Here is a 114,074-nt window from a genome sequence, read left to right on the forward strand (position 1 = left end):
GTGCGCTCCGCGCTCGTGAGCAGAAAGTGTCGCTATAGCAGCACTTTCTGCTCACGAGCGCGGAGCGCACCTACAGCGGCGGGTCGGCGTCGACTCCACGGTCCCGGAGCGCGGCCTCGACCCGCGCGACGACGGTGCGCACGACGTCGACCCGGGCCCAGCGCTTGTCCTCGGCCGCGACCACGTGCCACGGCGCGACGGGCGACTCGGTCCGGCGCAGCATCTCCTCGATCGCGGCCTCGTAGTCGGCCCGCCGGTCGCGGTTGCGCCAGTCCTCCGCGGTGAGCTTCCAGGCCCGGTACGGATCCTGCGCCCGCGCCTCGAAGCGGCGCAGCTGCTCGTCGGGCGAGAGGTGCAGGAAGAACTTCACGACGATGGTGCCCTCGGCCGCGAGCGTCGTCTCCAGGTCGACGATCTCGGAGTAGGCCCGCTCCCAGGCCGACTCCGCGGCGAACCCCTCGACCCGCTCGACGAGGACACGGCCGTACCAGGTGCGGTCGAGCACGGCCATGCCGCCCCACCCGGGCAGCGTCGGCCAGAACCGCCACAGGAAGTGGTGGCGCTTCTCGTCGTGCGACGGGGCCGCGAACTGGACCACACGCACGTGGCGGGGGTCGAGGGGGCTCACGAGCCGCTTGATCGCGCCGCCCTTGCCGGAGGCGTCCCAGCCCTCGAAGAGCACGAGCAGCGGGGGCCCGATCTCGCCCGGCCCGATCTGTCCGCCGAGCAGCAGCCGCAGGTGCACCAGACGCTCCTGGGCCGCGGCCAACTGCCGGGCGCCCTGCTCCTTGGACAGCCGCACGGACAGGTCCACCTCGTCCAACCGACCCACGCGGGTCACCCTGGCAGGGCGTCTACCCCCACCGCCAGGCCGCGGCGTCCACCACGTCGATCTCCAGCCCCTCGGCCGCTCGCCGGACCGGTTCGCTCGCCGCGACGACGAGCGCCATCCAGATCGGGTAGCGCTCCCGCTGGCGCAGCGCGACCTGCTCCTGGCCGGCGATGAGCAGCCCGGGCTTGGGCGGGCGGCACCAGCAGCGGGCGAGGTCGGGGGTGGGGGCGTCGGGGTCGTGCGGGCAGTGGACGAGGGTGTCGAACGCGTTGCCCGCCCGCTCGTGCAGCGTCCACAGCACCCGGACGGCCGTCTCCTCGGCCAGCTCCCCGCGGGCCACCTCGGGGAGGTGCGCGAAGCCGACGATCCGCCCGCCGGCCTCGCGCCACAGGCGCATCCGCTCGACGGCGTCGAGGTGCACCTCGATGTCCATCGGTCCCCGCAGGGGCCGGCCGAGGTCCGCCGCCGAGCGCCGGACCGCGTCGAGCTCGACGAAGAGCATCGGCACCTGTGGTGGGGTCAGCACACTCACGGGCTCATCGCAGCAGACGTCCCGCTCAGCCGCCTCGGGACCGGAGCTCACCCACGGCGGTGTCGAGGTCGACGACGTCGGCGTACTTGGCGTCGAGGTCGGCGAGGTTCTGGCGGTGCAGCGCCGCGGTGCGGTCGCCGCAGGCCTCGTCGACGACGACGGGGCGGAACCCGGCGGCGAGCGCGTCGGTCGCGGTGGCGCGCACGCAGCCCGACGTCGAGACCCCCGCGACGACGACGGTGTCCACGCCCCGGGAGCGCAGCGTCGCGGCGAGCGAGGTGCCGGCGAAGGACGACGCGTGCTGCTTGACCAGCAGCGCGTCGGCGGCCGCCGGCGCGAGCGACAGCTCGCCCCACCCGCCGTCGGCCCCCTCGGCGAAGCAGGCGAGCGCGGGCACCTTGACGGCGAAGAACCCGGCGTCGGCCAGGTCGGGCGCGTAGCGGACGACGGTCCACACCACGGGGACGTCGATCGACCGGGCGGCCGCGACGACCGCGGCGCACGCGTCGAGCACGCGTCCCGGCGTCGCCGGGTCCTCCCCGCCGAGGAAGAACGGCCCGCCCGGCTCGGTGTAGGCGCGCACCAGGTCCACGACGACGACGGCGGGGCGCGCGCCCCAGCCCAGGCGCCGGGCGAAGCCCGTCCCGTGCGGGTTCGTCACCGGGTCACCACCGCGGCGCGGGCGTTGCCGAGGTGGCTGCGCATCACCGCGGACGCCCAGTCGGCGTCGCCGGCCCGCAGCGCGGCGACCAGCTCGGCGTGGTGGGCGAGGCTGCGGGCGAGCGAGGCCGGGTCGTAGGCGTGGAAGGTGCGCAGCACGACCGGGGCGTGCACGACGTTGGCCAGCGCGGCCGACAGGGCCGGCGCGTCGGCCGCGGCGAGCAGCCGGGCGTGGAAGTCGCGGTTGAGGCCGACGAGGGCGTCGAGGTCCTGGTCGGCGCCCGGCGCGCCGACGGCGAGCATCCGCCGGGCGAGGTCCTCGAGGGCGTCGAGGTCGTCGGCGGTGACCCGCGTGGCCGCCCGTGCCGTGGCCCGGGGCTCGAGGGCGAGGCGGACGTCGAAGAGGCCGTCGAGGTCGTCGGCGGAGAACGACACCACCCGGGCGCCGCGGTGGGCGTGCGCCTCGACGAGCCCCTCCGCCGCGAGCCGGGAGAGGGCCTCGCGGACCGGGGTGCGCGAGACGCCGAGCCGCTCGGCGAGATCGACCTCGCCGAGGTGGGCCCCGGGGGCGAGCTCACCGCGCAGGATCGCGTCGCGCAGGGCCGTCTGGGCGCGCTCGGAGGCGCGACCCGCCGTCGTCGTCGTCACCCCGGACACCTCCCCTCGCCGTTGTGTGCAACGTAGGGTGACGAGCCGTCGTCGACAAGCCCGCACCGGCGCGGCGGCCCCGGGTTGTACACACTGCGAAGGGACTCCCGTGATGGCCGATCTGCTCAGCCACCCCCGCGACCGCCGGGCCCGCCTGCGGGCCCTGCTCGACGGCGACGGACCCGTCGTCGCCCCCGGGGCCTACGACGCGCTCTCGGCGCGGCTCGTCGAGCAGGCCGGGTTCGACGTCGTCTACATGACCGGGTTCGGCACCACCGCCTCCCTGCTCGGCCGCCCGGACGTGGGCCTGCTCGGGCAGGCGGAGATGGTCGACAACGCGCGGCGGATGGTCGGGGTGCTCGACGTCCCGCTGATCGCGGACGCCGACACCGGCTACGGCAACCCGATCAACGTCATCCGCACCATCCGCGAGTACGAGCAGGCCGGCGTCGCGGGACTGCACCTCGAGGACCAGGTGATGCCGAAGAAGTGCGGGCACCTCGCGGGCAAGGAGGTCGTGCCGCTGCCGGAGATGGTCGCGAAGATCCGGGCGGCGGTGGACGCGCGCACCGACCCGGACCTCGTGCTGATCGCGCGCACCGACGTGGCGCAGCAGTACGGCATCGACGCCGCGATCGAGCGGGCGCGGGCCTTCGCGGACGCCGGCGCGGACCTGCTGTTCGTCGAGGCGCCGACGTCGGACGAGGCGCTGGAGCAGGTCGCGACCGCGCTCGAGGGGCACCGGCTCGTGTTCAACGGGGCCGAGGGCGGCCGCACCCCGCTCCCGCCCCTTAAGACGCTGCGCGAGCTCGGGTTCGCGCTGGTGCTCTACCCGGTCTCGACGCTGCTCGCGGCGGCCTCGGGCGTGCGGGCGATGCTCGGGCGGCTGCACGAGGAGGGCTCGCCGACCGCCGCGCTCGGCGACCTCGGCGCCGCACCCGGTGGGATCGGCGGGCTGGACGCGTTCACCCAGGTCGTGGGGATCGAGGAGATCCGCGCGCTGGAGGAGCGGTACCGCATGTGAACGGATGTGGTCGTCCCGGCGACCACATCCGTGCACATGGCGTCAGCCTCGGCGGCCCCGCAGCAGCGCCACGGCGAGCAGCAGCAGCGCGACGACGGCGAGCACCAGGGCGATGATGCCGATCACCAGCGCCGGGGTGGACGACGAGCCGGAGTCGGACGAGGCCGGGGTCGCCCCGGAGTCCGGGCTCGCGGGCCCGATCGTCAGCGTGGGCGACGGGTGCTCCGGCTCCGGGGCACCCGGCGCCGCGGACTGGTTCCAGGCGACGACGGAGCCGTCGCTGTAGGTCTGGTTGGCCGGGAAGGCGAGCGAGGGCACGTTCGGCAGGGGCCCGACGAGCAGCGAGAACTGGTCGAACTGCTGCGGCGCGATCGCGGTCTGCGGGCTCTGCGCGGTGAAGACGACGTCGCTGACGACCTGGCTGACCGGCCCGTCGTCGGTCTGCAGCGGCTGCGGCAGGGTCTTCTGGTGGACCTCGACGGTCCAGCCCGGGTGCGGCTGGACCGACACCGACGCGAGCGGCTGGTCGGCGGGCAGGAAGATCTGCACCGCCGTGGTCGACGCGTTGTCCTTCTCGGTCGGCACCCGGAACGCGAGCTGCGCGTAGGAGCCGGCCGCGGCGCCGCCGTCGGCGGAGACACGGATGTGCGCGGACGCGGGGAGCGCGCCGAGGGCGAGCAGCGTCGCGCCGACGGCGAGCAGGACGCCGAGGCGCGCGGCGCCGCGGCGGCGGGGTCGACGGTCGATGGGGACGAGCTTCACGGGGGGCTCCTCGGTCGGGGACGGCGGACGACGGGTCAGTGGACGGGGACCGTGACCCGGAAGAGGGTGGGCGGGGCGGCGGGGCTCGCGACGGTGACGTCGAGCGCCCACCGCCCCGGCACCGGGAACGAGAGCGGCGCGCTCGCGCCGCCGGGGCCGGGGGTGACCGGCAGCGGCCCGATGCCCTGGTCGGGCAGGGTCAGCGAGGCCTCCACGACGGACACCGCCACCGGGCGGCCCGCGGCGTCGGCGCCGGTCAGGTGCACGGTGGTCGCGCCGGTGTGGGCGGCGTCGACGCGGGCGGTGAGCGCGAGCGCACCGGCGTGCTCGGTGGTGGCGAACGGGGGCGCGTAGGTCTCGACGGCGCGCGGGGACCCGACGAGCACCGCGGTCACGGCGAGCACGACGACGGCGACCGCGGCCTCCGCGAGCAGGCCGCGGCGCAGCGCGGCGCGCGAGGGCACGTCCAGGCCGGGCGGCTCCCCGGCGGGCACGGGCGGGTCCTCCACGGGGCTCTCCGCGACCGCCGTCTCGGAGGTGGCGGGTGCGGCGCCGAGCGAGAGCGCGAAGGTCCGCGGCCGGGAGGGCGTCGGGCGCGGCACCGGCGGGACCACGAGGCGCCGGGCGACGAGCCGGCGGGCCCGGTCACCGAGCACCAGCAGCACGACGACGCCCGCGACCTTGCCCAGCAGCAGCCAGCCGTAGGTGGTCGTGACGAGGGCGCCGGGCTCGCCGACGTCGCGCCAGGTCTGGTAGAGCCCGGTCGCGACGATCACCCCCACCGCGACCTGCGCCCCGCGCGAGAACCCCGGGAGCACCGCCGCGACGGGCGCCGGCGACGCCGGGCGGACCAGGGCGAGCAGCAGCACCACCAGCCCGCCGATCCACAGCGACATCGCCGCCAGGTGCGCGAGGTCGGCGGCCAGGCCGAGCACGACGGGCGCGTCCACCCCCGCGTGCCCCGCGGCCGAGAACGTCGCCGCCGCGGCGAGCGCCGCCACCGCGGTGCCGACGGCCCGGTCCCCCGTCGGCGACGCCGCGTCGACCGGCGCCACGAGACGCCGCCCGAGGAGCCCCACGAGGAGCACGAGCACCACCCGGGCGGCGAGGAGCAGCCCGGCGGGCGAGCCGAGCGTCGTCGCGAGGACCGCGGGGTCGAGCGTCGAGCCCGGCCCGACCCCGGCGGCGTCGGGACCCTGCAGGAGGAACGCGAGCACGCTGCCGACCAGCAGCGCCCACCACCCGGCGGCGACCGCCCGGCGGCCGCGCCGCAGCACCGCCACCTCGGCGCCGGCCCGGCGCAGCGCGACGAGCGCGACGGCGCCGCCCAGCACCGCCAGCCCCGCGTACTCGACGAACCGGGCGACGGCGAGGAGTCCGCCGACGGCCCCGTCGCCGGGGTCGGCCGCCGGCGGCGGCGCCGCGCTGGGACCGGGATGGCCGACCGAGAAGCGGAAGCCGCCCGAGACGGGGTGGGAGTCGGCCGAGACCACCCGCCAGGTGACGGTGTACGTGCCGGGGGCGAGATCGGGGGCGAGGGCCACGCCGGCGGAGGTCGGGTCGCCGGCCGGGTGGGTCGCGGCGCCGCTGTCGACCTCGTGCAGCGCGCCGTCGTAGACCCGCACCGCGCCGGGCACGAGGGTCACGGCCTCGCTGAAGGTGACCGTCACGTCGGTCGGGGCGTGGGCGACGACGCTGTCCGCGCCCGGCGTCGTGCGCTCGAGCACGGCGTGGGCGGACGCCGGCACGGCGGTGCCGAGCGCCAGCAGCGCGCCGAGCAGCGCGACGGCCACCGCCGCCACCCCGCGCCGCGCCACCTCGCCCAGCCCTCGCACGTGTGTCGGGTCGTCGTGAGGCCGTGTCCGGTTCCCGAGGGTTCGCTCGGTCACACCGGGGGCGCGTGGCGTCACCCGCGGGCGAGCAGACCCCGCATCCGGTCGATCTCGGCCTGCTGGGCCACGAGCAGCGTGCGGGAGAACTCCGCGAGCGCCGACGCCGACGCCGCTCCCCCGGTCGCGGCGAGGTGCCGGCGGGCCATCGCGAGCGCGCCCTCGTGGTGGGTGGTCATGGTCTGCAGCCAGAGCCGGTCGAAGGCGGGCCCGAAGAGGGTGCGCAGCCGGTCGAGCGTCGCCGTGGCCGCCATCCCGTCCATCACCGCCATCGCCGGGCCCGGGTCCGCCGGGGCGCCGCGGGCGCGCAGGAACCCCTGCAGCTGCCCGACCTCCTCGACCTGGGCCCGGTCGATGCGGAACGCGAGGTCGGCGACGTCGGGCGACGACGACCGCCCGGGCACCAGCGCCGCCAGCGCGAGCGCCTGCTCGTGGTGGCCGACCATCGTTCGGGCGTAGTCGGTGTCGACGGCGGCGACGTCGGGTGGTGCGGCCGGGGGCGGGGTGTCGGCGCAGCCGCCCAGCACGACGACGAGGACCGCACCGATCACCACCACGGCCCAGTGGATCACCCAGTGCGTCGCCCTCGCCGGGACGCCATGGGCCGTGTGGGCGCCGTTCACCGGAAGATCCTGGTCACGAGCGCGCTGGTGGTGTACTCACCGTGACATGACCTCCTCGATCGTCGACCAGCCGGACATCGCCCGCCGGTGGGGCTGGATCCTCGCCGACGGGATCCTCGCCGTGATCGTCGGCCTCTTCGCCCTCGTCTTCCCCGGGGCCACCGTCATCCTGCTGGCCCTCTTCCTCGGGGTCGGCCTGCTCATCTCGGGCATCATCGAGATCACCGCGGCCCTCCGCGTGCAGCACGGCGCACCGGGTCGCTGGTGGGTGATCATCTTCGGGGTGATCACGGTGCTGGCCGGCATCTTCGTGATCTTCCGGCCGGGGGCGGGTGTCGCGATCCTCGTCGTCGGGCTGCTGCTGTGGTTCCTGTTCGCCGGGATCAACGACCTCTTCGTCGCCGCCCGCTCGACCGAGCACCGGGGCTGGAACATCGCGATGGGGGTGCTGGCGCTGCTCGCGTTCGTCATCCTGCTGTTCAACCTCGCCGCGGCCATCGGCACGATCGCGCTGCTCGCCGGTCTGGGCTTCCTGCTGCGCGGCGCCTCGGAGATCGGGCTCGCGCTGAGCCTCCGTCGCTCGCGGTGATCACTCGTTCGGGCCGGTTCCCGGTACCGCCCCGGACTGCTTACGGTCCTCGCGCCACCCCCACGAGGAGGACGCGATGGACCCCGCCACCGGACTGCAGCACGTCGCCACGTTCTGCGGGCAGTGCAACTGCGGCTGCCCCGAGCTTCACCTGGACCCCGCCGCCCCGGAGGAGCGCCGCGTCGTGATCACCGACGACTTCGGCCAGCGCATCCAGATGAGCCTGGGCCAGCTCGCCGACCTCGTCGCCGACGCCCGCAACGGCGTGCTCGACGAGGTCCTCGCGTCGGCCTCCTGACCGCCGCGTCCCGAGCCGCACGAACGGCCGGTTCGTGACCTTCGAGGGTCACGAACCGGCCGTTCGTGCGTTCCGGGGGTGCGCCGCACGGGGCACTCAGCTCCCCCGCAGCTCCCGGCGCAGCAACTTCCCGGTCACCGTCTTCGGCAGCTCGTCGCGGAGCTCGACCTGCCGCGGGTACTTGTAGGCCGACATCCGCTCCTTGCAGAACGCGATGAGCTCGTCGGGCGTCGCCGAGGACCCCGGCCGCAGCGAGACGAACGCCTTCACCGTCTCGCCGCGGTACTCGTCCGGGATCCCGACGACGGCGGCCTCGCGCACCGCGGAGTGCTCGTAGAGCACGTCCTCGACCTCGCGCGGCCAGACCTTGTAGCCGCCGGCGTTGATCTGGTCCTTCTTGCGGTCGACGACGTAGAACCAGCCCTCGGCGTCCATGTAGCCGACGTCGCCGGTGCGCAGCTCGACGATCCCGCCGGGCCCGCGCAACGCCTTCTCGGTCTCCTCGGGCTTGCCCCAGTAGGCCGGCACCACCTGCGGCCCGCGTGTGGTGATCTCCCCGACCTCGCCGACGTCGGCCTCGGTCCCGTCGTCGCGCACGATCCGCACCACGGTGTCGAACACCGGCACGCCCACCGACAGCGCGCCGGACGCCTCGTCCACCGGGGCCGTCGAGCCCAGCGGCACCCCGTGGGAGGGCGAGTTGGTCTCGGTGAGCCCGTAGAAGTTGTGGATGTAGTGCCCGAACTGGTCCTGGAAGGCCTTCACCGTCGACGGCGGGATCGGGGCGCCCCCCGAGTACACCTTGACCATCGACGACAGCGCGTCCCGGTCGGCGTTCGGCGCGTTCATCATCGCGATGAACACCGTGATCGAGCCGATGGAGAACGTCGGGCGGTGCTCGCGGATCGCGTCGACGACGACACCGGGCTCGAACCGGTAGGCCAGCACCAGTGGGCAGGGCAGCAGCAGCGCGATCGCCATGTGCCCGACGACGCCGGTGATGTGGAACAGCGGTGCGACGCCGAACACCGAGTCGTCGCGCCCGAGCTGGATCCAGTCCCGGTAGGTCTGGGCGTTGAACACGATGTTGCGGTGGGTGTTCATCGCGCCCTTGGGCGGGCCGGTGGTGCCCGAGGTGTAGCCGAGGAACGCGACGTCGTCGCCACCCAGCTCGACCGGGTCCGGACGGCGGCCGCGGGCAGCGTCGAGCACCGTCGTGAGGTCCTCGGCACCGTCGCACGCGCTGCGCTGCATGCTGCCGAACAGGCGCTCGTCGTGGCGCGTCTGGTGCTCGAGCGGCGAGGTCGAGAACGCGATCCGCACGCTCGTGTTCGGGATGACCTCGCTGGCGATCCCCCACAGGTCCTCCTGGGAGACGATCGCCGTCGCCTCGCAGTCGGTGAGGATCGTGGTCAGCTCGCGCTGGCGCGACATCGGGTTGACCGACACGACGATGCCGCCGGCCTTCCAGGTCCCGACGACGACCACGAGGACCTGCGGGATGTTCTGCAGGTAGGTGGCCAGCCGGTCGCCGTGGGCGAACCCGCGGTCGGCGAGCGCGACGGCGATCGCGTCGGAGAGCTCGTCGAGCTCGCGCATCGTCATCGTGCCGTCGAAGTAGCGGACGATCTGGCAGTCCGGGTCGCGCTCCACGGCGGCGCTGAACATCGCCAGCGCGCTCGGGTACTCGACGGTGACCTCGCCGTGGTTGTAGTCGTCGCGGTATCGGGCGAGCCACGGCTTGGACTCGTAGACCGACCGGGTCGTCGTCACCGGATCACCACCTGCGCCGATGGGGCGTCCGCCATCGTGTCCTCCTCGCCGTCGAGAGCGTGACCTGGCTCTCAGCCTCACGGGCGTGGGCGGTGGCAGCAACCCCTGGGGTCAGCGCGAGGCCCCGGCGTCGTCGCGCAGCGCGGCGAGCAGCGGGATCGCCGCGATCTTCGCCTCGGTGAGCTCGTCCCACACGACGCGCGCCGGGTGACGCGGCGCCCGGCTGCAGGTGATCGTCCGCTCGGCGGTGACGATGAGGTCGAGGTGGACGTCGTGGTCCACGGTCGGGATCTCGCCGTCGGCGACCACCTGGTCCTCGTGCACGGTCGTCACCACCGGGGTGTCGGCGGCGACGAGCCCGGCCTGCGCGGCGACGGCGAACTCCAGGTCCGAGAACCCCCCGCCCTTGCCGAGCCGGGAACCGTCGGGACTCACCGCCACGCACCCGGCGACGACGAGGTCGACCGGCTCGAGGTCCGCGACGGCGACGGTGCGCCCGGCCGCCGACGCGCCCTTGATCGAGGAGGCCTGGCGCGGGGTGCGGTCGCCGAGGTCGTCGGGGTCCAGCAGGAAGAAGGGGTCGGGGCCGGCGAGGCGCGGCACCGCCATGTAGACGGTCTTGCCATCCTCGAGCGCCCGCTGGCGCACCGGCCACTGGGCGGCGTCGGGATTGCACTTGAGGGTGCGGGCGCGGCGCCAGACGTCGGTGTCGCGCAGCCGTTCGGCGGCCGCCTCCGCGCCGGTGACGTTCGGGATGCGGTGGCGGGCGCCGGGGAAGCGGGCGTGGCCGCGCTCGGTGAGCGTCGACCAGATCCGTTCGCGCAGCTCCTGCTTGGCGGCCAGGAGCTCCGGGGAGCCGCCGGCGTCGGCGTCGTGACGGGCGATGGTGACCTCCAGGGTGGCCTTCGGCCTCGTGAGCACTTTCTGGTGTCATCGCACCAGAAAGTGCTCACGGGCGCGGAGCGCACCTACCGAGCGGTAACCGGACGTGGTGGAATCGCGGCCATGGCGCCCACCCACGTCGTGACCAACCAGGTGCCCGAGCTCGTCGACCACGACCTCGCCGCCGACCCGCCGCTGCTCGAGGCGCTCGAGCGCGAGGGCGCGGGGTGGGCCCTGGATGAGCTGCACGACACCGGGCGCCGCGCGGGCTCGGCACAGGTCCGCGGCTGGGCCGACGCCGCCCACCGCAACGAACCGCGGCTGCGGGCGTTCGACCGGGTCGGGAACCGGGTCGACGAGGTGGACTACGACCCGGGCTACCACGCGCTGCTCGGGGAGGCGGTCGGCCGCGGCTTCGCCGGCGCCGTGTGGGCCGGCCCCGGCGGGTTCGGCTCCGACCCCCGCCCCGGCCAGCACGTCGCCCGGGCCGCCGGGTTCCTCGTGTGGTCGCAGGCCGAGGCCGGCCACGGCTGCCCGGTCTCGATGAGCCACGCCGTCCTCCCCGCGCTCGCCCACGCCCCCGAGCTGCTCGCCCGCTACGGGCCCGGCCTCGTCTCCACCGCCTACGAGCCCGGCCTCGCCGAGCCGACGACGAAGGCCGGCCTGCTCGCCGGGATGGGCATGACCGAGAAGCAGGGCGGCTCGGACGTGCGCGCCAACTCGACGACCGCGACCCCCAACCGCGACGGCAGCTACACCCTCACCGGCCACAAGTGGTTCACCAGCGCCCCGATGTGCGACCTGTTCCTCGTCCTGGCCCGGACGGCCGTCGGGGCGAGCGGAGCGCCGGGGGGTGGGGACGCCGGGATCACCTGCTTCCTCGTGCCGCGGATCCTTCCCGACGGTGCCCGCAACCCCTTCGCGATCCAGCGGCTCAAGGACAAGCTCGGCAACCGCTCGAACGCCTCGTCGGAGCCGGAGTTCGACGGCACGATCGGGTTCCGGGTCGGCGACGAGGGCCGCGGCGTGCGGACGATCATCGAGATGGTCGCCTGCACCCGGCTGGACAACGCGCTGGGCTCGGCGGCCGGCATGCGCGACGCCGTCCGCCGGGCGGCCTGGCACGCGACGTACCGGCACGCGTTCGGCTCGGCGCTGATCGACAAGCCGCTGATGCGGGCGGTGCTCGCCGACCTCACGGTCGAGTCCGAGGCGGCGGTGACCCTCGCGCTCCGGCTGGCCGGCGCGCAGGACCGGTCGGCGTCGGACGAGCACGAGGCCGCGTTCCGGCGGATCGGCGTCACGCTCGGCAAGTACTGGATCTGCAAGCGGCAGACCGCGGTGGTCGGTGAAGCGCTCGAGTGCCTCGGCGGGAACGGCTTCGTCGAGGAGTCCGGGATGCCGCGCCTGTTCCGCGAGTCGCCGCTGAACTCGATCTGGGAGGGCTCGGGCAACGTCAACGCCCTGGACCTGCTGCGCGTGCTCGGCCGCGAGCCGGCCGCCGTCGAGGCCTACCGGGCCGAGGTGGAGGCCGCGTCGGGCGCCGACCACCGCCTCGACGCCGCGTGGAAGACCATCCTCGACGAGCTCCGCGACCCCACCGAGGAGCGCGCCCGCTGGTTGGCCGAGCGGATGGCCGTGGTGCTGCAGGGCTCGCTGCTGGTGCGGCACGCGCCGGCCGCCGTCGCCGACGCCTTCGTCGGGTCGCGGGTGGCGGGCGATCACGGCCAGGCGCTGGGCACCCTGCCGCGCGGGGTCGACGTCGACGGGATCCTGGAGCGCCTGCCGCTGGGCTGAGGCCCGGGGCGGGGGCGCGACCTGCGCGCCCCCGCACACACTCCCGGCCCGACGACGGGCGGGCTCGCCGGCACCCGCGCGCGGCGCACACACTCCCGGCCCGACGACGGGCGGACTCGCCGGCATCTGGGCGCCCCGCACACACTCGCCGATCGGTTCGTCCCGCACCGGGGGCCGCCGATCGCGGCGACCACGAGCTGCCGTGCATCCGCTGCGTGTGCGCCGCGCGCAGGTCCGCCCGGAACCGATCCGCCCCGCACCGGCAGCGTGTGCGCCGCGCAGGTCGAGAGCACCGTGGGCCATTCCCCGGATCGCGACGTCGCACTAGCGTCCCGCCCACCATGAGCGACCTCCTGCCCGGCGTCGAGGCCGGCACCGTCGACGCGCGCATCCGCCTCCACCACCTCACCTCCGGGCCGCCCGGCGGCGAGCCGGTCGTGCTCGTGCACGGGAACCTGTCCACCGGACGGTTCTTCGAGCACCTCATGAGCCCGGCGAGCGCGCGCTTCCGGTTCCTCGCGCCGGACATGCGCGGGTTCGGCCGCACCGAGACCGCCCCGATCGACGCGACGCGGGGACTGGGCGACTGGGCCGACGACCTCGTCTCCTACCTGCAGGTCCTCGGGATCGAGCGTCCGCACCTCGTCGGGTGGTCGACGGCGGGCGCGGCGATCGCGCTGGTCGCGCGCGCGGTCCCCGTCGCCAGCCTGACCTTCCTCGACCCCGTCTCCCCCTACGGCTACGGCGGCACGTTCCCCGACGGCAAGCCGTGCTCCGACGACCACGCCGGCACCGGGGCGGGCGTGGCGAACCCCCGGTTCGTCGAGCTGCTGCGCGCCGGTGACCGCGGTGCCGACGAGCCGGTCAGCCCGCGCAACGTCATGAACGGCACCTACTGGGCACCGGACTTCCGCCTCCCGCCGGAACGGGAGGACCTCCTGCTCGACGAGATCCTGCTCTCGCGGATCGGCGACGACGGCTACCCGGGCGACGCCACGACCTCCGAGCACTGGCCCGGCTCCGCCCCCGGCACCCGCGGGCTGCTCAACGCGCTCTCCCCGAAGTACTGCTCGTGGGCCTGGCTGCCCGAGCTCGACCCGAAGCCGCCGGTGCTCTGGACCCACGGCGGCAAGGACCTCGTCGTCGCCGACGGCTCGTTCCTCGAGCTGGGCACGCTCGGGCAGGCGGGCATCGTGGCGGGCTGGCCGGGCGCCGAGGTCTTCCCGCCGCAGCAGATGGTGGCCCAGATCCGCGGCGTCCTGCGCCGCTACGAGCAGGCGGGCGGGCAGGTGCGCACCGAGGTCTTCACCGCGTCCGGGCACGGGCCGCACCTCGACGACGCGCACCGGTGGCTGGGCGTGGCCACCGACTTCTGGGAGTCGGCCACGGTGGGCTGACTCAGCCGAGCCGGCGGCCCAGGTAGCCGCCCACCATCGCGGTGAGCTCGTCGAGGATCGCCTCGCGCCCGACGTCGGGCGCCTCGAGCACCCAGGAGATCGTCACGTGCTCGACCGTGCGCACCAGCATCCACGCGACCGCGTCCACCGGGACGTCGCCGGCGTCGGGGTGCTCGGCCAGGAGCGCCCCCGCGACCAGCGCGTCGATACGGCGGGCGAACCCGACACGGCGGCGCCCGACGGTGCGGGGCCGGTCCTGCGAGAGCACCCGCACCAGGTCGGCCTCGTCGGTCAGCGCGTCGAGGAGGGCCTCGAGGTGACCGCGGACGGCGTCGTCACCCGCGCGCAGGCTCGCGAGGAACGCGCGCGTGATGCGAGCTTCCAGGTCGTCCACCGCACGCTCCACGACCCGCTCGAGGATCGCCTCCTTGTCCGGGAAGTACTGGTACAGCGTCCCCGGACCGACCCCGGCCGCCGCGGCGATCCGATTGGTGCTCGCCCCCTCGAAACCGCGGGTGAGCAGCACGGACCGCCCGGCGTCGAGGATCCGCTCGACCGTCGCCCGGGATCGTTCCTGGGTCGGGCGGCGCCGCATCGCGCGGGGCTCGTCGGCGGGCACCGGGCACCTCCTGGCAGCGGACGGGAAACGCGAGTTGAACCCGAGTGATTGCTCGTGTCAGCGTTCTCGTCATGGTGGCAGAGACCGTGACGGCTCCCCAGGTCGAGCTCCCCGAGTTCCCGGCACGCTTCCGCGGCGCGCCGGCCCGCAACGCGGCCATCGCCCGACCGCTGGCGCTCCTGGGCCGGGTCCGCCACCGCGACGAGGCCCTCGTCGACGAGATCGGGCGCCGGATGTTCGCCCGCGACGAGGTCGGCGCCGAGCTCGCGGCCGCGATGAGCCGCGACGCGGTCCCCCGCGTCACCACGACGGCGCTGCACCGCGCGATCGCCGAGGGCGCCCACGACGACGACCCGCCCGCCCTGCGCCGGTTCGTCGCCGCCATCGAGCGCGAGCCCGACTGGCTCGACCGCGACCTGCTCGAGCGGGGCGCCCGCGCCTACCGGCGGCTGGGGCGCAGCCGCGACGACGTCCTGCTGGCCCTCTCGCTGATCGGCGGGTACCGCTACGTCGGCCCGGCCGACCTGCTCGTCGCCACCGGCGGACTCACCGGCACCACCGCGATGCGCCGCCTCGGCGAGACGACCGCCTGGGGCTACGCCGTCTCCCGGCCCGGCGGGATGGCCCGCGACGGCGAGGGCTTCCGGGTCACCGCCCACGTGCGCGCCATGCACGCGCTGGTCGACGACCGCTTCTCCCGGCGCGACGACTGGGACACCGCCGCGCTCGGCCTCCCGGTCAACCGCAGCGACCTCGCCGGCACGCTCGCCCTGTTCAGCGCCACCGCGATGCTCGGGGTGCGCGTCCTGGGGCGCCGGGTCCCGCGGCAGGACGGGCACGCGATCATGCACCTCTGGCGCTACGTCGGGTTCCTCATGGGCGTCGACGAGGACTGGCTCTTCGCCGACGAGCGCGCCCAGCACGCGTTCGACCACCACCTGTTGCACGCCCAGGGCGGCCCGACGCCGGCCGGGGCCGCGCTCACGACGGCGCTGGTCGAGGGCACCCGGCGCAGCCACGACGAGCACGGGCACCGGGGGTGGTGGGCGCGACGGCGGCTGCTCTCCCACCTGCGGCTCTTCCTCGGCGCGCAGGGCTGCCGCGACCTCGGGCAGCCGGTGCTCCCACCGTGGACCGTCCTGCCGGAGGTGGCCCGCAACGTCGTCGAGTCGTGGGTCATCGGCGCCGTGGCGCCGGGCCGGCGCTGGCTCGAGCGCCGCAGCGACGCCGGCGTCGAGGCCGACCTCGAGCGGCTGCTCGGCGAGCGGCCCCGCCGCCCGGCGGATCTCCCCGTGTGACCGCTCCCCCACCCTGCGCGCACGAACGGCCGGTTCGTGACCTTCGATGGTCACGAACCGGCCGTTCGTGCGGTCCGGGGAAGCCTCAGCGACCCGTGAAGCGCGGCTCCCGGCGCTCACCGAACGCGGTGAACGCCTCGGCGAGGTCGGCGCTGGGCAGGAACGCGGCGTTCCAGGCCCCGACGTAGCGCAGGCCGGCCTCGACACGGGGACCCCGCTCGGCGTCGAGCACGTCCTTGATGCCGCGGGTGACCAGCGGCGAGTTCGCCGCCATCCGGCCCGCGAGCTCGAACGCGGCGGCCCGCAGCGCCTCGCCGGACTCGAGCACGCGGTTGACCAGGCCGATCCGCTCGGCGTGGGCGGCGTCGACGTCGGCGCCGGTGAGCGCCAGCTCGCGCAGGTGCCCGTCGCCGATGATCCCGACGAGGCGCTGCAGCGACCCGAGGTCGGCCACCATCGCCATGCGCACCTCGCGCACGGAGAACAGCGCGTCGGCGCCGGCCAGGCGGACGTCGCAGGCGGTGATGAGGTCGACCCCGCCGCCGACGCACCAGCCCTCCACGGCCGCCACCACGGGGGTGCGGCAGGACGCCACCGCGGTGATCGAGGCCTGCAGGTCCCGCAGGTGCCCGAGGAACTGCTCGCGGGCGCCGGCGGTCGGGTCGGTGAGCACGCTGCCCAGCGACTCGGTGGCGGCGCGCAGGTCGAGGCCGTAGGAGAAGCGGCCCTCGGCGCCGGTGACGACGATCGCGCGCACGTCCGGGTCCGCGTCGAGGGCGGCGACGACGGCGGGCAGCTCCGCGAAGAACGCGGGCGACATCGCCCGGGCGGTCATCGACACCTCGGCCACGTGCGCGGCGGGGGTCTCGCGGGAGACGGCGAGGGTCTCGAGGTGCTCGGGCAGGGCGGCGGTGCCGTTCGCGGCCACGGACGTCATGGCCCGACTAGATCACCCGTGCGACCGGGCGTCCAGCTCGCCCGTCGGGCCCGCCTCGCGGAGCACGCGGTCGAGGCCGGTGAGGCGCAGCGCCCGCTGCGGCTGGCCGTGCAGCCCGCGCAGTCCGAAGGTGCCGCCGGCCCCGGTGACGCGCTGCGAGGCGCCGAGCAGGACGCGCATGCCGCACGAGTCGCAGTAGGGCACCGCGGCGAGGTCGACGACGAGCCGCGTCGGCCCGTCCTGCTCCGCCAGGCGGTGCTCGATCGCGGCCTCGAGCTCGCGGAAGTGGGTGTAGTCGATGTCCCCGCTCACCACGACGACGACCGCCCCGTCCGCCGACTCACCGCTGCGGACCGTGAAGTCGAGCGCCTCGTACTGCCCCCCGCTGTCGGGGACCCGGGTGCTCACGCCGATCCCTCCGTCGTCCCCTCCCGGAGCCCGGCGCAGGCCTCGCGCACGGCGTCGGAACGGATCAGGGCGGTGGTCCGCGGCGAGTCCCCGAGGCGGGTCGCCAGCTCGTCGAGCGCACGCCCGACCTCGTCCCCCGTCAGCCCCCCGGGCACGACGACCGACCCGATCCAGCGCACGAACCGGGCGAGCAGCCCGGCGTCGTCGACGTAGACCGCGGCCGCGAGGAAGTCGACCAGGTGCCCGAGGTCGTCGGTGAGCTCCTCGGAGGGCTCGTCGCGCAGGCGGCTCGCGACGCCGGCCACCAGCTCGCCGCGGCGGCCCTGGAGCAGGGCCTGCTCCTCACGGGAGGTGTCATCGACGGTGACCGCGTCCTGGTCGCCCGTGAGCGACGGCGAGTCGAGCAGGGCGACCGCGGCCCGGGCGTCGGGGGCCCAGCCGTCGGCGCCCACGGACCGGGCCCACTCGCCGTCGGGACCGAAGGCGGGGCCGCCCGCGAGGACCGGTGTGCCGGTCGCGCGGCAGGCCTCCACCACGCGGCGCGCCGCCGGCAGGCGGGAGGGCAGCGAGCTGGACACCGCGACGACGTCGGGGCCGGCCGCGTTGAGGTGCATCGCGACCTGGGCGGCCGGGACGCTCGACCCGAGGTAGCTGACCTCCCAGCCGTGGCGGACGAGCACCTCGGCCAGCAGCCGGGCGGGCAGGCCGTGCCACTCGCCGTCCAGGCAGGCGACCGCGATGCGTCCGACGCCCGTCGGCCCGCCGGCCGGGCGGTGCCGGCTCACGGCGGCCACGACACGCTCGGAGATGTGGGTCGCGATGTGCTCCTGCACGACGCTCCACGTCCCGGCGGCCCAGCGCTCCCCCACCTCGCGCTGTGCCTCGGCGATGACGTCGAGCAGGACGTCCTCGGTGTCGTGTCCCGCATCGACCGCGGCGAGCGCGACCGCGACCGCGCCCTGTTCGTCGGAGGCCGCCAGCCGGTCGAGGTAGTCCTCCCGGACGGCGGCCAGATCGGCGGCCCCGGCCAGGGGCGCGGGATCGGCGGGTGCGCTCACGCGCGCGCTCCTTCCTGGGTCCTCGCGGTCACGGGGAAGTCCCCGACCTGCGGTGACCTTCTCACGCGGCCTCCGTGCGGCCGCCACCACCGGCGCTCCCGGCGTCGCGGACCAGGCCCAGCCGGGGAGCGCTCACCTCACCCCCGCGCGCCGGCCCGGCCGGGGCCTGCAGGGCGAGCAGGGCCACGTCGTCGTGGTCCTGGCCGGCGAGCCACTCGGTGAGCAGCTGCAGCACGCGCTCGCAGATCACCGGCGCCGGGGCGCCCGCGCAGCCCGCGAGGGCGCTCTCCAGGCGCTCCTCGCCGAAGAAGTCCCGCCCGCGCGGCCCGCCGCGGGCCTCGGTGACGCCGTCGCTGTAGAGCAGGCACGTGTCGCCGGGCCCGAGGACCACCTCGGTGCCGCCGAAGTCGGCGTCGCGCAGCGCCCCCACGAGGGTGCCGCTCACCGGGACCTCCTCGACGGTGCCGTCGGCGCGCAGCACGTAGGGCGGCGGGTGGCCCCCGGTGGCCAGCCGCAGCCGCACCGAACCGTCGGGGGCCGGCAGCGCGTCGCCGAGCACCATCGTCGCGAACCGCGGGACGGAGGGCGCCCCGGCGGCGTCGAGGTCGGCCGCGTCGAGCAGCGCCTCGTTGAGCAGGGCGAGCAGCACGGCGGGGTCGCGCTCCACCAGCCGCAGCGCGTGCAGCGACTGCCGCACCCGCCCGGACAGCACGGCCGCCTCGATGCCCTTCCCGCAGACGTCGCCGAGCAGGAACGGGGTCTGGCCGGCCGTCGTCACCGGCAGCACCTCGTAGAAGTCGCCCCCGACGCGCAGGCTCTCCCGCGCGGGCCGGTAGGCGCTGCCGAGGACGAGCCCGTCGACGCCCTGCGGCAGCGGCGGCGGCTCCAGGCTGCCCTGGAGCACCTCGCCCAGGTGGGCCTGCTCGCGGTAGAGCGCCGCGGCCGAGAGCGCGGTGCCGACCCGCACGGCGTACTCCTGGGCGAGCGGCCACCGGTCATCGTCGGCACCGTCGGGGGCGTCGGAGGCATCGTCCACGAGGACCAGCACGCCACGCACGATCGTGCCGGGCACCGGGACGACCGTGATCGGTCCGTCCGGGGTCGCGCCGCCCCAGACCGGCAGGTCGGTGAGCTCTAGGGTGACCCACGGATCGACCGGGACGTCGTCGCTCAGCGCCTCGGCCAGGCGGGGGGCCGCCCGGAGCTCGGTGCGCGGGAGCTTGCCGGACACCGCGCGCGTCCCGTCCTGGGCGCGGACCCACCGCACCGTGTCGGAGCCGTCGGAGAGCAGCACCAGGACGGTGGGGGCGAGCACGCCGGCCGCCAGGGTCACGGCGGTGCGGAGCGTGCGGTCGAGGTGCAGGACCCCGTGCAGGGCGCGGCCGGCCTCGGCGAGGAACTGGGCCCGGGCCTGGGCCCGGTGCAGCGACCGCGACCCGAGACGCTCCTCGGTGACGTCGCGCAGGTACCAGCAGGTCAGGACGTCGCCGGTGCGCGGGTCGTCGAGGACCTGCGCCCGGGCGGCGAGGCTGCGGCCGTGGACGACGGCCTCGAACGACGCGGCGCCCCCGACCACCGCGGCGGTGAACTCGTCGTGTCCCGCGTGCTCGACCGGACGGCCGGCGACGAGGCCGGGCAGCAGCCGCTCCCCCGCCGGGTTGACGGCGTGCACGATCTGCCGGGTGCCGCCCGGGCTGGCGGTCCCGGTGACGACGACGGCCTCGCTGAGGCCCTCGAGCACACGGGCCGACAGGCTGCGCATGCCCGACGGAGGTGTCGGCAGGGGCGCGCCTGCCGGCATCGTCGAGTCCATGCGTCCCCCTGTGGGTCGGCGGCGTGGGCCCAGGCTAACGTCTCGAGCTCCCGCGGGACGGACGGGCGAAGACGGTGCGCTCGCCGCGCCCCCGTGGGCCGCCGGTGGTAGGCAGCGCCGCATGAGCGCCCTGACCTACTCCCACGCCAGCACCATCGTCGCCGCCGCCCTCGACCACGGCCGGCAGGCCGGCTACAAGCCACTGACCGTCGCGGTCCTCGACACCGGCGGTCACCTGGTCGCGCTGGGCCGGGCCGACGGGTCGGGGTTCCTGCGCCCGGACGTCGCGATCGCCAAGGCGCACGGGGTGATCGGGCTCATGATGGACAGCCGCGCGATCGCCGCGCGCGCGGCCGACTCGCCGGAGTTCTTCACCTCGGTGGCCGCGCTGGCCGGCGGGAAGGTGTTCTCGGTGCCCGGCGGGGTCTTCGTCTGCAACGCCGAGGGGGAGGTCATCGGCGCGGCCGGGGCCTCCGGGGACGCGTCGACCGCCGACGAGGAGGCGGTCGTGGCGGGGATCGAGGCCGCGGGGCTGGTGGCGCGTACCGGGGCCTGACGGCCGGGGGCCGTCGCCGGGTGGGTGAACGGCGCCGTCCTCGCGCCCGATGCCAGGAATGCGCCATTGGTGCCGTGCGGGGCCGGCCCGGGTCGGTGAGCGAACGGCGCCGTTCTCGCGTCCAGCGCCAGGAATGCGCCATCGGTGCCGTCCGGGGCCGGCCTGCCCGATGGGCGAACGGCGCCGTTCTCGCGCCCAGCGCCAGGAATGCGCCATTGGTGCCGCGCGGAGCGGGGCCCACCAACCCCGCGACCCCACCCTGCTACGCTTGTATCTATGTCCGACACCAGTGGTATCTCGGCTGCGGAGGCCGTCTACCGCCACGTGAAGGACCGCGTGCTCACCGGCGAGCTCGAGGGCGGCCGGATGGTCAGCGAGGGCGAGGTGTCGGGCGCCCTGGGCGTCAGCCGCACCCCCGTCCGCGAGGCGTTCCTGCGCCTCGAGGTCGAGGGGTGGCTGCGCCTGTTCCCGAAGCGCGGCGCCCTGGTCGTGCCGGTCGCCCCGCACGAGATCGACGAGGTGCTCGACGCCCGCGCGCTGCTCGAGGGGCACGCGGCGGCCGACGTCGTCACCCGCCCCGCCGACCTCGCCGCCCTCGTCGACGCCCTCGACGCGGTGATCGGGGCGCAACGGGCGTCACACGACGCGGGCGATCTCCGCGGGTACACCGAGGCCGACGTCGAGTTCCACCGGCTCGTCGCCGACGCCGGGCGCAACTCCCTGCTCGCCGGCTTCCACCGGACGCTGCGCGAGCGCCAGCAGCGCATGACCGCCGAGTCGGTCCGGGGCCGCACCGCCGCGGCCCGGACCGTCCTCGACGAGCACCGCGCGCTGCGCGACCTCCTCGCGGCCGGCGACGCCGCCGGCTTCGGCCGCGCCCTCGTCACGCACCTGGACAACACCCACCGAGGAGGACGGACCCGATGACCGCCACCCTGCACGCGCGTGAAACGCGGGCCACCGGCACGAGGGCATCGGCCTGGCTCCCGGTGGGCCTCGCGCTCTTCACCGTCGCGTGGGGCGGCAACCAGTTCACCCCGCTCATGGTCATGTATCGCGAGCTGGGCGGGTTCTCGACGGCGGTCGTCGACGTCCTGCTCGGCGCGTATGTGCTCGGGATCGTGCCCGGGATGCTCGTCGGGGGGCCGCTCTCCGACCGGCTCGGCCGCAAGCCGCTCATGCTCGCGGCACCGCCGATCGCGATCGTCGGCAGCCTCGTCCTCGCCGTCGGCGGCGACCTGGTGCCGGTGCTCTTCCTCGGCCGGGTCCTGGCCGGGCTCGCGCTGGGGATCGGCATGGCGGTCGGGTCGACCTGGATCAGCGAGCTCTCGGCCCGGCACGGCGACACGGCGGGCGGGGCCTCCCGCGCGGCGATGTCGCTGACCCTGGGCTTCCTGCTCGGCCCGGTGGCCGCCGGGCTGCTCGCCCAGTGGGCGCCGTGGCCGGAGGTGCTCTCCTACGCCGTGCACGTCGTCGTCGGGATCCCGCTCGGCCTGCTCGCGCTGCGGACCGCCGAGACGCTCGACCGGGGCGCGGCGCCCACCCGCCGGCTCCGCGACGACCTGCGCATCCCGCTCGGTGAGCACCGGGAGTTCCGGACGGTCATCGCGCCGGTCGCGCCGTGGGTGTTCACGTGCGCCGGCGTCGCCTACGCCGTGCTCCCCTCGCTCGTGGCGAAGGCCGTGCCCGGTGGGGCGATCGCCTTCGCGGCCGTCATGACCGCGGTGACGCTGGTGGCCGGGTTCGCCGCGCAGACCGCGGCGAAGCGGCTGCGGCTCACCGACGCCCGCGGCGGGATGCTCGGCCAGGCCTTCGCCGCCGCCGGGATGGCGCTCGCGGCGGTGACGGCGGCGTCGCCGGGCGTGGTGCTCGCGCTGGTGTCGGCGACGGTGCTCGGGGTCGGGTACGGCTTCGCGCTGGTCAGCGGGCTGGCCGAGGTCCAGCGGATCGCGCCGCCGCGCCACCTCGCGGGGCTGACCGCCGTGTTCTACGCGCTGGCCTACCTCGGCTTCGTCGTCCCGACGGTGCTGGCGCTGCTCGCGCCCGTCGTCTCCTACACGGTCCTCTTCGCCGCCCTCGGCGTGGTCGCCCTGGCGTGTCTCGCCGTCGTCGCGCGGGCTCGGCGCGGCGGCTGAGACCGGGGTCGGTGCCGAGGGGCACGTGAGGCATCCCGGGACCGCCCCCGACCTGCCCCACGTGCCCCTGGTCACCAGCCGCACGCCGGCTCCGCCGTCAGCCGTACGTCGGGTGGACCACGGCCTTGAGCGCCAGCGGGTCCCGGCGCGCCGCGAGCAGCGCCCCCACGGCGTCCTCGAGCGGGTGGTGCGAGGTGACCATCGCGTCGAGCCGGATGCGTCCGCACGCGGCCAGCCCGATCGCCGCCGGGTAGACGTGGGCGTAGCGGAAGGTCCCCTTGACGACGAGCTCGCGGGCCTGCACGACGTCGAGCGGCAGCGTCACCGACGCGCCCGTCCCGACGAGCACCACCGTCGCCGCGGGCGCCGTCGCCGCGACCGCGAGGTCGACCGCGGGCTGGACCCCGGTGCACTCGAGCACGACGTCGGCCTGGCCCAGCACGTCGCCGACCGCCGTGAGCGCGGTGTCGTGGTCGTTGGCGTCCACGGTCGCGGTCGCGCCGTACTCGGCGGCCACCTCGCGGCGCAGCGCCATGACGTCGGTGACGACCACCGCGGACGCGCCGCGGGCGAGCGCCACCTGCAGGCACAGCAGCCCGACCGGTCCGGCGCCGCTCACCAGCACCCGCGTGCCCGGGCCGATGTCGGCCTTCCCCGCGGCGTGCAGCGCCACGGAGAGCGGTTCGACGAGGGCCGCGGCCTCGTCGGAGAGCGAGTCCGGCACCGGGTGCGCGCGGTGCGCGGGGATGACGACGTACTGGGCGAAGGAGCCGTCGACCGGCGGCGTCGCGAAGAACGCGATGTCCGGGCACAGGTGGTAGCGCCCGCGGCGGCACTGCTCGCAGCGCCCGCACTCGGCCTGCGGCTCGACGGCGACCCGCGTCCCGACGGCCGGTGCCGCCACCCCCGGCCCGACCGCCGACACCACCCCGGAGGTCTCGTGACCGAGCACGAGCGGGCCGTGCATGACGAAGCCCCCGATGCGGCCGTGGTCGTAGTAGTGCACGTCGGACCCGCAGACGCTCACGGCACGCACCGCGACCTGGACCTGGCCGGGACCCGGCTCGGGGACCTCGCGCTCCTCCAGCTCCACGTGGTCGGGCTCGGTCAGGACGGCGACGCGCTGCATGGGGTCGAGTGTGCCCACTCTGGCCCACAATGGATCCCGTGACCGCCACGACCAGCGCCCCCGTCGTCGCGGACCTGCGGGCCGCGCTGCCGGCCGACCGGATCGTCGACGACCCGGACGTCCTGGCCTCCTACGCCCACGACGACGCCGAGTGGGCGCCGTGGGAGCTCCCGGCTGCCGTGGTCCGGCCGCTCGACGCCGAGCAGTGCCGGGCGGTCGTCCTGGCCTGCCTGCGCCACGGCGTGCCCGTCGTCCCCCGCGGTGCGGGCACCGGTCTGTCGGGCGGGGCCAACGCGACCACGGGCAGCGTCGTCGTCTCCCTCGAGCAGATGACGCGCATCCACGAGATCGACCCGGCCGAGCGCCTCGCCGTCGTCGAGCCCGGCGTCGTCAACGACGACCTGCGCGCGGCCTGCGCCGCGCAGGGCCTCTGGTACCCGCCCGACCCGGCGAGCTCGCCGTGGTCGACGATCGGCGGCAACGTCGCCACCAATGCCGGCGGCGTGTGCTGCGTGAAGTACGGCGTCACCCGCGACTACGTGCTCGGCGTGCAGGTGGTCAACGGGCTCGGCGAGCTCGTGCGGCTGGGCCGGCGCACCGCCAAGGGCGTGGCCGGGCTCGACCTGGCCGGGCTGATGGTCGGGTCGGAGGGCACGCTCGGGCTGATCACCGAGGTCACCGTCAAGCTCCGCCCGGCCCGCGCGCCGGAGCACACCGTCGCCGGCTACTTCGCGAGCATCGTCGACGCCGGCCGCGCCGTCGCCGCCATCACCGCCGACGGGCTGACCCCGAGTGCGCTCGAGCTGGTCGACCGCACCTGCCTCGAGGCCGTCGACGCCTGGAAGAACATGGGCCTGTCCGCCGAGGCCGACGTCGTCCTGCTCGGCCGCTCCGACGCCCCCGGCGCGGCCGGCACCGCCGAGGCCGACGCGATGCTCGCCCACTTCGACGCGGCCGGGGCGACGTTCAGCGCGCGGGCCGCGGACGCCGAGGAGGCCGACGCGCTCTTCGCCGCCCGCCGCCTGGCCTACCCCGCCCTCGAGCGGCTCGGCCCGGTGCTCACCGAGGACGTGTGCGTGCCCCGCGCCGCGGTGCCCGAGATGCTCGCCCGGATCCAGGCCACCGGCGAGCGGTACGGGACGACGATCGCCAACATCGCCCACGCCGGCGACGGCAACCTGCACCCGCTGCTGATCACCCCGGTCGGCGACGAGCCCGCCCGCGTGCGCGCCCAGGCCGCGTTCGAGCAGATCCTCACCGACGCGCTCGACCTCGGCGGCACCGTCACCGGCGAGCACGGCGTCGGGCTGCTCAAGCGGCACGGCCTCGAGGCCGAGCAGTCCCCCGAGGTCCTCGCGATGCAGCGCGCCGTCAAGGCGTCCCTCGACCCGCACGGCATCCTCAACCCGGGCAAGATCGTCTGACGTGACCCCGAGACGCGTCCTGCTCGTCCTCGCCGGTGTGCTCGGCGTCGTCCTGCCGGTCGGGGCGCTCCGCACCCGCCGTGCCGTCGCCCGCGTCGCGCCCGAGCTGCGCAGCCCGCGCCTGTTCGTGTCGTTCGGGTGGCTGCCGCTGGGCCTGCTCTCGCTGCTGCGCAGCCGGCTGCGCCAGGACACCCCGATCGGCCCGGGCGTGGCGGTCCGGCGCCGGGCGGTCACCTCGCCGGAGGGCGCGACGGTGGACGTCGTCGTCTACGACGGCGGGTCGCGCCCCACCGCCACCGGGGCGCTGCTGTGGATCCACGGCGGCGGCCACCTCGTCGGCGACCCGGGTGTCGACCACGCGTGGTGCAGCCGCGTCGTCACCGAGGTCGGCGTGCCGGTGGTGAGCGTCGACTACCGCCTCGCGCCCGAGGACCCGTACCCGGCGGACCTCGACGACTGCTGGGCCGCGCTGCGCTGGCTGCAGACCCACACCGACGAGCTCGGGGTCGACCCGGCGCGGATCGCGGTCGGCGGCGGGAGCGCGGGCGGCGGGCTCGCCGCGGCCCTGGTGCAGCGCGCCCACGACGCCGGCCACCCGGTGGCGTTCCAGCTGCTCCAGTACCCGATGCTCGACGACCGGACGGCACTGGCCGACGACCACGCCGGCCGCGGCCGGTTCGTCTGGACCCCGCGCATGAACCGCCGGGCGTGGACGGCCTACCTCGGGCGGCCCGCCGGCGCCGAGGACGTGCTGCCCGGGGCGGCGCCCGCGCGGCGGATCGACCTGGCCGGGCTCCCGCCGGCGTGGATCGGGGTCGGCGACCAGGACCTCTTCCACGACGAGGACCTCGCCTACGCCCGCCGGCTGCGGACCGCGGGCGTGCCGTGCGCGCTGCACGTCGAACCGGCGATGTACCACGGCGCCGACGCGGTCGTCCCGGACGCGCCGTCGATGGTCGCCTTCCGCGGACGCATGGTCACGGCGCTGCGGGCCGCGCTGGGCTGACCGAGCCCCACCGCCGTCAGGCCCGGGCCGGCGACCCCGGTGCCTCGACCCGCGTGGCCATCCACGGCAGCACGTCGGAGAACGCCGTCGACGCGAACTGCCACGAGTGCCGACCCGGCTGCGTCGCCACGGTGCAGGCGATCGACCGCGTCCGGGCCTGCGCGCACAGCGCCTGGGCCTCCGGGAGCTCCTGGCCGGTCGCTCCCCCGCCGCCGCGGCCGCCGATCCCGGCGTTCGCGCCGTTCGGGCCGCCGTTCCCGCCGGGCGGGCGCTGCCCCGGCCCTCGCCCACCCGGGCGCGCCCCCGCAGGACGATGTCCGGCGAACCCCCCGGCCGCGTCGGAGGAGTCGTCGAACCAGCCCGCGGTGTCCGCGTACGGGGCGTGGGTCGAGAGCACCGTCGCCGGGTCGTACCGCGCCCACGCCGCGGCGTTCCCGCCGTAGAGCCGGTCGATCGTCTGCTGCTTGGTCCCGACCTCCGGACCGGCGTCGCCGGCGATGTCGTCGAAGGAGTCGACGAGCTCCGGGTGCATGACGGCGAGGTCGACCGCGCAGGTCCCGCCCATCGACCACCCGACGACGCCCCACGCCCGCGGATCCCGCGACACCCCGTAGGTCTGCTCGACGAACGGGATGACGTCGCGCGTCAGGTGCGACGCCGCGTTGCCCCGGGGCCCGTCGACGCACTCCGTGTCGTTGTTGAAGGTGCCGCCGGCGTCGGCGAAGACCAGCACCGGTGCCGTCCCGCCGTGCGCGGCCGCGTACTGGTCGGCGATCTGGACGGCGTTCCCGATCCGGATCCAGTCGCCCGGGGTGTTGAACTCCCCCGCGATCATCATGATCGCCGGCAGCACCGGGCGCGGACCGGGCGCGAACCACGCCGGCGGCAGCCAGACGTTCTCGGTGCGGTGGGCGAAGCCGCTGGCGGTGTCGGGGATCGAGACGCTCACGACGGCCCCCGTGGCCCGGGGCTTCCCGATCAGCGAGGGCAGCGCGGCGGCGTCGACCTGGTCCGGGAACGCGCCGGCGGTGACCTCGCCCCACCCCTCCTGGACGGTGGTCACGTAGCCCACCCACTGGTTGAGCACCAGCGCGACGCACACCAGGCAGCACGGCACGACGAGGACCGCGAGCACGCGCCGCCACCAGCGCGCCGGGCCGAGCACGACGACGACGGTCACCACCGCCGCGACCGTCAGCCCCACCCACACCCAGAGCAGGACCGGCGCCGGGTCCGAGGCGAGCCCGCTCCCCTGGAACGCCCAGTACGCCGCGAACGCCCCCGCGACCCCGAGCACCACCACCGCGGCGAGCCGCAGCAGCGGGCGCCGCACCGACCGCCGTCGTCGCGACCAGGACGCGGGCCAGGGCACCAGCACGGCGAGCACCACGACCAGCAGCAGCGCGACGAACGCCTGCACCGCCCACGGCAGCCAGCCGTCGAGCAGGGAGAGTCCTCGCTGGTAGCCCATCACCGGACGGCTCCCGCCATGCGTCGCTGCACGACGACGAGCGTGCTCACCCGGCGTGATCGCGCGGTGTGCTGGCGTGCCCGGCGAGCTGTGCGTGTGCTGTGGATGTCGGCCGGGTAGCTCCTCGCGTGCCGCCGACGACCGAGCGTTCCCGGGCCACCGAGGACGTCACCCGGACCCTGTCCCACGGATGGTGGGACATCCTCAGGTCTGCCGTGTCCAAGGGTCTCGACGACGAGGTCGGCCTCATGGCCGGCGGCGTCGCGTTCTTCGCGATCCTGGCCATCGCGCCCGCGCTGATCGCGGCGGTCGCGCTGTTCGGCCTCGTCACCGACCCCTCCCAGATGGCGGCGGTGGCCGGCTGGCTCTCCGACGTCGTTCCGGAGACGGCGCGCCCGCTCGTGCTCCAACAGCTCCAGAGCGTGGCCGGCGGCGGGTCCGGCAGCCTCACGACGGCGTGCGTGGTCGCGGCCGGCACCGCCCTCTGGAGCGGCTCGAGCGCCACCCAGAAGCTGCTGACGTCCATCCAGTCGATCTACGAGCGACCCGAGACCCGGGGGATCACGCGCCTCTACCCCCTCGCCGTCGCGCTCGCGATCGGCGCCGGGGTGTTCGTCGTCGTGGCGGTCGCGCTGCTGGTCGGGATGCCGGCGGTCGCCGGGCACCTCGGGACCGGCGGCCGGCTCCTCGCCGAGGTGGTGCGCTGGGTGGCGCTGCTCGTGCTCGTCGTGGTCGCGCTCGGGATCGTCTACCGGGTGGCCCCCGACCGTCCCGGGCCCCCCGTGCGGTGGATCAGCCTCGGGTCGGTGTCGGCCGCCGTCGTCTGGCTGATCGGCAGCGTGCTCTTCAGCATCTACGTCGACCACTTCTCGAGCTACAACCAGACCTACGGCGCGCTCGCCGGCGTCGTCGTGCTCATGCTCTGGCTCTACCTCACCGCCTACGTGGTGCTCATGGGCGCCGAGGTCAACGTCGAGGCCGAACGGCGCGCCGCGGCGGACTGACGCGTCCGCCCACCATCCCGCCGTGCACACCCTGCTGTCGGTCCTCGCCGCTGCCCTGGGCGGGGCCATCGTCGTCGCGACGGTGCTCTCGGCGGCCCAGACCCTGATCGTGCCCCGCGCGACGCCGGTGTGGATCACGCGCTGGGTGTTCGTGGCGGTCGGGCTCGCGTTCGCCCCGGCCCGCCGGATGCGCGACTACCGTCGCCGCGACCGCGCGCTGGCCCGCTACGCCCCGCTCTCGCTCATGTGCCTGCCCCTGGTGTGGCTCGCGCTGGTGCTGATCGGGTTCGCGCTGGTCTACGTCGCCCTGGGCCAGGGGTGGGAGGACGCGGTCGTCGAGAGCGGCTCGTCGCTGTTCACCCTCGGCGTGCGGGTGCCGCCGGGGACCGGGGCCGCGGTGCTCGTCTTCGTCGAGGCGTCGCTCGGGCTGGGCCTGGTCGCGCTGCTCGTCTCCTACCTGCCGTCGATCTACGGCTCGTACTCCCGGCGGGAGGTGATGGTCACCGCGCTCGAGACCCAGGCCGGGACTCCCCCGAGCGCGGTCGAGCTGCTCGGCCGGCTCGCCGAGATCGAGGGGCTCGACCAGCTCGACGGGTTCTGGGCGGAGTGGACGCGGTGGTTCGCCGACATCGAGGAGACCCACTGCTCGGCGCCCGGCCTCGCGCTGTTCCGCTCGCCGCAGCCCGACCGTTCGTGGGTCACGGCCGCCGGGACCGTGCTCGACGCGGCCGCGCTCGTCTCCTCGGCGCTCGACCTGGGCCCGCGGCCTGCCGCGGAGCTGTGCCTGCGCTCGGGCTACCTGGCGCTGCGGCGCATCGCCGACTCCTACGAGATGCCCTACGACGACGCGCCCCGCCCGGACGACCCGATCGCGGTCCGCCGCGAGGAGTTCGACGAGGCCCGGGCCGCGCTGGCGGGCGCGGGCGCCCCGGTGCGTCCCGACGCCGAGCGGGCCTGGCGGGACTTCGCCGGCTGGCGGGTGACCTACGACGCCGTCCTGCTGCGCTTCGCGGGCCTGACGCACGCGCCGAGCGCCCCGTGGTCGGGCGACCGGCCGCTGCCGTTCCGCCGGCCGGCCCTGCCCCGCCGGCGCGGCCGCTGAGCACGCGACCGGAGGGGCCCTGCGGGGCGGTGGCGGCGGCGCGGGACGATGGCGCCCATGGACGGGGGTCGGGGAATCTTCGCCCGCCTGCTGGCGGTGCTCGTGGTGGCCGCGGGCGCCTCGGGGCTGGCCGGGGCGCTGGTGCTCGACGGGGCGGCGGGCGCGCAGGCACAGACGGCGCTGCTCGCGGCGGTGCGGCCGGCCGCCGCGCCGGCGCCCGCCGTCGCACCAGCGCCCGCCGCACCAGCACCCGCCGCACCAGCGCCCGCCGTCGCACCCGCGCCCGCCGTCGCACCCGCCCCCGCCGCGGCCCCCGCTGTCCCGCCGCGCCTCGCGAGCCTGCCCGCGTCGACCACCCAGGCGATCCTCGTCGACGCGCCCTCCCCCGGCTCGACCACCGCCACCGTCTCGGCGTGGACGCGTTCCCCGGGCGGCTGGACCGCGTTCCTCCCGCCGACGCCGTCGTTCCTCGGCACCGACGGGATCGGGCCCTCGAGCGAGCAGGCGGCCCGTACCCCGGCCGGCACCTTCACGATCACCCAGGCCTTCGGCCGGCTCGCCGACCCCGGCACCGCCCTGCCCTACGCCCACGTCGGCCCCGACGACTGGTGGGTCGGCGACACCGCGAGCCGCGAGTACAACACCCACCAGGTCTGCGCCCCGGGCCGCTGCCCGTTCGACGAGCGCGCCTCGGAGAACCTCGAGGCCGCGGGCCACGCCTACGACCACGCGATCGTCATCGACGCCAACACCGACCCGGTCCGCCCGGGCGCCGGCTCGGCCTACTTCCTGCACATCGGGGACCACCCGACGGCGGGCTGCGTGGCCACCGACGAGGGCACCGTCGTGCGGCTGCTGCGCTGGCTGACGCCGGCCGCGCACCCGATGATCAGCCTGGCGTCCCGCTGACCACGGCCGTCGTCGCGGCCCCCACGCACGGCGGACCCCAGAGCCCCCGGCCGGCCGCGCGCGCCCGGTCGGACGCGGCCCGGACCGCGGGCATGCGCTCGGGCGGCGCGTCCACGGAGTAGCTGCTGACCACGCCGGCCTCGGCCGCGAGCACCGCGTAGTCGTCGCCCTCGGAGACCGTGACCCACGCCAGCGCGCGGGAGAACCGGTCGGAGCGGCCGTCCCCGGCCAGGGTGACCGCCCGCCCGGCGAGGGTCCGGACCGCGAACTGCTCGGCCTGGTCGGCGTAGCAGCGCTCCGGGGGCTGGATGCCCAGGGCCCGCACGCGCAGCACGCGACCGTCCTCCAGGCGCACGTCCATCGTCACCGGGTCGGCGACGGCGAGGACGGTCGCCGGCGTCCCGCCGGCGGGATCGGGGGCGACGACGGGTGCCCCGGTCTGCGCGTCCGGCGACGCCTGGGGCGGGGTGGGCGTGTCGGGGCCGACGCGCACCGCCCCGGTGAGCACCGCGACGGCCGCGATCAGACCGACCAGGCACGCCGCCCCGAGGACGATCCGGGCCGGCGCTCCTGGGTTCACGCACGTCAGTGTGACGCACGGTGAGAAGATCCTTGCAGCAGGTCACCCCTGGTGACGTGGGGTGCCACGCACGGGCAGGTTCCGGACCCCCAGGACCCCCCGGGGGTAGGGCCGGAGGGCGTCCGCGGTGTGCGCGGCGGGGGCGAGCGCGGCGTAGCGGGCGGTCAGCTCCTCCAGCGCGACACGTCCCTCCAGGCGGGCCAGCGGGGCGCCCAGGCAGAAGTGCACCCCGTGACCGAACGCCGTCTGCGCTGCACCCCCGGTGGCAGCTCCGCAGGCTCCGTGCCCAGGCCTCCCGATCCCCCGGTCCAGGACGAACGCCTCGGGGTCGGCGAACGCCCGCTCGTCGTGGTTGGCCGAGAGCAGCGAGGGCAGCACGAACCGGTCGGCGGGGATCGTCACCCCCGCCACCTCGACGGGCCGGGTGGTCACCCGGCCGGTCTGCGTGAACGGGCTGCGCAGCCGCAGCACCTCCTCGAGCGCCGCGGGGATCGTCGTCGGGTCCTCGGCGAGGACCGTCCAGGGGTCGCGCCCGTCGGGGAGCGGGTGGTCGGCGAAGGTCCGCACCGCGTTCCCGAGCAGCACCGTCGTCGTGATGTGGCCCGCGAGCAGCAGGAGGAGCGAGAAGTTGGCCGCCTCCTCGTCGTCGAGCGTGACCGGGGAGCCGTCGGTGACGACCTCGGCGGCGACCAGGGCGGTGATGAGGTCGTCGCCGGCGGTGCCGTCCGCGACGGCGGCCCGCCGCTCCTGGACCGCGGCCACCAGGTAGGCGCGGATGTCGGCCATCGCGGCGTCGACGCGGGGACCGAGCTCGGGGTCGGTCGGGTCGTCGACCTGCATGGAGAACAACCGGTCGGCCCAGCCGCGGAAGGTGGCGTGGTCGGAAGCGGGCAGCCCGAGCATCTCGGCGATCACGGTGACCGGGAGCGGGAACGCGAGCGCGTCGACGAGGTCGAACTCCTCGGCGGCGCCGGCCTCCCGATCCGACGGTCCGGCTCCGCTGCGCCGTGCGGACTCCGCGAGATCGTCGAGCAGGCTGTGGGTGATCGCCCGGATCCGCGGCTCGAGCGCGGCGACCCGCTTCGGGGTGAACGCCGAGGAGACGACGGCCCGCATCCGGCGGTGCTCGGGTGGGTCGAGCTGGGTGAGCATCCCGCGGTTGACCTTCCTCGTCGCCGGCGCGAGCCGGCCGGTGTCCGAGGAGAAGGTCGCCGGGTCGCGCAGCGCGGCGTGCACGTCGGCGTGCCGGAACAGGTGGTACATCCCGAAGCGGTCGCGCCAGACGGGCGACTCGTCGCGCATCCGCGCGAGCCAGGCGAGCAGCGCGGGCTCGTCGGCGGTGTCGGGGGCGGCGTGGTCGGCGGGGGCGAGCTCGGTGGTGGTGTCGCTCATGACCCCTCCTGCGGGGACGACAGATGATCGAGTGGGGGCAGGGACCGGCCCATCTCGGCGAGCAGGCCGGAGTACTCGGCGTCGACCTCCGCGGCCGCGACGGCGAGCGCGTCGCGCGGCGGGAGCTCGGCGGGTTCGAAGGCGCGGCGGACGACGAGGCCGAGGGCGGCGGCCCGCTCGGTCAGGTCCGCGCCGCCGGCGAGGTCGTCGCCGAGGAAGAAGCCCAGGCTGGTGGCGGCCAGCCGGTAGTAGAGCGACGGGTCCTCGGCCGGGTCGTCGGCGAGCAGCCCGTGGCGGTGGAGCAGCTCGAGGTGGCGCGGCTGGTGCGCGGCGGCGCCCACGGCCACCGAGCGGCCGATCTTGGTGTCCGACGCGAGCGCGCCCAGCAGGGACGCGTCGCCGGTGTAGAGCGCCCGCGCGAGGGGCCGGCGCATGATCACCAGGAACATGTCGGCGAGGGTGCGGTGCAGCGCCACGTGCTCCGGGTCGGCGCGCAGGGCGGCGAGGTGCTCCCGCCCGAGGGCGATCCCCTCCCGTACGAGCACCGCCCCGAACAGCTCGAGTTTGCTCGACCAGTGCAGGTAGACGGTGCCCTTCCCGACGCCGGCCCGCTCCGCGACGTCGGCGATCGTCACCCGGCGGTAGCCGTGGGCCACGAGCAGGTCGCCGGCCGCGTCGAGGACCCGGTGGGCGCGCGCGTCGCTCATGCCGGGCCTCCTCGCCCTCGTCGTGACCCGATGTCGAATCGGGTCACGCGGTCACGGTAGACCCGCGGTGCCCCTCCGGGAAGAGGGTGCGGAGCCCGGTGCGCCGGCGGCATGATCACGACCCATGGCGAGGACGGTGCGGTTCTCCGAGCTGGGCGACCCGGACGTGCTGCGGGTCGAGGAGGCGCCCGACCCGGCCCCCGGGCCGGGCGAGCTCGTCGTCGACGTCGCGGCCATCGGGCTCAACCGCGCGGAGTCGATGTTCCGGCGGGGCACCTACATCGAGGCGCCGACGCTCCCGGCCGGGCTGGGCTACGAGTGCAGCGGCACCGTCTCGGCCGTCGGGCCGGAGGTGACCCGCTTCGGGGTCGGGGACCGGGTCAGCGTGGTGCCCGGGTTCTCCATGAACGACTACCCGGTCTACGCCGACCGCGCCCTGGTGCCCGCCCGCGCCGTCGTCCCCCTCCCAGACACGACGAGCTGGGTGGACGGCGCCGCGGTGTGGATGCCGTTCCTCGTCGGCTACGGCGGCCTGGTCGAGACCGGCGGGCTGCGCGCCGGCGACCACGTGGTGATCACCGCGGCGACCTCGAGCGTCGGGCTCGCCGCGATCGCGGTGGCGAACCGCGTCGGGGCGGTCCCGATCGCGACCACGCGGTCGTCGTCGAAGGCGCAGCCCCTGCGCGACGCGGGCGCGGCCCACGTCGTCGCCACCGCCGAGGAGGACCTCGTGGCCCGCGTCCTGGAGATCACCGGCGGCCGCGGCGCCGAGCACGTGTTCGACGCGGTGGCCGGCTCCGGCGTGGCGGACCTGGCCCGGGCGACCGCCCGCGGCGGGGTGATCACCATCCACGGGCTGCTCTCGGGCGAGCCGACGATCTTCCCCACCGAGACGCTCCCGGATCTCTGGATGCGGAGCTATACGCTCTTCGCGATGACGCACGACGAGGAGCGGCTACGGCGGGCAGGGGCGTTCGTGGGCTCGGGACTGCGGTCGGGGGACTTCCGACCCCAGGTCGACCGGGTGTTCGCGGGGCTCGACACGATCGTCGAGGCGCACACGTACCTGGAGTCCAACGCGCAGGTCGGGAAGATCGTGGTGACGCCGTGAGCGCGCCGGGGATCTCGGGCGACTCCGGGGTGCCGGACGCCGCGGTTGCGTGGTTCCGGGCGAACGTCCCGGGTCTGTCCGGCGAGCCGGTCTTCCGCCGGATCACCGGCGGGCGGTCCAACCTGACGTACCAGGTGACCGACGACGCCGGGACCACCTGGGCGCTGCGCCGCCCGCCGCTGGGCGGCGTGCTGGAGACCGCGCACGACATGGGCCGCGAGTGGCGCTTCCTCACCGCGCTCGCGCCGACCGACGTGCCGGTGCCGCAGCCGGTGGCGTTCTGCGACGACCACGACGTGGCCGGCGTCGACTTCTACGTCATGGACTTCGCCCCGGGCCGGGTGCTGAACAGCCCGGAGGACGCGGACTGGGTGACGTCGACCGAGGTGAAGACCCGGATCGGCGAGTCGACGATGGACGTGCTCGCGGCGCTGCACGCCGTCGAGCCCGCCGAGGTCGGTCTCGACGACCTCGCCCGCCCCGGCAACTTCGTCGAGCGCCAGCTCCGGCGCTGGCACCGGCAGGCGCACGCGTCGGCGCTGGAGGACTTCACCGCGATCGACGAGGCCCACGCCGCGCTCTCCGAGCGCATCCCCGAGGCCCCGGCGAACCGGATCGCCCACGGCGACTTCCGCAGCGGCAACATCTCCTACGCCGACGACGGCCGCGCGGTCGCGGTCTTCGACTGGGAGCTCGCCACGATCGGCGACCCGTACTGCGACCTCGGGCACGTGCTCGTGTCCTGGTCGCAGCCCGGGGACACGGTGCCCGCGGCGCTGCCCAACCCGACCGAGGCCGGCGGGTTCCCTACCCGGGAGGACCTGCTCGCCCGCTACGAGAAGGCCTCCGGCGCGAAGCTCCCGGACATCGACTTCTACATCGCGTTCGCCCGGTGGCGGGCGGCGTGCATCCACGCCGGGGTGTGGACCCGCTACCAGGCCGGCGACATGGGCGACGCGGCGGACGCCGACGAGGTCACCGGGCCCGAGGCGATCGAGGCGCAGGCCCGGTCGGCGCTGGACCAGCTACGCATGTGAACGGATGTGGTCGTTCGGGCGACCACGTTCGTTCACGTGGGCCTCGCCCTCCGCGATGCGGTGGGCGATGTAGGTCAGCAGGCCCAGGCTGAGCACCGCGAGGACGACGTAGGCGACCACGCCGCCGAGGCTGTCCCACGCGGTGTGCAGGGCCACCGCGACGATGTACGCGAGCACGAAGCGCCCGACGGCCCGGCCGTGGTGCACCGCGCCCGGGACCGCGTAGAGCGCCGCGGCGGTGATCCCGGTCCAGGCCATGTGGCCGGCCGGGCTCATCAGCCCGCGCAGCATGAGCACGTCGACGGTGCTGACGACGCTGCCGTGGGACTCGAGCAGAGTCACGAAGCCGTAGCCCATGGTCTCCAGCGCGGCGAAGCCCGCGCCGCAGGCGACGCCGAGCAGCAGGCCGTCGGCCGGTCCGAACCGGTGGCGCAGCACCAGCAGCAGCACGAGCGGCACGAGCAGCTTGGCGCCCTCCTCGATGACCGCGACGCCGATCATGGGCAGGGCACCGAGGCGCTGCTCGACGTCGAACTCGAGGGTCCCGGCGACGATCGTGCCGAGCACGCCCCCGAAGAAGGCCGCCGACGCGAGCAGCCCGCCCGACACGGCGTAGGGCAGCCGGCGGCCCTTGATGAACGTGACGAACGTGAAGGGCACGACCGCGGACCCGAGCAGGATCGCCGAGGGCACGAAGTTCGGGTTCCGGGTGGCCACCATGGTGCGCTCGTCGAGCACGAACAGGGCGACGCCGATCACGAGCACGAGCAGCCACGCGTGGCGCAGCAGGCGGCTGGTGGCGGCCACGCGGGTCACTTCCCGTCGTCGGTACGAGCGAGCGCCAGGAGCTCCTTGACCCCGGCGTCGGGCAGGTACGCCCGCCCGATGCCGATCCCGACCCGCGGCAGGTCCCCCTCGTCCCGGTAGACCAGGTACATCGGCTCGTGGCGCGGGCGGAACTTCGCCTTGAACTGGTGCAGCGACCGGAAGCCGTAGTAGGGCTCCAGCAGGGCGCCGAGCTGGTCGAGGACGCGGTCGAGCACCGGCTCGGCGGCCTCCGGATCGCGGTCGGAGCGGGCCAGCGGGGCCCCGGAGAGCGAGACGAAGCGCGCGCCCTCGGCCTGGAACGTCAGGCACGCCGAGGCGATGAGGTACTCGACGACCGCGCGGAACCCGTCCGGGCGGCGCCGCATGACGTCGAGCGTCCAGCCCACGACCTCCCGCTCCGGCCCGTACACCGGCAGCCAGGAGGTGACGCCGTGGACGGTGCCCTCGGCGTCGATCGCGAGCCCGGTGCGGACCTCGGAGTCGAGCGCCTCCTCGACGCCGCCGAGGGTGAAGCCCATCTCGGGCAGCCCCTTGTCCCCGACCCACTCCTCCGAGATGGCCCGGACCTGCGCGACGACGGCCCGGGGCTCCTCGGCGAGGTGCACCATCTCGTGGGTGATGCCGGCCTTGCCGGCCCGGTTGAAGGCGCTGCGCACCGCCTGCCAGGGCTTGCCCTTGAACTCCAGCCCGTCGAGGTCGATCAGCGTGTCCTCGGCGACCTGCAGGGCACGCCAGCCCTGCGCCCGCGCGGCCTCGGCGAGGCCGGCCGTCGCCGAGAACAGGCACGGCACCCAGCCGGAGCGCTCGGCGAGCGTCCGGAAACCGGTGAGGGCCTCGCCGAACCGCTCGGGCTCGACGACCGGGTCGCCGAGCGCGACCGCGACCCCGGCGTGCACCCGGTAGGCGACGATCCCGTCGGCGGTCGCGAGGTAGCGGTTCTCCGGCCAGGTGGTCATCCACGAGATCGTCGAGCCGCCGTGGGTGTGCAGGGCGGTGCGCGCGGCGCGCGGGCCCTCCACCGGTCCGTCGGGGCCGCGGCGGCGCAGCGCGCGGCGCGAGGGCACCGCGAACGCCGAGCGCCCGACGACGAGCCACACCAGCAGCGCCGCCCAGAGCACCGCGTTGGGGACGAAGATCGCGAGGCCGATGAGCTCGAGCTGGTCCACCTGGTGCGTGATGTGCGCGTACACCACGGCGACGACCACGACGAGGCCCAGCAGCGTGTAGAACCCGCCGATGACCAGACCCGCCCACCACGCGGGCCGCCGACCGCGGCGCAGCCCCTCGGCGATCAGCAGGGAGATGACGACCGAGATGGTCACCTCCAGGACGCTGGACTCGTCCTTGGTGTCCCCGAGCGGCCCGATCACGGGCACGACGACGGTGATGACGCGGATGGCCGCGATGACGACGAGCCCGACCGCGGCGACCAGCCGGCGCTCCCGGCGGCCGACCCGCCCCGACGTCGGGGCCGGCGCGGCGGTGGGCCCCGCGAGCCGCCGGGCGAGCGGGAGCGCGAGGGCCAGGGCGATGGCGTGCTCGACGTCGGCGAGCCCGCCGAGGAAGAGCAGCCCGACGACGGCCACGCCCACCAGCACCAGGCGCAGCCGGAACCGCCAGGGGGCGTGGAGGGTCGCCGCGCCCATCGCCAGCGCCGCGAACATCCCCGCGGAGAACCCGGTGTCGAGGTCCCCCGCGAGCCGGGCCGCCCAGGCCCACGGCGTGGCGGCCAGCGCGAGGACGAGCGCCGCGGTGAGCAGCACCGCCGCCAGCTGGAACGCGACGGTGACCAGCGCGGTGCGCCGGGTGCCGCAGCGGATCTCCACCCAGCCGACGGCGACGGCGAACAGCCCGAGGATGAGCACGTAGAGCACGGGGTGCCCGGCGAGCAGGGCCCCGGTGACGAGCGTCCAGACGTGCCCGGCGAGCAGCGCGGGCGGGCCGTAGGCGAGGTCGATCGCGTCCGGCCGGCCGGACAGCGGCGACCAGAACGCGCCGGTGACGAGGCCGCCGACGACCATGAGCACCACGACGGTGGCCGTGAACGGCACCCGGCGCACGAGGCCTGCGAAGGACCGGCCGCGGGCCGCCCACGCCTCCCGCCGTGCGGACCCGGAGGTCTCCTCCGGCGCCGTGGTCACCGACATGTCCGCCCCCTCGGGACTCACCCAGTGCGATCACACTGGTCCGATCGAGGATCAGCGTGAGCCCAGTCTCCGAGATCCCCCGCGGGAAGACAACGCCCGGTGACCAGGCGATGCAGCTCACGCGGTGCGGGCCGTCACGAAGCGGTCGGCGGGAGGCCCGCAGCGGGCAACCATCCGGGTACGACCGGGTCCACCGCCGCGCCCGGGCCGGTCCGCCCCGCTCGCGCCCGCGCGACCCGTCCGCCGGAGGTCACCCGATGTTCGGCAGCTGCTCGTTCTGCTTCGCCCTGCGCCCCGGCCGCCTCGCGCCGGTCGCCCACACCGAGGAGTGCCCCGTCGGCACCCACCCTCCGGCGTTCCTCGACCACGACGAGGGGTTCTTCTTCCGACACCCCGACCTGGTCGAGCTCGACCTCGCGACGGCCGCCTGGTGGCCTTCGGCCTCGTGAGCACTAACTGTCGCTATGACGACACTTTCTGCTCACGAGCCCGAAGGGCACCGGCCGCCAGCTCCCGCACGAGGAACCGCTGGACCTTGCCCGTCGCCGTCCGCGGCACGGCGTCGATCTCCAGGACGTGGCTCGGCTTCTTGAACGACGCGAGCCCCTCCCGGCACCACGCGATGAGCGCCTCCGGGTCCACCACGGCGCCCTCCGCGGGCACGACACACGCGACCGTCCGGTCGAGGCCGTCGTCGTCGGGGACGCCCACGACGACCACCTCCCCCACCGACGGGTGCAGCACGAGCCGCTCCTCGACCTCCATCGGCGTGACCCAGATGCCGCCGACCTTGAGCACGTCGTCGGTCCGGCCCAGGCACTGGTAGGTGCCGTCGGGGTTGCGGACGTAGGTGTCGCCGGTGCGCATCCACTCGCCCTCGAACACCCGGCGGTTGACGTCGGTGCGGCACCAGTAGCCGGTGCACAGCGAGTCGGCCCGCAGGTAGAGCGTGCCCTTCGTGCCGTCCGGGACCACCGACCCGTCGTCGTCGCGGATCTCGACCTCGTAGCCGGGCACCGGCACCCCCGAGGTGCCGGGGACGACCTCGCCGGGCTTGTTCGACAGGTAGATGTGCAGCGCCTCGGTGGAGCCGATGCCGTCGAGCACCTCGACCCCGAACCGGTCGCGCATCCCGACGACCATCCGCGCCGGCAGCGCCTCGCCGGCGCTGACGCCCTGACGGACCCGGGCGAACGTGTCGTCGGGCAGGTCGCTCGCGAGCAGCGGCCCGTAGACGCTCGGGCTGCCGTAGAAGAGGGTCACCGGGTGGGTCGTGACGACCTCGGCGATCGCGGCCGGGGACGGGCGCCCGGGCGCCAGCACCGACGAGGCCCCGGCCGCGAGCGGGAAGAACATCGAGTTCCCGATGCCGTAGGCGAAGAACAGCTTGGCGACCGAGAAGCACACGTCGTCGGCGTGGATCCCGAGGACCTGGGCGCCGTAGGTCTCGCAGACCGTTCGGATGTCGGCGTGGCGGTGCATCGCCGCCTTCGGGGTCCCCGTCGTGCCGCTGGTGTAGAGCCAGAGCGCCGGCGACTCGTCCCAGGTGGGGTACGGCGAGTCGTCCCCGCCCGCGCCGGCCGCGACGAGGTCGGCCCAGCTGCGGGTGCGCACCGGGTAGCCGGCCAGCGGGTCGGGGTCCGTCACGGGCACGGCGGCGGGGGCCACGACGACGTCGAACAGGTCCGGTCGGTCCTCGGTCGCCAGGGCCACGGCGTGGCGGGTGACCTCCCCGAACTCCGGCGAGCAGAGCAGGACCGGCGCGCGGGAGTCGATGACGAGCTTGGCGAGCTCGGTGCCGCGCAGCATGGTCGACACCGGGACCGCGACCGCCCCGATGCGCATCGCGGCGAGGATGGCGGTGAAGAGCTCGACGCCGTCCGAGCAGCACATGAGCACCCGCTGCTCGGGCCGCACCCCGAGCGCGCGCAGCCCGGCGGCGACGCTCGCGACCTCGCCGGCGAGGGTGTCGTAGTCGAGCTCGCGGACGCCGCCCGGGACGATCGCGCGGACCGCCGGGCGGCCGCCGGCGCCGGGGGTGGCCAGGTGCCGGTCGACGAGGTACTGCGACGCGTTGAACTGCTGGTGGTGGGACAGCACATCAACCGCCTTCGCGGACGAGGTGCGCTCCGCGCTCGTGAGCACTAACTGTCGCTATACCGACACTCAGTGCTCACGAGCCGCAGGCACCTAGTGGAAGTGGACGTACTCGTAGTCCACCGGCTTGTCGTTGATACCGGTCGAGGGCGGCGCGATCCAGCCCGCGATCTTCCCGGGCTCGAGCACCGGGTGCATGAGGCTGCGGACGTGGGTCTTGTCGACCTCGGTGGGCAGCCACTGGTCCTTCTGCGCCATCCACTCGGACTCGGGGATCACCCGGCCCTCGGGGGTGATGTGCGCGCCCGCGAAGGCTCCCACCTGGCGGTTGAACCCGACGTGGGGCAGCGTCAGCTCGGCGTCGATCCCGGCCTTGGCCAGGATGCGGTTCCAGCGCTTGAGACCCGTCCTGCAGTCGTTGATGTACTCGTGGCGCAGGTCCTGGTTGAGCGCCAGCAGCGCCGGCACCTCGTTGTGCGTGACCTGCCCGTCCTTGTACGCGTCGACGTGCCCGGCATCGTCGGTGAGCTGGTGGTCGTCCTCGCGCCGCTCCTCCTGCCACCGGCCCTTGAGGCCCGCGGTGAAGTAGTTGGCGGCGTTGGTCGAGGACTCGTTGCCGAACAGATCCAGCGACACCGTGTAGTGGAAGTTGATGTACTTCTGGATCATCGTCAGCGGGATGCCGCCGGCGCCGGCGACCTCCTCGGTGTCGTGGTCGGCCATCAGCTCCGCGGTCCGGCGCACCACGCGGTCGATGCCGGTGGTGCCCACGAACATGTGGTGGGCCTCCTCCTTGAGCATGAACTCGCAGGTGCGGGAGAGCGGGTCGAAGCCCGACTCCTTCAGCGTCCCGAGCTGGTACTTCCCGTCGCGGTCGGTGAAGTAGGTGAACATGAAGAACGACAGCCAGTCCGGGGTCTCCTCGTTGAAGGCCCCGAGGATGCGCGGCGAGTCGTCCGACCCGGAGTTGCGCGCCAGCAGCTGGTCGGCCTCCTCGCGCCCGGCCCGGCCGAAGTAGGCGTGCAGCAGGTAGACCATCGCCCAGAGGTGGCGGCCCTCCTCGACGTTGACCTGGAACAGGTTGCGCATGTCGTACAACGACGGCGCCGTCGCGCCCAGGAAGCGCTGCTGCTCCACCGACGCCGGCTCGGTGTCGCCCTGGATCACGATGAGCCGCTGCAGGTCGGCCCGGTACTCGCCTGGCACCTCCTGCCAGACCGGCTCCCCCTTGTGCTCGCCGAAGGCGATCCGCCGGTCCGGGTCGTGCTCGGAGAGGAAGACCCCCCAGCGGTACTCGTTCATCGGGACGTGGTCGAAGTGGGCCCAGCCGTCGCGGCCGACGTCGACCGCGGTGCGCAGGTAGACGTCCTTGGTGTCGACGGCGGGCCCCATGTCGGCCCACCAGTCGAGGAAGTTGGGCTGCCAGCGCTCGAGGGCCCGCTGGAGCTTGCGGTCGCCGGCGAGGTCGACGTTGTTCGGGATCTTCGCGTCGAAGTCGATCTTCGGGCGTGCGGACGTCATGTGGTGCGAGCCCCCTGTTGCTCTTACACGCGCTTCTGGTCGAAGTCGGCCTTGCGGCCGGTGCCGTACTTGCGCAGCGCGCCCTCGGGGCCGCTGGCGTTGGGTCGGATGAAGATCCAGTTCTGCCACGCGGTGAGCCGCCCGAAGATCCTGGTCTCCATGGTCTCGGGTCCGACGAACCGGTGGTTGGCCTCCATCCCGGTCAGCGCGTCCGGGGACAGCGACGCTCGCTCCTCGAGCAGGATGCGGATCTCGTCGGTCCAGTCGATGTCGTCCGGGGCGTCGGTGACCAGGCCGAGGTCGTCGGCGTCGCCGCCGGTCAGCTCCTCGCCGCGCCGCGCCCGAATCGTCTCGAGCGCTCCGCCTTCGCCGTCGTCGCCGTAGAAGCGGGAGCCGAGCCGGGTCAGGCCGTTGCCCATCGGGAAGGTGCCGAACTGGGCGTCGGTGACGACGACGACCGCCGGCTCCTCCGCCGCGGCGCCGCTGGGCAGCGTGGCGTCCTCGTCCTCCTCGAAGGTGCCCTCGAGCATGTACTGCCGGTCGCAGGCCAGCGCGAGCTCCAGGAACGGCCCGGCGAAGCAGCTGCCGGGCTCGATCAGCGCGATGAGGCTGCGGCTGGTGACGTCGAGGCGCTTGAGGACCCGCCGGAGGTAGCGCGTGGTCTCGGCGACCAGCCAGTCGTCCTGGTGCCCGGCGAGCAGCCGGTCCGCGGCCAGGGCGTGCTCCGTCGAGCCCTCGGTGAGCAGCAGCCAGGTGCCGATCTCGAGCTCGTTGGTGCGCAGCCGCAGGATCGCGTCGTCGAGCTCCCGGACGATCGCCAGCAGCGGATGCGCGGCCCCCTGGTCGTGCAGCGCCGCCGGGTCGTCGGTCATCTCGGGCACGGCGACGACGACGGTGGCCGTGCGCGCCTCGCGGTCGAGGGTCACGCGCACGTGGTCGTAGGTGAGGGCACCGTCAGCCTCGGTGCGCTGCAGCGGCGGCAGGGAGATGCCCTGCGCGTCGGCCGGCCTGGTGGATGCCCCGGCCGCCTCCGCCGCGCGCTCCGCCACGACGCGGTCCCACTCCCGACGCGGCACGGCCTCGTCGACGAGCTTCCACTCGACGGCCTTGCGCCCGCCGAAGCCCTCGGAGCGCGTCGCGAAGACGTCGGCGCGGTCCTTGCGCACCCGGCGCTTGTCGATCACCCGCGTGAGCCCGCCGGTGCCCGGCAGCACACCCAGCAGCGGCACCTCGGGGAGGCTCACCGCGGACGACCGGTCGTCGACGAGCAGGATGCGGTCGCACGCCAGGGCCATCTCGTAGCCGCCGCCGGCCGCGGTGCCGTTGAGCGCGGCGATCCAGGTCTGGCCCGCGTCGGTCATGTCCTCGATGCCGTTGCGGGTCTCGTTGGTGAACTTGCAGAAGTTCACCTTCCACGGGTGGCTCGACCCGGCGAGCATCCGGATGTTCGCGCCCGCGCAGAAGTTCGTGTCCTTGCCGCTGGTCAGCACGACGCTGCGGACCTGCGGGTGCTCGAAGCGCAGCCGCTGGGTGAGGTCGTAGAGCTCGATGTCGACGCCGAGGTCGTACGAGTTCAGCTTCAGCTCGTAGCCGGGGACGATCCCGCCGTCCTCGGCCACGTCGAGGTACACCCACGCCGTCGGGCCGTCGACGGTGAACCGCCAGTGCCGGTAGCGCTCCGGGCCGGTGTCGAAGTCGACGTGCGGCACGGCCTCCGATCGGGCCGACTCCGCGGTGTCGGCCGCGACGTCGTTGACCGGCTCCTCCAGGACCGTCACCGTGAGACCTCCTCTTGTCGTCCGGCCCACATTCTACGAGACTATGACGACGAGGGGAAGAGCAGTAGACATTCGAGGAGGCCGCGCGGTGACCCAGCAGACGGACGACGCACCGGAGCTGACCTGGACCGCGGAGCCCACCCCGACCTGGGACACGGACAAGGCGGCGGCCTTCTCCCCGGCGGGACCGACCGTGCACGGGCTCGGCACGCCGGCCGAGGGCGACGCGCTCGGTGACGCCTGGTGGCGCGCGGAGACCGGCGACGGCGAGGTCGCCGCGTTCGGCCGGCTCGACGACACCTGGGGCGACGCGGAGGTGCTGGTCGCCGTGGTGCCGGCCTTCCGCGGGCGGGGCGTGGGCGCCTGGGCGATGGACCGGCTCGCCGAGGAGGCCGCGGCCCGCTCGCTGAACTACGTCTACAACGTCGTCCCGGTCGGCCACCCCGACCGCGAGGCCGTCGCCGCGTGGCTCGCCGGCCAGGGCTTCGACGCCCGCGACACCGGGGAGCTCCGCCGCCGGGTCACCACCCGCGCGGCGACGACGGCGCCCTCGCAGTAGCGCGGGTCAGCCCATCGTCTTCGCCCCGTCGAGGGCCTCCCGGACGATGTCGGCGTGCCCCGCGTGCTGGGCGGTCTCGGCGATGACGTGCAGCAGCACCCGGCGCACCGACCGCGAGGCGCCCGGCTCGAACCACGGCGCCTCGGGCAGCGGGTGGGAGACGTCGAGGTCGGCCTCGACGACGAACGCGTCGGTCGCGGCCGCCACCTGCGCGTAGTGGGCCAGCACCCCCTCGAGGGTCTCGTCGCCGACGAGGTTGAACTCGTCGTGCCGGATGTCGCCGTCGGCGAGGCGCTGCTGGATCACCGGGTCGTCCCAGTCGATCTCCCAGCCGGCGCCGCCCACCCCGGCGGAGTCGCCCTGCGCGAAGCGCAGCCACCCGGCCTCGGTGTCGGCGACGTGCTTGATCAGCCCCGCGACGTTGAGCACCGACACCGTGGTCCGGCGCGTCGCCTGCTCCTGGTCGAGCCCCTGCACCGTCTGCAGCAGGAACCCCCGGTGGACCCGCAGGGTCTCGACGATGTCCCGGCGCTCGCCGGTGAGCGAGTCGAGGTCGACGGTGGGGGTGTGGGTCGCGTTCACGGTGTCCTCCCTCGGTTCCTGCTGGTGAGGACCACGATAGGGAGGGAGGCGGTCAGCTACCGTCCTCATCGCCCACCGGGTTCCCGCGCGGCCGGCCGAGTGGACCCGTATGGCTCCCGGGGCAGCCATGGGCGCCCACTCGACACCGCGCCGCCCACCCAGTGGACCCACACGGCTCCCGGGGCATCCATGGACGCCCACTCGACGCCCCGGACCGGGCTCAGCCCAACGCCGGCAGCAGCACCGCCGCCACCTGCTCCCCCAGCTCGCGCGGCGAGAGCGGACCCGCCGGGTCGTACCACTTGTAGACCCAGTTGGCCGCGCCCAGGCAGGTGTTGACGAACGCCTTGGGCGCCATCGGCAGCTCGCTCCCGGTCGCGGCGAGGTCCGCCAGGACGGCCTCGAGCACCACCGCCTCGTAGGCCCGGCGACGTTCGAGGATCGGCTCCGCGAGCTCGGGCGGCAGCTCCGACTCCTCCTCGAAGCAGATCTTCAGCAGGTCCTGGTGCTCGCACGTGTACGCGACCCGCTCGACGATCAGCCCGCGCACCGCATCCCGGGGCGACGACGCCGCCGCGACGATCTCCCGCGCGCCCGCCAGGCTCTCGTCCAGCACCTCCTCGTAGACCCGGACGAGCAGGTCCTGCTTGGTGCGCACGTAGTGGTACAGCGCGGGCTTCGAGAGGTCGACCCGGGTGGCGATGTCGTTCATCGAGGCGGCCCGGTAGCCGCGGCGGCTGAAGACCTCGACGGCCGCCGCGAGGATGCGACGACGCTGCTCCTCGGCCCGGCTCCCGGCGGCCGCACCTGCGTCCCGAGCGGCCACCGCAGCACCCCTTCCTCGACGTCGGACCCCGGTGTTGACGCCCGGCTGTGACTCAGCCTACTTTCGTCCGACCGGTCGGTCGAACATCAGGGAACCAGGAGAGCGCATGGCCTTCGAGCTGGACGAGGTGCACGAGGACTTCCGGGCGAGCGTCCGGGCCTTCACCGACCAGCGCGTCCGTCCCGTGGTCGACGAGGCCGAACGGGCCGGGCACCCCCCGGAACGGCTGTGGAAGGAGATGGGCGACGCCGGCCTCCTGGGCCTGCTCACTCCCTCGGACCTCGGCGGCTCGGCCGGCGACGGCGGCGAGGCCACTGCGGTCACGGTGCTCGCGGAGGAGCTCTCCCGCGCCTGCGGCGGGATCGCGGTCAGCGCGCTGGTCAGCGCCTACATGGCCGCGCCGCACCTGGTCCGCAACGGCACCCCCGAGCAGCAGCAGCACTGGGTGCCCGCCCTCGCGGCGGGCACCGCGATCGCCGCCATCGCCGTCACCGAGCCGGGCGCGGGCTCCGACGTCGCGGGCATCACGACGAAGGCCCGCCACACCGACACCGGCTGGGTGATCGACGGCCGCAAGATGTTCATCACCAACGCCGGGCTCGCCGACGTGATCGTCGTCGGCGCCAAGACCTCCCCCGACGCCGGGCACCGCGGGATCACCACGTTCGTCGTCCCCGCCGACACCCCGGGCCTGTCCCTCGGCGCGCCGCTGCAGAAGCTGGGCTGGCACTCCTCGGACACCCGCGAGGTGGTCCTGGACGGCGTCACCGTCGGAGACGACGCCGTGCTCGGCGCCGTCGACCGCGGCTTCTACCAGATCATGGCCGCCTTCCAGCTCGAGCGGGTCGTGCTCGCCGCGATGGGCATCGGCCACGCGGCCGAGGCGATCGCCCAGGTCACCGCGTACGTCCGCGACCGCGAGGTCGCCGGGGCGCCGCTGACCGGCCTCCAGACGATCCGGCACCGGATCGCCGCGATGGAGGTCGAGCTCGACGCGGCCCGGGCGATCACCTACCAGGCCGCCGACCGGCTGGACCGCGACCACCCCGAGGCCGCGCGCTCCGTCGCGGCCGCCAAGTACTTCGCCGCCAAGGCCGCCGCGTGGATCGTCGACGAGGCGCTCCAGCTCTTCGGCGGCGCCGGCTACCTCGAGGAGACGCCGATCGTGCGCCACCAGCGCGACGTCCGGATCCTGCGCATCGGCGGCGGCACGGACGAGATCCAGCTCGAGATCCTCTCGAAGCGGCTGATCCCGTGACGGCGAACGGCACCCGTCCGCCGAGGGAGGTACCGGCGCCCAGCCCCCCTGGGGCGCCGGTGCCTCCCTCGGCGGACGACCTCCTGCGCGCCGCCGACGCGGCCCGGGCCGGGGGCGACACCAGCCGCTACCCGGGGACGCTCACGGCCCGGGAGCGCCTCGCCGTCCTGCTCGACGAGGGCAGCTTCGTCGAGGACGGGCTGCTGGCCGGGTCGCTGCCGGCCGACGGGGTGGTCACCGGGGTCGGCACCGTCGAGGGCCGGCCGGTCGCGGTGATCGCCCACGACTTCGGGGTCAAGGCCGGGTCCTGGGGCGAGCTGACCTGCGAGAAGCAGATCCGGATCCTCGAGCGGGCCGACCGTGACCTGCTGCCGGTCTTCTACCTCGTCGACTCCGCCGGCGGCCGGCTCACCGAGCAGATGGGCTTCTTCCCGGGACGCCGCGGCGCGAGCGCGATCTTCCGGCTCCAGGTCGCGCTGTCCGGCCGCGTCCCCCAGATCTGCTGCCTGCACGGCCCGTCGGCCGCGGGCGGGGCCTACATGCCGGCGTTCACCGACTGGGTCGGGATGGTCGAGGGTCGCGCGTCGATGTTCCTCGCGAGCCCGCGGGTGGCCGAGAAGGTCACCGGCGAGCGCACGACCGAGGAGGAGATGGGCGGCGCGCGCATGCACGCCGAGGTGTCCGGCTGCGGCGACGCCGTGTTCTCCCACGACTGGCAGGCCGTCGCCGCGGCCCGCCTGCTCTTCTCCTACCTGCCCGACGACTGGACCGGGCGGCCCGCGGTCGTCGCACCCGTCGAGCCCGAGGAGACCGACTGGACCGGCGTCATCCCCGACGACCCGGTGACCGGCTACGACGTCGTCGAGGTCATCGACCGGCTCGTCGACGCCGGCACGTTCTTCGAGGTCAAGCCGGACTGGGCGCCGGAGATCGTCGTCGGGCTGGCCCGGCTCGAGGGCCGCGTCGTCGGGATCGTCGCGAACCAGCCCGGCGCGAAGTCCGGCGCGATCCACGTCGACTCCGCCGACAAGGCCGCCCGGTTCGTCTCCTGGTGCGACGCCTTCAACGTCCCGCTGGTGTTCCTGCAGGACGTGCCCGGCTTCATGGTCGGCGTCGCGGTCGAGCGCCAGGGCATCATCCGCCACGGCGCGAAGCTGATCGCCGCGATGGCGTCGGCCGAGGTCCCGAAGTTCTCGGTGATCCTGCGCAAGGCCTACGCCGCCGGCTTCTACGCGATGTGCGCGCCGGGCTTCGAGCCGCGCGCCACCATCGCGCTGCCGAGCGCGTTCATCGGCGCGATGGGCCCGGAGGCGTCGGTCAACGCGGTGTACGCCCGCAAGATCGCCGACATCGCCGACGACGACGAGCGCGCGGCCTTCGTCGCCGCCCGCGTCGAGGAGCACCGCGCCGAGATCAACCTGCTGCGGATGGCCTCCGAGCTCGTCGTCGACACCGTGGTGCCCGGCGAGGAACTGCGCGCCGAGCTCGCCGTCCGCCTGCGCCACGCGGAGCACTGGAGCCGCGGCGCGCCCCGTCGTCACCACCTCGTCAGCCCCGTCTGAGCCAGCCCCGTCCGAGCCAGCCCCGTCCGAGCCAGCCCCGGTCAAAGGAAGTCGATCATGGATGATCGCGACACCCTCGGCGCCCTGATCTCGGCGCCCCTGCTCCCCCTGGACGCCGGGCACCGCTCGGCGCGCTACGCCGACGAGATCGCCGCCGCCCGCGCGCTGCACGACCGCGACCCCGACGACTACTGGGCCTGGGTCGCCGAGCAGCACCGGTGGCTCGCGCCGTACGACACCGTCCGCACCGGCGAGCTCGGCGACTTCCGCTACTTCGACGGCGGGCGCATCAACGTCGCCGACAACTGCGTCGACCGGTGGGCGGAGTCGACCCCGGACCGCCACGCGGTGGTCTGGGAGGGCGAGCCCGGCGACAGCCGCACGCTGACCTACGCCGAGCTCGCCGACGAGGTCTCCCGCCTCGGCGCCGGCCTCACCGCGCTCGGGGTGGAGAAGGGCGACGTCGTCGCGATCTACATGCCCAACCTCGTCGAGGCGTTCACCGCCATCCACGCCTGCAACCGCATCGGCGCGATCTACACCGTGCTCTTCTCCGGGTTCGGCCGCGACGCCGTGGCCTCCCGGTTGGCGGCGGCGCGGGCGAAGGTCGTCGTGGTCGCCGACGCGATCTACCGCCGCGGCAGGCCGGTGACGCTGCTGGAGACCCTCCGGGCCGCCCGCCCGGACACCCCGACGCTGCAGCACACCGTGGTGGTCGACCGCACCGGGGACGGCGTCCCGCTCACCGAGGGCGAGACCTCCTACCGCGAGCTCGTCGACGCCCACCCCGAGGGCAGCGAGGTCGTCGGGCTCGACGCCAACGAGCCGGCGTTCCTCATCTTCACCAGCGGCACCGAGTCGCGGCCGAAGGGCGTGGTGCACTCGGTCGGCGGGTTCCTGCTCGGGACCTGGGCGAACGCCCACTGGCAGGCCGCCCTGACCGACGACGACGTGTACTGGGTGGCTGCCGACGTCGGGTGGCTGACGTTCCCGATCCAGGCCGTCATCGGCGGGCTGGCGAACGGCGCGACGATCGCCTGCTACGAGGGCGCGCTCGACACGCCGGGCCCGTCGCGGTTCTACGACATCTGCGAGAAGCACGGCGTGACGAAGGTGCTGTGCGCCCCCACGGTGCTGCGGATGCTGCGCAAGTTCGGCGACGACCTCGTCCGCGAGCACCCGCTGCCGGACCTCGAGCTGATCACGGTGCAGGGCGAGCCCCTCGACGGCGAGACGTTCACGTGGGCGACGACGACGCTCGGCGTCCCGGTCGTCAACGCCTACGGCCAGACCGAGACCGGCTCCACGTGGACCTACCCCGTCGCCGGGGTGGACGACCTCAAGGCCGGGTCGGCGGGCACGACGCTGCCCGGGCACGCCTGCGAGGTCGTCGACGACGAAGGCCACCCGGTGCCGGCCGGGGTGAAGGGCAACCTCGTCATGACCCGCCCGTTCCCGACGCTGGCGCGCACCGTCTGGGACGACCACGACCGCTACCTGTCGACCTACTTCTCCCGCTTCCCCGGGAAGTACGCCACGAACGACGAGGCCGTGGTCGACCACGACGGGCACCTGTGGGTCCTGGGACGGGCCGACGACGTCATCAACGTCGCCGCGCACCGGCTCTCGACGATGGAGATCGAGGCCGTGGTGGGATCGCACCCGCGGGTGATGGAGGCTGCGGTCGTCGGGGTCCCCGACGAGACGAAGGGGACGGTGCCGGTGGCGTTCGTGACGGTGTCGGCGGGTTCCGCGGACGGCGTGCCCGACGAGGTGAAGAAGCTGGTGGGCGACACCATCGGCGGCATCGCCCGGCCCGACCGCGTCATCGTCACGGCCGCGATGCCCAAGACCCGCACCGGCAAGATCATGCGCCGGCTGATGCGCGAGGTGCTGCTGCACGGCGAGGCCCGCAGCGACACCAGCGCGCTCGAGGACCCGTCGTCGCTGGACGTGGTGGCCGCGGCGGTGCGGACGGCGTGAGCGGACTGTGGTTCGAGGACCTCACCGAGGGCCTCGTCGTCGAGCACGCCACCCGGCGCACGGTCACCGAGACCGACAACGTCCTGTTCACCACGATGACGATGAACCCGGCGCCGCTGCACCTCGACCACGACTACGCGTCGCGCACCGAGTTCGGGCGCCCGCTGGTCAACAGCATGTTCACGCTCGCGCTGGTCGTCGGGCTCAGCGTGCCCGAGCTGACGCTGGGGACCATCGTCGCGCAGCTCGGGCTCACCGACTGCACCTTCCCCGCCCCGGTGTTCCACGGCGACACGATCCGGGTCGAGACCGAGGTGGTCGAGGCGCGGGAGTCGCGGTCGCGCCCGGACGCCGGGATCGTGGTGTTCGCGCACCGCGCGCGCAACCAGCGGAACGACCTGGTCTGCTCCGTCCGGCGGACCGGCCTGATGCACCGGAGGCCCGCCTCGTGACCGTGCCGCGCTCCCTGCTGTTCGTGCCCGGTGGACGCGCGGACATGGTCGCGAAGGCGCCGCGCTCGGCGCCGGACGCGATCGCGGTCGACCTCGAGGACGCGGTGGCGGCCGACGACAAGGACACCGCCCGCCCGACCGCGGTCGGCGCGGTCCGCGACCTCCCCGTCGACGCTGCGCTGGTCCTGGTCCGCGTCAACCCGCCGGGCACGCCCTGGCACGACGACGACGTCGAGGCCGTCAGCGGCACCCGGGCCGGGGTGGTGCTGCCCAAGTACGAGGACCCGGAGCAGCTCCGGGACCTGCGAGCGCGGCTCGGCGACCGGCCCGTCGTCGTCGGGCTCGAGACAGCCCGCGGGGTGGCGCGGGCGCGGGACCTGCTGGCCGGGTCCGACGTCACCGCCGCCTACTTCGGGGCCGAGGACTTCATCGCCTCGGTCGGGGGCCGGCGGACGCCGTCGAGCCGCGAGGTGCTGTACGCGCGTTCGGAGGTGCTGCTCGCGGCGCGGTTGGCCGGCGTCGGGGCGCTCGACCAGACCGTGGTGAACGTCCGCGACGCCGAGCTCTTCCGCGCCGATGCCGCCGAGGGCCGCGACCTCGGCTACGACGGCAAGATCTGCATCCACCCGGCGCAGGTCACGCTCGCCCACGAGGTGTTCACGCCCTCCGACGAGGAGATCGCGCACGCCCGCGACGTCGTCGCGGCCGGGCGGGCCGGGGTGGGCGTGGTGAACGGCGAGATGGTCGACGACGTGCACCTCCGGATGGCGGCCGCCGTCCTCGCCCGGGCGGGAGCGGAGGTGTGAGGGTCGGGCTGATGCTGCCGCCGACGGCGGACCCGGGCGAGATCCCGACGCTGGCCGCGCGGGCCGAGCAGCTCGGGTTCGACCTGGTCGCCGCCGGCGAGCACGTCCTGTTCGGCAGCCCCACCTCGAACGCGTTCGTCACGCTCGCGGCGGCCGCCGCGGCCACCAGCCGGGTGCGGCTGGTCTCCGCGGTGACGCTGCTGCCGCTGTACCCGGCGGTCCTCGCGGCGAAGCTGGCGGCGACGCTGGACCGGGTGTCCGCCGGGCGGTTCGAGCTCGGCGTCGGGGTGGGGGGCGAGAACCCGGCGGAGTTCGCGGCGTGCGGGGTGCCGGTGAGCGCCCGGGGCCGGCGGACCGACGAGGCGCTCCCCGTCGTACGGGCCTACCTGGCCGGGGAGACCGTGACCGTCGAGGGCGAGCCGACCCGGCTCGACCCGCTGCCCGTCGGGCCCGTGCCGGTCTGGGTCGGCGGGCGCTCGGAGGCGGCGATGCGCCGGGCCGGCCGCGCCGGCGAGGTGTGGATGCCGTACCTGTGCAGCCCCGACCGCGTGCGCCGCGGCCTGCGGCTCGCGAACGACGTCGCGGCCGAGCAGGGCCGGCCGCCCGTGACCGGGGGCCTGCTGGCGTGGTCGGCGGTGGCGCCCACCCGCGCCGCGGCGCGCACCCTCGCCGTCGGGACCCTGCAGCGGATCTACGGCCAGGACATGGACCGCCTCGTCGACGCGTGCGTGCCGCACGGCACCGCCGACGACGTCGTCGCGCGGTTCGCGGACTACGCCGAGGCCGGGGCGGAGTCGATCCTCTTCGCGCCGCTGTGCGCCGCGGGCGGGCACACCGCGGCGATCGAGGAGGTCGGCGCGGCGCTCGCCACGTCCCGCGCCTGATTGCGGCCCGGCAGGCCGCGGGCACTCGGGCGGATGAGCGAGGACGGTGCCGACACGAGGGTCCTGGACCCGGAGGAGTTCTACCGCAACGGCGCGACGCCGTTCGTCGCGTGCCAGGCCGACCAGCGCTTCAGCTACGCGCTGCACGTCCCCGGGACGCACCGCACCACGACCTCCCCGCTCCCGCTGCTGGTCGTGGTGCACGGCACCGCCCGCACCGCCGAGCGCTACCGCGACGCCCTGGCCGGGTTCGCCGAGACGCACGGGTGCGTGGTGCTCGCGCCGCTCTTCCCCGCGGGCATCGGGGACCCGGACGACCTGCACCGCTTCAAGTTCCTCGTCCACGACGACCTGCGGTTCGACCGCGTCCTGCTGGCGATGGTCGACGAGGTCGCGGCGCGCTACCGGGTGGACGCCGACCGGTTCCTGCTCCACGGCTTCTCCGGCGGCGGCCAGTTCACCCACCGCTTCCTCTACCTGCACCCGGAGCGGCTGGCCGCCGCGTCGGTCGGGGCCCCGGGCCGGGTGACGATGCTCGATCCGGCCCGTCCCTGGTGGATCGGCACCGCCGACGTCGCCGACCGCTTCGGCCGGGAGATCGACCTCGACGCGCTGCGGCGCGTGGCGGTGCAGCTCGTGGTCGGCGCGGACGACGTGGAGACCTGGGAGATCAACAACCCCGGGGGCCGGAACTGGATGCCCGGCGCCGACGCGGCCGGCACCACGCGCGTGGCGCGGCTGCGGGCCCTGCACGCCAACCTCGCCGCCCACGGCGTCGACGCCCGCCTCGACCTCGTGCCCGGGGTCGGGCACCAGGGCGCGCGGGTCCTGCCGACGGTCGAACGCTTCTTCGCCGACGTGCTCGCGGCCCGCTGACCGCCGGTTCGGCCGACGTGGAGGAGGCCACATCCGGGCGGCCCGCCGTTCGGCCGGCGGGCGCCCGCGGGTAGCGCTGACGGCGGGGCCGGCGGAGCGAGCCGACCGGCGCCGACGGACCACGGGGGAGACGACGATGAGGGAACACCTCTCGGGCATCGAGGCCCGGGACCGCGGGATCACCGAGCTCTGCGCACAGATCGCGCCCGCCGGGCACCGCGTCGTGATCACCCACACCACCGAGCCGGTCGAGGACCTCGGCGCGCGCCTCACCCCGGACGGCCCGGTCGACGACGGCGGCCGGCCGCTGTGGATCTACGGGTCGACGCTGCCGCGGGAGCTGATCGAGCGCTCCTCCAAGGTGCAGGTGCACGAGCCGCTCCCCGACGACGAGGCCCCGGCCTGGTTCGACCGCCGCTTCCCCCGCCACATCCGGGGCACGACGGTGCCCGGGTACAGCTGCTTCTCCCGCGACGCCGTGGTGCGGGCCGTCCACGACCTGCTGGAGACCTACGTCGGGGTCCGGCTGAAGGACCCGAACGGCAACAGCGGGGTGGGCCAGTCGTCGCTGCACGCGGTCGAGGAGATCGACCGGGAGCTCGGGGCCGTCGCCGACCGCGTCCGCGAGGGGTCCGGGTCGGGGCTGGCGGAGTACCTGGCGACCTACGGCTACGTCGTCGAGGCCGAGGTCGCCGACGTCGAGGCCTACAGCGTCACCGTCACCCGGACCCCCGAGGAGCACTACAGCTCGTTCGGCCGGCTGCTCGAGCCGACGGTGGCCACCGAGGACCTGGGCGTGATCAACGCCTACGGCGGCACGTCGGTCGTGGTGGTCCGGGGGGAGCCCGAGGCGCTGGCGCAGCTGCCGGAGGACGGCGTCGTCGTCGACGACCCGGTCCTGGCGGGCGGCACGCTGCGCCTGTCCCCCACGCCCGGGATCGTGCACGCAGCCCAGCGCTACATCGAGGGCATCCGCCTGTGGGAGGCCGACGGCGGCTTCGAGACGCGGGCCAACGTCGACGTCATCACGGGCACGCTGGTCAAGCGCAGCGGCGCCCGCCAGCACATCACCGCGTCGGTCGAGGAGTCCGGCCGGGTGGGCGGGGCCTCCCCCGCCGAGCTGCTGGGGATCCTGGCCCTGCAGGCCGACCCGGACCTGCCCTACGCCGTGCGCAGCACCCGGCACAGCTTCGACGACGCGGCCCGGACGTACGCACGGCACGCCTCGACCGTCCCCGGCAGCCGGGTGTTCTGGGACGGCGTCGACGAGGGCTGGGACGGCAAGTACGTGTTCATCGGCGCGTTCTGACCCCGCTCTCAGCGGGCCGCCCGCAGCGTCGGGGAGGCCCCCTCCAGGGCTTCCCGCAGCCCCGTGGCCACCCGGTCGACGTCGGCGGCCGGGCCCTCGAGGGCCTGCACGGCGTCGCCGACCGCGGAGAGCAGCATGCGGCAGTGCTGCGCCTGCCGCGCCAGCTCGGCCTGGACCGTCCAGAGGTCGGCGAACACCTCGACCTTGGACCGCAGCACCCACGGGGAGAGCGGCTTGACCATGTAGTCGACCGCCCCGGCCCGGTACCCGCGCAGGGCGGACCCGGAGTCGCTGTCCGCCGCGGTGAGGAACAGGATCGGGATGTGGCGCGTCTTCTCGCGCTCCTTGATGTGCTCGGCGGTCTCGTAGCCGCTCATCCCGGGCATGTGCGCGTCGAGCACGATGAGCGCGTAGTCGTGGGTCAGCAGCCGCTTGAGCGCCTCCTCCCCGCCGATCACCGTGTCGACCTCGACCGGTGTGTCGGCGAGGATCGCCTCGAGCGCGACCAGGTTCTCCCGCCGGTCGTCCACGGCGAGGACCCGGGGTGTCGGCACCGATCTCATCGCGCCTCCCTCGCGTCGTCCGGTCCCGGGGGCGACACCCACGACGCCATCGTCGTGAGCAGCGCCTCGAGGTCGACCGGCTTGGTGATGTAGTCGCTGGCCCCCGACGCGAGGCTGGCCTGCCGGTCCTCGGGCATGGCCTTCGCGGTGAGGAAGAGGATCGGCACCTCGGCACCGCCCGGCCCGGCCCGCATGCGGCGCGTCGTCTCGTAGCCGTCGAGGTCCGGCATCATCGCGTCCATCAGCACCACCCGGACCTCGGGGTGCTCGGCCAGCAGCCGGATGCCGTCGGCGCCGTTGTCGGCGTAGAGGACGTCGATGCCGTGGCGCTCCAGCGCACTGGTCAGCGCGAAGACGTTGCGGACGTCGTCGTCGACGATCAGCACGGTGGTGTCGCGCAGCGCGGCGTCGTGCGGCCCGGCGGCCTCGTGGGCCGCCGGCCGGATGATCGGGACCTGCGGCGGGACGGGAGCGGCGTCCGCGGCGGGGGCGGTCAGCACGGCGAACGGGTCCGGCGGCGGGGCCGCGTCGGGGACGATCGTCGGCAGGTAGAGCGTGAAGGTCGAGCCCGCGCCGACCCGGGACGACACCGTGATCACCCCGCCGAGCAGCCGAGCCAGCTCCCGGCTGATCGAGAGTCCGAGGCCGGTGCCGCCGAAGCGCCGGCTGGTGGTGCCGTCGGCCTGCTGGAACGCCTCGAAGATCATCTCCAGTTTCTCCGGCGCGATGCCGATCCCCGTGTCCCGCACGACGAACCGGACCACGTCCTCGACCCCGACCAGGCCGGCCTCCTCGTAGCCCGAGCCCGGCTCCGCCGGCTCGATGAGCAGCTCGACCGACCCGGTGCTGGTGAACTTGACCGCGTTCGCGAGCAGGTTGCGCAGGATCTGCCGCAGCCGCTGGATGTCGGTGACGATGGACCGGGTCTGCGGCATCACCCGGAGGCTCAGCTCCAGCCCCTTCTCCTCGGCCTGTGCCCGGAACACGGTGTCGAGGTACTCGGGCACCCCGGCGAGGTCCACCGGGGTCGGGAAGACGTCCACCCGGCCCGCCTCGATCTTCGACAGGTCGAGGATGTCGTTGATCAGGTCGAGCAGGTCGGACCCGGCGTCGTGGATGGTCGAGGCGAACTCGATCTGCTTCACCGTGAGGTTCTGGTCGGGGTTGTCCGCGAGCATGCGCGAGAGCAGCAGCAGCGAGTTCAGCGGGTTGCGCAGCTCGTGGCTCATGTTCGCCAGGAAGTCCGACTTGTACTGGCTGGCCAGCGCGAGCTGCTGGGCCTTCTCCTCGACGCCGCGCCGGGCGGCGTCGATCTCCAGGTTCTTGATCTCGATCTTGCGGTTGCGGTCCGAGAGGAGCTCCGCCTTCTCCTCCAGCTCGGCGTTCGTGCGCTGCAGCTCGGCCGACTGCTCCTGCAGCTCGAGGGTGAGCCGCTGGGACTCCGAGAGCAGCGACTCGGTGCGGCGGCTCGCACGGATGGTCTTCACGGTGACACCGATGGCCCCGACCAGCCGCTCGAGGAAGATCCGGTGCAGGTCGGAGAACGGCATGAGCGACCCGAGCTCGATGACCCCGTGCGACTCCCCCTCGAAGGTCACCGGCAGGAGGATCACCTCGACCGGCGTGATGTCGCCGAGGCCGGACCGGATCGCGAACAGGTCCGGGGCGATGTCCCGGACGACGACCGTCTGCTTGGTCGTCCCGACCTGCCCGACGAGGCCCTCCCGCGCGCCGAACACCGTCGGGGGGTCGAGGTCGAGCAGCGACCCGCCCACCCCGTGGCCCGCCGAGAGCCGCCAGCCGACGGGGTGGGTGCTGTCGACCTCGCCGTCGGGGAACTCGGCGAGGAAGAACGCGCCGAGCTGGGCCCCGGTCAGCGGGACGACCTCCCGCAGGATCATCTGGGTCACGTCGGAGAGGTCGTGCTGGCCCTGCAGCAGCCCCCCGATGCGGGCGAGGTTCGAGTCCAGCCACCCCTGCTCGGCGTTCGCGTTGGTGGTGTCGAGCAGGGTCGCGATCATCAGGTTGAGGGTGTCCTTGAGCTGCGCCACCTCGCCCTGGGCCCGGACCCCGATCCGCTGGGTCAGGTCGCCGCGGGTGACGGCGGTCGACACCTCGGCGATCGCCCGCAGCTGGGTGGTGAGCGTGGAGGCGAGCTGGTTGACGCTCTCGGTGAGGTCGCGCCAGGTCCCGGCGACGTCGCGCACCTGCGCCTGGCCGCCGAGCTCGCCCTCGGTGCCGACCTCGCGGGCGACGCGGGTGACCTCGTCGGCGAACGAGGACAGCTGGTCGACCATCGTGTTCACGGTGTCCTTGAGCTCGAGGATCTCCCCCCGGGCGTCCACCGTGATCTTCTGGCTCAGGTCCCCGCGGGCCACCGCGGTCGTCACCTGCGCGATGTTGCGGACCTGGCCGGTGAGGTTCGAGGCCATGTAGTTGACGTTGTCGGTGAGGTCGCGCCAGGTGCCCGACACGTGCGGGACGGCGGCCTGGCCGCCCAGCCGTCCCTCGGTGCCGACCTCGCGGGCCACCCGGGTGACCTCGTCGGCGAACGACGAGAGCTGGTCGACCATCGTGTTCACGGTGCTCTTCAGCTCGAGGATCTCGCCGCGGGCGTCCACCGTGATCTTCTGGCTCAGGTCCCCGCGGGCCACCGCGGTCGTCACCTGCGCGATGTTGCGGACCTGGTTGGTGAGGTTGCCGGCGAGGTGGTTGACGCTCTCGGTGAGGTCGCGCCAGGTGCCCGACACGTGCGGGACGGCGGCCTGGCCGCCCAGCCGTCCCTCGGTGCCGACCTCGCGGGCCACCCGGGTCACCTCGTCGGCGAACGACGAGAGCTGGTCGACCATCGTGTTCACGGTGCTCTTCAGCTCGAGGATCTCGCCGCGGGCATCGACCGTGATCTTCTGGCTCAGGTCCCCGCGGGCCACCGCGGTCGTCACCTGCGCGATGTTGCGGACCTGGTTGGTGAGGTTGCCGGCGAGGTGGTTGACGCTCTCGGTGAGGTCGCGCCAGGTCCCGGCGACGTCGCGCACCTGCGCCTGACCGCCGAGCTCGCCCTCGGTGCCGACCTCGCGGGCCACCCGGGTGACCTCGTCGGCGAACGACGAGAGCTGGTCGACCATCGTGTTCACGGTGCTCTTCAGCTCGAGGATCTCGCCGCGGGCATCCACCGTGATCTTCTGGCTCAGGTCACCGCGGGCCACCGCCGTCGTCACCTGCGCGATGTTGCGGACCTGGTCGGTCAGGTTGGTGGCCATGAGGTTCACCGCGTCGGTGAGGTCCTTCCAGGTGCCGGCGACGTTCGGGACCTGGGCCTGGCCGCCCAGCCGGCCCTCGGTGCCGACCTCGCGGGCCACCCGGGTCACCTCGTCGGCGAACGAGGACAGCTGGTCGACCATCGTGTTCACGGTGCTCTTCAGCTCGAGGATCTCCCCCCGCGCGTCCACCGTGATCTTCTGACTGAGGTCGCCGCGGGCCACGGCGGTGGAGACCTGGGCGATCCCCCGGACCTGGTCGGTCAGGTTGGTGGCCATGAGGTTCACCGCGTCGGTGAGGTCCTTCCAGGTGCCGGCGACGTCCGGGACCTGGGCCTGGCCGCCCAGCCGGCCCTCGGTGCCCACCTCGCGCGCCACCCGGGTGACCTCGTCGGCGAACAGCCGGAGGGTGTCGGTCAGGGAGTTGATCGTGTCGGCGAGCTCGGCGACCTCGCCGCGGGCGCTGACCGTGATCTTGCGGGAGAGGTCGCCGTCGGCGATGGCGGTGGCGGCCGAGGAGATCGACCGGACCTGGTTCGTCAGGTTGCTCGCCATCGTGTTCACCGAGTCGGTGAGCGCGCGCCAGGTCCCCGCGACCCCGCGGACGTCGGCCTGGCCGCCCAGCTCGCCCTCGGTGCCCACCTCGCGGGCGACGCGCGTGACCTCGTCGGCGAACGAGGAGAGCTGGTCGACCATGGTGTTCACGGTGCGGCCGATCCGCAGGAACTCCCCGCGCAGCGGGCGTCCCTCGATCTCGAGCGCCATGTGCTCGGACAGGTCGCCCTCGGCGACGGCCTCGATGACGCGGGCGATCTCGGCCGTGGGCCGGGCGAGGTCGTCGATGAGCGAGTTGATCGCGCGCGCGGCGCTCGCCCAGGAGCCGTCGGCCGCCTCCTCGTCGAGGCGCTCGAGCATGCGGCCCTCGCGGCCGACCACGCGGCTGATCCGCAGCAGGTCCCGGTTGCGCCGCTCGTAGACCCGCACCATCTCGTTGAAGCGGTCGACGACGTCGCCGCCCACCCCTTCCCGGCGGGACAGCCGGACGTCGAACTCGCCGCGACGGACCTTCTCCATCGCGTCCGCGAGGTCGCTCAGCACGTCCTCGACGTCGTCGGCGACCGCCACGGATCCCGACTCGCCACCTCCCGACACGGTCCCGGAGCCCGGGTCGGACATCGCGCACTCCTCTCGCGGTGCGGAAATCCCCCGGTCGGAAGGTGTACACGGGTCCCCGCCACGGCGGCACCACCATCTGCCCGCCGTTCTCAGGCCCGCCGGGCGGTCGCACGGGCGAGGTGTGATCCGTTCCATCGCCGTACCGAATAGTAGGACTTCCGAGTAACCGGCCGGGCGCGCGACCGTGGGGTGGTCCCCCTCCTCCGACGCACGTCCGCGAGGCTTCCTTGGGCCACCCCGCCGTCCTGACCGCCGGTCATCCCGCGACGATGCTGGGACTCGGGGCCTACCGCCCCCGGCGCGCCGTCACCAACGACGAGGTGTGCGCCCACCTCGACGTCGACCCCGACTGGGTGCTGGCCCGCTCCGGCATCCGCACGCGCCGCTTCGCCGGACCGGACGAGACCGTCGTCGCGATGGGCGCCAGCGCCGCCCGCGACGCGCTGGCGGCGGCCGGGGTCGATCCCGCCGACGTCGGGGCCGTGCTCGTCGCGACGATGTCCGCGGACGCCGCGTCGCCGCAGGTCGCGACCCGGGTCGCGCACGAGGTCGGCGCGGTGCACGGGGCGGCGATGGACCTCGGCGCCGCGTGCGCCGGGTTCTGCTACGCGCTGGAGGTGGCGGGTGCGCTCGTCGGCGCCGGGCACGGCGCGGTCCTGGTGGTCGGGGTCGAGCGGATGACCGACATCGTCGAGCCCACCGACCGCTCGACGGCGTTCCTCTTCGGCGACGGTGCGGGCGCCGCCGTGGTCGGTCCGAGCGGGACGCCGGGGATCGGGACGGTGGCGTGGGGCGCGGACGGGTCGCAGGCCGACCTCATCGTGCAGTCGCCGTCGTTCGTCGAGCACGCCCGCGGTCTCGACGACCGCATGCCGGCGCTCCGAATGCAGGGGCCGGCGGTCTTCCGGTGGGCCACCACCCGGATGCCCCCGCTCGCCCAGCAGGCCCTCGTGCGCGCCGGCACGAAGGCCGAACAGCTCGACGCGTTCGTCCCCCACCAGGCCAACGCCCGGATCACCGACGGCATCGTCCGGGCGCTCGGCGTGCCCGAGCACGTCGCGGTGGCCCGCGACGTGGAGACGGCGGGGAACACCTCGGCGGCCTCGGTACCGCTCGCGATGCACGCGCTGCTCACGTCGGGCGCGTCGCGGCCCGGCGACCAGGCCCTGCTCCTCGGCTTCGGGGCCGGCCTGACGTTCGCCTCCCAGGTGGCGACGCTGCCGCCCGCGGTGTGAGGCACGAGATAACCGGAGTCACTCCGAAATCGGAGTGACTTCGAGTATCGTCATGGGCGTGGCTGAGGCGCAGGGCGGGCGACGGGAGCGCCGTAAGGCGGCCACCCGGGCCGCGATCGCCGACGCCGCCCTCACGCTGTTCCTCGAGCGCGGGTTCGACGACGTGACCGTCACCGAGATCGCCGCGGCCGCCGACGTCGCCCCGTCCACGGTGTTCAGCCACTTCCCCACCAAGGAGGCCCTCGTCTTCGACGAGGACACCGACCGCGAGGCCGCGCTGGTGCGGGCCGTCGCCGACCGCGAGCCCGGCCTCGGGGTGGTCGAGGCGCTGCACCGCCACCTGCGCGCCGTCCTCGACGAGCGCGTGCCCGGCGACGACGACCGCCTGGCGCGCTTCACCGCGCTGGTCGCGGCCACCCCGGCCCTGCGCGACCACGGGCACCGCATGTGGTCCCGCCACGAGCGGGCCCTCGCCGACGCCCTCGCCGCCGACGCCGGGGTGGAGCCCGACCACCCGGCCACCCGGGCGCTGGCCCACCTCGTGGTGGAGACCCACGCGCTGCTCGACCTCCCCGGCGTCGACCCCCGTGCGGCCCTCGACGCCGCCTTCGCCGTGCTCGCCCACGGCTGGGACGCCGCCGCGCCGCACTGAGCGCCCCGCCTCTTCCGCTGTCGTTCCCCGGTCGTCCCGAGCGGCCGGCCTCCCCGTTCCCGGAGGGACCCATGACCACCCCAGCCGACGCCCGGATCGCCGTCGTCGGCGCCGGGCCGGGCGGCCTGACGTGCGCCCGCGTCCTGCAGCGCCACGGCCTCCCCGTCACCGTCTACGACCACGAGCCCGACGCCCACTCCCGCGACCAGGGCGGGTCGCTCGACCTGCACGACGACGACGGCCAGGTCGCCCTCCGCGAGGCCGGCCTGCTCGACGACTTCTTCGCCCTCGCCCGCTTCGACGGGCAGGAGATGCGCCGGCTCGACCCCGCCGGCCGCCTGCTGGCCCACCACCTGCCGGCCGAGGGCGAGACCAGCAGCCCGGAGATCGACCGCGGCCGGCTCCGCGACCTGCTGCTGCGCTCGCTGGAACCCGGCACGGTCCGGTGGGGTCGCACGCTCGCCGCGGTCTCCGGACCGGACGACGGGCCCCGCACCCTGGAGTTCACCGACGGCGGCACCGTCGAGAGCGACCTCGTGATCGGCGCCGACGGCGCCCACTCCCGCATCCGGGCCGCCCTGTCGGGCGCCCGCCCCGGGTACACCGGCGTGGGCTTCCTCGAGGCCTGGTTCGACGACGTCGACACCGCGCACCCGGAGCTGGCCGAGCTCGTCGGCCGGGGCAGCGCGGCGGCCGCCGACGGCACCCGCGGCGTGTTCGCCCAGCGCAACGGCGGCGGCCACCTGCGCGTCTACGTCGTCCAGGGCGTCCCCGCCGACTGGCTCGCGGCGAACGGCCTGTCGACCGCCGACACCGCGGGGATCCGCGCGTACCTGCGCCGCGAGTTCGCCGCCTGGTCGCCGGAGATGGTCCGGCTGGTCACCGAGAACGACGGCCCGTACGTCGACCGCCCCATCCACGCGCTGCCGGTGCCCCACACCTGGGAGCCCTCGGCCACCCTCACCCTGCTCGGCGACGCCGCCCACCTCATGCCGCCGCTGGGAGTCGGGGTCAACCTCGCGATGCTCGACGGCGCCGAGCTGGCGCTCGCCGTCGCCGGCGCGGCCACCGTCGAGGAGGGGCTGCGCGCCTACGAGGCGACGATGCTGCCGCGCTCGGGCGAGACCGCGCGGGCGCTCGAGGGCCGGGCCATCGACCTCACCAGGTGACTTCGTCCCGTGAGCACTTTCTGGTGCCATGACACCAGAAAGTGCTCACGAGGCCGAAGGCCACCTACCTGTGGCCGGCGATCCCCCGCGGCGCGTAGGTCTCGCCGAGCTCGGTGAGCTCGTGCTCGTCGAGCTGCAGGTCCACCGCGGCCACGGCGTCGTGCAGGTGCTCGAGCTTCGTCGCGCCGATGATGGGCGCGTCCACGACGGGGTTCGCCAGCACCCAGGCCAGCGCGACCTGGGCGCGGCTGACCCCGCGCTTCTCGGCGATCTCGGCGACCTTCTCGACGATGTGGCGGTCGGAGTCCTGGTAGAGGGTCTTGCCGAACTCGTCGGTCTCGCCGCGGGTGGTCGACTCATCCCAGTCGCGGGTGAGCTTGCCGCGCGCGAGCGGGCTCCACGGGATCGACCCGACGCCCTCGTCCGCGCAGAGCGGCAGCATCTCCCGCTCCTCCTCGCGGTAGAGCAGGTTGTAGTGGTCCTGCATCGTCACGAACCGGGCCCAGCCGTTCGCGTCCTGCAGGTGCAGCGCCTTCGCGAACTGCCACGCGAACATCGACGACGCCCCGATGTAGCGGGCCTTGCCCGACTTCACGACGTCGTGCAGCGCCTCGAGCGTCTCCTCGAGCGGCGTCTCGGGGTCGAAGCGGTGGATCTGGTAGAGGTCGACGTAGTCCATGCCCAGGCGGGACAGCGAGTGGTCGATCCCGGTCATGATCGCCTTGCGGGAGAGCCCCGCACCGTTCGGGCCCGGCCGCATCCGGTTGAAGACCTTGGTCGCGACGACCATCTCGTCGCGGTCGCCCATCTGGTTCAGCCAGCGGCCGGTGATCTCCTCGGAGGTCCCCTGCGAGTAGACGTCGGCGGTGTCGAAGAAGTTGATCCCGGCGTCGAGCGCCGCGGAGAAGAAGGGCTTGGCCTCGTCGGACGGCAGCGCCCAGGGCCAGCGGTCGTTCGCCTCGCCGTAGCTCATGGTGCCCAGACAGATCCGGGAGACGTCCAGGCCGGTCGAGCCGAGCTTCGTGTACTCCATGGTGTCGGTCTACCCCGCTCCCGCGCGCCCCGCACCCGTCGTCGTCGTGATGACCGAAGGGCCCCTTCGCTCGACTAGATCGAGCGAAGAGGCCCTTCGGTCAGTTCGTGTCCGCGCGCCCGATTCCGGCGAAGGGCGCCCCTGGCCCGTCTATCCGAGCGAAGGTGCCCTTCGCTCGAGACCCGCCGGGGAGCCGGCTACTCCGCGTGGTGCGAGGGCTGAAGGCCGTACACCGGGGTGTCGATGCCCTCCTGCCGGGCCTTGAGCTGCAGCGCCAGGTAGAGCGAGTAGTGGCGGCTCTGGTGCAGGTTGCCGCCGTGGAACCACAGGTTGGGCTGCTGGGTGGGCTTCCACATGTTGCGCTGCTCGCCCTCCCACGGACCCGGGTCCTTGGTGGTGTCGGAGCCCAGACCCCACACCTTCCCGACCCGGTTCGCCATGTCCGCCCCGATGATGTCGGCCACCGAGGTGATCATCGAGCGGTAGCCGGTCGCGAGCACCACCAGGTCGGCCTCGAGCTCGGTGCCGTCGTCGAGGCGCACGCCGGTCTCGGTGAACTCGGCGACCTGCCCCTTGACCAGCTTCACCTTGCCCTCGGCGACGAGGTCGGCCGCGCCGACGTCGATGTAGTAGCCCGAGCCGCGTCGCAGGTACTTCATGAACAGGCCGGACTCGTCGTCGCCGAAGTCGAGGTCGAACCCGGCGTCGCGCAGCCGCTGGTAGAAGTCGGCGTCGCGGACCTTGGCCTCGTCGTACGCCGGCTTCTGGAAGTCGGCCATGATCCGGTAGGGAAGCGACGCGAAGGTGAGGTCCGCGGTCCGGGTGGTGACGCCGGAGCGCACCGCCTCCTCGGAGTACAGCCCGCCGAGCGCGAGCTCCATCAGCGTGTCCGACTTGATGATGTGCGTCGACGAGCGCTGCACCATCGTCACGTCGGCGCCGGCCTCCCAGGCCGCCCCGCAGATGTCGAACGCGGAGTTGTTCGACCCGACGACGACGACCTTCCTGCCCTCGTAGCCCTCCGGCCCGGGGTGCTCCGACGAGTGCTGGATCTCGCCGCGGAAGCGGTCCATCCCCGGGAACTCGGGCTTGTTCGGCTTGCCCGAGACGCCCATCGCGAAGACCAGCTGCCGCGGGCGGAGCACGACCTCCTCGGGCCCGTCGCCGCGGTCGCGCTGGACCCTCACCGTCCACCGGCCCTCGGCCTCGTCGAACTCGGCGGACTCCGCCGTCGTCGAGCCCCAGTAGTTGATCTCCATGACCCGCGTGTACATCTCGAGCCAGTCGCCGATCTTGTCCTTCGGCGCGAACACCGGCCAGTTGTCCGGGAACGGTAGGTAGGGCAGGTGGTCGTACCAGACCGGGTCGTGCAGGGCGAGGCTCTTGTACCGCTTGCGCCAGGAGTCGCCGGGCCGCGCGTTGCGCTCCACGACGATCGTCTCGACGCCGAGCTGGCGCAGCCGGGCGGCCAGGGCGATCCCGCCCTGCCCGCCGCCGATGATCACCACCTCGGGCTGGCGGGAGTACCCCAGCTCGGCGGCCTCGCGCTCGCGGCCCTCCTTCCACGTCTCGCGGTCGGGGTCGGCGCCGTGGAACGTGCCCTTCGGGCGGCGCTCGCGCTGGTTCTCCTCGTGGCCCTTGAGCTCGTCGAGGCTGGTCAGCAGCGTCCACGCCTTGCCGTCGCGCAGCCGCAGGTGACCGGTGCCGCGCCCCACCGCGGTCTCGAACGTCAGCCACGCCTCGTCGACGCCGTCGGTGGAGGTCGCCTCGCCGCTCACCGCGAAGCCGGTGGGGTCGACCCGGTCGAGGACGGTCCGCAGCAGGTCGGCGACCTCGTCGGTGCCCTCGACGGTCGTGATGTTCCAGGTGAAGGAGACCAGGTCGCGCCAGTAGCAGTCGGTGTTGAACAGCGCCACCGCGGCCTCGACGTCGCGGGCCGACAGCGCGTCCTGGAACGCCGACACCCACTGCCCGACGCGGGCCCCCACCTCGCTCCCGGGACGGTCCAGAGTCTGGGTCACCGCACACCTCTCCCTCGCTCGTGCGGGCCCGGCGGGCCCCGCGTGCTTCGGTGACCACGGTCACGTGCGCACGCGCGCGCGGCAAGGGTTGCAGCGGTGTTGCGATGCCGGGCAGGGCCGGGCGTCCCGGATCACACTGGACGTGGAGTGCACTTCAGGTCATAGCGTGGAGTGCGTGACCGACTCCGCACCATCCCCCGTCGCTTCGCTCGCCCCGGCGCGACGGTGGTGGATCCTCGCCGTCATCGGCGTGGCCCAGCTGATGGTCATCCTCGACAACTCCATCGTGAACATCGCGCTGCCCTCGGCGCAGGCCGACCTCGGCTTCACCGACGCGCAGCGGCAGTGGGTGGTCACCGCCTACGCGCTGGCCTTCGGCAGCCTGCTGCTGCTCGGCGGGCGGCTCTCCGACCTGTTCGGGCGCAAGGCGGCGTTCATCACCGGCCTCGTCGGGTTCGCCCTCGCCTCGGGCCTCGGGGGCCTCGCCCCGGGCTTCGGGCTGCTGGTCGGTGCCCGCGCGCTGCAGGGCGCGTTCGGCGCGCTCCTCGCCCCCGCGGCCCTCTCGCTGCTCACGACGACGTTCCCGTCCGGCCGCGACCGTGCCCGCGCGTTCGGCGTCTTCGCGACGCTGGCCGGGTCCGGCGCCGCGATCGGGCTCCTGCTGGGCGGCGCGCTCACCGAGTACGTCGACTGGCGCTGGTGCATGTACGTCAACGTCGTCTTCGCGGTCGTCGCCCTCGTCGGGGCGCTGGTCCTGCTGCCCGCGCACCCGGCGCAGCACCGTCCGCGCCTCGACCTCGCCGGCACCCTCACCGCGTCCGGCGGGCTGTTCTGCATCGTCTTCGGGTTCGCGACGGCGGAGACCAGCGGCTGGACGTCGTGGGTCGTCTACGTCTTCCTCGCTGCCGGCGTCGTGCTGCTCGCGGCATTCGTCGCGATCCAGCGGACGGTGACCGCCCCGCTCCTGCCGCTGCGGGTGCTGCTCGACCGGCACCGCGGCGGCTCGTTCCTGACGATCCTCGTGCTCACCACCGGCATGTTCGGGGTCACGCTCTTCCTGGCCTACGTGCTGCAGCAGGACCTCGGCTTCTCCCCGGTGATGACGGGCGTGGCGATGCTGCCGATGGTCGCGGCGATCATGTCCGTGTCGACCTCGGCGCCCGCGCTGCTGCTGCCGCGGATCGGCCCGAAGCCGCTGATCTTCACCGGGCTGCTGCTCGGGGCCGGCGCGCTGTTCTGGTTCTCGTTCCTCTCCCCCGGCTCCTCGTACGCCGGCAGCGTGCTCGGCCCGCTGATCGTCATGGGCCTGGGCATGGGCACCGCGATGTCGACCTCGATCAACACCGCGACGCTCGGCGTGGACCCGCGGGACGCGGGCGTGGCGTCGGCGAGCGTGAACACGATGCAGCAGGTCGGCGGGTCGGTCGGCACCGCGCTGCTGTCCTCCATCGCGGGCACGGCCACCGCCGCCTCGCTCGCGATCGCCGGCACCTCGCCGCGGACCGCCGCCCTCGCCGGGTACGACCGGGCCTTCGTCGTCGCCTCGCTCATCTTCCTCGTCGGCGCGGTGGTGTGCGGGCTGCTGGTGCCCGCCGGCCGGCCGCACGCGACGCCGGCCGCCACGCGCGCCGGGGACGGTGCCCGCGCGCTGCCCAGTACGGCGGACGACTCCTGGGGCGGCCCGGACAGCGTCCCGACCCCGACCCCGGTCACCGCGCGCACCGGCGAGGGCGGCCTGGTCGGACGGGTGCTCGACGGCTCCCCCGCCGGCCGGGGCCCGGTCGCGGCCACCGTGACGCTGATCGACGCCAGCGACGGCGCCCAGGTCGGGCGGGCCCGGACCGCCGCCGACGGCTCCTACTCCCTGTCGGTGCCGCGTCCCGGCGACTACCTGCTCGTCTGCGCGGCACCGGGCGCCCGGCCGGTGGCCGAGCGGGTGCGCGTGGCGGCGACGGACCTCGCGATCTCCCGCGACCTCTGGGCCCCCGCCGGTTGAGGCACTACTCCGGGTCGTTCGGGGTGTCCGCGCCGGCCCGGTAGGGCGTCGTCACGCCCTCGTACATGAGGTGCGCGACGAGGCCCTGCTTCGGGTGGGCGAGGTTGTGGCAGTGGTCCATCCACAGCCCCGGGTTGTCGGCGACGAACGCGACGTCGTAGGTCGCGCCGTCGGGCACGTCGAGCGAGTCGATCCACCACGGGCTGCCGGTGGCGGGGACGCCGTCGCGGGCGAGCACGACGGCGTGGTGGCCGTGCAGGTGCATCGGGTGGACCTCACCGGAGGTGTTGCTGATGCGCATCCGCACCACGTCGCCCTCGCGGACCATGAACATGGGCACGTCGGGGTAGAGGTGGCCGTTGATCGTCCAGTAGAGCCCCGGCACCCCGTCGACGAATCCGGGCCGCCGGCCGATGGCGTAGTCGAAGACCCGGGTCGGGACGGTCGGGTCGAAGCCGACCGTCACGGGGGTGAGCGGGGTCGGGGTCCCGTAGTGGAGCAGGTCGACGACCGGGGTCGGCGGCGGCGCCGGCGGCGTCGGCGCTGCTCCTGGCCGCGGGTTCCCGACGACGACCGCCACCCCGCCCAGCTCGACCCGCGCCGGGGCGGTGACCTCGAGGTCGGCCCGCCCGCCCGCGGTCACCTGGGTGGCGGCGCCGGTGACCGGGGTCGGTCCGCGGACGTCGGTCCCGTCGACGGCGAGGACGCGGTAGGGGGACGCGGACCACGCCCGCATCGGGCCGGTGTCGGTGTTGGTCACCCGCACCCGGACGACGCTGCCCGGTGCGGCCGGGACCGCGAGGTCGCCGTCGACCCCGGCCACGGTGCGCCGGCCGTCGTAGAGGTGCACGAGCGCGGAGACGTCGCTGGCTGACGGCACCGCGGACGTGCCTCGCGGCACGACCACGAACGACCCGAACAGCCCGCCGCGGACCTGGTCGTCGGCGACCTGGTGGGAGTGGTACCAGAAGCTGCCGGCCTGGTCGGCCCGGAAGCGGTAGACGAACTGCCCGCCGGGCAGCACCGCGTCCTGGGTGACCCCGGCGACGCCGTCGTCGCCGTTCGGGACGTCGAGGCCGTGCCAGTGCAGGGTCACCCCGCGGGGCACGTCGGCGTTCACCAGCCGGACCCGCACCGTCTGGCCCTGCACGGCGCGGATCTCGGGGCCCGGGGTGGTGCCGTTCAGGGTGTAGCCGGTGACGGTCCGCCCGCCCGCGAGCCGCACCGTCTGGGCGCGGGCGACGAGGGTGACGTCGACGTCGGCGGGGCCATCGGGCAGGCGCAGGGTGTCGACCGGGCGCCCCGTGCCGGCCATCCCCGCCATCCCGTGGTCGGGCATCAGCGGCGGACCACCGCCGTCGTCGGGGTAGCCCATGTCGGTCACCGACCAGGTGCCCGACGGCAGGCTGGCCGCCCAGGACCAGACGATCGGGGCGAGGACCGCCAGCGCGGCCAGGACGGCGACGAGGGTGCGCCGGCGGCTCCGTCGCACCGGGGCGGGAGGGGGTGCGAGCGGGGGCCCGCCCTCGGGGCGGGCCTCGTCCGTCTCGAGCACGACCGTCCTCCCGCCCCGCGCCGAGTCGACCTGGCCGGTCAGACCTTCGCGGCGTGGGCGCCGGTCGCGGGCTCGTCGTCCATCGCGGAGGGGGCGCCGGAGGACTTGCGGGCCGCGACGAGCGCGACGACGAGGAGCACGAGGGCGACGACGCCGTGGAGGATGCCGAGCGACGGGACCGAGTGCGCGAAGATCCCGAGCGCGACCTGGACGATCACCGCGGCGAACGCCGCGCCGGCCCACGCGACCGCGCCCGGGAACCGGGCGAAGAACGACACGACGAACAGCAGCAGCCCGATCACGGGGACGATCATCTGGCCGTTGAGGCCGTGGACGGCGAACCCGAGGACGCCGTCGAAGGCGGTCCCGTCGCTCTCCATCTGCGCCTTGTCGAGCACGCCGCCGTTCTCGATCCAGGTCGAGAGGCCGAACACGGCCCAGGCGATGGCCGCCGCCTGCACGACGACCTCGAGGGCCAGCAGGTAGGCCAGGACACGGTAGGTGGCGCGCATCGGGACTCCCCCAGATCTCACATGCGGTGGTGATGGCGAGGCCGCCGTGGGTCCTCTGGCCCAGCGCCACAGGGACGTCCTCGCGCGATAGTTACTCTAAGTCCCCGATGTGGCGCAGGTCTTACCTCTTTCGAGTGAGTCGCCTGGTTCTCGGTGTCGGCGCGCGATCAGTGACGTGTGCCGCCCCGGGCGGGCACCGCCCGTGGGCGCCGGACGGGATGGGTACCGTCGGGGCATGGCCGACAGCCTCACCGACACGACCTCGGTCCCGGATCTCGTCGGGCTCGCCGCGGCGGACGCCCACGATGCCGCGCTCGACGCGCGTCTCCTGGCCGTCCCGCAGAACGCCGCCCACACGGGGGCCGGGCGCAGCACCGTCACCAATCAGCGTCCGCGCGCGGGAGCCTCCGCCACCCCGGGCGACACCATCTCGATCTGGGTCGACGACCCAGCGGCCGGTCCCTCCTCGGACGAGGGTCCCGACGACGACGGCTCGGGCGGCGGGGGCGGCGGCTCGCGCGTCCCCGACGGCCCGAAGCCGACCCCGACGGCGGGCGCCGCCTAGTAGGTGGCCTTCGGCCTCGTGAGCACTAAGTGCCGCTATACCGACATTTAGTGCTCACGGGCCGGAGGCACCTAGTGGGCGAACTGCACCGCCGTCCGCGTCGCGATCCGCGGCGCGATGTGCTCGGCGATGATCGACCGGTGCTCCGGGTCGTCCCGGTAGCGCTCGTAGGCATCCTGGTCGGTGAACGTGGCCGACACCGCGAACGCGGCGTTCCCGTCCGCCAGGCCCAGGTCGGTCCCCGCCTGCCAGGCGACCAACCCCTCGAGCTCCCCCTTGTCGATCCAGGTCTGCAGCCGGGTCCGGATGTCCTCGACGGTCTCCGGCGCGGTGCCCTCGACCCAGCTGAACGTGACGACGTGCGTGACGGCCATGGTCGTCATCCTGCCAGTGACGTCACCCCGGACACCGGTCCCTCGAGGGCGGAGAGCTCCGCGTCGACGAGGATCCGGGCGAGCTCGGGCACGAACGTGCGCGGACGCCAGCCCAGCGCCGCCGCCGCGCCCGACGGGTCGCCGACCAGCGCGTCCACCTCGGCCGGCCGCACCAGGCGCTCGTCGAACCGGACGTGCCGCGTCCAGTCGAGGCCGACGTGGGCGAAGCAGGCCCGTGCGACGTCCTCGACGGTGTGCGCGGTCCCGGTCGCGAGGACGTGGTCCCGCGGTTCGTCCGCCTGCAGCATCGCCCACATCCCCTCGACGTACTCGGGCGCGAAGCCCCAGTCCCGGACGGCGTCGAGATTCCCGAGCGTCACGTGGCGCTCGCGGCCCAGGGCGATCCGGGCCGCCGCGCGGGCGATCCGCCGGGTCACGAACGCCTCCCCGCGTCGCGGCGACTCGTGGTTGAACAGGATGCCGTTGACCGCGTGGGTGCCGTAGGTCTCGCGGTGGGTGCGCACCGCCCAGTACGCGGTGAGCTTGGCCAGCGCGTGCGGTGAGCGGGGCCGCATCGGGCCGTCCTCGTGCTGCGGCGGCGGGGTGTCGCCGAACATCTGGGCCGACGCGGCGTGGAACACCCGGACGTCGAGGTCGATCAGCCGCACCGCCTCGAGCAGGCGGACGGTGCCCAGCCCGGTGACGTCCGCGGCCGCCTCGGGCTGCCGGAACGACGCGGCCACGTCGGTCTGCGCGGCGAGGTGGTAGACCTCGTCGGGCGCGATCTCGGAGAGCAGCGCGACGAGCCGCGAGGAGTCGGTGACGTCGCCCTCGTGGAGCACGAGCCCCGGGCGCCCCTCGTAGGGATCGGCCAGCACGTGCTCGACGTGCGCGGTGGACGCCGGCGACACCCGCCGCGCCAGGCCGTGGACCTCGTAGCCCTTGGCGAGCAGGAGCTCGGCGAGGTACGAGCCGTCCTGGCCGGTCACGCCGGTGATCAGGGCGGTCCGCGCGTGCAGCGGGGCGCTCACGTCGGCTCCTCTCTCCCGTGGATACCTCTCGCGGGACGCGGACCGGCCGGCGCCGTGTCGCCACGACCACGGCGATTCACCCGATGCGGGGGTCACGCGCCCAGGAACGAGCCATTGCCACCGCCGAGGCGGCCGGCCCGTCCCGCCCGGCCCACGACCGAGCGGCGCCGTCCCCCCGTCCGACGCCAGGAATGTGCCATTGCCACCGTCGAGCTGGCCGGCCCGTCCCGCCCGGCCCACGGGCGAGCGGCGCCGTCCTCCCGTCCGACGCCAGGAATGTGCCATCGGCGCCGCGGGCCGGGGCGGGACCGACCGACGGCTGGTCAGCTCGACGGGGCCGCCGGTGGCGCCGCGACCTTCCCGGTCGAGGACACCAGCGAGATCGTCTGCCCCTGAATCGCCTGGCCGCTGCCACCCGCCGGCGTCTGCCCGACGACGGTGCCCGCCGGGGCCCGGCTGTCGACCGTCGACGTGGTCACCACGAACCCGGCGTCGCGCAGGTCCGAGGTGGCCTGGGCGAGGGGCCGGCCGATCTCCTGCGGCACCGAGATGCGGTTGCCGCCGGTCACGTAGCGGGGGTCGGTCGGCGGCAGCGGCAGCACCGGCTGACCCGCCAGGTACTGGTTCATCGCCTGGTAGAAGGTCTGCGCCGGGGTGTTGCCACCGAACAGGTTCCCGGTGGAGCACGACGTCGGCGGGGTGCCGTTGCAGATCGGGCGGGGACTCGACGAGTCGTCGAAGACGATCGAGGCGGCCGAGACCTGCGGGGTCGCGCCGACGAACGCCCCCGACTCCGAGGTCTCGGTGGTCCCCGTCTTCGCCGCCGTCGGGCGGTTCCAGCCCGCGGCCGCGGCGGCCGCCGCCGAGGTGCCCCCGGGCTGGTCGTCCTTGGACATCCCCGTCATGAGGGTGTCGGCGAGCGGGGCGGGCAGCGCCTGGTGGCAGGCCGTCGCCGGGATCGTCACCGGGGAGCCGGTGGCGTCGGTGACCGAGAGGATCGGGTTCGGTGGGCACCACGTGCCGTTCGAGGCCAGCGTGGCGTCGACGTTGGCGAGCTCGAGCGGGCTCGTCGGCGTCGGGCCGAGGGTGAACGACGCCTGGTTCTGGGCCTTCATGGTGTCCGCCAGCGACGGGCCACCGGGGGTCTCCGGCTTCGCGAGCGACGTCATGCCCAGGTTCACGGCCATGTCGACGACCGGCGCCACGCCCGTCGTCTCCTCCAGCTTGACGAACGCGGTGTTGGGCGACTGCGCGAGGGCGTCCTGCAGGGACAGCTGGCCGGGGTAGTTGCCGTCGTTCTTCACGACGAAGCCGGGGGTCAGCGGCGAGGCGTACCCCGACGGCGGGACCGGCAGGATGTTGGAGATGCCGCCGCCGCCCATGAGGTAGGTGGCCGAGGTGAAGATCTTGTAGACCGAGCCGGCGCCGAGGTTCTCGGGCTCGGCGGGCAGGTCGTAGGTCGTCTGGCCCTGCGAGGCGTCCAGCCCGTAGCCGCGGTTCGCGGCGAGCGCGAGGACGGGGTGGCTGGTCGCCCCGGGCTGCACGACGGCGAGGGTGTCGGCCACGTGCGGCTGGGTCGGTGGGACCTGCGCGTCGACGGCCTGCTTGGCGGCGGCCATCGCGGCCGGGTTCAGCGTGGTGCGCACCGTGTAGCCGCCGGAGCGCAGCTGCTCCGGGGTGATGCCGGCCTGGTCGAGGTAGTCGAGGACGTAGGCGCAGAAGAACCCGTCGTCGCCGGCGCCGACGCAGCCGTTGGAGACCCCGTGCAGCGGCGCCTGCACCCCCAGCGGCGCGGCCTGCGCGGCCGCGGCCTGCTCGGGGCTGAGCTCGCCCTGCTGGCGCATCTGGTCGATGACGACGTTGCGCCGGCCGGTGGCGGCCTGCGGGTGGTTCACCGGGTCGTACGCCGACGGGCTCTGCACCATCCCGGCGAGGAGCGCCGCCTCCGGCACCGTCAGGCGGTCCGGGGTGGTGTTGAAGTAGGTGCGCGCGGCCGCGGCGACCCCGAACGACTGGTTCCCCAGGTACACCACGTTGAGGTAGCGGGTGAGGATCTCGTCCTTGGACAGCGTGTGGTCGAGCTGCTCGGCGACGCGCGCCTCCCGCAGCTTGCGGCCGAACGTCGCCTCGGTGGCCTTGAGCTGCTCCGCCGGCGTCTTGGCCGCGACGTACTCGTCGTAGTTCTTGACGTACTGCTCGGTGAGCGTCGAGGCGCCCTGGGTCGAACCGCCCGAGCCGTTGTTGACGACGGCCCGCACGATGCTGCGCGGGTCGAGCCCGGATTCGGAGAAGAACCGCCGGTCCTCGATGGCGACGATGGCCGCCTTCATCGTCACCGAGATCTGCTGGGACGGGACGATCTGCCGATTCTGGTCATAGAGGTACGCAATGGGAGCACCCGCGTCGTCGGTGATCGTCGTGATCGAGGGCATGTCGCCGCCCAGCACCCCCGGGGAGGTGTCCTGCGCGCCCTCGATGGCCTGGTTGGACAGGAGTCCCAGGCCTCCGACCAGCGGAAAGGTGATCCCCGCGATGAGGATCCCCGCGATCACCGTCACGGCCAGCAGCCGCACCTTCGCCGTCATCGACCCCAGACCCGCTCGAACCGGACAATTCCTGCAGCGGCTTGTTCCGCGTACCGCTCCAGTGTCCCCGCCCGTCGGGAAAGCACTCGTGAGGGCCCGGTGGCGTGTTCCTCACCGCAACCCGTCGGGCCCCCGCGCGTCACCAGCGCACGGGCAGTTCGTGCACCCCGTAGACGGCCATCGTGTCGCGGAACGGGATGTCCTCGACGGCGGCGTCGACGCGCAGGTCCGGGAAACGGCGCAGCAGGGCCGGGTAGGCGGCCTGCAGTTCGACCCGGGCGAGCTGCTGGCCGAGGCACTGGTGGACGCCGTGCCCGAAGGCGACGTGGTGGTTCGGGCTGCGCTCGACGTCGAGGGTGTCCGGCGCCGGGAACGCCTCGGGGTCGCGGTTGGCGATCTCGCCGGCCGCGATGACGCCCTCGCCGGCCCGGATGAGCACGCCACCGACCTCGACGTCCTCGGTCGCCGCCCGCCGCCGCCCGATGTGGGTCACGGTGAGCAGCCGCAGCAGCTCCTCGACGGCACCGTCCACGGCGTCACCGGAGCGCACCCGGGCCGCCTGTTCGGGGTCCCGCAGCAGCACGAGGGTGCCGAGCGCGATCATGTTGGCGGTGGTCTCGTGGCCCGCGACCAGCAGCAGCAGCCCCATCGACCCGGCCTGCTCGCGCGTGATCTCCCCCGTCAGCACGTGGCGCGCGGCCAGCCGCCCGAGCAGGTCGACCGGCTCCCACCCCGTGCCGGCCTCCTCCCCCGCCCGCGCCTGCTCCTCCCGCTGCGCCACCAGCCCCTCGAGGTACCGCCGCAGCTCCTCGGACGCGGTCCTCGAGGCCTCCGGGCTGGACGTGGTGTCGACGATCGTGTGCGAACGGCTCTGGAAGAACGGGTGGTCCGCGTAGGGCACCCCGAGCATGCGGCAGATCACGAGGGAGGGCAGCGGCAGGGCGAAGGCCTCGACGAGGTCCGCCGGCTGCGGACCCGCCGCCATCGCGTCGAGCAGCTCCTCGACCGTCTCGTCGATCATCGGGCGCAGCCGCTTCACGGCCTTGACGCTGAACTCGCTGATGAGCATGCGCCGGAAGAAGGCGTGGTCGGGGTCGTCCATGGCGATGAACGACGGCGAGTCCCGGCGGCGCGCGAGCAGGCCCGGCGACGACGGCGGGTACCCGGGAGAGTCCGTGTCGGCGGAGAAGCGCTGGTCGGCGAGCACCGCCCGGACGTCGGCGTGCCGGGTGACCAGCCACGGGCGGCTGCCGTCCCACAGCGCCACCCGCCGCACCGGCTCCTCGGCCTGCAGCTCCGCCAGCTCCGCCGGCGGGTCGAACGGGCACTGCCGGGCCATCGGGTAGGTCGGGTCCTGCGCCTCGCCGTTCTCCAGCACCGTCGTCACGGCCGCCACCTCCGTTGTTCGTTGCTTGGGCTAACGATACGAGTGCGGCTTTCTAGACGCCAGCGGAGCGTCGTTGCTTGCATCCAGTGGCAGGAAAGCCCCGTCGTCGCACGGGCGCTCGCCCGCCGTCGTCGCCCGGACGGCCGTACCGCCCGGCGAGCTCCCCCGTTCGTGCAGCTCGACGCGGTCCCGCCGACTGCGTGAGATCGCAGGGGCCGCCCGACACCGGAGGCGGCGCGACGGGGGTGGGGGACGGTGGCGGCTGGACGGTGCTCGCGCTGCGGCGCGGCGCGGACCGAGGGCTGGGCGTTCTGTCGAGCCTGCGGCGCGGTCGACATCCCCGCCCCCAGGGCGGCCGCCGACGCCGCGATCCCGGCGCGCGAGCGGCGCGTCGCGACGGCGCACGGCTCCGCGACATCGGCCCAGACCCCGGCGGCGACCCCGACCCCGGCCGCGACTCCGACTCCGACCCCGACTCCGCGCTCGGGCGCGACTCCGGCCCCGACTCCGCGCCCGACCCCGACTTCGCGCCCCGCCCGAACCACCGCACCCGGACGCCCCGCACCCCGGCCCGGCCCGCGTCCCGCCGCCGGGCCCCGACGGGTCCCGCTGCGCGACGACGCCACCGACCGCCGTGCCCTCCGCGGCGCCATCCCGACCCTCACAGCCGGCACCCCCCGCGACTGGCTCGCCGCCTTTCTCGCCGCCGCCGCGACCCTCGCCGTGCTGGCGGTCCCCGGGGCCGTGCTCGCCCTCGTCGCCGGCACCGAGTCGCCGACCGGCGGCGCGGTGTCCCCGCTGGTGCTGGTGCCCGTCTCCGTCGCCCTCGGGGTCGGCGGCTCGGTCGCGGTGCAGCTCGACCTCGGACTGCTCGGCGGCGTGCACAGCGTGGTCGCCGGCACCCCGCTGCTCGCGACCGGTGTCGCCGTCGCCACCGGCGCCTCGCTCGTCGTCGGCGACGCCCGGCCCGCGGCCGACGTCCCCGCCCAGGCGCTGCGCGCACTCGTGGCGTTCCTGCTCGGCCTGGCCGGCATCGCGCTCACCGGGCACGCCGTCGCGACCGGCGGCGCGATCAGCGTCGCGGTCCTGCCGACCCTGCTCGGCGGCGCGCTGTGGTTCTCCGGCGCGCTGGCCTTCGCGCTGGCCTGGCGCCGCCCGGACACCCTGCCGCCCGGGCTGCGCCGCGCCCGCGACGTGCTCGCCGGACCCACCGCCGGAGCGGGCGCCGTGCTCGGCTCCTGCTGGCTCGGTGGGCTGGCCCTGGTGGTGGCCGGGGCGCTCGCGCGGGCGGGACGCGGGACGGGGACGGCGGGTCTGCTGCCGGGCGGCTGGTCGGACGCGGCCGGGTCCTCCCCGACGGCGGGCCTCGTCGCGGTCGTCGCGCTCGTCGTGTTCGCCCCGACGGCGCTGCTGGCCGCGTTCGCGTTCTGCCTCGGGGTGCCGCTGGTCGGGCACGGGCCGACGGGTGACGCCGAGGTCGGCCTGGTCCACCTGCTCGGGTCGGGTCCGTCGTGGTGGCTGGCGCCGCTGGTGGGGACGATCGTGTGCGCGCTCGGCGGCATGGTCGCGGCGCTGCACGCGCCGTCCCCCGACGCGGCCGTCCGCCGCGGCTGGGCGCTGGGCCCGGCCCTGGCCGTAGGGCTCGGCCTCCTCACGGTGGTCACCGCGCTGTCCGCGGGGCCGTTCGGCGTCGAGCTCGACCTCGCGCCGGCCGTGGTGCTCGGGCTGGGCTGGGGCGCGGTCGGCGGGCTCCTCGGCGCCGTGGTGGCGCCCGGTCTGCCGCCCGCCCTGCGGCAGGGTCGGCTGGGCGGCTCCCCCACCGGCCAGGTGGTCGGCGTGCTCGTCGTCGTGGGCTTCCTCGGCGCCGCGCTCGTGATCGGCTTCGCCGCGGCGGCCAACATCACCTGAGTTCCTCGTCCGTTCGGGTGGTCCTCGTAACGGCCGGATGCCGCAGGGCGACGACCGGGGCGACACGCTTCGTCGGGGAGCGTCGAGGTTCTCGGGGGAAACCATGATCAGCACCGTCGTCGTCGGGACCGCCGCGCTGGGCGCCTGGCTCGTCGCACCATTCGTCGCGATGGCCCGCCAGGGCACGCTGGACGACCAGACCCGCGCCGCGATGCGCGAGGAGGGCCTGCGCGCCGAGGCGATCCGCCGGGCGCGTCACCGCGAGGCGCTCGTCGCCGCCGCCGCCCTCGAGATCCCCGCTCCGCGCGGGGCCGAGCATGACGCCCTGCCGCGGCGCAGCGCCCTCGTCGGCGTCTGACCGCGGCACTCCCCGCCCGGGAAGACCGCGCCCCAAGGAGGCGCACCGCGCCCCGAGGGGAGGTCCGCGGTGGTGACGCGGGACGGAGGGGGATGATCGAGGGCGATGCGTGCTGACCTGGTTCTCGAGGGCGGCGGGGTGAAGGGGATCGGCCTCGCCGGGGCCGTCGCGGCGGTCACCGACGCCGGCTACGTCCCGCAGCGCATCTCCGGGACGTCGGCCGGCGCACTGGTCGGCGCGATCGCGGCGGCGGGGGCGCGCGGGACGGAGCTCGGCGAGATCCTGCGCCGGCTCGACTTCCGGGCGGTCGCCGACCGGCACGGCCTCGGCCTCGTGCCGCTGATCGGCCCCGGGCTCGCGCTGCTCTCGGGCTCCGGGCTCTACCGCGGTGGGTACCTGCTGGACTGGATCACCGACGAGCTCGCGGCGCTGGGCGTGCACACGTGGCGCGACCTGCGCCTCGACGACCCGTCGCTGCCGCCCGAGCAGCGCTACCGCCTCGTCGTCACCTGCTCGGACCTCACCCTGGGGCAGCTCGTCCGCTTCCCGTGGGACTACCGCAGCGTCTACGGGCTCGACCCCGACTCGCAGCCGGTCGCCGACGCCGTCCGCGCCTCGATGGCCATCCCCTTCCTCTTCGAGCCGACGACGCTGACCCACGCCGACCCCGCGGTGACCTCCACGCTGGTCGACGGCGGGCTGCTCTCGAACTTCCCCATCGACTCGCTCGACCGCACCGACGGCGCGGCCCCCGCCTGGCCGACGTTCGGGGTGACGATCACGACGGCGCCCAAGCCCGGCATCGGCGACCGGGTCGCCCTCTTCCACACCCGGATGTTCGACTGGCCGCAGCCCACGGCGCTCCGGCTGCTCGAGCAGCTCCTGACGACCATGATCCTCGGCCGCGACCAGGCCTACCTGAACCGGCCGTGGGTGCAGGCCCGCACGATCCACGTCGAGGCGGGCGAGGTCGGCCTGCTCGACTTCGGGATCACGCAGGCGCGCCGCGACGCCCTCTACCAGCGGGGGTACGACGCGGCCTCGGGCTTCCTGGCGGCCTTCGACTGGGACGCGTACCGCGAGCGGTTCCGGGGCGAGGTGCCCGCGGCGGGGTAGTCCCCGCAGTCGCGGGCGGCCAGGTCACCGGCGCTCCGACGTCCGGTCCTAGCGCGGCGCAGCCGAGTGCGCCCCGATGACCGAGAGCAGCTGCAGCCTCTCGTGGCTCTCGCTGCCCGGGACCGCCGTGTAGACGAACAGGCGGTGGGACTGGTCGGGGTCGAGCAGCGTCTGGCAGTGGAGCTCGAGCGCGCCGACCTCGGGATGCACGAAACGCTTCACCTCGTGCGGGTGGATGCCGATCTCATGGGCGTCCCACAGCTCGCGGAACTCCTCGCTCCGGGCCAGGAGGAGCTCGGCGTAGTGCGCCGCCCTCGACCCCGGGCCGCGCAGCGTGGCGAGGCTGCGCAGGCCCGAGGCGTACATCCGGGAGAGGAAGGCGTGCTCCTCGGGCGCGTGGATCGACCGGCTCGCGGGGTCGGCGAACCACCGGTAGCCGCGGCTGCGGGCCGGACCGGTGTGGTGGCCGGCGTCGCCGACGAGCGCGACGCCCAGCGGGGTCTGGCGCAGCGTCTCGCCGAGCTCGGTGACGATCTCCGCGGGCGTGTCGGCGAGGCGGTCGAGGATCCGCAGGAGGCCCGGGCTGATGTGCTCACTGTCCACGCCGCGGGCCGGCGGGTGCTGGCCGGCGAGCCGGTAGAGGTGGTCGCGCTCGTCGAGCGACAGGTGCAGCCCCTGCGCGATCGAGGCGATCATCTGCTCCGAGGGATGCGGCCCTCGCTCACGCTCGAGGCGCGCGTAGTAGTCGGTCGACATGTGGCAGAGCGCCGCCACCTCCTCGCGCCGCAGCCCCGTGGTCCGCCGGCGCCGCCCGCGCGGGAGGCCGACGTCCTCCGGCTGCAACGACTCCCGGCGCCGTCGCAGGAACTCCGCCAGCCCGGCCCGATCGATCATCGCCCCTCGCCCTCTCCCCGGTCTCCTCCGTTCCTACCGCCGCCGCGTGGGTGGCAGCCACGACCTGCCGATCCCCCCGTCGTGATCCGCGGAAGGGGGGATCGGCATGCCGTGGCTGTCCTCGCGGCGCGCGGTGAGTGTCGGTGTCGCCGGGCCCCGACGTGGAGCCCTCCGGGACTCCGTCCCCGCAGTCGCCCGACACGCACCACCGAGGAGGAGCCATGCCCCGCACCCCCGCCATCACCGTCCCCGACCTCACCGACACGCGCGCCGTCGTCACCGGCGCCTCCGACGGCATCGGCCTCGGCATCGCCCGGCGCCTCGCCGCTGCGGGCGCGGAGGTCGTGCTCCCGGTCCGTGACCCGCGCAAGGGTGAGGCCGCCGCCGCCGCGATCCGGGAGGACGTCCCCGGTGCCGCGGTGCTGCTGCGCACCCTCGACCTGTCCTCGCTCGCGTCCGTCGCCGCCCTCGGCGCGGCCCTGCGCGAGGAGGCCCGCCCGATCCACCTGCTGATCAACAATGCGGGCGTCATGACCCCGCCCGACCGCCGGACGACTGCCGACGGATTCGAGCTCCAGCTCGGCACCAACCACCTCGGCCACGTGGCCCTCGTCGCGCATCTGATGCCGCTGCTGCGCGCCGGTCGCGCCCGCGTGACCTCCCAGGTGAGCATCGCCGCCCGCAGCGGCTCGATCGACTGGGACGATCTCCAGGGGGAGCGCGCCTACGACGGCATGCGCGCCTACCGCCAGTCGAAGATCGCGCTCGGGCTCTTCGGACTGGAGCTCGACCGACGCAGCCGGGCCGGCGGCTGGGGCATCAGCAGCAACCTCGCCCACCCGGGCGTCGCCCCGACCAGCCTGCTCGCCGCGCGCGCCGAGCTGGGTCGTGACGAGCCCGCCCGGGGCCGCCGACTCATCGGGACCCTCTCCGCGTGGGGCATCCTGGTCGGCACCGCCGAGAGCGCCGGGCTCCCCGCCCTCCACGCCGCGACCTCCCCGACCGCGGGCGGCGGGCGCTTCTACGGACCCCGGGGGCTCGGCCACCTCGGCGGCCCGCCCGCCGAGCAGGAGCCCTTCCCGCCGATGCGCAGCACCGACGACGCGCAGCGCATCTGGGCGATCTCCGAGCAGCTGACCGGGACGTCCTTCGGCGACCCCACCGGACACGTCGCTCCGGCGTCGCCGTCGACGGGCTGATCGGGCGAGCTCGTACCGCGCCGGACCTCACGGGCGCGGCGCGAGGTGCCTGCGGCTCGTGAGCACCAAGTGTCGGTATAGCGACACTGAGTGCTCACGAGCCCGAAGGGCACCTCGGCTGGTCGTCGGTCCGCAGGCCGAACACGGTGAGCGGCTCCAGCCACGGCTCGGGGTCGCCGTCCCACGCCCACCCGCGCATCTGGGCGGCACTGCGGCGGCTGAACACGCCGCGGAAGCACTCCCACGGAGCCACCTCGACCGCGGCCGTCGGGCCCTCGCCGCCCGACCCGCCGGTCCACTCGTCGTCCCCGCTGCGCACGGTGAGCGTGCCCGCGCCGTCGAGACCCCGGACCTTCCCCCGGCACAGCAGCCGCGCGGCGTCGCGCCAGCCGTCCTCCGGGGGCACCGGGTCGGCGAGCGCCTCCGCGATGTCCCCCTCGTGGACGAGCACGTCCGCCGCGGCGGGCGGCGGGATCGTCCGCGTGTCCAGGCCCTCGGCGATCGTCGCCACCTGCGGCGCCCAGGCGTCGAGCACCTCCTCGACCGGCACCCCGAGACACCGGTCGACCTGGCCCGCGGTCCATTCGTCGTCGGGGATGCCGCGCAGTCGACCGCCGACGATGTCGTCCGCGAGCCCGGCGAGGTGCGAGACCACGCTGTGCACCGTCCAGCCCGGGCACGCCGGGACCTGCGCGCCCAACGACGCCGGGTCGGTGGCGGCGAGGGAGCGCAGGCGGGAGTCGAGGCGCGTGTACGCGCCGCGGTAGGCGTCGCCCAGGGAGACCGGCATGGCGCGGAGCATGCCAGCCCGACCCCGGACGCCCCGCCTCAGACGGACTGCGGCACCGACGACCGCAGCGCCGGCGCCACCTCCCGCGCGAGCAGCTCCACCGAGCGGCGGGCGTGCTCGACCGGCGTCCCCGGCCAGTCGGTCCGCAGCACGAAGTGGTCGATGCCCAGGTCGAGCCAGCCCGACAGCGCCGCGGTGCAGTCGTCGGGCGTGCCGATGACGAAGCGGTCGTCGGCCAGCTCCTCGAACCCCATGCGGAACGACTCCCGGTCGGGCATCACCCGGTCCTGGCCCCAGTCGGCGTAGACCGCGTACTTGCTCTCCAGGTACGGCCGGGCCCGTTCGAGCGCCTGCTCCCGGGTGTCGGCGCAGAACACCTCGCGCATGAGTGGCCGCGCGCCCGCCGGCCCGAGGCCGTGCTCGGCGCGCTCGGCGTCGAAGAGCTCGAGCTGGCGGCGCACCGTCGCCGCGGTCGCGTGCGGGTTGATCATCCAGGCGTCGGCGAGGCGGGCAGCCCGCCGGACGGCGTTGTCGGCGTTGGCCGTGATCCAGATCGGCGGCCGCGGCCGCGCGACGGGGCGCTGCACCAGCCGCGCCCCGTCGAGCCGGGTCCACGGCAGGTCCCGCGTCACCGACTCGCCGCGCCACAGTGCGTCGACGATCGCGAGGTTCTCGGTGAACCGGCGCACCTTCTCGCGGGCCGGCACACCGAACGCGGCGTACTCCTCCTCGCGGTAGCCCAGGCCGACGGCCAGCACCGAGCGGCCGCGGCAGACGACGTCGAGGCTCGCGTACGCCTCGGCGGTGTCCACCGGGTTGTGCACGGCCAGCAGGTGGCAGCCGGTGCCGACCGTCATCTCGCCGGCCTCGGCAGCGAGCCGGGCCAGCCAGGGCAGCGGCTGGATGTGGGCGAACGACTCCGCCAGGTGGTGCTGGCCCGCGAACACCGAGTCGAGGCCCTCGTCGCGCGCGAGCCGCACCAGCCCGAGCTGCTCGTCGAGGGTGGTGACCGGGTCCTGCTCGGGCCGGCGCTGGTGGGTCAGGTGGAGCCCGACGCGGACCGTGCCCGGCTCAGCCACGGCAGGCCTCGGCGAACTCCCGCGCCGGGGTGTCGTCGCCGAGGGAGAGCACCGCGGTGCGCACCCGGTCGGCGGTGGCGGCGTCGGCGACGGTACCGATGCTCTGCGCGTACTTCGCGGCGATCTCGTCGTTGGTGAGCGGGCGCTCGTCGTGGCCGCGGTTGACCTGCTCGCGGCGGGACACGCGGCGCCCGTCGGCGAGCTCGAGCTCGACGTACCCGGAGTAGGCCCGCGGGAAGGCACCCTCGTGGTCCTCGACCACCTCGACCCGCCGGGTCAGCTCCAGCGTCGCCGGGTCGCCCAGGGCGTCGTCGGCGAGTTCCTCGAGCCCGAACCGGCCGCGGCGCAGTGCGGTGGCGACCACGTACGGGAGGGAGAACTTGGCGTCGTACTCGTCCCGCGGCGCCCACTTGTTCGCCGCGGGCTCGCACACCACCTTGCCGGGCACCGGGTGGATCGCGCAGCGGATCGAGCGCACGTCGTCGGCGGCCAGGCCGTGCTCGGTGCGCAGGGCCAGGGCCGCGTCGGCGAAGGCGTGGATGAAGTGGCAGATCGGATAGGGCTTGACCGCGGTGCGCATCAGCTCCCACCGCTCCCCCAGCCCGTCGGCCACCGCCGACGGGTCGCTCTCCCGCTGCTGCAGGTGCGTCGCGTACAGCCCGAACCGGCCTTCGTACACCGCCGCGGGCCCCGACCAGCCCTCGTCGGCGAACGCGGCCGCGGTCAGCCCGGAGCTCGCGGCCCATCCCGGGTGCAGCCGCTTGGTCCACGAACCGTCCTCGAGGAACTCCAGCAGCCCCGCGGACATCGACCCGACGACGCCCTGTGCCGCGGTGATCGCCGCGGCGTCCAGTCCCCAGAGCTTGCCCGCCGCCACGGTGGCGCCGAAGGCACCGGCGACGGCCGTGGGGTGGAACCCGACGTCGTGGAAGCCACCGGCCCCGCCCAGCCCGACCCGCGCGGACACCTCGACCCCGAGCACGTAGGCCAGGAGCAGGTCACGGGTGGTGGCGCCCGCCGTGGTCGCCGCCGAGATCGCCGCGGGCAGCGCCGCCGCCGACACGTGCGTGACGGCCGGGATGTGGGTGTCGTCGAAGTCCATGCCGTGCACCAGGACGCCGTTGAGGGTGGCGGCGTCGCGCGGGGAGAGCCGGTCGGGCATGCCCAGCACCGGGTGCTCGCCGGACCCGAGGCGCGCGAGGGCGTCGCGGGCCGTCGTCGGGAAGGAGTACGCGGTCGAGGCGAACGCCAGGCCCACGGCGTCGAGGACGAGGTACCGGGCGCGCTCGAGCACCTCGTCGGGGACGTCGGCGGGACCCGCCCCGGCGACGAAGTGCCCGACGGCGGCGGCGAGCGAGGTGCGGGGCGGGCTGTCGATCGACATGGAAGTTCCTCCGGGTGGCCTCCGGCCTCGTGAGCAGAAAGTGTCGGTATAGCGGCACTTTCTGCTCACCAGCGCGAAAGCGCACCTATCCCAGTAGCGGCTTGACCTTGGTGCCGAAGTCGTGGACGCCCTGCTCGAATTCGTCGAAGGTGAACATCATTCCCTCGACGCCGGGCATGCCCGCGACCTGGTCGATCTGACGGGCCACCGTCTCGTAGGACCCCACGAGGGTGGCCATGTTGAAGTTGACCGCGCCCTCGGGGAGGTTGATCGTGCGCGCGGTGCCCGAGGAGTCGGCCGTGGTGTCCGCGCTGCCCTCGTCGGACATGTAGCCCAGGGCGGCGAGGTCGGCCCCCTCCCGGTAGGAGTCCCACTTCGCGCGGGCCTCCTCGTCGGTCTCGGCCATGATCGCCATGAACAGCGGGAGCGCCTTGACGTCGCGACCGGTGGCCGACGCGGCCTTCGCGAGCCGCTCGGTGGGCTCCCGGTAGACCTCCGGGTCGTTGATGCCGGGCGAGAGGATGAAGTTGTAGTCGCCGTACTCGGCGCAGAACCGCATCCCGCGCTCCGACTGGCCGGCGCACACGATGTCGACCTTCCCCGAGGGCTGCGGGGAGAGCACGCAGTCGTCCATGTGGAAGTACTGCCCGTCGAGGTCGCAACGGCCGGTCTCCCACAGATCCCGCAGCACCTTCACGTACTCGGTGGAGTAGTCGTAGCGGTAGCCGAAGTACTCGTCGCCGGGCCACAGGCCCATCTGGTCGTACTCGTTCTTGGCCCACCCGGAGACGATGTTGACCCCGAAGCGGCCCGGGGCGATCGAGTCGATCGTGGACGCCATGCGGGCCACGAGCGCCGGCGGCAGCGTGAGCACCGCCGTCGAGGCGTAGAGCTTGATCCGCTCGGTGACCGCGGCCAGGCCGGCCATGAGCGTGAACGACTCGAGGTTGTGGTCCCAGAACTCGGTCTTCCCGCCGAACCCACGGAGCTTGATCATCGAGAGCGCGAAGGCGAAGCCCTGGGCCTCGGCCTCCTGGACCACGCGCCGGTTCAGGTCGAACGAGGGCTTGTACTGCGGGGCGTTCTCCGAGATCAGCCAGCCGTTGTTGCCGATCGGGATGAAGACACCGAAGTCCACGGGGGATCACACCTTCTCGCGCGGAGGGAGCCCGACGGCGGCGCCGTCGTGGTGGCCGGGGCCACAGGAAGATACGTCGGAGGTATGACCGGCGGAAGTCCCCGCGGTTAGCCGACGGTTGCCTTGCCCGCGAGCAACGACTTCGCCACGACCGTCCGGAGCACGTCGTTGGTGCCCTCGCCGATCGACATCAACGGGGCGTCGCGGTAGAGCCGCTCGACCTCGAACTCCGTCGAGTAGCCGTAGCCGCCGTGGATGCGCATGGCGTCGGTGGCGCACTGCAGCGCCGTCTCCGAGGCGAAGATCTTGGCCATACCGGACTCGGTGTCCATGCGGACCCCGTCGTCCATCCGCGACGCGGCCCAGTAGGTCATCAACCGGGCCGCCTGCAGCTGCACCGCGATCTCGGCCAGGCGCAGCTGGACGGCCTGGAAGTCGCCGATCGCCTGGCCGAACGCCGTCCGGTCGCGGGCGTAGGACAGCGCCTCGTCGTAGGCGCGCTGGGCGATGCCGACCGAGCGCGCGGCGATGTTGATGCGCCCGGTCTCCAGCGACGACAGCGCCTGCTGCAGGCCGCGGCCCTCGACCCCGCCGAGCAGCTGTGACGACGGGACCCGCACGCCGTCGAGGACGACCTCGCAGGACTCGGTGCCCTTGTAGCCGAGCTTGCCGATGTCCTGGGTGACCTGCAGGCCGGGGGTGTCGGCGTCGACGAGCAGGATGCTCATCCCGCGGTGCGCGGGCTCGGCCCGCGGGTCGGTCTTGACGAGCACCGGGAGCGGGTTCGCGTACCGGGCGTTGGTGATCCACATCTTGGTGCCGTCGATGACGTAGTCGTCCCCGTCGCGGCGGGCCACCGTCGTGATGCCCTGCAGGTCGGTCCCGGCGCCGGGCTCGGTGAGGGCGATCCCGGTGCGCCGCTCCCCCGTGGCCAGCTCGGGCAGGTACCGGTCCTTCTGGTCCGGCGTGCCGTGGTGGGCGAGCATCCACGACGAGACCGAGTGGCTGCCGAGGATGCCGGCGATGCCCATCCACCCGCGGGAGATCTCCTCGAAGGTCAGCGCGAAGGACACGGTGTCGGCGGCCAGCCCGCCGTACTCCTCGGGGATCGCCAGGCCGAACAGGCCCAGCTTCTTCATGCTCTCGACGATCTCGGTCGGGTAGCGCCCGGAGTGCTCCCAGTCGCGGGCGACGGGGACGATCTCCGAGTCGACGAAGTCGCGCAGCGAGTCGCGGTAGAGCCGCTGCTCGTCGGACAGCTGGAAGTCCATCGATGTCTCTCCCTCAGCGGGCCGGCGCCGAGGGCGCCTCGGGGACGGCGGTGTGGTCGACGCCGGAGCCGACCTCGGACAGCGGACGGGCGGCCTCGTCGGGATCCGGCGGCGGCCCGAACGCCCCGGCGGCGCGCAGGGAGGCGACGCGCCCGGCGTCGTATCCGAGCCCGGTGAGGACGTCGTCGGTGTCGCGGCCCATCGGCGGGCCGCCGCGGGCGGGGGCCACGTCCGCGCCGGGCGGCCCGACGCGGACCGGCGAGCGCAGCGAGCGCACGGTGCCGAAGCGGGGGTGCTCGGTCTCGACGATCAGCGCCCGGGCCAGGGTGTGCGGGTCAGCCAGCGCGCCCTCGACCTCGTGGATCGGCGCGCACGGGATGCGGGCCGCGTACAGCGGCTCCAGCCACTCGTCGACGGTCCGGGTCCGGAAGAGGTCCTCGAGCAGCGGGACGAGCACGTCGCGGTGCCGGTCGCGGTCGGCGAACGTGGCGAAGCGCGGGTCGGCCGCGAGGTCGGGCCGCCCCAGCACCTCGGTCAGCCGCTGCCAGAACTTCTCCTTGGCGCACCCGACGACGAGCCAGCCGTCGGCGGCCTCGAACGCCTGGAACGGCACGAGGGAGGGGTGGGCCGAGTGGTGGGTGCGCGCCGGCGTGTAGCCCTCGGTGAGGTGCCAGGTGGCCGGGTAGGTCAGCAGGCTGATCGCGGTGTCGTAGAGCGAGAGGTCGCAGTCGGTGCCCACGCCGTCGCGCCGGGCCTGGTGGATGCCCGCGAGCAGCGCGATCGCCGCGACGAACCCGCCGCTGTAGTCCACGAGCGACAGGCCCGCCTTCTGCGGGGCGCCGCCGGGCTCGCCGGTCACCGACATCCAGCCGCCGAGGGCCTGCAGCACGTAGTCGTAGCCGGGCTCGTCGGAGCGCGGCCCCGTCATGCCGAACCCGGTGAGCGAGCAGCAGACGATCCGCGGGTTGACCACCTTCAGGTCCTCGTAGCGGATGCCGAGCTTGGCCGGGACGTCGCCGCGCAGGTTGGAGTACACCGCGTCGGCGGAGCGGACGAGGTCGTGGAAGACCTCGCGGCCCGCGGGCGTCCGGATGTCGAGCACCATCGAGGACTTGTTCTTGTTGAAGGACTCGAAGAACAGCGAGTCCTCGCCGCCGGCGTAGGGCGGGACGTAGCGGCCCACGTCGCCGCCGGAGCCCGGGTCCTCGATCTTGATGACCTCGGCACCCAGGTCGGCGAGGTGCATCGAGCCGAACGGCCCCGCGCCGTACTGCTCGAGCGAGATGATGCGGACGTCCTCGAGCGGCCTCACGCGGACACCCCCTCGCTCTCCAGCGACAGCGGCGTCGCCGCCTGCGGGAAGAGCGAGGCCGCGCCCGCGGAGTCCCGACGGTGCACGTAGAAGGTGCGCTTGAAGGTGAGCACCTCGACGGCGTCCTGGTTCAGCGTCCGGGTGCGGATGGTGACGATGCCGGCGTGCGGGCGGCTCGTCGACCCGCGCACCTCGAGCACGATGCTCTCCGACCAGATGGTGTCCCCGACGAACACCGGCGCGGTCAGCCGCAGGTCGTCCATCCCGAGGTTCGCGAACGCGTTCTGGGTGGTGTCGGTGACCGACTGCCCCACCGCGATCGCGATCGTCAGCGGCGAGACCACCAGCCGCCGCCCGAACTCCGAGGACTCCCCGACCTGGGCGTTGAAGTGCGCCTGGTTGGTGTTCATCGTCAGGAGGGTGAACCAGGTGTTGTCGCTCTCGCTGATCGTGCGCCCGAGCGGGTGCTGGTAGACGTCGCCCACCTCGAAGTCCTCGAGGAACCGTCCGCGCCAGCCGTCCTGCACCGTCATCGTGCTCCCTCCGTCGTTCCTGACGCTAAACGTCTGATGTTTCCCCGGCAAGGGCGTCCGCCGAGATTTCCTCGACCCACGGTCGCTGGTGCACGCCCCGACGAGGAGCAGGACGGGGCCGCGCGGTGGCCGCCGGGTGGACATGGACCGCGACCGTGCCGAGCCCCGTGGAGATCGCGGCGACGAGCACCCCGCCGACGACGCCGGCCGACCGCCCCGCTCCGTTCGCGATCCCCGACCCCAACCCCCGCAGCCCCAGCGGGAAGACCTCGGCGACGTCGGTGGAGAGCACCACGGCGCGCGGGCGCGACCCGTCGTGGACGGGCACCCCGGAAGGCTGGTCCGATGTCGACAGGACCACGCGTGGGGCAAAACATCAGATGTTTCGGGAACGGACGGGGTGGTGTTGCCGTGGGCTGCGATGGCCGTGCTCCGCAGCGACGGGCACGCTGCGCAGCCCTGGACACCCCCCGCGACTGCCCCACGTACCCCTCATCGGGCGGGCTCCGAGCGGACCCCACGCCCGAAGGGCACACTCCGCAGCCCGGACCGCCCTGGAGCCTGCCCGACGCGCCCGGCGCGGCCCCGAGCCCGGCGACATCGGAGTCGGACGAGGCGGGGCACGAGCAGGACGGTGGACGCCGCGCGGAGACGCTCGGACATCGTCGCCATCGTCCGAACGTTTGATGTCTGAGGTTTTCTTGTCAAGAGTGGCCGGACGACCTCGGACGACGCGTAGGGTTAGCCGGGCCCGATGCCACGGGCACCGCGCCGGGCACCCCGACGACGACGCGACCCATCACCGCGGAGCGTGATCGACCGCCATGCCTGCCTCCCGCCCCCCCGCCGCCGGCGCCTCGTCCGACACGGGGAGCGGCGTCCCCGAGCGGCCCTCCCGGGCCGTGCCCGCCGCGCACCTGCGCGTCCAGCGCGTGCGCCCGGCCTACCGTCAGGTGGCCGACGAGCTGCGGGCCCAGATCGTGGGTGGCACCCTCGCGGCGGGCGAACGGCTCCCGAACGAGGCCGACCTCTCGCGGGCGTTCGGCGTCAGCCGCAGCACCGTGCGGGAGGCGCTGCGCGTGCTCGCCAGCCAGCACCTCGTCGAGACCCTGCGCGGGGTGCAGGGCGGCTCGTTCGTCGCCTCCCCCGATCCCTCGCAGGTCGTCGAGGACGTCGGCGGCGCGCTCGGCGTGCTCGTCATGACCCCGCAGCTGCGGCTGCACGACCTGCTCGAGGCGCGCCTGCTGCTCGAGCCCTCGGCGGCGCGGCTCGCGGCGCAGCGGGCGGACGCCGAGACCGTCGAGGCGATCCAGACCGCGGCCGGGGGACGGCGTGATCCGCGGGACCCGAGCGGGTTCGTCGGCCACCTCGACTTCCACACCACCGTGCTCATGGCCACCGGCAACCTGATGATCACGATGATGGGGCAGCCGGCGAACGACGTGCTGCGCACCCGGCTGCGCCGCGTCGGGGTCGAGGCCGAGGAGTGGGACCGGGTCGACGAGTGGCACCGCACGATCGCCGGCCACATCGCGGCCGGCGAGGCGGAGGCCGCCGAGGAGGCGATGCGCGACCACCTCATCGCGCTGCGCCCGCTCTACGAACGTGACGGGCTGTGGACCGAGGACCCGCTGGGGCGCTGAATCCTGGTCACCCTCCGTGCCTACCGCGGGGTAACGAGTGAACCTCGGGCTTCGCGGGACACGGACGGCCGTTCCGGCTCGAAGATCCCCGGCGCCGCGACGCAGAATGCGGGCACGACGTCGGGGGACGGACGGACGGGAGCCACTCGATGACGGTGGACGCCGGCCCGCGACCCGACGCGGGCTCGCCCCGCGCGCACGTGCTGCAGGTCGCGGACAACGACCACGCGCGCCGCGTCGGCGCGGCCGCGTGGGTCGACCGGGAGCTCGCCTTCGGCGCCAAGGTGTTCTACAAGGGCTGGCTCGGTGACGACGGCCGCGTCGAGAAGCACTGGATCGCCGGCCCGGAGGGCACCCGCCGCACGCGGGAGGCGCTGCGGTCGGGCCAGCTGGAGTTCCTCGACTTCCCCACGCTGATCGCCCGGTGCGAGGACGCGTCCGAGGGATTCACCGCGGGGCTGCACCGGATCCAGACCGAAGAACTGGACCGCGCCCTGGCCGAGGGCTGGCCGTCGGTGGCCATGACGCAGGAGAGCCCGCGCCGCGAGCTCGCCGACGACGCCGAGGTGGCCGAGTTCGCCCGCCAGGAGGGCGGCTACGACGCGCTGGTCGCCCGGGCCCCGCTGCGGGTGCTGTGCCAGCTGGACACCACGGTGGAGAACGAGGTCCACGTCTTCGAGTCGCTCGGGGTGCACCACCGCCACGTCGTCGACACCGGGTGGGACGTGGCCCTCGACGACGGCCGCTGGCGGTTGCGGGGCGACCTCGACGCGCACGTCGCGCGACGGTTCGGGGGTGCCCTCGCCGGCGCGCTGCGCGAGAAGTCCACGGGTGCGGACCTCCACGTCGATCTCGCCGACGTCGGCTTCGTGGACGTCGCCTGCGCCCAGCTGCTGGTCCACGCGGCGCGGGCCGAGCCGGAGTGCCGACGGATCGTCCTGCACGACCCGCCCCGGCTGCTGCGCCGCCTGCTCGACGTCCTGCAGCGTCCGGCGTCGCTCGTCGTCGTCGACGGGGACCGGTCGTGACCGCGGACGTCGCCGAGGACGGGGCCGGACTCCTGCACGCCGCCGTGCTCTGCGGCGACCCCGACGAGCTCGCCCACCGGCTCGACCCGCGGATCCGGGGCACGCTCGACACCGGGGGCGCCGTGCGGATCGTGCTCGGCCGCCGCGGGGTGCGCGCCGTCCGCGACGTCCTCGGCGACGCCGGTGACCGCGTCGACTTCCCCGTCCCCGCCGAGGTCGCGGCGACGCCCCCGGCGCACCGCCTCGCGGGACTCGACGGGGAGGACCGGAGCCTGCTCGTGGGCCGGGTGTGCGCGGACGACCCGGGTCCCGACGGCGAGGTCGGCGAGGAGGCCATCACCCTCCTGCTCGCCGATGCCCCGGCCACGGTGCTCTGCGTGTACGACCCCGACGACCCCGACGAGCACGCCCGCGCGCTGCGCACCCACCCGTGGCTCCTCACCGACGACGGCCTGCACCGCAACCCCGACTTCCGGCCCCCGAGCAGCACCTCGCCCGTGCCGGTGGGCCTGCTCGGCTCCTCGGTCGCGACGCTGCCGGTGCCCGACGGCGCCGCGCTGTCCACCCTGCGCGAGCGGGTGGCCGCGGTCGCGCGCGAGGCCGGGCTCGACCCCGAGCGGACCGAGGCGATCGTCCTCGCCGCGCACGAGGCGATGCTGCTCGCGTCCGGCGCCGACCTGCGCTCCGACCTGCTGCCCGGCGAGCACGTGCTCGACGTGCGGATCACCCCCGCCGCCCTCGTCACCGAGTGCCGGGGCACGCCGCCGTCCGGGACCTCGTCGGTGCCGCTCGTGCCGGGCGACGACCCGCGCTTCGCGCACCTGCGGCGGTTCTGCGACCACGCCACGGCGCACGCCGACCGCGACGGCCGGCTCGTGCGCGTGCTCACCGGCACCCCCTGACCGACCGTGCGGCTCCGGGTGGTCGGCGCCGGTGTCCTGCTCGGCCTCGCCGCCGCGGCCGTGGTGCTGGCGGTCGTGCCGCCGGAGGCCGAGGTGCGCCAGCTCCACCACCCGGTCGCCGGGCTCGACCCGGTCCGCCTCGCGGCGTCCCCGGGCCTGGACGCCGACGCCTCCGCGCTGCTCGGCGGGCGGCCGGACCCGGGCGGCGTCGCACGCTCGGTCGACGTCGAGCCCGGCACGGGGGTCCTCGAGGTCCGCGCCCGCGCGGAGACCGCCGCCGACGCCGGGGTGGTGGCCGAGGCGGTCGGCACGGTGCTGTCCCGGCGGGCGTCGACGCAGGCCGGAGGGGTGGCGGGCACGACCGGGCTCACCACCGGCCCGCTCGAGGACCTCGGCTCCCGGCCGCCCCCGGGCACCGTGCTCGCCGTCGGCGGCGCGGTGGGCCTGGCGGTGGGGCTCGCGGTGGGCGGTGTGGGCTCCCGCCGCGTCGCCTCGGCCGAGGTGCTGGGCCGCCGGGGTGGTCGGCCGGTCCTGGGCGTGGTCCCGGCGGGCCCGGCGCGCGACCCCGCCGTGCTCGCGCGCGCTCCCGACCACGCCCGCCGTCGTCACCCGGTACGTCGCCGGGCCGCGGCCGTGCGGGAGCTGGCCGGGGCGGTCCGGACTGCGGCCGGCGCGGCCCGCGTCGTCGTCGTGCTCGCCGTCGAACCGCAGGCGACGACGGTGGCCGTGGCGACCGACCTCGCCGTCGCGCTCGCGGGGGACGGTGAGCGGGTCCTGCTCGTGGAGAGCGGGCCCGGGTCGGCGGGGTCGCCGGTGCAGCGGGTCGCGGACCCCACGCCGGGGGTGCGCGAGGTCCTCGCCGGGTCGGCCGAGCTGGGGCGGACGGTGCAGCGGTGGTCGCGCGGCGGGCTAGACGTGCTGCCGGCGGGCACCGCGGCGCACCGCGGGGCCGCGCCGCTCGAGGGGTCCGACGTGGCCGCGGTCCTGGCCCGGGTGCGCGCCCACTACGACCGCGTGGTCGTCGACGCGCCCGGCGAACCGGGCGCCCGGGCCGCCGTCGAGCTCGCCCGGGCCGGCGACGTGACGGTGGTCGTCGTGCCCCGCGGCGCGCCGGCCGCGGCGGTGACGACGACGCTCGCCGCGCTCGACGACGCCGGGGTCGAGGTCAGCGGGACGGTCCTCGCGGGAGGCTGAGGCACCCATCGCCTCGGCCTCGGCCTTGTCGGCGCGGACGGCGAGCACGGCGTCCAACAGCGCTTCCGGCATGCCCGGCGTGTCACCGTGCCCGCCCAGGACGCCGCGAGCTCCGCGCTGGCCGCGGAGAGCGGGTTGGTGGCGGCGACCACGGGGCCGGCCCGCCGCGACGTAGGACGTGAGCTTGGAGGGCCCGCACATCTCGGCGACGCCGGGGCGCTCGTGCAGCAGCAGGACGTCGGTCGCGGCGAGCAGTTCGCTGGGAAGATCTTTTCTCCCCGCGTGGCTCTCCGTACGTCGGGCGCTACTCCGGGTATCGGTATCGAAGCTCGTGTCCTGTTCGAGATTGAGTCGTGACCGTTCTTCTCGCGTCTACCGAGAGAGGTGAGCCCGCTTCTCCGAAGCTACGAGCGGGGAGTACCTTCCCCGGAACCGCCGAGCGACAGCCACAACGCACGCCCGCCCGGCGGAGCGGATCGCCGGGCGAAGTCTCACGAGGACGCGTCACGACACCACATGATGTCGATGCGAAGTTCTGTGCAAGGACGTGACGGGTCGAGAGGCATTGATTGCTGGAATCCACCGGTGAATAACCGGTCTCGATCCTCACGGATTCGATCGACATCATCGTCTGATCGACACGTTGCAGCCACTACCTCGAAGGCCCGAAACTCGACTGAAGGAGATCCCTTCGTGCCCATCACCTTGGACCGCAACCTCATCCTCCTCGTCATCGGTCTCGGCTGTGCATACCTCGTGAGCCCGATGTTGGCCGGAGTGCTCGCCGCGATCATCGTGCTCGGCGCTATACCGATCCGACTTCGCTGAGCCGCGAGCTACCCGAATCCCTCGATGCGCTCGACCGTCGACCGGTGCCCTGACCATCGACCGGTGCTCCGACCGGTGCGTCGTGAGGCGCGACCCCGCCGGGCGACCGACTGGGCAGAGCGCCTTCCTTCGGATGCGGAAGTCTCGGCGAGAACGCTTCCAGGACGGTCGCCGGGTCGGACCCAGCAGTCGAGTGCGGGCGGACCCGCCGTAGGCGCGGCATGCCGCTTCCAGTACCTTCCGCCACAGCGCGGCCCAACCTTCCCAGCCGCGACGTGGTGGGTCCTGGGCCTCACGAGGGCACCGGTTGCCACCGAAGAGTGAGATGACGGGCAGACCGTCGCTCGGACGCGCGCAGATCACTCACCTCCGCGTCTGAGTGGTCCGACTGCGGTAGGAAATGACCGACACCGGGCACCGACCGCCCGGCACCGTCAGGAGCAGGCGAAACAGGGGGAAGCCGACGTGCGCATGTCGGGTGCAGGAAGCATGGGGCGTCGTGCCCTTCCGCCGACAATGCGGCGCTCGATGCCGGCGCTACGTCCCGTAGGACCTGAAGTCCTGCCCGGCGCGGGTGTCGTCACCGCACCCGGTGGCGGCGGAGCTGTCCGGCTTCCCAGTGGCAGTGGAGCCATCACCCTCCCAGGTGGAGGAGGAGCGGTCGACGCTCCCGGCGGCGGGGGCGCCGCCGTCTGAACGCGCCCACCGCGGCCGCCGTATCAGAGCTCTTTGAAGGGGCGCCACATCAGCGCCACCCCGTGCCCCGGCAGCATCCAGCTGCGCAGCGGCAGGTCGCTCGGACTGGCGCCACTCACCCAGGTCGACGGCGAGCCTGCACTCGAGATGGCGAACGGCTTCGCGTGGAAGAACACTTCCGGACTGTTGGGTAGGTGCAATTCGGTGGTGTCGAAGTGCATCGACTCGACGAAGCAGGGGTACGGGGCCTGCCAGTAGCAGAAGCCATCGCTGACGAGCTGCAGGGTGGTGGACCGGATCGTCAGCCTCAGGATCGTCTCGATCACCGCGCCGTCGCCTGCGAGCGCGGGCAGTTCGATCTCGAAGATTCGAAGACTGTCCATGTAATCGACCCGATTCAAGACCGCGCCGTCCTCCGGACCGTCCGCGCGGAAGAAGTCGAGGTAGCGACCCCAGTCGCGCAGCTTCACCTCTCGCAGGTGGCGCCCGGGGTGTCGGGCCTCGACGTCGTGGATGCGTCCCTGGTCGTCGGCGAACTGCATGCCCATGCGAACGGAGTCGCGCATCCCTTCGACCGAGTCCTCGAAGCGAGGCTCGTCCGGGTCTTCACGGACGAACCACAATTCGAACAGCGGTAGCCGGCAGCCCGAGATGATCGTGTCCCTCAACCGGGGCGCCGAGGTCGCGAAGATGACGAACGTCGAGGTCGGGATGCGATTGCGGAACGAGTACCGCTGCTCCATGACGAGCTGGTAGCTGCGGTCGTCCACGCTGTCCAGGCGGAAGTCGATCTCGGTGTGCTCACTGATGGTGAGGTCGCCGCCGTTCGACACCCGGCCTTCACCGCCGAGCAGCGCCGTGGCGACCTCACGGTTGGAGGCCGACTCACCATAGATGCGCTCGAGCAGCCGGTCCGCGATCCGACCCGGCGGCAGAACTTCGACCACGCCGCGTTCTACCACCTCGTTGACGAACGCGACGTGCCGGAGTAGTTCGCGCCGGACCGTTGCCCCGATCGCGGCCGTGGCGAAGGTGAGTGATCCGAACAGGACCAGGACCGATCCCACCACGGTTGCGGCGCGCCCGGCGGGCAGGAGCGCGAGGACGAGGACGCCGATGACGGCCGCCGCTCCCCCCGCCACCCCCCACCGTTTCAGGTGCCACGGCACCACATCCCGTTGTCCGTTCCCCCCAGCCACACCCCACATCTTGTGTGGCAGGAGTGGCGTGAGACAACAGTTCGAGGACGGACGACGAGTCAGTCCGACTCCTGCCCGTCCTCCCACGTCGGCTCGTTCTCCATGTCGAGGTAGGTGGAGAGCCCGGCGATCGGGCGGTGTCCGCTGCCGGATTCGGCGCGTTGGGAGCGGGCCACGCCGGTGTACAGACCGAGCAGGTGCGTCGTCATGGCCAGGCGGGCGCCCACGTCGTCCTGGCGACGGATCTGCACCGCGACCTGCATGTGGTCGAGAGCCGACCGGTCGTGCACGTGCGCGCTCGTGAAGCTGTTGCGGCGCCAGGCGGCGACCAGGGGCGTCACCATCTCGTACAGCGCCTTGAGGTAGTCGTTACCGGCGGCCTCCACGACGGCCCCGTGGAATGCCTCGTCGGCAGCCAGGAGCGCGGCCGAGTCCTCGGGGTCGGTGGCCTGGTCGATCTTGCTGAGCTTGAGGATGTCGTCCCGCTGCCCAGCAGAAGCGCGCGTGGCGGCCAGGCCGGCGGCGGCCTGCTCGAGGGCGATCCGGACCTCCATCACCTCGGTGACGTCGTAGTCCCGCGACGCCAGGCGCTCCTGCATGAGGTCCGCCGCGTCACGCGAGCCCGACGCGGAGACGAACCAGCCACGTCCGCGCTCGACCGCGACGACGCCCTGCGCCTGGAGCCGTTGGAGGCCGGACCGCACCGAGCTGCGAGCGACCCCGAAACGTCGGGCCACCTCGGGCTCGGTGGGCAGCCGCTCCCCCGGTGGGATCACTCCCGCCCGGACCAGCTCGAGGACCCGGTCCGCGACGAGGTCCGGGACCGGCCGGCGCGAATCGGGCAGGGTCCAGGGGTCCTCGTTGTCGGACGACGTGCCGTCCTGCTCATCCGCGACCATGACCCGACCTCGTGACGCTGGCGGTTCTCCCAGCCCGTCACCCGGACGTCGGACGGCGGACAGCACACCGTAGCACGGCAGGACAAGTGTTGTCCGACAGCAGAACGCTGTTGACAGACAACAGTCTGCCACGCACGCTCCTCCTTGTCCGACAACGACATCCCGGGGGACGACATGGCGGGAGTGACGGCAGGGCAGCTGGTCACGGTCCTGGTGATCGTGATCTTCCTGATCATCGTGTTCTGGCGCATCGCGATCCCGCTCCTGGCGGCGTTCGTGCTGGCCAAGGTCGTGGTGGCCGTGATGGGCACCATGGCGGCGATCCACGGGACCGCAGGGCCGACAGCGGCGGTGTTCCTCCCCCTGCTGCTGTAGGGGGTTGTCCGACAACTCAGCTGTGACCCGCCATCACCTCGACGAGCCCGGCCGAGCCGGCGGCGCCGAATGCGATCTCGAGGTTCGCCGCCGACTCCCCCGCCGCGGCCGCCGCGCGCGGGACCATCGCGGTCTCGTGCTCGGCGAGCGCCGCCGCGACGGCCGCCGGCTCCTCGATGCCGTGCGCCACCAGCGCGGCGGCGAGCTCGGCACCGTCCTGCATCGCGAGGTTGGCGCCCTCCCCCGCGAAGGGCGACATCAGGTGCGCGGCATCGCCGATCAGCGTGACGCCCGGCCTGCGCGGCCAGGCATGACCGACCGGCAGCACGTGCAGGGGCCGCGGGACGAGGGGGTCGTCGGCCTCGGCGACCAGCGCCCGCAGCTCCGGGGCCCACCCGGCGAACGCGTCGAGGAGGAATCCACGGAGATCCTCGGTCCCGAGGGCGGCCTGATCGGTGCGCAGCGCCGCGTACACCTCGATCGTCGCGCCGGGCTCGCGGTGGGCGAGCAACCCCTGCCCGCCGGCGAGCGCGAAGAGCATCCCGCCCCCGACCGCCGCGGCCGCCTCCGGGTGCGCCTGGTCGACGTCGTGCAGGCGCGTGGTCACGAACGAGATCCCGGTGTACGCCGGGACGGCGCCCGAGAGCAGTGGGCGCACCCGCGACCAGGCGCCGTCCGCACCGACGAGCACCGTCGAGATCACGACGCCGCCGTCCGCGAACGTCAGCTCGTGCCACCCGCCGCGGACCGGGCGCACCCCGACGAGCTTGCGGCCCCACCGCACCGTGCCCGGCGCCAGCGACTCGAGCAGCAGGCGTCGCAGGTCGTCGCGCTGGATCTCCGGCCGGCCGCCGTCGCCGTCGTCGTCCTCGGTCCGGAGCACCCGGCCGTCACGGTCGAGGACGCGGAGGGCCTCACCGCCGGGGAGGACGTGGGCGCGGAAGGCGTCCTCGAGCCCCGCGGCGCGCAGCGCGGCCTGGCCCGACTCCTCGTGCACGTCGAGCATCCCGCCCTGGGCGCGGGCGTCCGGTCCCGCGTCGAGGTCGTACACGACGACGCCGACGCCCTGCCGCTGGAGCACGCGCGCCAGGGTCAGACCGCCCAGGCCGGCGCCGATCACGGTGACCGTGCTCATCGGGTCTCCTTCGCGGGGCGGGAGGTGGTGCGGGCGCCGGCGACCAGGACGTCGACGAACCACCGGGTGCGATCGGGGCCGCTGCCCGAGAGCAGGTCGGCGCCGAGGGCGGCGATGTGGGGGTGGACGGCCGGATCGGCGTCGGAGAGCGCGGCCGCGAACTCGTCGTCCTCGGCGGCGGCCGTCGACGGAGCGGCGTCGCGGGTGCCGTGCTCCGCGGCGGTCGCCGTCGCGACGAGGAGCAGGACGTCGACCGCCCAGGCCGCCCGGTCCGGTGGGACGCCCGCGGCGTCGAGCAGCGCGAGCAGGCCGTCGACGAGCGCGAGGTAGTGCGGCCCGCTCGGGTGGGTCACCAGGGCGGTGCGGGCCAGGCCGGGGCGCGCGTAGAGCACCTCGGTGTAGGACGAGAGGACGGCCCGGAGCCGGTCGCGCGGGTCGCCGCCCGACGCGGTCACCGGCGCGAGGTCGACCTCGCCGAGGAAGACGTCGAGCACCGCTGCGTGCAGGGAGGCGGTGTCGCGGACGTAGACGTAGAGCGATGCGGGGCCGGTGTCGAGCTCCTGGGCGAGGCGGCGCATCGTCACCCGTTCCGTGCCGTGGGCGCGGACGAGCTCGACGGCGGCCGCGACGACGGCCTCGCGACTGAGCGCGGGCTTGGCCGGGCGGTCCCGACGGCTCACGGGGGCGGTCCTGGGCACACCCCGACGATACACGAACATGTTCGTCACGAACGTGTTCGCCGCCGTATTCGTCCACTAGTGGTTGACGTAGCGACCATCGTCAACCCACAGTGGACGCCATGACCGCGCCTCTCCCCATCCCGCCCCCCGTCCGGCTCGACGACCTCATCCGCGCCATCACCGCCGTCCACGACGACGCCCTCGACCAGCTCACCGACGCCGTGCTCGCCGGCGAGCACCTCGGCGAGGTCGCCGACCACCTCATCGGCCACTTCGTCGACCAGGCCCGGCGTTCCGGGGCCTCGTGGACCGAGATCGGCAAGAGCATGGGCGTCACGAAGCAGGCCGCGCAGAAGCGGTTCGTGCCGAAGGGCAGCACGCCCGACCTCGACCCGGAACAGGGCTTCAGCCGGTTCACCCCGCGGGCGCGCAAGGTCGTCGTGGCCTCACAGTCCGAGGCCCGCGCCGCGGGCAACACCGAGATCACCCCCGCCCACGTCGCGCTCGGGCTGCTCGCTGAGCCCGAGGGACTCGCGCTCCGCATGGTGACCGCCCAGGGCGTCTCGCCCGACACCTTCCGACGGCGGGTCGCCGCGACGCTGCCCGCGGCCGACGGGACGCCGCCGCCCGAGCTCATCCCCTTCGACGCGGCCGCCAAGAAGGTCTTCGAGCTGACCTTCCGCCAGGCGCTCCGGCTCGGGCACAACTACGTCGGCACCGAGCACATCCTGCTCGCGCTGCTCGACCACGAGGACGGCGACGGGGTGCTGACCGGTCTCGGGCTCGACCAGCAGGCCGCGGAGACCACCCTCGCCGCGCTCCTCGCGCAGGTCACCGCGCCGGCGTCGTCGGAGGACTGAGCCGAGCGAGGACGTCCCGGACGGCGGTGGCGACGACCGCGGGCGCCTCGTACACCGGGGTGTGACCACAGTCGGCCCAGTGCAGCGACGCGGCCGGCAGCAGCGCGGCGAGCTCCTCGGCCTCGGCGGTCGAGCGGGCGCGGTCGTGGACGCCGTGGACGACCACGGCCAGGCAGCGGACGCCGCGCAGCGCGGCCGTGAGGTCGAGGTCGCGCTGGCTCTCGAGCACCTCGACGGCCGCCCCCGGCACGGTCCACGGGTCCGGTGCGGTCATCCACGAGACGGCTCGGCGACGACCTCGGTGCGCAGCTCGGCGAGCGTCGGACCGAAGACGGCCGGGGAGCAGATCGTGCCCGGGAGCGCCACCAGCGGCAGGACCATGCGGCCATCCTGCCGTGACTCAGCCGGCCGCTCCGTCGGAGGGCGCGTGGCCGTTGCGGCGCCCCGGCTCGCCGTCGCGCGAGGGCCCTGCGGAGCGCATGCCCCGCAGGTCGAAGACCGGCCGCCCGGTGTCCCGGGATCGGGAGGCGTCCCCGCTCTGCGCGTCCTCGTCGCCCGGCGCCGCGTCCGGCACCGCGTCCGATGAAGGGTCCGATGTGGACCCCTCGGCGACGACGGCGGCCGCCCCCTCGCCGTCCGACCGGCCCTCCCCACCTTGCGGGCCCGCGGACGCGCTGGTGTGCGGGGTCGCGTCGATCCGCAGGCGCGGGAGCTGGACCGCGTCGGCCGGGGCGCCGCCGCGGCGCCGGAACCAGCGGCCGGGTGCCCCGTCGTCCGCGCCCTCCCCCGAGCCCGCCGAGTCGGCCGCCCACGCGGCCAGGGAGCGCGTGTCCGAGAGGGTGATCTCGTCGCCGGTCAGGGTGGTCGGGGCCCGCTCGGCGTGCGCGGGGTGGCCGAGCGCGAGGTGCAGGTCGTCGAGCGGGAGCGGGCGGGCCACGGTCACCGTCGTCGCGACCTTGGCGGACAGGTCGACGTTCGGGTAGCCCCCGGAGAACAGCTCGAGCTGCTCGGCGGCGGCCGCCGCGACGCGGTGCAGGTGGGACGTCGAGGCCCCGGGCACGATCAGGGCGAACTCGCGCTCGGAGAGCCGGACGGCCGCGTCGACCGGACCGAGGGGCTCCGTGAGCGCGGACGCGGCCTGGCGGGCGGCGTGGTAGGCGGCCCGGCGGCCGTGGGCGCCCTCGGCATGGCCGAGCCCGGCGACGTCGAACACCGCGATCCCGATCGGGAGTGCCGAGACCCGGCCGTCGGTGCCCGCCCACCGGCCGAGGAAGTCGGGCGTCGGGAGGCCGGACTGCGGCTCGAGGTGGGCCTGCGCGCGCGCCTCCGCCGCCGCCTGGGCGTCCGCGAGCTGGGCGCGCAGCAACCGGCTGCCGGCACGCGCGTGGTGCATCCGGGCGGTCACCCGCTGCAGGGACGCGGTCGCCCACTGCTCGCCCGTGGTCCCGCGCGACGCCGCCACGGCCCCGCCCTGGGGCATGATCCGCGCCAGCAGCTCGTCGATCGTGCGCCGCGTGTCGGGCCGCAGGCGCTCGCCGAGCGCGATCCGCATCCGCGCCAGCTCGTTGGCGGCCTGCACCCGCGAGTAGCCCCAGCGGCCCAGGAACCAGCGGCCGGCCTCGAGCGTGTACTCGGTGGGGTCGATCTCGCCGGTGTCGGTGGCCACGAGGAAGGCGCCGGCCTCGGGCCCGACCGCGATGACGCTCCACTCCTCGGCGAGCGGCTCGGACGGGTCGAGCAGGACGACCTCGACCGTCTCGCCGACGTCGTGCTGCTCGCCGTCGCTGAACCCCACGACGACGTGGATGCCGGACCGGGCGAGCTCCTCGTAGACCGCCCGCTCCCGGGTGAAGTACGCCATCCGCTGGAACAGCGCGACCACGACGGTCGGCTCGTCGCGCGGGCCCTGCGCGACCGCCGACTCGATCGCGTGGGAGATCGCCACCAGCGAGCGCTTCGAGGCCGGCGCGGGCACGTCGGGCGCGCGAACGGCCTCGTCACGACCCTGGCGCGCTGCGATCCTCGTCGTCCCTGCCATCGGGCACCCCCGGCCGCTGCCGACACTGAGTCACGACGTCGAGCGAGTTGGTTCACTCGGACAGTCGCCAGGGCATCCCCCGGACAGGGGTGTCGTCGACCGGCGGGCAGGTAGAGGTGCGCCCGATGGTTGTAACAATGCGGTGAACGGGCGATCGGCCGCGTCCGATCAGTGGGCGAGGGCCCCGTCCGGCACCGTCCCGACGAGGCCGGTCGCGAACCGGGCGAGGTCCCGGCGCGACGCGGCCGCGGTCCGGCCCACGAGCCGGCGGCCGGCCTCGGACGCCTCCAGCCAGGAGGCGGGCTCCTCGGCGAAGCGCCGCAGCGCCGCGACCGCGGGCCCGACGAAGTCCTCCCCGCCGGCGATCACCACCCCCGCGGCCCCGACCGCCACGTCGGTCAGGCACCCGGCCTCGTGGGCGATCACCGGCGCCCCGCGGCCCATCGCCTCCCAGGCCGCGAGCCCGAAGGACTCGTGGACGTGCCGGGACGGGAAGAGCAGCACGTCGACCTCGTCGAGGAACGCGTCGCGGGCCGGGCCCGACAGGGCACCGACGCACTCCACCTCGGGCCGGTCGGCGAGCAGCCGGGCGGCCTCGGGATCGATGACGGGCCCCGCGACCCGCAGTCGGACGGTCATCCCCGCGCGGGCGGCCGCGTCCACCGTCTCCAGCGCCGTCCCGATCCCCTTGTCGACGGTGACGTTGCCGAGGAAGCCGACGACCAGGGGCGCGTGCGGGCGCGTGCGCGGCGACCCGACGGTCAGCCCGCCCGCGATGCCGACCACGCGCGCCCGGATCCCGGGATGACGGGCCCGGAGGTCGTCGCGCATGCGCGGGCAGCTCACCAGGTGCTCACAGCCGGGCCCGGCGACGCGGACGAGCAGGCCCAGCAGCCGCGAGGGGCGGGTCAGGTACGCGTAGGAGTGGTGCTGGAGGTGGCGTCGGTAGCCCAGCAGCCGCGCCGTCCCGAGCAGGGCGACCCCGTAGACCATCCCGGCCCCGGCGTCGCAGGTGAACACCGCCGTGGCGGTCCGTCGTCGCTCGGCCACCAGCACGGCGAGCGCGCGGAGCACCCGCAGGACCCGCACCAGGTGGTAGTGCGGCGACCGGACCAGCGAGGGCGCGGCGACGCTGACCCGCCTCACCGTGGTGACCTCCTCGATCGCCGCGGTGAGGCGGCCCACGGCGACGGCCATGCCGTGCACGGGCGGGGCGAAGTGGGCGACGACGAGCACCCGCGATGCCCGACCCTGCGGCCCGAGGAGCACCGTCACGACGTCGACCCGTCTTCGGTCTCGTCCGGGCCCTGCTCGGCCGCCCGGGCCCCGTAGGCCTGGTCGAACCACCCGGGCTGCGCGCGCCCGACCGGCGGCGACGCCGTCGGCGCGTCACGCTCGACCGTCGGCCACGGACGTGGCCGGGAGGGCTCGGCGTCGTCGGGGCGCACCTCGTCCGGGCGCACCTCGTCGGGGTGCACCTCGTCGGCCCGCACCTCGGTAGCCGTCGCCCCCGCCGCCTCCGCCGGCTCGGGGGCGACCGCGGTGGGCGCGGACGCCGGCCGCGCGTGCCCGTTCGTGTGGGGGTTCGCGTGACCGTTCGTGGCGGGCTGCTCGTGGCGGACCTGCTCGGCCGGCCGCGCCGCGGCGATCGGGACGCTCGCCGGGGCCCCGGTGACGACCCAACCGCGCGGGAGCGCCGAGACCGTCACCGGGCGCGGGACCGGCGACGCCGGGTCGGGCTGGGCCGCCGGCGGATCGGGCCGGGCCGCCGGCGGATCGGGCCGGGCCGCGGGCGGACCGGACGCCCGCCCGGACGACGACGACCCCTCCGGCGCCGAGGAAGCCCCGGGGCCCGGCGAGGGCGCAGCCGAGGGCGAGGGGCGGGGAGGCGAACGACGCGGGATCGGCTGCGGGGCCACCGGCCGCGGCGGCGCGCTCGGGCGTGCGGTGTAGGCGTCGCAGTCGGTCCCCCGGGCCGGCTCGGGCGCCATCGTGAGCACGACCCCCAGGACACGCGCCCCGACCGCGGCGAGCGCCTCCCGGGCCTCGTCGAGACGGGCCCGCACGGTCCGGCCGTGGCGGCACAGCAGCAGCGCCCCGTCGGCGAGGCTCGCGAGGACCGCCCCGTCGGCGACGGGCGCCAGCGGCGGTCCGTCGAGGATCACCACGTCGTAGTGGGACCGCAGCTGGGCGACGAGGTCGCGCATCTGCCGGGAGGACAGCAGCTCGCTCGGGTTCGGCGGGACGGTGCCGCACACGAGGACGTCCGCCCCGGACGGGTGCCAGCGCTGCACGGCGGCGGCGAGGCCCGTCCGGCGGGTCAGGACGTCGGTCAGCCCGACGCCGTCGACGAGGCCGAGACGGGCGGCGACGGTGGGCCGGCGCAGGTCGGCCTCGACGACCACGACGCGGGCGTTCTGCGCGAACGCCGCGGCCAGGGCGCAGCTCAGCGTCGTCTTGCCCTCGGCGGGCATCGAGCTGGTCACCGCGAGGACCGACGGCGGGTCGTCGACGTCGGCGAAGAGCAGGTTCGTGCGGACGCGGCGCACCGCCTCGCCGTACCGGCCCTCGAGCGGCGGAGCCCCCTCGGTCAGCCCGGGGACGAGCGGGAGCGAGCCGAACGAGGTGATGCCGGTCCGCTCGGTCAGCTCCGCGGAGGAGCGGACCGTGGTGTCGAGCGCGCCGCGCAGCACGGCGGCCGCCAGCCCCACCACGAGTCCCACGACGAACCCGATCACCAGGTTCGCCGTGATCCGGGGGCTGACCGGGGTGGTGTCGACCTTCGCCGGGTCGACGACGCTGGCCGTGACCGCGGGGGCAGCGTTCGGGCCCTTCGGGCGCTCGATCTGGGCGACGACGTTCGCGAAGCTGCTGCCGATCCCGCCCGTGATCGCGGCGGCCTTCTGCGGGTCCGGGTACGTGACCGTCACCGTGATGATCGTCGACGCGGTCGTCGAGGACACCGACACGTCGTCGGCCAGCTCGGTGGTGGTCTCCGGGAGCCCGAGGTCCGCGACCACGGGCGCGAGGACCCGGTCGGAGACCATCAGCTCGGAGTACGACTTGATGCGCTGCTGCGAGAGCAGGCCGCCCTGGTAGGCCGAAGCGGCGTTCTGGGTGTCGGCGGCCGCGACGTAGAGGCTCGTCGACGACCCGTAGCTGCGCGGCATGAACGCGGTGACGGCCGCCGCGAGCGCGAGCCCGGCGAGCACCGCGGCCACCAGGAGGATCCAGCGGTCCCGCAGGACGCGCAGCAGGGACGGGAGGGTCATGCGCGGGGTCCTTCCGCGGCAGCCGCCGCGAGCACGGCGGGAGCGTCGGGCGCCGGGGCGGCGCGGGCTGGGAGCGGCTCGGGGTCGTCGGCGGGCACGGCCGCGCGCAGCGCCGCGAGGAGGGCGAGGGGCACGTAGAGGAACAGGTCGGTCAGGTGGTTCTCGATCGAGCACACGACCAGCCAGGTGGCCACCGCGAGCGCGAGCGCGGCCACGAGTCCGGGCGGCACGGCCGGGTCGGGGTGGCGCAGGAGCGTGCGCACGTCGACCCCGAGCAGGACGAGCGCCGCGAGGAAGCCGAGCAGCAGCAGCGCGCCGCCGCTGGCGAGCAGCTGCAGGTAGATGTCGTGGCCCTGCAGCGCGACCTCGAGGCCGATCCCGTGCAGCGGGGAGACGAGGAAGTCCTGCCACGCCTGCGCCCCGATGCCGGCCCGCACGGCGTCGCTGGCGTCCGCGCTCGCTGCGTCGGCGAACCGCAGCCGCTCGCCGACGTCGCCGAGCAGGGCGGGGACCGCCGCGAGCGCCAGCACGACCGCGAGCGCTGCCGCCCCGAGCAGCGCGAGCGCGAGCCGGCGGGTGCGCGCGGAGCACAGGAGCACGGCCAGGGCGGCGAGGACCGCGCCGACGAGCGCGCCCCGGGACGCCGAGACCACCAGCCCGCCCGCGTCGGCGCCGAGGCACACGGCCGCGGCGACCCGGGGCGCGACCGGCCCGGTCCGCACCAGCCGCCACACGGCCCAGGGCACGGTGATCGCGGCCGCGACCGCGACGTGGTTCGGCTGCACCGAGAGGCCGGCCTGCCGACCCCCGACGTCGACGTAGGGCAGGATCGCGGCGGAGAGGTGGCTCAGCCCGAGCTCGTCGGTCACCGCGACGCCGGCGCTGATCGACGCCCCGAGGGTCCAGGCGTCCGCGAGACGCGCGACGAGCCAAAGGCGCCCGTGGCAGGCGGCGGCCACCACGACCGGAAGCACCACCGCGGCCACCAGCCACTGCAGGCCCTGCACGGCGCTGATCCCGCCGACCTCCGAGATCGGGGGCGAGGCGAAGGCCCCGTCCCCGACGTAGCGCGACGCGAAGTAGGCCCCGTCCGGCGGCAGGAACCAGGTGAGGACCGCGACGAGCGCGATGCTCCCCCCGAGGACCACCACCCACGGCCGCATCCGCAGCGGCGTGCGCCCGGCCAGCACCGGCACCGCCAGGAGCGCGGTGGCGCCGAGGAGGAGGGCCGGCGCGAGCTTGATCCCGGCGACCGACACCGCGTTCCACGGTGCGGTCCCCACCGCCGCGAGCAGGAGCAGCACCCCGAGCTCCTCGGGACCACGCAGCACGCCGAGCACGACGAGCGCACCGAGCGCGACGACGCCGACGGCGACCGTCCCCACGCCCACGCCGCCGAGGGCGGCGAGCAGGACGGCGGCGGGGCAGATCACGGCGGTCACCGCGACCACGGCCGCCGGACCGCGGATCACCCCTCGTCACCCCGCTTGCGCAGGAACACGAGGTGCATCGAGCGCACGGGCGGCGGGGTCAGCGCGGCGAGCCCGGACAGCAGCGACCACGCGACGCGGGAGCCGCCCGCGTAGGCGGGCTCGCTCTCGTGGGTGTAGCCGTGGTGGTCGAAGCGCGACGTCGGGAACGCCCGCCGCAGCGCCGCGGGGGTGTTCATCCGGTAGCGCGTCGGGAACGTGTCCCGCTCCTGCTTCGTCGGCTGGACCCGGGCGAGGACGGCGTCGTGCAGGCGGTTCGGCACCAGGCGGGCGGGCACCGCGATGGCCCCCCACCGGTTCGGGGTCCGCGCGCAGATCCAGCCGCCCGGGCGCAGCACGCGGTCGAGCTCGGCCCCGGCCCACGCCGGGTCGTCCACGTGCTCGAAGGTGAAGTCCGAGACGACGAGGTCCACCGACGCGTCCGCGACGGGCAGCGCCTCGCCCGAGGTGATCACGTGGGCCTCGTCGACGGCGGGGTTCTCGAGGACCACCGGGTCGACGTCGAGGCCGATGACCCGCGCGGCCTTGCCCCGCAGGTCCTGGAGGTCCCGCCGGAAGGGCAGCTCCTCCTCCCGGAACCGGCCGCGGCCCGCGCCGAGGTCGACGACGACGTCGTCGGGCGCGAGCAGGGCGTTGACCCGCAGGTAGAACTCGACGGTGCCGTCGAGGCGGGAGTAGCCGCCGGCGGCGATCTCCGGCCAGAGCCGGCGACGGTGACGTTGCAGGGCCTGGGACACGTCAGGGACCGACCTCTCCGAGCAGCGCGGGCGTCGCGGTAGGCGCCGCGTCCAGGACGGCGTCCAGGGCGTCCGCCACGGTCCGCGGCGCGAACGCGGCGGCGTTCACCACGCAGGCGACGTGCAGCACGTCGCCGAGCCGGGTGAGGTGGACCCCGATCCGGTGGCCCCAGACCGGGACGAGGCCGGCCGCGACGCGGCGGGGCCCGACGCCCCACGGCAGGTCCTCCCACTCGCCGACCCGGCCGCGGTCGGACCACCCCAGGGTCGGCCAGCCCTCGCGCAGCGCCGTCGGGGCCACGGTCCGGACGTGGCCGCGGGCGCGTCCGGCGAGGTAGCGCACGAGCGGTTCGCCGCCGTCGACGGCGAGGCGCCGTTCCCGGTCCAGCACCGCCGGGTCCGGGTCGGGCGTGAGGCGGAGCAGGGCCACGAGGTTCCCGCCCTGCCGGTGCTCGCCCAGGTAGCGGCGCAGATCGACCGGCATCGACACCACCTCCGGCCCGATGCCGCGCGCGCCGAGCTCGCCGACCAGCCCCGCCAGCAGGACGGCGGAGAGGGTGACCCCGGGGTGGTCACGGTCGCGCCGCGCGCGCAGCGCCCCCACCGGCACCGCCCGGGTGAGCAGGACCGGCGCGTCCGGGGTGGGCGCCGGGTCGCCCGGTCCGGCCGGGCGCGGGTCGGGCCGGCGCAGCGCGGAGACCAGCCGCCGGGGGTGTCGGCCCCAGCAGGCGGCGGCCGCCCGGACGACGCGCAGCCGGGGCGCGGGGCGCAGGCCCGGCAGGAGGAACGGGGAGCCCCCGGGCGCCAGCAGGTCGTGCACGAGCGCCCGGGAGGTGCGGGCGTCCCCGATGCCGTGGCTGTGCACCACCGCGACGTCCCGCGGCCCCACCAGGACCCGGACCGGCGGACCCGACCACGGCCGTCCGCCCGCCTCCAGGGCCGCCGCGGTGAGGTCGTCGTCGACGACGGTCGTGACCGGCCCGGGCCGGTCGCGCCACCACGAGCCGGGAGGCATCGCCTCCAGCAGGGCGGTGTGGCGGCGCTCGACGTCGTCGGGGTCGGGCGCGAGCGGGCCCAGCACGGTGGTGACCTGCGCGCCCGCCCAGCAGGGGTCGAAGGCGGGTCCCCGCTCAGATCGCACCGCGACGCTCCCGGGGCACGAGCAGTACGTCGCGGTCGCGCGGGGCGGTGAGCTCCGCGGGCGACATCTCCGGGAGGTCGCCGGTGGGGTGGACCGCGGTCCAGCCGTCGGCGAGGAGCTCCGCGATGACCCGGTGGAGCCGGGCCGCGCCGGCCAGCACCTCGACCAGGACGATCGGCCGGCTGCGCCGTACCTCGTCGGCGGCCGCCTCCAGCACCGTGGCCTCGGAGCCCTCGATGTCGAGCTTGACCAGGTCGCGGCCGGCGAACAGCTCGGCCGCGGGCACCGTCGGCACCCGCACCGACGTCGTGGCCGCCCGGTGCCCGACCTGCTCGGTGCCCTCCCGCAGGAAGGAGCCGGTCGGCGCGGTCTGGTGCGACTCCTGGTCGGGGAAGGCGAGCTCGACCTCGTCGGGCCCGTGGGCGCCGACGACGGCGGCCTCGACGACATCGACCCCGGAGAGCCCGTTCAGCGCGAGGTTGTGCCGGGCGACGGCGGCCGCCTCGGGGGCCGGCTCGACCGCGGTGTAGCGCCCGGGGCAGGCGCGCGCCCCCACCACCGAGTAGTAGCCCACATTCGCGCCGAGCTCGAGGACGTCGCGCGCCCCGGCGCACAGCCTGCGCCAGCACTGCGCCTCGGCCTGCTCGTAGCCGGCCTCGCCGTACCACCACAGCACGCGCTCCAGTCGGGTGCCGGCGACGACGAGCCGCTCCCCCTCGCCCCCGGGCACCTCGACCCACTCGGCGTCGAGCGACCGGTAGTAGAGCACCCGCGCCGGCACCCGCCACGTCGGCGACCGGACCCCGTCGGCGTCGATCCACCGGTCGTGCACCAGGGCGACGGCCTTGTCCGGCACCACCCGCAGGCCCGCGTCGAGCGAGCGGCGCGCGAGCACGCGCGCCCGCCGCAGGGGCCCCAGCCGCTGCGGGGTGTTCAGGAAATCGATCACGGGGCCTCCTGGCGGACGGCGCGGCGGGCCACGATCTGGGCCCCGGCCAGCGCGACCGCGGTCGCGCCGGCGAGCCCCCAGGCGACACCGGTCACGCCGCCGCAGAGCAGCCCGAGCACCGCGCCGACGACGAGCATCACCATGCGAACGAGCTGGACCACGAAGACGGTGCGCCCGCGCCGCAGACCGCGGAGCAGGGCCTGGGCCGGGACCGTCAGCGCGGTGAGGACGCCCTGCACGGCGACGGGCACGACGAGCGGGGCGAACGCGGTGAACTGGCCGAAGAACACCGCCATGAGGGGTCCGTGCAGCGCGGCGACCAGCACGAGCCCGACGACGACCGGGCTGACCGCGACGAGCACCCGCACCGACGCCGCGCGGAGCGCGGCGGACGAGGCGCGGGCCCGCACCATCACCGGGGTCACCAGCACGAGCAGCGCGCCGAGCACGACCAGGGCGGGCTGGTAGGCGAGCAGCTGGGCGGCCCGCAGCCCCCCGGCGTCCGTCGCGCCGAGGACCGACCCGGTGAGCAGCAGCACGAGGAACACCTCGGCCGAGCCGAGGACGGCGACCACCGTGAACCACCCGGCGACGTCCCGGGTCGCGTGCACCCAGGGTCCCGGGCGGCGGGGGCGCACGTCGGCCGTGAGGACGAGCAGCGCCACCCCGGCGAGCGCGCCCGCGCCCCAGGACACGGCCAGTGCGCCGATACCGACCGGGGGCCCCAGCCAGAGCCACAGACCCAGGACCGCGAGCTGCACCAGCGCCCACGCGACGTCGAGCAGCAGCGCCGAGCCGGGCCGGCGGTCGGCGAGGAAGACGTAGCGGCCGGCGTCCTGCAGCAGCGCGCCCGTGAGCCACGGCGCGAACACCCGCAGCTCGGGCGGGCCGACGAGCGCCGCCGCGGCGCTGAGCACCAGGCCGATGACGAGCGTGAAGCCGATCGCCGAGCGCACGAGGGCGGCCCGGCGTTCGTCGTCGAGGGTCGGGAGGTGGACGAGCATCGTCGACCCGATGAGCCCGCGACCCGCGGCGAGCACGAGCGTCACCCCGGCGAACGCGAGCACGAACGCCCCGAAGGCGTCCGGGTGCAGCAGCTGGGCGGCCAGGTAGGCGGTGACGACGTTGGTGGCGGCGTTGAGGCCCTGGCCCGTGATGCCGAACACCGGGCCGCGGACGCGCGAGAGCCGGGTGGCGACCGGTGTCGCCGACACGACCTGCTCCCCCGCGGCCACTGGTGACGTGCCCTCCCCCCGGGGCGGGGACGGCTGGTGGCGCGTCGCGTTCCCCCGGAGGGAGGGTGCGCGCCGGGGCCGTCCGGCCCCGTCGGCGAGGAGTATGCCGAGGCGTCGTGACGCCCTGAGCACCACCCGTCACCGCCCGCGACCGCACCGCCGTCCCCGGGCGGCTCGTCGCAGCCCGGTCGCGTGGTAGTACGGTCCGCCCACTCGTCGGCTCGAGGGGGGATCGTGCGACGCCGGGTCATCACCTTCGGGACGTTCGACCTGTTCCACGTCGGCCACCTGCTCCTGCTCGAGCGGGCCGCCGCCCGGGGTGACGAGCTCGTCGTCGGCGTCGCGACCGACGCGCAGACGCGCCGGCGCAAGGGCCGCGACCCGGTGTTCCCGCAGGACCACCGGATGGCGATCGTGGCGGCGGTCCGGTGCGTCGCCGCGGTCTTCCCGGAGCACCGGTTCGAGGACAAGCACCGCCACATCGCCGACCGGGGCGCCTCCGTGCTGGTGATGGGCGACGATTGGGCCGGCCACTTCGACCACCTCGCGCGGCTCTGCGAGGTGGTCTACGTCCCTCGCACTCCCGCGATCTCGACGACGGCGACCATCGCGGCCATCGCCGAGCGCGGCCTCGCCCCCGGCAGTGCCCCCGAGGTCCCGGTCGCGGGGGTGGTCGCGCGGTGACGGCGGGCGGCCTGCTGGCCCGTCGGCGCCGGTCGGGCACGCCCGGCGGCGGGTCCGAGCCGCGCGGGCGGCGGCTCGCGGCCCGCGTCGTTCGCGTCCTCAACCGGCTCGTGCCGTCGGCGGCCGACCGCTGGGCCCTGGTCGGGGTGCCCGACGTCGAGGACGGGCTGGTCGCGGTGGCCGCCGACCTGGTGTCGCGGGGGCTGTCCGTCACCCTGCTCACGGCTGCCGACGCGGTGCCCGCCGGGCACCACCCGCCCGAGGTGCGGATGGTGCGGCGCGACCGCCTCGCGGGGCTGTGGGCCTTCGTGCGCGCCGGCGTCGTCGTCACCACCCACGGCGTCTACGACCACACGCCCGCCGGGCGGGGGCAGACGCTCGTGTACACGTGGCACGGGGAGTCGCTCGGCAAGCGCGCCGAGTGCCTCCTCGGGCTGCCCGCGAAGCCCGACGGTCTCGCCCCGGTCCTCTCCGACCTCGGCGCGCTCGAGCGGTGCGCCGAGTTCGGCCTCCCCCCGGCGCGGGTGCCGGTGATCGGCGCCCCCCGCAACGACCGCATGCTGCGCGCGGCCCGGCGGCCCGCCTCGCCGTGGCGGAAGCGCCTGACCGGCGCGCGCACCGTACTGATGTGGATGCCGACCTTCCGGGCCGGGCGGTCCGGGTGGCGCGAGCGCGTCGACGGCACCCGCGGCGACGCCGGCATGCCGTTCACCGCCGAGGAGCTGCGCCGGCTCGACGACCTCCTCCTCGCCCGCGACGCCTGCCTGCTGGTCAAGCTGCACCCGGTGGCGGCGGAGGGCTACGGGCTGGACACCCGCGCGATCGTGCCGGTCACCGACGCCGACCTGCTCTCCCAGGGGCTTACCGTCTACACCGCGCTGCCGCTGGTCGACGGGCTGGTCACCGACGTGTCGTCGATCTGGGTGGACCACCTGCTGCTCGACCGGCCGCAGGTCTTCGCCTTCCCCGACCTCGACGAGTACCGCGCGACCCGCGGGTTCGTGCTCGAGCCGTACGAGGCGTGGCTGCCCGGACCGGTCACGCGGACCGTGGAGGAGCTCGCGGACGCGGTCGGCGAGCTCGCGGCCGGCCGCGACCCGCACGCGGCGGCCCGGCGGGACGCCCGCCGCCGACTGCACCGCTTCACCGACGACGGCGCCGCGACCCGTCTGGTCGATCTCGTGCTCGACACGCAGCGGGAGACGGGGAGCCGGCCCGGCCCGGGCTACTGTCCGCCCCGATGCTGAGCCGACGCGGTGCGCTCGGGGCGCTGGCCGCCTCGGTCGGGCCCGCCGCACTGCTCACCGCGCCGGCGGCCTGCGCCCAGGAGAGCGACGCGACGCCGACCGGGGCGCCCACCGTCCTCGCCCCGGCTCCCTCGGGCGGAGACGACCTGCGGGCGCTGTCCGCCGCGCTCCCCCGCGCCGGGATCCTCGTCCTGCAGGCGGGCACGTACCGGATCAGCGGGCGCCTGGCGCTCGGCTCGATGCAGGACCTCGTCGGCGCCGGCGGCAACCTCACCGGCGGCGCGGCGACCACGGTGCGCTGCACGGCGGCCGGGGCGGGGCTCGACATCACCGAGAGCGCCGGGATCTCCGGCAACCTGCTGGTCGACGGCGCCGGCGTCGCCACGGCCCCCGTCGTGCGCTCCCTGGGGACCAGTGGCGCCCAGCGCACGTTCCTCAACCTCGCCGTCCTGGCCAGCGCGGGCGACGGCCTCGCCGTGCACGGCGCCCAGAACGACACGTGGCTCGGCTGCGACGTCCAGGACTCGGCCCGCGACAACCTCGTGCTCGACCAGGGCGCGGGCGGTCACGCGTTCCTGCGCTGCGAGTTCAACGCGGCCGGGCGGTACGGCCTGCGCAGCGACGCGACGCTGCCCGGCGGGCCGTACGCCGTCCCCACCGACAACACCTTCGACCACTGCCTCTTCGAGCGGGAGCACTCGGGCACCCGCACCGCGGTGAGCAGCGCCTACCTGGCCGCCTGCGACGCGCTGACGTTCACCGCGTGCAGCTTCTACGCCACCGCGGCCTCGACCGGGCCGCGGCTCGACGTCCGCAGCCCCGGCACCGTCACCGTCTCGGGCGGGCGGGTGCAGGGCGAGTCCGCGCAGGCCGGGGGGA

The 114,074-nt window shown here is 74.8% G+C and carries 103 protein-coding genes (1 of these 103 running past the window's edge); 45 read left to right on the forward strand and 58 right to left on the reverse strand.

What is annotated here, in order from left to right:
- Window positions 1-70 precede the first annotated feature (70 nt).
- The 4 genes from HH311_RS24205 to HH311_RS24220 are packed head-to-tail and all read right to left on the reverse strand — an operon-like array spanning window position 71 to window position 2,672.
- The gene (locus HH311_RS24205) at window positions 71-832 is read right to left on the reverse strand and encodes a polyphosphate kinase 2 family protein (protein WP_169186270.1); all 762 of its coding nucleotides are present in this window, start codon (window positions 830-832) and stop codon (window positions 71-73) included.
- 22 nt (window positions 833-854) lie between these two features.
- The gene (locus tag HH311_RS24210; protein ID WP_169186271.1) at window positions 855-1,364 is read right to left on the reverse strand and encodes a hypothetical protein; all 510 of its coding nucleotides are present in this window, start codon (window positions 1,362-1,364) and stop codon (window positions 855-857) included.
- 25 nt (window positions 1,365-1,389) lie between these two features.
- Window positions 1,390-2,025 (reverse strand): isochorismatase family protein, encoded by a 636-nt coding sequence (locus HH311_RS24215; RefSeq protein ID WP_169186272.1) that lies wholly within the window; start codon window positions 2,023-2,025, stop codon window positions 1,390-1,392.
- Complete coding sequence (locus HH311_RS24220; protein WP_169186273.1) at window positions 2,022-2,672, reverse strand: GntR family transcriptional regulator; 651 nt, start codon at window positions 2,670-2,672, stop codon at window positions 2,022-2,024. Before HH311_RS24220 ends, HH311_RS24215 begins: the two co-directional genes overlap by 4 nt.
- A gap of 112 nt (window positions 2,673-2,784) precedes the next feature.
- Between HH311_RS24220 and HH311_RS24225 the strand changes: the two genes are divergently transcribed.
- A complete protein-coding gene (locus HH311_RS24225; protein WP_169186274.1) occupies window positions 2,785-3,696 on the forward strand; it encodes an oxaloacetate decarboxylase in 912 nt (303 codons plus the stop codon).
- 42 nt (window positions 3,697-3,738) lie between these two features.
- Here the strand turns inward: HH311_RS24225 and HH311_RS24230 are convergent, their stop codons facing one another.
- From HH311_RS24230 to HH311_RS24240, 3 genes are all read right to left on the reverse strand, one after another.
- Complete coding sequence (locus tag HH311_RS24230) at window positions 3,739-4,458, reverse strand: YcnI family protein (RefSeq protein WP_211190753.1); 720 nt, start codon at window positions 4,456-4,458, stop codon at window positions 3,739-3,741.
- A 35-nt stretch (window positions 4,459-4,493) separates the two neighbouring features.
- Entirely contained in the window at window positions 4,494-6,293 is a 1,800-nt protein-coding gene (locus HH311_RS24235) for a copper resistance protein CopC (RefSeq protein WP_169186275.1), read from the reverse strand.
- Window positions 6,294-6,364: 71 nt separating this feature from the next.
- Complete coding sequence (locus tag HH311_RS24240; RefSeq protein ID WP_169186276.1) at window positions 6,365-6,970, reverse strand: DUF305 domain-containing protein; 606 nt, start codon at window positions 6,968-6,970, stop codon at window positions 6,365-6,367.
- 46 nt (window positions 6,971-7,016) lie between these two features.
- Here HH311_RS24240 and HH311_RS24245 point away from each other — a divergent pair, with 46 nt between their 5' ends.
- Complete coding sequence (locus tag HH311_RS24245; protein ID WP_169186277.1) at window positions 7,017-7,559, forward strand: HdeD family acid-resistance protein; 543 nt, start codon at window positions 7,017-7,019, stop codon at window positions 7,557-7,559.
- Between the two features lie 76 nt (window positions 7,560-7,635).
- Window positions 7,636-7,857, forward strand: coding sequence for a hypothetical protein (locus HH311_RS24250; RefSeq protein WP_169186278.1), 222 nt, complete (start codon window positions 7,636-7,638; stop codon window positions 7,855-7,857).
- A gap of 96 nt (window positions 7,858-7,953) precedes the next feature.
- Here the strand turns inward: HH311_RS24250 and HH311_RS24255 are convergent, their stop codons facing one another.
- Window positions 7,954-9,630: an AMP-binding protein gene (locus tag HH311_RS24255; RefSeq protein ID WP_169186279.1), complete on the reverse strand. Its 1,677-nt coding sequence runs from the start codon at window positions 9,628-9,630 to the stop codon at window positions 7,954-7,956.
- 111 nt (window positions 9,631-9,741) lie between these two features.
- Window positions 9,742-10,551 carry a 5-formyltetrahydrofolate cyclo-ligase gene (locus tag HH311_RS24260; protein WP_312030369.1) on the reverse strand — a complete coding sequence of 270 codons (810 nt, stop codon included), beginning with the start codon at window positions 10,549-10,551 and terminating at the stop codon, window positions 9,742-9,744.
- 84 nt (window positions 10,552-10,635) lie between these two features.
- Here HH311_RS24260 and HH311_RS24265 point away from each other — a divergent pair, with 84 nt between their 5' ends.
- Both HH311_RS24265 and HH311_RS24270 read left to right on the forward strand, forming a co-directional pair.
- Window positions 10,636-12,309 (forward strand): acyl-CoA dehydrogenase family protein, encoded by a 1,674-nt coding sequence (locus HH311_RS24265; RefSeq protein ID WP_169186280.1) that lies wholly within the window; start codon window positions 10,636-10,638, stop codon window positions 12,307-12,309.
- A gap of 341 nt (window positions 12,310-12,650) precedes the next feature.
- A complete protein-coding gene (locus HH311_RS24270; RefSeq protein ID WP_169186281.1) occupies window positions 12,651-13,706 on the forward strand; it encodes an alpha/beta fold hydrolase in 1,056 nt (351 codons plus the stop codon).
- A gap of 1 nt (window position 13,707) precedes the next feature.
- On the opposite strand, the gene HH311_RS24275 is transcribed toward HH311_RS24270, so the two are convergent.
- Entirely contained in the window at window positions 13,708-14,325 is a 618-nt protein-coding gene (locus HH311_RS24275; protein ID WP_211190754.1) for a TetR/AcrR family transcriptional regulator, read from the reverse strand.
- A gap of 71 nt (window positions 14,326-14,396) precedes the next feature.
- Here HH311_RS24275 and HH311_RS24280 point away from each other — a divergent pair, with 71 nt between their 5' ends.
- Window positions 14,397-15,623: an oxygenase MpaB family protein gene (locus tag HH311_RS24280; protein WP_169186282.1), complete on the forward strand. Its 1,227-nt coding sequence runs from the start codon at window positions 14,397-14,399 to the stop codon at window positions 15,621-15,623.
- Window positions 15,624-15,708: 85 nt separating this feature from the next.
- Here HH311_RS24280 and HH311_RS24285 read toward each other — a convergent pair whose 3' ends face one another.
- From HH311_RS24285 to HH311_RS24300, 4 genes are all read right to left on the reverse strand, one after another.
- A complete protein-coding gene (locus tag HH311_RS24285; protein ID WP_169186283.1) occupies window positions 15,709-16,560 on the reverse strand; it encodes a crotonase/enoyl-CoA hydratase family protein in 852 nt (283 codons plus the stop codon).
- A gap of 12 nt (window positions 16,561-16,572) precedes the next feature.
- Entirely contained in the window at window positions 16,573-16,968 is a 396-nt protein-coding gene (locus HH311_RS24290) for an STAS domain-containing protein (protein ID WP_169186284.1), read from the reverse strand.
- Window positions 16,965-18,026, reverse strand: a complete 1,062-nt coding sequence (locus tag HH311_RS24295) for a cobalamin-dependent protein (RefSeq protein WP_169186285.1) — start codon at window positions 18,024-18,026, stop codon at window positions 16,965-16,967. Before HH311_RS24295 ends, HH311_RS24290 begins: the two co-directional genes overlap by 4 nt.
- A gap of 61 nt (window positions 18,027-18,087) precedes the next feature.
- Complete coding sequence (locus tag HH311_RS24300; protein WP_169186286.1) at window positions 18,088-19,788, reverse strand: PP2C family protein-serine/threonine phosphatase; 1,701 nt, start codon at window positions 19,786-19,788, stop codon at window positions 18,088-18,090.
- Window positions 19,789-19,960: 172 nt separating this feature from the next.
- Between HH311_RS24300 and HH311_RS24305 the strand changes: the two genes are divergently transcribed.
- The 3 genes from HH311_RS24305 to HH311_RS24315 all read left to right on the forward strand — a co-directional run bounded on the left by HH311_RS24305 (window position 19,961) and on the right by HH311_RS24315 (window position 22,530).
- Window positions 19,961-20,395, forward strand: a complete 435-nt coding sequence (locus HH311_RS24305) for a heme-binding protein (protein WP_169186287.1) — start codon at window positions 19,961-19,963, stop codon at window positions 20,393-20,395.
- Window positions 20,396-20,671: 276 nt separating this feature from the next.
- Complete coding sequence (locus HH311_RS24310) at window positions 20,672-21,322, forward strand: GntR family transcriptional regulator (RefSeq protein ID WP_169186288.1); 651 nt, start codon at window positions 20,672-20,674, stop codon at window positions 21,320-21,322.
- Complete coding sequence (locus HH311_RS24315; RefSeq protein ID WP_169186289.1) at window positions 21,319-22,530, forward strand: MFS transporter; 1,212 nt, start codon at window positions 21,319-21,321, stop codon at window positions 22,528-22,530. The genes HH311_RS24310 and HH311_RS24315 overlap by 4 nt, the downstream gene beginning before the upstream one ends.
- 97 nt (window positions 22,531-22,627) lie before the next feature.
- On the opposite strand, the gene HH311_RS24320 is transcribed toward HH311_RS24315, so the two are convergent.
- On the reverse strand, window positions 22,628-23,659 hold the full coding sequence (locus tag HH311_RS24320) for an NAD(P)-dependent alcohol dehydrogenase (RefSeq protein ID WP_169186290.1): 1,032 nt from the start codon (window positions 23,657-23,659) through the stop codon (window positions 22,628-22,630).
- Window positions 23,660-23,688: 29 nt separating this feature from the next.
- On the opposite strand from HH311_RS24320, the gene HH311_RS24325 reads away from it, so the two are divergent.
- Both HH311_RS24325 and HH311_RS24330 read left to right on the forward strand, forming a co-directional pair.
- Entirely contained in the window at window positions 23,689-25,083 is a 1,395-nt protein-coding gene (locus tag HH311_RS24325) for an FAD-linked oxidase C-terminal domain-containing protein (RefSeq protein WP_169186291.1), read from the forward strand.
- A 1-nt stretch (window position 25,084) separates the two neighbouring features.
- Window positions 25,085-26,089: an alpha/beta hydrolase gene (locus tag HH311_RS24330; protein ID WP_211190755.1), complete on the forward strand. Its 1,005-nt coding sequence runs from the start codon at window positions 25,085-25,087 to the stop codon at window positions 26,087-26,089.
- Between the two features lie 16 nt (window positions 26,090-26,105).
- On the opposite strand, the gene HH311_RS24335 is transcribed toward HH311_RS24330, so the two are convergent.
- Window positions 26,106-27,560: an alpha/beta hydrolase family protein gene (locus tag HH311_RS24335; protein WP_169186292.1), complete on the reverse strand. Its 1,455-nt coding sequence runs from the start codon at window positions 27,558-27,560 to the stop codon at window positions 26,106-26,108.
- 215 nt (window positions 27,561-27,775) lie between these two features.
- Between HH311_RS24335 and HH311_RS24340 the strand changes: the two genes are divergently transcribed.
- From HH311_RS24340 to HH311_RS24350, 3 genes are read left to right on the forward strand one after another with little or no spacing between them, the layout of a single operon-like run.
- On the forward strand, window positions 27,776-28,564 hold the full coding sequence (locus HH311_RS24340; RefSeq protein ID WP_169186293.1) for a YihY/virulence factor BrkB family protein: 789 nt from the start codon (window positions 27,776-27,778) through the stop codon (window positions 28,562-28,564).
- Window positions 28,565-28,586: 22 nt separating this feature from the next.
- Window positions 28,587-29,666: a hypothetical protein gene (locus HH311_RS24345; RefSeq protein ID WP_169186294.1), complete on the forward strand. Its 1,080-nt coding sequence runs from the start codon at window positions 28,587-28,589 to the stop codon at window positions 29,664-29,666.
- 57 nt (window positions 29,667-29,723) lie between these two features.
- A complete protein-coding gene (locus tag HH311_RS24350) occupies window positions 29,724-30,575 on the forward strand; it encodes a L,D-transpeptidase (RefSeq protein WP_169186269.1) in 852 nt (283 codons plus the stop codon).
- Here HH311_RS24350 and HH311_RS33555 read toward each other — a convergent pair.
- The 3 genes from HH311_RS33555 to HH311_RS31105 are packed head-to-tail and all read right to left on the reverse strand — an operon-like array spanning window position 30,556 to window position 33,254.
- On the reverse strand, window positions 30,556-31,155 hold the full coding sequence (locus HH311_RS33555; protein ID WP_169186295.1) for a thermonuclease family protein: 600 nt from the start codon (window positions 31,153-31,155) through the stop codon (window positions 30,556-30,558). The two genes, HH311_RS24350 and HH311_RS33555, sit on opposite strands and share 20 nt — an antisense overlap.
- A gap of 42 nt (window positions 31,156-31,197) precedes the next feature.
- On the reverse strand, window positions 31,198-32,547 hold the full coding sequence (locus tag HH311_RS24360) for a cytochrome P450 (RefSeq protein WP_169186296.1): 1,350 nt from the start codon (window positions 32,545-32,547) through the stop codon (window positions 31,198-31,200).
- Entirely contained in the window at window positions 32,544-33,254 is a 711-nt protein-coding gene (locus tag HH311_RS31105) for a TetR/AcrR family transcriptional regulator (protein ID WP_211190756.1), read from the reverse strand. The genes HH311_RS24360 and HH311_RS31105 overlap by 4 nt, the downstream gene beginning before the upstream one ends.
- Before the next feature lie 124 nt (window positions 33,255-33,378).
- Here HH311_RS31105 and HH311_RS24370 point away from each other — a divergent pair, with 124 nt between their 5' ends.
- Entirely contained in the window at window positions 33,379-34,365 is a 987-nt protein-coding gene (locus HH311_RS24370) for a zinc-dependent alcohol dehydrogenase family protein (RefSeq protein ID WP_169186297.1), read from the forward strand.
- Window positions 34,362-35,402: a phosphotransferase family protein gene (locus HH311_RS24375; protein ID WP_312030371.1), complete on the forward strand. Its 1,041-nt coding sequence runs from the start codon at window positions 34,362-34,364 to the stop codon at window positions 35,400-35,402. The genes HH311_RS24370 and HH311_RS24375 overlap by 4 nt, the downstream gene beginning before the upstream one ends.
- On the opposite strand, the gene HH311_RS24380 is transcribed toward HH311_RS24375, so the two are convergent.
- Window positions 35,391-36,209 carry a PrsW family intramembrane metalloprotease gene (locus tag HH311_RS24380; RefSeq protein ID WP_312030372.1) on the reverse strand — a complete coding sequence of 273 codons (819 nt, stop codon included), beginning with the start codon at window positions 36,207-36,209 and terminating at the stop codon, window positions 35,391-35,393. The genes HH311_RS24375 and HH311_RS24380 overlap by 12 nt on opposite strands.
- Before the next feature lie 5 nt (window positions 36,210-36,214).
- Window positions 36,215-38,377, reverse strand: coding sequence for a bifunctional lysylphosphatidylglycerol flippase/synthetase MprF (locus HH311_RS24385; RefSeq protein ID WP_169186298.1), 2,163 nt, complete (start codon window positions 38,375-38,377; stop codon window positions 36,215-36,217).
- 257 nt (window positions 38,378-38,634) lie between these two features.
- Here HH311_RS24385 and HH311_RS24390 point away from each other — a divergent pair, with 257 nt between their 5' ends.
- Complete coding sequence (locus HH311_RS24390) at window positions 38,635-38,826, forward strand: hypothetical protein (protein WP_169186299.1); 192 nt, start codon at window positions 38,635-38,637, stop codon at window positions 38,824-38,826.
- Window positions 38,827-38,839: 13 nt separating this feature from the next.
- Here the strand turns inward: HH311_RS24390 and HH311_RS24395 are convergent, their stop codons facing one another.
- The 3 genes from HH311_RS24395 to boxC all read right to left on the reverse strand — a co-directional run bounded on the left by HH311_RS24395 (window position 38,840) and on the right by boxC (window position 43,704).
- Window positions 38,840-40,477 carry a benzoate-CoA ligase family protein gene (locus HH311_RS24395; RefSeq protein WP_169186388.1) on the reverse strand — a complete coding sequence of 546 codons (1,638 nt, stop codon included), beginning with the start codon at window positions 40,475-40,477 and terminating at the stop codon, window positions 38,840-38,842.
- A gap of 90 nt (window positions 40,478-40,567) precedes the next feature.
- The gene (gene boxB, locus HH311_RS24400; RefSeq protein ID WP_169186300.1) at window positions 40,568-41,995 is read right to left on the reverse strand and encodes a benzoyl-CoA 2,3-epoxidase subunit BoxB; all 1,428 of its coding nucleotides are present in this window, start codon (window positions 41,993-41,995) and stop codon (window positions 40,568-40,570) included.
- Between the two features lie 23 nt (window positions 41,996-42,018).
- Window positions 42,019-43,704 (reverse strand): 2,3-epoxybenzoyl-CoA dihydrolase, encoded by a 1,686-nt coding sequence (boxC, locus tag HH311_RS24405; protein ID WP_169186389.1) that lies wholly within the window; start codon window positions 43,702-43,704, stop codon window positions 42,019-42,021.
- Window positions 43,705-43,861: 157 nt separating this feature from the next.
- Here boxC and HH311_RS24410 point away from each other — a divergent pair, with 157 nt between their 5' ends.
- A complete protein-coding gene (locus HH311_RS24410; RefSeq protein WP_169186301.1) occupies window positions 43,862-44,332 on the forward strand; it encodes a GNAT family N-acetyltransferase in 471 nt (156 codons plus the stop codon).
- Window positions 44,333-44,338: 6 nt separating this feature from the next.
- Here HH311_RS24410 and HH311_RS24415 read toward each other — a convergent pair whose 3' ends face one another.
- Together HH311_RS24415 and HH311_RS24420 are read right to left on the reverse strand one after the other, a co-directional pair.
- The gene (locus tag HH311_RS24415; protein ID WP_312030374.1) at window positions 44,339-44,914 is read right to left on the reverse strand and encodes a DinB family protein; all 576 of its coding nucleotides are present in this window, start codon (window positions 44,912-44,914) and stop codon (window positions 44,339-44,341) included.
- A 220-nt stretch (window positions 44,915-45,134) separates the two neighbouring features.
- Window positions 45,135-45,740, reverse strand: a complete 606-nt coding sequence (locus tag HH311_RS24420) for a TetR/AcrR family transcriptional regulator (protein WP_312030375.1) — start codon at window positions 45,738-45,740, stop codon at window positions 45,135-45,137.
- Between the two features lie 106 nt (window positions 45,741-45,846).
- Between HH311_RS24420 and HH311_RS24425 the strand changes: the two genes are divergently transcribed.
- The 8 genes from HH311_RS24425 (at window position 45,847) to HH311_RS24460 (ending at window position 54,870) form a co-directional block, all read left to right on the forward strand.
- Window positions 45,847-46,998 (forward strand): acyl-CoA dehydrogenase family protein, encoded by a 1,152-nt coding sequence (locus tag HH311_RS24425; protein ID WP_169186303.1) that lies wholly within the window; start codon window positions 45,847-45,849, stop codon window positions 46,996-46,998.
- Between the two features lie 59 nt (window positions 46,999-47,057).
- Complete coding sequence (locus HH311_RS24430; protein WP_169186304.1) at window positions 47,058-48,560, forward strand: acyl-CoA carboxylase subunit beta; 1,503 nt, start codon at window positions 47,058-47,060, stop codon at window positions 48,558-48,560.
- Window positions 48,561-48,617: 57 nt separating this feature from the next.
- Window positions 48,618-50,543: an AMP-binding protein gene (locus HH311_RS24435; RefSeq protein ID WP_169186305.1), complete on the forward strand. Its 1,926-nt coding sequence runs from the start codon at window positions 48,618-48,620 to the stop codon at window positions 50,541-50,543.
- Window positions 50,540-50,995: a MaoC family dehydratase gene (locus tag HH311_RS24440; protein ID WP_169186306.1), complete on the forward strand. Its 456-nt coding sequence runs from the start codon at window positions 50,540-50,542 to the stop codon at window positions 50,993-50,995. Before HH311_RS24435 ends, HH311_RS24440 begins: the two co-directional genes overlap by 4 nt.
- Window positions 50,992-51,801, forward strand: coding sequence for a CoA ester lyase (locus tag HH311_RS24445; protein ID WP_169186307.1), 810 nt, complete (start codon window positions 50,992-50,994; stop codon window positions 51,799-51,801). Before HH311_RS24440 ends, HH311_RS24445 begins: the two co-directional genes overlap by 4 nt.
- Window positions 51,802-51,812: 11 nt before the next feature.
- On the forward strand, window positions 51,813-52,685 hold the full coding sequence (locus HH311_RS24450; RefSeq protein ID WP_169186308.1) for an LLM class flavin-dependent oxidoreductase: 873 nt from the start codon (window positions 51,813-51,815) through the stop codon (window positions 52,683-52,685).
- A 33-nt stretch (window positions 52,686-52,718) separates the two neighbouring features.
- Entirely contained in the window at window positions 52,719-53,561 is an 843-nt protein-coding gene (locus HH311_RS24455) for a PHB depolymerase family esterase (protein WP_169186309.1), read from the forward strand.
- A 136-nt stretch (window positions 53,562-53,697) separates the two neighbouring features.
- Window positions 53,698-54,870 (forward strand): DUF3182 family protein, encoded by a 1,173-nt coding sequence (locus HH311_RS24460; RefSeq protein ID WP_169186310.1) that lies wholly within the window; start codon window positions 53,698-53,700, stop codon window positions 54,868-54,870.
- A gap of 8 nt (window positions 54,871-54,878) precedes the next feature.
- On the opposite strand, the gene HH311_RS24465 is transcribed toward HH311_RS24460, so the two are convergent.
- Both HH311_RS24465 and HH311_RS24470 read right to left on the reverse strand, forming a co-directional pair.
- Entirely contained in the window at window positions 54,879-55,433 is a 555-nt protein-coding gene (locus HH311_RS24465; RefSeq protein WP_169186311.1) for a two-component system response regulator, read from the reverse strand.
- The gene (locus HH311_RS24470) at window positions 55,430-59,866 is read right to left on the reverse strand and encodes a HAMP domain-containing protein (protein ID WP_169186312.1); all 4,437 of its coding nucleotides are present in this window, start codon (window positions 59,864-59,866) and stop codon (window positions 55,430-55,432) included. The genes HH311_RS24465 and HH311_RS24470 overlap by 4 nt, the downstream gene beginning before the upstream one ends.
- A gap of 269 nt (window positions 59,867-60,135) precedes the next feature.
- Between HH311_RS24470 and HH311_RS24475 the strand changes: the two genes are divergently transcribed.
- The 3 genes from HH311_RS24475 to HH311_RS24485 all read left to right on the forward strand — a co-directional run bounded on the left by HH311_RS24475 (window position 60,136) and on the right by HH311_RS24485 (window position 62,922).
- Window positions 60,136-61,101, forward strand: a complete 966-nt coding sequence (locus tag HH311_RS24475) for a beta-ketoacyl-ACP synthase 3 (RefSeq protein WP_169186313.1) — start codon at window positions 60,136-60,138, stop codon at window positions 61,099-61,101.
- A 58-nt stretch (window positions 61,102-61,159) separates the two neighbouring features.
- Complete coding sequence (locus HH311_RS24480) at window positions 61,160-61,753, forward strand: helix-turn-helix domain-containing protein (protein ID WP_312030376.1); 594 nt, start codon at window positions 61,160-61,162, stop codon at window positions 61,751-61,753.
- 71 nt (window positions 61,754-61,824) lie between these two features.
- Window positions 61,825-62,922, forward strand: coding sequence for an NAD(P)/FAD-dependent oxidoreductase (locus HH311_RS24485; protein ID WP_169186315.1), 1,098 nt, complete (start codon window positions 61,825-61,827; stop codon window positions 62,920-62,922).
- Between the two features lie 64 nt (window positions 62,923-62,986).
- Here the strand turns inward: HH311_RS24485 and HH311_RS24490 are convergent, their stop codons facing one another.
- Both HH311_RS24490 and HH311_RS24495 read right to left on the reverse strand, forming a co-directional pair.
- Complete coding sequence (locus HH311_RS24490) at window positions 62,987-63,955, reverse strand: aldo/keto reductase (protein WP_169186316.1); 969 nt, start codon at window positions 63,953-63,955, stop codon at window positions 62,987-62,989.
- Window positions 63,956-64,152: 197 nt separating this feature from the next.
- On the reverse strand, window positions 64,153-65,976 hold the full coding sequence (locus tag HH311_RS24495) for an NAD(P)/FAD-dependent oxidoreductase (protein WP_169186317.1): 1,824 nt from the start codon (window positions 65,974-65,976) through the stop codon (window positions 64,153-64,155).
- Window positions 65,977-66,151: 175 nt separating this feature from the next.
- On the opposite strand from HH311_RS24495, the gene HH311_RS24500 reads away from it, so the two are divergent.
- A complete protein-coding gene (locus HH311_RS24500) occupies window positions 66,152-67,972 on the forward strand; it encodes an MFS transporter (RefSeq protein ID WP_312030377.1) in 1,821 nt (606 codons plus the stop codon).
- A 4-nt stretch (window positions 67,973-67,976) separates the two neighbouring features.
- Here the strand turns inward: HH311_RS24500 and HH311_RS24505 are convergent, their stop codons facing one another.
- Window positions 67,977-69,527: a multicopper oxidase family protein gene (locus HH311_RS24505; protein ID WP_312030378.1), complete on the reverse strand. Its 1,551-nt coding sequence runs from the start codon at window positions 69,525-69,527 to the stop codon at window positions 67,977-67,979.
- Window positions 69,528-69,565: 38 nt separating this feature from the next.
- The gene (locus HH311_RS24510; RefSeq protein WP_169186318.1) at window positions 69,566-70,039 is read right to left on the reverse strand and encodes a hypothetical protein; all 474 of its coding nucleotides are present in this window, start codon (window positions 70,037-70,039) and stop codon (window positions 69,566-69,568) included.
- A 235-nt stretch (window positions 70,040-70,274) separates the two neighbouring features.
- Between HH311_RS24510 and HH311_RS24515 the strand changes: the two genes are divergently transcribed.
- Window positions 70,275-70,604 (forward strand): PASTA domain-containing protein, encoded by a 330-nt coding sequence (locus HH311_RS24515; protein ID WP_169186319.1) that lies wholly within the window; start codon window positions 70,275-70,277, stop codon window positions 70,602-70,604.
- 71 nt (window positions 70,605-70,675) lie between these two features.
- On the opposite strand, the gene HH311_RS24520 is transcribed toward HH311_RS24515, so the two are convergent.
- From HH311_RS24520 to HH311_RS24535, 4 genes are all read right to left on the reverse strand, one after another.
- Window positions 70,676-70,978 carry a Dabb family protein gene (locus HH311_RS24520; RefSeq protein ID WP_169186320.1) on the reverse strand — a complete coding sequence of 101 codons (303 nt, stop codon included), beginning with the start codon at window positions 70,976-70,978 and terminating at the stop codon, window positions 70,676-70,678.
- A gap of 5 nt (window positions 70,979-70,983) precedes the next feature.
- Window positions 70,984-72,009, reverse strand: a complete 1,026-nt coding sequence (locus tag HH311_RS24525; protein WP_312030379.1) for a GDP-mannose 4,6-dehydratase — start codon at window positions 72,007-72,009, stop codon at window positions 70,984-70,986.
- 323 nt (window positions 72,010-72,332) lie between these two features.
- Window positions 72,333-74,594: a transglycosylase domain-containing protein gene (locus HH311_RS24530; RefSeq protein ID WP_169186322.1), complete on the reverse strand. Its 2,262-nt coding sequence runs from the start codon at window positions 74,592-74,594 to the stop codon at window positions 72,333-72,335.
- Window positions 74,595-74,733: 139 nt separating this feature from the next.
- Window positions 74,734-75,981, reverse strand: coding sequence for a cytochrome P450 (locus HH311_RS24535; RefSeq protein ID WP_396027459.1), 1,248 nt, complete (start codon window positions 75,979-75,981; stop codon window positions 74,734-74,736).
- Between the two features lie 723 nt (window positions 75,982-76,704).
- On the opposite strand from HH311_RS24535, the gene HH311_RS24540 reads away from it, so the two are divergent.
- From HH311_RS24540 to HH311_RS24550, 3 genes are all read left to right on the forward strand, one after another.
- Window positions 76,705-77,889, forward strand: a complete 1,185-nt coding sequence (locus HH311_RS24540) for a hypothetical protein (RefSeq protein WP_169186323.1) — start codon at window positions 76,705-76,707, stop codon at window positions 77,887-77,889.
- Between the two features lie 103 nt (window positions 77,890-77,992).
- Window positions 77,993-78,247, forward strand: coding sequence for a hypothetical protein (locus tag HH311_RS24545; protein ID WP_169186324.1), 255 nt, complete (start codon window positions 77,993-77,995; stop codon window positions 78,245-78,247).
- Between the two features lie 105 nt (window positions 78,248-78,352).
- Complete coding sequence (locus tag HH311_RS24550; protein ID WP_169186325.1) at window positions 78,353-79,363, forward strand: patatin-like phospholipase family protein; 1,011 nt, start codon at window positions 78,353-78,355, stop codon at window positions 79,361-79,363.
- A 48-nt stretch (window positions 79,364-79,411) separates the two neighbouring features.
- Here the strand turns inward: HH311_RS24550 and HH311_RS24555 are convergent, their stop codons facing one another.
- Complete coding sequence (locus HH311_RS24555) at window positions 79,412-80,257, reverse strand: helix-turn-helix transcriptional regulator (protein WP_169186326.1); 846 nt, start codon at window positions 80,255-80,257, stop codon at window positions 79,412-79,414.
- Between the two features lie 221 nt (window positions 80,258-80,478).
- Between HH311_RS24555 and HH311_RS24560 the strand changes: the two genes are divergently transcribed.
- Window positions 80,479-81,456 (forward strand): SDR family oxidoreductase, encoded by a 978-nt coding sequence (locus tag HH311_RS24560; RefSeq protein WP_169186327.1) that lies wholly within the window; start codon window positions 80,479-80,481, stop codon window positions 81,454-81,456.
- 94 nt (window positions 81,457-81,550) lie between these two features.
- On the opposite strand, the gene HH311_RS24565 is transcribed toward HH311_RS24560, so the two are convergent.
- The 8 genes from HH311_RS24565 to HH311_RS24600 all read right to left on the reverse strand — a co-directional run bounded on the left by HH311_RS24565 (window position 81,551) and on the right by HH311_RS24600 (window position 89,291).
- A complete protein-coding gene (locus tag HH311_RS24565; protein WP_169186328.1) occupies window positions 81,551-82,246 on the reverse strand; it encodes a maleylpyruvate isomerase N-terminal domain-containing protein in 696 nt (231 codons plus the stop codon).
- 38 nt (window positions 82,247-82,284) lie between these two features.
- On the reverse strand, window positions 82,285-83,325 hold the full coding sequence (locus tag HH311_RS24570; RefSeq protein ID WP_169186329.1) for an LLM class flavin-dependent oxidoreductase: 1,041 nt from the start codon (window positions 83,323-83,325) through the stop codon (window positions 82,285-82,287).
- Complete coding sequence (locus HH311_RS24575) at window positions 83,318-84,709, reverse strand: MmgE/PrpD family protein (protein WP_169186330.1); 1,392 nt, start codon at window positions 84,707-84,709, stop codon at window positions 83,318-83,320. The genes HH311_RS24570 and HH311_RS24575 overlap by 8 nt, the downstream gene beginning before the upstream one ends.
- 85 nt (window positions 84,710-84,794) lie before the next feature.
- Window positions 84,795-85,847 carry a pyrimidine utilization protein A gene (rutA, locus tag HH311_RS24580; protein ID WP_169186331.1) on the reverse strand — a complete coding sequence of 351 codons (1,053 nt, stop codon included), beginning with the start codon at window positions 85,845-85,847 and terminating at the stop codon, window positions 84,795-84,797.
- Between the two features lie 107 nt (window positions 85,848-85,954).
- A complete protein-coding gene (locus HH311_RS24585) occupies window positions 85,955-87,118 on the reverse strand; it encodes an acyl-CoA dehydrogenase family protein (protein WP_169186332.1) in 1,164 nt (387 codons plus the stop codon).
- A gap of 13 nt (window positions 87,119-87,131) precedes the next feature.
- On the reverse strand, window positions 87,132-88,430 hold the full coding sequence (locus HH311_RS24590; protein ID WP_169186333.1) for a CaiB/BaiF CoA-transferase family protein: 1,299 nt from the start codon (window positions 88,428-88,430) through the stop codon (window positions 87,132-87,134).
- Window positions 88,427-88,963 carry a MaoC family dehydratase gene (locus HH311_RS24595; RefSeq protein WP_169186334.1) on the reverse strand — a complete coding sequence of 179 codons (537 nt, stop codon included), beginning with the start codon at window positions 88,961-88,963 and terminating at the stop codon, window positions 88,427-88,429. Before HH311_RS24595 ends, HH311_RS24590 begins: the two co-directional genes overlap by 4 nt.
- Window positions 88,964-88,988: 25 nt before the next feature.
- Window positions 88,989-89,291 (reverse strand): hypothetical protein, encoded by a 303-nt coding sequence (locus tag HH311_RS24600; protein ID WP_169186335.1) that lies wholly within the window; start codon window positions 89,289-89,291, stop codon window positions 88,989-88,991.
- 496 nt (window positions 89,292-89,787) lie between these two features.
- On the opposite strand from HH311_RS24600, the gene HH311_RS24605 reads away from it, so the two are divergent.
- The 5 genes from HH311_RS24605 (at window position 89,788) to HH311_RS32835 (ending at window position 94,558) form a co-directional block, all read left to right on the forward strand.
- Complete coding sequence (locus HH311_RS24605; protein ID WP_169186336.1) at window positions 89,788-90,606, forward strand: FadR/GntR family transcriptional regulator; 819 nt, start codon at window positions 89,788-89,790, stop codon at window positions 90,604-90,606.
- Between the two features lie 149 nt (window positions 90,607-90,755).
- Complete coding sequence (locus HH311_RS24610) at window positions 90,756-91,634, forward strand: STAS domain-containing protein (protein WP_169186337.1); 879 nt, start codon at window positions 90,756-90,758, stop codon at window positions 91,632-91,634.
- Window positions 91,631-92,536: a hypothetical protein gene (locus HH311_RS24615; RefSeq protein WP_169186338.1), complete on the forward strand. Its 906-nt coding sequence runs from the start codon at window positions 91,631-91,633 to the stop codon at window positions 92,534-92,536. Before HH311_RS24610 ends, HH311_RS24615 begins: the two co-directional genes overlap by 4 nt.
- A gap of 6 nt (window positions 92,537-92,542) precedes the next feature.
- The gene (locus HH311_RS24620) at window positions 92,543-93,730 is read left to right on the forward strand and encodes a hypothetical protein (RefSeq protein ID WP_169186339.1); all 1,188 of its coding nucleotides are present in this window, start codon (window positions 92,543-92,545) and stop codon (window positions 93,728-93,730) included.
- A 693-nt stretch (window positions 93,731-94,423) separates the two neighbouring features.
- A complete protein-coding gene (locus HH311_RS32835) occupies window positions 94,424-94,558 on the forward strand; it encodes a hypothetical protein (RefSeq protein ID WP_282439712.1) in 135 nt (44 codons plus the stop codon).
- Window positions 94,559-95,277: 719 nt separating this feature from the next.
- Here the strand turns inward: HH311_RS32835 and HH311_RS24625 are convergent.
- Window positions 95,278-96,396: a hypothetical protein gene (locus tag HH311_RS24625; protein ID WP_169186340.1), complete on the reverse strand. Its 1,119-nt coding sequence runs from the start codon at window positions 96,394-96,396 to the stop codon at window positions 95,278-95,280.
- Between the two features lie 116 nt (window positions 96,397-96,512).
- Window positions 96,513-97,352 carry a FadR/GntR family transcriptional regulator gene (locus HH311_RS24630; RefSeq protein ID WP_169186341.1) on the reverse strand — a complete coding sequence of 280 codons (840 nt, stop codon included), beginning with the start codon at window positions 97,350-97,352 and terminating at the stop codon, window positions 96,513-96,515.
- Window positions 97,353-97,526: 174 nt separating this feature from the next.
- Between HH311_RS24630 and HH311_RS24635 the strand changes: the two genes are divergently transcribed.
- Complete coding sequence (locus HH311_RS24635; protein ID WP_169186342.1) at window positions 97,527-97,727, forward strand: hypothetical protein; 201 nt, start codon at window positions 97,527-97,529, stop codon at window positions 97,725-97,727.
- A 16-nt stretch (window positions 97,728-97,743) separates the two neighbouring features.
- On the opposite strand, the gene HH311_RS24640 is transcribed toward HH311_RS24635, so the two are convergent.
- Window positions 97,744-98,862 carry an NAD(P)/FAD-dependent oxidoreductase gene (locus HH311_RS24640; protein WP_169186343.1) on the reverse strand — a complete coding sequence of 373 codons (1,119 nt, stop codon included), beginning with the start codon at window positions 98,860-98,862 and terminating at the stop codon, window positions 97,744-97,746.
- Window positions 98,859-99,581: a TetR/AcrR family transcriptional regulator C-terminal domain-containing protein gene (locus tag HH311_RS24645; protein WP_169186344.1), complete on the reverse strand. Its 723-nt coding sequence runs from the start codon at window positions 99,579-99,581 to the stop codon at window positions 98,859-98,861. The genes HH311_RS24640 and HH311_RS24645 overlap by 4 nt, the downstream gene beginning before the upstream one ends.
- 80 nt (window positions 99,582-99,661) lie before the next feature.
- On the opposite strand from HH311_RS24645, the gene HH311_RS24650 reads away from it, so the two are divergent.
- Window positions 99,662-100,402, forward strand: a complete 741-nt coding sequence (locus HH311_RS24650; protein ID WP_169186345.1) for a Clp protease N-terminal domain-containing protein — start codon at window positions 99,662-99,664, stop codon at window positions 100,400-100,402.
- On the opposite strand, the gene HH311_RS24655 is transcribed toward HH311_RS24650, so the two are convergent.
- The 9 genes from HH311_RS24655 to HH311_RS24695 all read right to left on the reverse strand — a co-directional run bounded on the left by HH311_RS24655 (window position 100,374) and on the right by HH311_RS24695 (window position 111,243).
- Entirely contained in the window at window positions 100,374-100,676 is a 303-nt protein-coding gene (locus HH311_RS24655; protein WP_169186346.1) for an alpha/beta fold hydrolase, read from the reverse strand. The genes HH311_RS24650 and HH311_RS24655 overlap by 29 nt on opposite strands.
- Window positions 100,677-100,802: 126 nt before the next feature.
- Complete coding sequence (locus tag HH311_RS24660; protein ID WP_169186347.1) at window positions 100,803-102,440, reverse strand: DICT sensory domain-containing protein; 1,638 nt, start codon at window positions 102,438-102,440, stop codon at window positions 100,803-100,805.
- Window positions 102,441-102,608: 168 nt separating this feature from the next.
- Window positions 102,609-103,715, reverse strand: coding sequence for a glycosyltransferase family 4 protein (locus tag HH311_RS33560; RefSeq protein WP_169186348.1), 1,107 nt, complete (start codon window positions 103,713-103,715; stop codon window positions 102,609-102,611).
- Window positions 103,712-105,712 carry a polysaccharide biosynthesis tyrosine autokinase gene (locus tag HH311_RS32840; RefSeq protein ID WP_169186349.1) on the reverse strand — a complete coding sequence of 667 codons (2,001 nt, stop codon included), beginning with the start codon at window positions 105,710-105,712 and terminating at the stop codon, window positions 103,712-103,714. Before HH311_RS32840 ends, HH311_RS33560 begins: the two co-directional genes overlap by 4 nt.
- Window positions 105,709-107,184 (reverse strand): hypothetical protein, encoded by a 1,476-nt coding sequence (locus HH311_RS24675; protein ID WP_169186350.1) that lies wholly within the window; start codon window positions 107,182-107,184, stop codon window positions 105,709-105,711. Before HH311_RS24675 ends, HH311_RS32840 begins: the two co-directional genes overlap by 4 nt.
- The gene (locus tag HH311_RS24680; RefSeq protein WP_169186351.1) at window positions 107,181-107,939 is read right to left on the reverse strand and encodes a class I SAM-dependent methyltransferase; all 759 of its coding nucleotides are present in this window, start codon (window positions 107,937-107,939) and stop codon (window positions 107,181-107,183) included. Before HH311_RS24680 ends, HH311_RS24675 begins: the two co-directional genes overlap by 4 nt.
- A gap of 1 nt (window position 107,940) precedes the next feature.
- A complete protein-coding gene (locus HH311_RS24685; RefSeq protein WP_169186352.1) occupies window positions 107,941-109,080 on the reverse strand; it encodes a hypothetical protein in 1,140 nt (379 codons plus the stop codon).
- On the reverse strand, window positions 109,070-110,029 hold the full coding sequence (locus tag HH311_RS24690) for an FkbM family methyltransferase (protein ID WP_169186353.1): 960 nt from the start codon (window positions 110,027-110,029) through the stop codon (window positions 109,070-109,072). The genes HH311_RS24685 and HH311_RS24690 overlap by 11 nt, the downstream gene beginning before the upstream one ends.
- Window positions 110,026-111,243 carry a hypothetical protein gene (locus tag HH311_RS24695; protein ID WP_169186354.1) on the reverse strand — a complete coding sequence of 406 codons (1,218 nt, stop codon included), beginning with the start codon at window positions 111,241-111,243 and terminating at the stop codon, window positions 110,026-110,028. Before HH311_RS24695 ends, HH311_RS24690 begins: the two co-directional genes overlap by 4 nt.
- Window positions 111,244-111,498: 255 nt before the next feature.
- Here HH311_RS24695 and HH311_RS24700 point away from each other — a divergent pair, with 255 nt between their 5' ends.
- The 3 genes in view from HH311_RS24700 to HH311_RS24710 are tightly spaced (each overlapping or abutting the next) and all read left to right on the forward strand, a layout consistent with a single transcriptional unit that may run on beyond the window.
- The gene (locus HH311_RS24700) at window positions 111,499-111,948 is read left to right on the forward strand and encodes an adenylyltransferase/cytidyltransferase family protein (protein WP_169186355.1); all 450 of its coding nucleotides are present in this window, start codon (window positions 111,499-111,501) and stop codon (window positions 111,946-111,948) included.
- The gene (locus HH311_RS32190) at window positions 111,945-113,195 is read left to right on the forward strand and encodes a CDP-glycerol glycerophosphotransferase family protein (protein ID WP_169186356.1); all 1,251 of its coding nucleotides are present in this window, start codon (window positions 111,945-111,947) and stop codon (window positions 113,193-113,195) included. Before HH311_RS24700 ends, HH311_RS32190 begins: the two co-directional genes overlap by 4 nt.
- A protein-coding gene (locus tag HH311_RS24710) for a right-handed parallel beta-helix repeat-containing protein (protein WP_169186357.1) crosses the window boundary here: on the forward strand, window positions 113,189-114,074 show its 5' portion. It continues 530 nt past the right edge of the window; only the first 886 of its 1,416 coding nucleotides appear in the window; it begins with the start codon at window positions 113,189-113,191; its stop codon lies off the right edge, out of view. The genes HH311_RS32190 and HH311_RS24710 overlap by 7 nt, the downstream gene beginning before the upstream one ends.

Origin of the sequence: Actinomycetospora sp. TBRC 11914 (assembly GCF_012933465.1) — a bacterium.
Taxonomy (GTDB): domain Bacteria; phylum Actinomycetota; class Actinomycetes; order Mycobacteriales; family Pseudonocardiaceae; genus Actinomycetospora.

Excerpts from the sequence above, each read along its gene's own strand:
- HH311_RS24225 (WP_169186274.1), top strand. The coding sequence starts at position 2,785 with ATGGCCGATCTGCTCAGCCACCCCCGCGACCGCCGGGCCCGCCTGCGG.
- HH311_RS24245 (WP_169186277.1), top strand. The coding sequence starts at position 7,017 with ATGACCTCCTCGATCGTCGACCAGCCGGACATCGCCCGCCGGTGGGGC.
- HH311_RS24250 (WP_169186278.1), top strand. The coding sequence starts at position 7,636 with ATGGACCCCGCCACCGGACTGCAGCACGTCGCCACGTTCTGCGGGCAG.
- HH311_RS24265 (WP_169186280.1), top strand. The coding sequence starts at position 10,636 with ATGGCGCCCACCCACGTCGTGACCAACCAGGTGCCCGAGCTCGTCGAC.
- HH311_RS24270 (WP_169186281.1), top strand. The coding sequence starts at position 12,651 with ATGAGCGACCTCCTGCCCGGCGTCGAGGCCGGCACCGTCGACGCGCGC.
- HH311_RS24280 (WP_169186282.1), top strand. The coding sequence starts at position 14,397 with ATGGTGGCAGAGACCGTGACGGCTCCCCAGGTCGAGCTCCCCGAGTTC.
- HH311_RS24285 (WP_169186283.1), bottom strand. The coding sequence starts at position 16,560 with ATGACGTCCGTGGCCGCGAACGGCACCGCCGCCCTGCCCGAGCACCTC.
- HH311_RS24300 (WP_169186286.1), bottom strand. The coding sequence starts at position 19,788 with ATGCGCAGCCTGTCGGCCCGTGTGCTCGAGGGCCTCAGCGAGGCCGTC.
- HH311_RS24305 (WP_169186287.1), top strand. The coding sequence starts at position 19,961 with ATGAGCGCCCTGACCTACTCCCACGCCAGCACCATCGTCGCCGCCGCC.
- HH311_RS24310 (WP_169186288.1), top strand. The coding sequence starts at position 20,672 with ATGTCCGACACCAGTGGTATCTCGGCTGCGGAGGCCGTCTACCGCCAC.
- HH311_RS24315 (WP_169186289.1), top strand. The coding sequence starts at position 21,319 with ATGACCGCCACCCTGCACGCGCGTGAAACGCGGGCCACCGGCACGAGG.
- HH311_RS24320 (WP_169186290.1), bottom strand. The coding sequence starts at position 23,659 with ATGCAGCGCGTCGCCGTCCTGACCGAGCCCGACCACGTGGAGCTGGAG.
- HH311_RS24325 (WP_169186291.1), top strand. The coding sequence starts at position 23,689 with ATGGATCCCGTGACCGCCACGACCAGCGCCCCCGTCGTCGCGGACCTG.
- HH311_RS24335 (WP_169186292.1), bottom strand. The coding sequence starts at position 27,560 with ATGGGCTACCAGCGAGGACTCTCCCTGCTCGACGGCTGGCTGCCGTGG.
- HH311_RS24350 (WP_169186269.1), top strand. The coding sequence starts at position 29,724 with ATGGACGGGGGTCGGGGAATCTTCGCCCGCCTGCTGGCGGTGCTCGTG.
- HH311_RS24360 (WP_169186296.1), bottom strand. The coding sequence starts at position 32,547 with ATGAGCGACACCACCACCGAGCTCGCCCCCGCCGACCACGCCGCCCCC.
- HH311_RS31105 (WP_211190756.1), bottom strand. The coding sequence starts at position 33,254 with ATGAGCGACGCGCGCGCCCACCGGGTCCTCGACGCGGCCGGCGACCTG.
- HH311_RS24370 (WP_169186297.1), top strand. The coding sequence starts at position 33,379 with ATGGCGAGGACGGTGCGGTTCTCCGAGCTGGGCGACCCGGACGTGCTG.
- HH311_RS24385 (WP_169186298.1), bottom strand. The coding sequence starts at position 38,377 with ATGTCGGTGACCACGGCGCCGGAGGAGACCTCCGGGTCCGCACGGCGG.
- HH311_RS24390 (WP_169186299.1), top strand. The coding sequence starts at position 38,635 with ATGTTCGGCAGCTGCTCGTTCTGCTTCGCCCTGCGCCCCGGCCGCCTC.
- boxB (WP_169186300.1), bottom strand. The coding sequence starts at position 41,995 with ATGACGTCCGCACGCCCGAAGATCGACTTCGACGCGAAGATCCCGAAC.
- HH311_RS24425 (WP_169186303.1), top strand. The coding sequence starts at position 45,847 with ATGGCCTTCGAGCTGGACGAGGTGCACGAGGACTTCCGGGCGAGCGTC.
- HH311_RS24435 (WP_169186305.1), top strand. The coding sequence starts at position 48,618 with ATGGATGATCGCGACACCCTCGGCGCCCTGATCTCGGCGCCCCTGCTC.
- HH311_RS24450 (WP_169186308.1), top strand. The coding sequence starts at position 51,813 with ATGCTGCCGCCGACGGCGGACCCGGGCGAGATCCCGACGCTGGCCGCG.
- HH311_RS24455 (WP_169186309.1), top strand. The coding sequence starts at position 52,719 with ATGAGCGAGGACGGTGCCGACACGAGGGTCCTGGACCCGGAGGAGTTC.
- HH311_RS24460 (WP_169186310.1), top strand. The coding sequence starts at position 53,698 with ATGAGGGAACACCTCTCGGGCATCGAGGCCCGGGACCGCGGGATCACC.
- HH311_RS24465 (WP_169186311.1), bottom strand. The coding sequence starts at position 55,433 with ATGAGATCGGTGCCGACACCCCGGGTCCTCGCCGTGGACGACCGGCGG.
- HH311_RS24470 (WP_169186312.1), bottom strand. The coding sequence starts at position 59,866 with ATGTCCGACCCGGGCTCCGGGACCGTGTCGGGAGGTGGCGAGTCGGGA.
- HH311_RS24475 (WP_169186313.1), top strand. The coding sequence starts at position 60,136 with ATGCTGGGACTCGGGGCCTACCGCCCCCGGCGCGCCGTCACCAACGAC.
- HH311_RS24485 (WP_169186315.1), top strand. The coding sequence starts at position 61,825 with ATGACCACCCCAGCCGACGCCCGGATCGCCGTCGTCGGCGCCGGGCCG.
- HH311_RS24490 (WP_169186316.1), bottom strand. The coding sequence starts at position 63,955 with ATGGAGTACACGAAGCTCGGCTCGACCGGCCTGGACGTCTCCCGGATC.
- HH311_RS24510 (WP_169186318.1), bottom strand. The coding sequence starts at position 70,039 with ATGCGCGCCACCTACCGTGTCCTGGCCTACCTGCTGGCCCTCGAGGTC.
- HH311_RS24515 (WP_169186319.1), top strand. The coding sequence starts at position 70,275 with ATGGCCGACAGCCTCACCGACACGACCTCGGTCCCGGATCTCGTCGGG.
- HH311_RS24520 (WP_169186320.1), bottom strand. The coding sequence starts at position 70,978 with ATGGCCGTCACGCACGTCGTCACGTTCAGCTGGGTCGAGGGCACCGCG.
- HH311_RS24530 (WP_169186322.1), bottom strand. The coding sequence starts at position 74,594 with ATGACGGCGAAGGTGCGGCTGCTGGCCGTGACGGTGATCGCGGGGATC.
- HH311_RS24545 (WP_169186324.1), top strand. The coding sequence starts at position 77,993 with ATGATCAGCACCGTCGTCGTCGGGACCGCCGCGCTGGGCGCCTGGCTC.
- HH311_RS24550 (WP_169186325.1), top strand. The coding sequence starts at position 78,353 with ATGCGTGCTGACCTGGTTCTCGAGGGCGGCGGGGTGAAGGGGATCGGC.
- HH311_RS24555 (WP_169186326.1), bottom strand. The coding sequence starts at position 80,257 with ATGATCGATCGGGCCGGGCTGGCGGAGTTCCTGCGACGGCGCCGGGAG.
- HH311_RS24560 (WP_169186327.1), top strand. The coding sequence starts at position 80,479 with ATGCCCCGCACCCCCGCCATCACCGTCCCCGACCTCACCGACACGCGC.
- HH311_RS24565 (WP_169186328.1), bottom strand. The coding sequence starts at position 82,246 with ATGCCGGTCTCCCTGGGCGACGCCTACCGCGGCGCGTACACGCGCCTC.
- HH311_RS24575 (WP_169186330.1), bottom strand. The coding sequence starts at position 84,709 with ATGTCGATCGACAGCCCGCCCCGCACCTCGCTCGCCGCCGCCGTCGGG.
- HH311_RS24585 (WP_169186332.1), bottom strand. The coding sequence starts at position 87,118 with ATGGACTTCCAGCTGTCCGACGAGCAGCGGCTCTACCGCGACTCGCTG.
- HH311_RS24595 (WP_169186334.1), bottom strand. The coding sequence starts at position 88,963 with ATGACGGTGCAGGACGGCTGGCGCGGACGGTTCCTCGAGGACTTCGAG.
- HH311_RS24605 (WP_169186336.1), top strand. The coding sequence starts at position 89,788 with ATGCCTGCCTCCCGCCCCCCCGCCGCCGGCGCCTCGTCCGACACGGGG.
- HH311_RS24610 (WP_169186337.1), top strand. The coding sequence starts at position 90,756 with ATGACGGTGGACGCCGGCCCGCGACCCGACGCGGGCTCGCCCCGCGCG.
- HH311_RS24630 (WP_169186341.1), bottom strand. The coding sequence starts at position 97,352 with ATGGTCGCGGATGAGCAGGACGGCACGTCGTCCGACAACGAGGACCCC.
- HH311_RS24635 (WP_169186342.1), top strand. The coding sequence starts at position 97,527 with ATGGCGGGAGTGACGGCAGGGCAGCTGGTCACGGTCCTGGTGATCGTG.
- HH311_RS24640 (WP_169186343.1), bottom strand. The coding sequence starts at position 98,862 with ATGAGCACGGTCACCGTGATCGGCGCCGGCCTGGGCGGTCTGACCCTG.
- HH311_RS24645 (WP_169186344.1), bottom strand. The coding sequence starts at position 99,581 with ATGTTCGTGTATCGTCGGGGTGTGCCCAGGACCGCCCCCGTGAGCCGT.
- HH311_RS24650 (WP_169186345.1), top strand. The coding sequence starts at position 99,662 with ATGACCGCGCCTCTCCCCATCCCGCCCCCCGTCCGGCTCGACGACCTC.
- HH311_RS24655 (WP_169186346.1), bottom strand. The coding sequence starts at position 100,676 with ATGACCGCACCGGACCCGTGGACCGTGCCGGGGGCGGCCGTCGAGGTG.
- HH311_RS24660 (WP_169186347.1), bottom strand. The coding sequence starts at position 102,440 with ATGGCAGGGACGACGAGGATCGCAGCGCGCCAGGGTCGTGACGAGGCC.
- HH311_RS32840 (WP_169186349.1), bottom strand. The coding sequence starts at position 105,712 with ATGACCCTCCCGTCCCTGCTGCGCGTCCTGCGGGACCGCTGGATCCTC.